At 59.8% G+C, this 86,970-nt stretch carries 75 protein-coding genes and 1 pseudogene; 31 read left to right on the top strand and 45 right to left on the bottom strand.

Translation table 11 applies throughout. From position 1 onward, the window contains the following. The first annotated feature begins 219 nt into the window (after positions 1–219). Positions 220–6,207 carry a strawberry notch C-terminal domain-containing protein gene (locus CKO27_RS10970; protein ID WP_200374933.1) on the top strand — a complete coding sequence of 1,996 codons (5,988 nt, stop codon included), beginning with the start codon at positions 220–222 and terminating at the stop codon, positions 6,205–6,207. A 796-nt stretch (positions 6,208–7,003) separates the two neighbouring features. Then, entirely contained in the window at positions 7,004–7,366 is a 363-nt protein-coding gene (locus CKO27_RS25185) for a WGR domain-containing protein (RefSeq protein WP_338115990.1), read from the top strand. Positions 7,367–7,557: 191 nt separating this feature from the next. Here the strand turns inward: CKO27_RS25185 and CKO27_RS10960 are convergent, their stop codons facing one another. After that, entirely contained in the window at positions 7,558–7,872 is a 315-nt protein-coding gene (locus tag CKO27_RS10960; RefSeq protein ID WP_200374935.1) for an integration host factor subunit beta, read from the bottom strand. An 862-nt stretch (positions 7,873–8,734) separates the two neighbouring features. Here CKO27_RS10960 and CKO27_RS10955 point away from each other — a divergent pair. From CKO27_RS10955 to CKO27_RS10935, 5 genes are all read left to right on the top strand, one after another. After that, a protein-coding gene (locus tag CKO27_RS10955) for an IS3 family transposase (RefSeq protein ID WP_420825827.1) occupies positions 8,735–10,302 on the top strand; the annotation gives its coding sequence in 2 pieces (ribosomal slippage) (positions 8,735–9,191 and positions 9,191–10,302; 1,569 coding nt in all). 260 nt (positions 10,303–10,562) lie between these two features. Continuing rightward, positions 10,563–10,904: a hypothetical protein gene (locus CKO27_RS10950; protein WP_200374932.1), complete on the top strand. Its 342-nt coding sequence runs from the start codon at positions 10,563–10,565 to the stop codon at positions 10,902–10,904. Continuing rightward, on the top strand, positions 10,904–11,095 hold the full coding sequence (locus CKO27_RS10945; RefSeq protein WP_200374931.1) for a hypothetical protein: 192 nt from the start codon (positions 10,904–10,906) through the stop codon (positions 11,093–11,095). The genes CKO27_RS10950 and CKO27_RS10945 overlap by 1 nt, the downstream gene beginning before the upstream one ends. A gap of 26 nt (positions 11,096–11,121) precedes the next feature. Continuing rightward, positions 11,122–11,370, top strand: coding sequence for a hypothetical protein (locus tag CKO27_RS10940; protein ID WP_200374930.1), 249 nt, complete (start codon positions 11,122–11,124; stop codon positions 11,368–11,370). Continuing rightward, positions 11,367–11,957, top strand: coding sequence for a hypothetical protein (locus CKO27_RS10935; protein WP_200374929.1), 591 nt, complete (start codon positions 11,367–11,369; stop codon positions 11,955–11,957). Before CKO27_RS10940 ends, CKO27_RS10935 begins: the two co-directional genes overlap by 4 nt. A 205-nt stretch (positions 11,958–12,162) precedes the next feature. Here CKO27_RS10935 and CKO27_RS10930 read toward each other — a convergent pair whose 3' ends face one another. Beyond that, a complete protein-coding gene (locus CKO27_RS10930; RefSeq protein WP_200374928.1) occupies positions 12,163–12,762 on the bottom strand; it encodes a hypothetical protein in 600 nt (199 codons plus the stop codon). A 304-nt stretch (positions 12,763–13,066) separates the two neighbouring features. On the opposite strand from CKO27_RS10930, the gene CKO27_RS24535 reads away from it, so the two are divergent. Next, positions 13,067–13,267: a recombinase family protein gene (locus CKO27_RS24535; RefSeq protein WP_242470850.1), complete on the top strand. Its 201-nt coding sequence runs from the start codon at positions 13,067–13,069 to the stop codon at positions 13,265–13,267. On the opposite strand, the gene CKO27_RS10920 is transcribed toward CKO27_RS24535, so the two are convergent. Both CKO27_RS10920 and CKO27_RS10915 read right to left on the bottom strand, forming a co-directional pair. Further along, complete coding sequence (locus tag CKO27_RS10920; protein ID WP_200374927.1) at positions 13,198–16,227, bottom strand: Tn3 family transposase; 3,030 nt, start codon at positions 16,225–16,227, stop codon at positions 13,198–13,200. The genes CKO27_RS24535 and CKO27_RS10920 overlap by 70 nt on opposite strands. 55 nt (positions 16,228–16,282) lie before the next feature. Continuing rightward, positions 16,283–16,900, bottom strand: coding sequence for a recombinase family protein (locus CKO27_RS10915; RefSeq protein WP_200374926.1), 618 nt, complete (start codon positions 16,898–16,900; stop codon positions 16,283–16,285). Positions 16,901–17,487: 587 nt separating this feature from the next. Here CKO27_RS10915 and CKO27_RS10910 point away from each other — a divergent pair. Continuing rightward, positions 17,488–18,006: a hypothetical protein gene (locus tag CKO27_RS10910; RefSeq protein ID WP_200374925.1), complete on the top strand. Its 519-nt coding sequence runs from the start codon at positions 17,488–17,490 to the stop codon at positions 18,004–18,006. A gap of 311 nt (positions 18,007–18,317) precedes the next feature. Here CKO27_RS10910 and CKO27_RS10905 read toward each other — a convergent pair whose 3' ends face one another. Continuing rightward, positions 18,318–19,373 (bottom strand): serine hydrolase, encoded by a 1,056-nt coding sequence (locus tag CKO27_RS10905; RefSeq protein WP_200374924.1) that lies wholly within the window; start codon positions 19,371–19,373, stop codon positions 18,318–18,320. Positions 19,374–20,908: 1,535 nt separating this feature from the next. On the opposite strand from CKO27_RS10905, the gene CKO27_RS10900 reads away from it, so the two are divergent. Beyond that, complete coding sequence (locus tag CKO27_RS10900) at positions 20,909–21,895, top strand: hypothetical protein (RefSeq protein ID WP_200374923.1); 987 nt, start codon at positions 20,909–20,911, stop codon at positions 21,893–21,895. A 248-nt stretch (positions 21,896–22,143) separates the two neighbouring features. On the opposite strand, the gene CKO27_RS10895 is transcribed toward CKO27_RS10900, so the two are convergent. Continuing rightward, entirely contained in the window at positions 22,144–23,742 is a 1,599-nt protein-coding gene (locus CKO27_RS10895) for an RNA-directed DNA polymerase (protein ID WP_242470855.1), read from the bottom strand. A 449-nt stretch (positions 23,743–24,191) separates the two neighbouring features. Further along, complete coding sequence (locus CKO27_RS10890; protein WP_200374921.1) at positions 24,192–25,136, bottom strand: AIPR family protein; 945 nt, start codon at positions 25,134–25,136, stop codon at positions 24,192–24,194. A gap of 47 nt (positions 25,137–25,183) precedes the next feature. Between CKO27_RS10890 and CKO27_RS10885 the strand changes: the two genes are divergently transcribed. Further along, positions 25,184–26,137, top strand: coding sequence for an IS1595 family transposase (locus tag CKO27_RS10885; RefSeq protein WP_200374920.1), 954 nt, complete (start codon positions 25,184–25,186; stop codon positions 26,135–26,137). On the opposite strand, the gene CKO27_RS10880 is transcribed toward CKO27_RS10885, so the two are convergent. The 3 genes from CKO27_RS10880 to CKO27_RS10870 form a co-directional block, all read right to left on the bottom strand. Further along, positions 26,134–26,955, bottom strand: coding sequence for a hypothetical protein (locus tag CKO27_RS10880; RefSeq protein WP_200374919.1), 822 nt, complete (start codon positions 26,953–26,955; stop codon positions 26,134–26,136). The genes CKO27_RS10885 and CKO27_RS10880 overlap by 4 nt on opposite strands. A gap of 833 nt (positions 26,956–27,788) precedes the next feature. After that, positions 27,789–28,718, bottom strand: coding sequence for a 2OG-Fe(II) oxygenase (locus tag CKO27_RS10875; protein WP_242470849.1), 930 nt, complete (start codon positions 28,716–28,718; stop codon positions 27,789–27,791). A gap of 83 nt (positions 28,719–28,801) precedes the next feature. Continuing rightward, the gene (locus CKO27_RS10870; RefSeq protein WP_200374917.1) at positions 28,802–29,764 is read right to left on the bottom strand and encodes a tyrosine-type recombinase/integrase; all 963 of its coding nucleotides are present in this window, start codon (positions 29,762–29,764) and stop codon (positions 28,802–28,804) included. Positions 29,765–30,111: 347 nt separating this feature from the next. Here CKO27_RS10870 and CKO27_RS10865 point away from each other — a divergent pair, with 347 nt between their 5' ends. After that, positions 30,112–30,369: a type II toxin-antitoxin system Phd/YefM family antitoxin gene (locus CKO27_RS10865; protein ID WP_200374916.1), complete on the top strand. Its 258-nt coding sequence runs from the start codon at positions 30,112–30,114 to the stop codon at positions 30,367–30,369. Positions 30,370–31,420: 1,051 nt separating this feature from the next. On the opposite strand, the gene CKO27_RS10860 is transcribed toward CKO27_RS10865, so the two are convergent. From CKO27_RS10860 to CKO27_RS10825, 8 genes are all read right to left on the bottom strand, one after another. Beyond that, a complete protein-coding gene (locus CKO27_RS10860) occupies positions 31,421–31,861 on the bottom strand; it encodes a ubiquitination-like system serine protease family protein (protein ID WP_200374915.1) in 441 nt (146 codons plus the stop codon). Then, positions 31,858–33,030 (bottom strand): ThiF family adenylyltransferase, encoded by a 1,173-nt coding sequence (locus tag CKO27_RS10855; RefSeq protein WP_200374914.1) that lies wholly within the window; start codon positions 33,028–33,030, stop codon positions 31,858–31,860. The genes CKO27_RS10860 and CKO27_RS10855 overlap by 4 nt, the downstream gene beginning before the upstream one ends. Continuing rightward, positions 33,005–33,751 carry a multiubiquitin domain-containing protein gene (locus CKO27_RS10850; RefSeq protein ID WP_200374913.1) on the bottom strand — a complete coding sequence of 249 codons (747 nt, stop codon included), beginning with the start codon at positions 33,749–33,751 and terminating at the stop codon, positions 33,005–33,007. The genes CKO27_RS10855 and CKO27_RS10850 overlap by 26 nt, the downstream gene beginning before the upstream one ends. An 81-nt stretch (positions 33,752–33,832) precedes the next feature. Then, complete coding sequence (locus tag CKO27_RS10845; protein WP_200374912.1) at positions 33,833–37,234, bottom strand: UvrD-helicase domain-containing protein; 3,402 nt, start codon at positions 37,232–37,234, stop codon at positions 33,833–33,835. A gap of 1 nt (position 37,235) precedes the next feature. Next, a complete protein-coding gene (locus CKO27_RS10840; protein WP_200374911.1) occupies positions 37,236–37,814 on the bottom strand; it encodes a hypothetical protein in 579 nt (192 codons plus the stop codon). Continuing rightward, a complete protein-coding gene (locus tag CKO27_RS10835) occupies positions 37,811–38,662 on the bottom strand; it encodes a hypothetical protein (RefSeq protein WP_200374910.1) in 852 nt (283 codons plus the stop codon). The genes CKO27_RS10840 and CKO27_RS10835 overlap by 4 nt, the downstream gene beginning before the upstream one ends. After that, positions 38,659–39,024: a DUF1883 domain-containing protein gene (locus CKO27_RS10830; protein ID WP_200374909.1), complete on the bottom strand. Its 366-nt coding sequence runs from the start codon at positions 39,022–39,024 to the stop codon at positions 38,659–38,661. The genes CKO27_RS10835 and CKO27_RS10830 overlap by 4 nt, the downstream gene beginning before the upstream one ends. Positions 39,025–39,364: 340 nt before the next feature. Beyond that, positions 39,365–40,276, bottom strand: a complete 912-nt coding sequence (locus tag CKO27_RS10825) for a competence protein CoiA family protein (protein ID WP_200374908.1) — start codon at positions 40,274–40,276, stop codon at positions 39,365–39,367. 42 nt (positions 40,277–40,318) lie between these two features. Between CKO27_RS10825 and CKO27_RS10820 the strand changes: the two genes are divergently transcribed. After that, on the top strand, positions 40,319–41,452 hold the full coding sequence (locus CKO27_RS10820; protein WP_200374907.1) for a hypothetical protein: 1,134 nt from the start codon (positions 40,319–40,321) through the stop codon (positions 41,450–41,452). Between the two features lie 242 nt (positions 41,453–41,694). On the opposite strand, the gene CKO27_RS10815 is transcribed toward CKO27_RS10820, so the two are convergent. From CKO27_RS10815 to CKO27_RS10775, 10 genes and pseudogenes are all read right to left on the bottom strand, one after another. After that, complete coding sequence (locus CKO27_RS10815; RefSeq protein ID WP_200374906.1) at positions 41,695–44,685, bottom strand: type III restriction-modification system endonuclease; 2,991 nt, start codon at positions 44,683–44,685, stop codon at positions 41,695–41,697. Then, the gene (locus CKO27_RS10810) at positions 44,682–45,761 is read right to left on the bottom strand and encodes a PDDEXK nuclease domain-containing protein (RefSeq protein WP_200374905.1); all 1,080 of its coding nucleotides are present in this window, start codon (positions 45,759–45,761) and stop codon (positions 44,682–44,684) included. Before CKO27_RS10810 ends, CKO27_RS10815 begins: the two co-directional genes overlap by 4 nt. Before the next feature lie 55 nt (positions 45,762–45,816). Continuing rightward, complete coding sequence (locus CKO27_RS10805; protein ID WP_200374904.1) at positions 45,817–47,745, bottom strand: site-specific DNA-methyltransferase; 1,929 nt, start codon at positions 47,743–47,745, stop codon at positions 45,817–45,819. A 10-nt stretch (positions 47,746–47,755) separates the two neighbouring features. Next, a complete protein-coding gene (locus tag CKO27_RS10800) occupies positions 47,756–48,514 on the bottom strand; it encodes a DUF4391 domain-containing protein (protein WP_200374903.1) in 759 nt (252 codons plus the stop codon). A 34-nt stretch (positions 48,515–48,548) separates the two neighbouring features. Beyond that, positions 48,549–52,190, bottom strand: a complete 3,642-nt coding sequence (locus CKO27_RS10795) for a DUF6575 domain-containing protein (protein ID WP_200374902.1) — start codon at positions 52,188–52,190, stop codon at positions 48,549–48,551. A 465-nt stretch (positions 52,191–52,655) separates the two neighbouring features. Beyond that, a complete protein-coding gene (locus CKO27_RS25275) occupies positions 52,656–52,856 on the bottom strand; it encodes a helix-turn-helix domain-containing protein (RefSeq protein WP_200374901.1) in 201 nt (66 codons plus the stop codon). 168 nt (positions 52,857–53,024) lie between these two features. Beyond that, a complete protein-coding gene (locus CKO27_RS24965) occupies positions 53,025–53,303 on the bottom strand; it encodes an SOS response-associated peptidase family protein (RefSeq protein WP_338115987.1) in 279 nt (92 codons plus the stop codon). Beyond that, positions 53,300–53,752 (bottom strand): annotated as a pseudogene (locus CKO27_RS25180) (SOS response-associated peptidase). The gene CKO27_RS24965 and the pseudogene CKO27_RS25180 overlap by 4 nt, the downstream one beginning before the upstream one ends. Before the next feature lie 55 nt (positions 53,753–53,807). After that, the gene (locus CKO27_RS10780; RefSeq protein ID WP_200374900.1) at positions 53,808–55,070 is read right to left on the bottom strand and encodes a Y-family DNA polymerase; all 1,263 of its coding nucleotides are present in this window, start codon (positions 55,068–55,070) and stop codon (positions 53,808–53,810) included. A gap of 9 nt (positions 55,071–55,079) precedes the next feature. Beyond that, positions 55,080–55,664, bottom strand: coding sequence for a LexA family protein (locus tag CKO27_RS10775; protein ID WP_200374899.1), 585 nt, complete (start codon positions 55,662–55,664; stop codon positions 55,080–55,082). Positions 55,665–56,055: 391 nt separating this feature from the next. On the opposite strand from CKO27_RS10775, the gene CKO27_RS10770 reads away from it, so the two are divergent. The 4 genes from CKO27_RS10770 to CKO27_RS10755 are packed head-to-tail and all read left to right on the top strand — an operon-like array spanning position 56,056 to position 57,650. Then, on the top strand, positions 56,056–56,256 hold the full coding sequence (locus CKO27_RS10770) for a hypothetical protein (RefSeq protein WP_200374898.1): 201 nt from the start codon (positions 56,056–56,058) through the stop codon (positions 56,254–56,256). Then, on the top strand, positions 56,253–56,645 hold the full coding sequence (locus CKO27_RS10765) for a TrfB-related DNA-binding protein (protein ID WP_200374897.1): 393 nt from the start codon (positions 56,253–56,255) through the stop codon (positions 56,643–56,645). Before CKO27_RS10770 ends, CKO27_RS10765 begins: the two co-directional genes overlap by 4 nt. After that, on the top strand, positions 56,638–57,267 hold the full coding sequence (locus tag CKO27_RS10760; RefSeq protein ID WP_200374896.1) for a hypothetical protein: 630 nt from the start codon (positions 56,638–56,640) through the stop codon (positions 57,265–57,267). The genes CKO27_RS10765 and CKO27_RS10760 overlap by 8 nt, the downstream gene beginning before the upstream one ends. A 38-nt stretch (positions 57,268–57,305) precedes the next feature. Next, positions 57,306–57,650: a hypothetical protein gene (locus CKO27_RS10755; protein ID WP_200374895.1), complete on the top strand. Its 345-nt coding sequence runs from the start codon at positions 57,306–57,308 to the stop codon at positions 57,648–57,650. A gap of 32 nt (positions 57,651–57,682) precedes the next feature. On the opposite strand, the gene CKO27_RS10750 is transcribed toward CKO27_RS10755, so the two are convergent. The 14 genes from CKO27_RS10750 to CKO27_RS10685 all read right to left on the bottom strand — a co-directional run bounded on the left by CKO27_RS10750 (position 57,683) and on the right by CKO27_RS10685 (position 70,171). Continuing rightward, on the bottom strand, positions 57,683–58,051 hold the full coding sequence (locus CKO27_RS10750; RefSeq protein ID WP_200374894.1) for a hypothetical protein: 369 nt from the start codon (positions 58,049–58,051) through the stop codon (positions 57,683–57,685). Further along, positions 58,029–58,769: a tyrosine-type recombinase/integrase gene (locus tag CKO27_RS10745; RefSeq protein ID WP_200374893.1), complete on the bottom strand. Its 741-nt coding sequence runs from the start codon at positions 58,767–58,769 to the stop codon at positions 58,029–58,031. The genes CKO27_RS10750 and CKO27_RS10745 overlap by 23 nt, the downstream gene beginning before the upstream one ends. Positions 58,770–58,802: 33 nt before the next feature. Further along, the gene (locus CKO27_RS10740) at positions 58,803–59,729 is read right to left on the bottom strand and encodes a lytic transglycosylase domain-containing protein (RefSeq protein WP_200374892.1); all 927 of its coding nucleotides are present in this window, start codon (positions 59,727–59,729) and stop codon (positions 58,803–58,805) included. 12 nt (positions 59,730–59,741) lie between these two features. Continuing rightward, entirely contained in the window at positions 59,742–61,004 is a 1,263-nt protein-coding gene (gene trbL, locus CKO27_RS10735) for a P-type conjugative transfer protein TrbL (protein ID WP_200374891.1), read from the bottom strand. A 1-nt stretch (position 61,005) separates the two neighbouring features. Further along, on the bottom strand, positions 61,006–61,803 hold the full coding sequence (gene trbJ / locus CKO27_RS10730) for a P-type conjugative transfer protein TrbJ (RefSeq protein WP_200374890.1): 798 nt from the start codon (positions 61,801–61,803) through the stop codon (positions 61,006–61,008). 28 nt (positions 61,804–61,831) lie between these two features. Continuing rightward, a complete protein-coding gene (locus tag CKO27_RS10725; protein WP_200374889.1) occupies positions 61,832–63,148 on the bottom strand; it encodes a TrbI/VirB10 family protein in 1,317 nt (438 codons plus the stop codon). Continuing rightward, positions 63,145–63,639 carry a conjugal transfer protein TrbH gene (locus CKO27_RS10720; RefSeq protein WP_200374888.1) on the bottom strand — a complete coding sequence of 165 codons (495 nt, stop codon included), beginning with the start codon at positions 63,637–63,639 and terminating at the stop codon, positions 63,145–63,147. Before CKO27_RS10720 ends, CKO27_RS10725 begins: the two co-directional genes overlap by 4 nt. A 2-nt stretch (positions 63,640–63,641) precedes the next feature. Then, positions 63,642–64,511 (bottom strand): P-type conjugative transfer protein TrbG, encoded by an 870-nt coding sequence (gene trbG, locus CKO27_RS10715; protein WP_200374887.1) that lies wholly within the window; start codon positions 64,509–64,511, stop codon positions 63,642–63,644. A gap of 13 nt (positions 64,512–64,524) precedes the next feature. Then, positions 64,525–65,127, bottom strand: a complete 603-nt coding sequence (locus CKO27_RS10710) for a VirB8/TrbF family protein (RefSeq protein WP_200374886.1) — start codon at positions 65,125–65,127, stop codon at positions 64,525–64,527. 170 nt (positions 65,128–65,297) lie between these two features. Next, positions 65,298–67,880, bottom strand: a complete 2,583-nt coding sequence (locus CKO27_RS10705; RefSeq protein WP_200374885.1) for a VirB4 family type IV secretion/conjugal transfer ATPase — start codon at positions 67,878–67,880, stop codon at positions 65,298–65,300. After that, positions 67,877–68,266 carry a conjugal transfer protein TrbD gene (locus CKO27_RS10700; RefSeq protein WP_338115986.1) on the bottom strand — a complete coding sequence of 130 codons (390 nt, stop codon included), beginning with the start codon at positions 68,264–68,266 and terminating at the stop codon, positions 67,877–67,879. The genes CKO27_RS10705 and CKO27_RS10700 overlap by 4 nt, the downstream gene beginning before the upstream one ends. Beyond that, a complete protein-coding gene (locus CKO27_RS10695) occupies positions 68,211–68,597 on the bottom strand; it encodes a TrbC/VirB2 family protein (RefSeq protein ID WP_200374884.1) in 387 nt (128 codons plus the stop codon). The genes CKO27_RS10700 and CKO27_RS10695 overlap by 56 nt, the downstream gene beginning before the upstream one ends. Beyond that, on the bottom strand, positions 68,594–69,559 hold the full coding sequence (trbB, locus tag CKO27_RS10690) for a P-type conjugative transfer ATPase TrbB (RefSeq protein WP_338115991.1): 966 nt from the start codon (positions 69,557–69,559) through the stop codon (positions 68,594–68,596). Before trbB ends, CKO27_RS10695 begins: the two co-directional genes overlap by 4 nt. A 240-nt stretch (positions 69,560–69,799) precedes the next feature. After that, the gene (locus CKO27_RS10685; protein ID WP_200374882.1) at positions 69,800–70,171 is read right to left on the bottom strand and encodes a helix-turn-helix domain-containing protein; all 372 of its coding nucleotides are present in this window, start codon (positions 70,169–70,171) and stop codon (positions 69,800–69,802) included. Between the two features lie 220 nt (positions 70,172–70,391). Between CKO27_RS10685 and CKO27_RS10680 the strand changes: the two genes are divergently transcribed. The 7 genes from CKO27_RS10680 to CKO27_RS10650 all read left to right on the top strand — a co-directional run bounded on the left by CKO27_RS10680 (position 70,392) and on the right by CKO27_RS10650 (position 75,721). Continuing rightward, on the top strand, positions 70,392–71,498 hold the full coding sequence (locus tag CKO27_RS10680) for a replication initiator protein A (RefSeq protein ID WP_200374881.1): 1,107 nt from the start codon (positions 70,392–70,394) through the stop codon (positions 71,496–71,498). A 402-nt stretch (positions 71,499–71,900) separates the two neighbouring features. Beyond that, positions 71,901–72,242 carry a KleE stable inheritance protein gene (gene kleE / locus CKO27_RS25270; RefSeq protein WP_200374880.1) on the top strand — a complete coding sequence of 114 codons (342 nt, stop codon included), beginning with the start codon at positions 71,901–71,903 and terminating at the stop codon, positions 72,240–72,242. Between the two features lie 138 nt (positions 72,243–72,380). Continuing rightward, positions 72,381–72,683 carry a TrfB-related DNA-binding protein gene (locus tag CKO27_RS10670; protein WP_200374879.1) on the top strand — a complete coding sequence of 101 codons (303 nt, stop codon included), beginning with the start codon at positions 72,381–72,383 and terminating at the stop codon, positions 72,681–72,683. Beyond that, positions 72,680–73,417, top strand: coding sequence for a ParA family protein (locus tag CKO27_RS10665; protein WP_200374878.1), 738 nt, complete (start codon positions 72,680–72,682; stop codon positions 73,415–73,417). The genes CKO27_RS10670 and CKO27_RS10665 overlap by 4 nt, the downstream gene beginning before the upstream one ends. Then, positions 73,410–74,519, top strand: coding sequence for a ParB/RepB/Spo0J family partition protein (locus tag CKO27_RS10660; RefSeq protein ID WP_200374877.1), 1,110 nt, complete (start codon positions 73,410–73,412; stop codon positions 74,517–74,519). Before CKO27_RS10665 ends, CKO27_RS10660 begins: the two co-directional genes overlap by 8 nt. 28 nt (positions 74,520–74,547) lie before the next feature. Beyond that, entirely contained in the window at positions 74,548–74,910 is a 363-nt protein-coding gene (locus tag CKO27_RS25265) for a KfrB domain-containing protein (RefSeq protein WP_200374876.1), read from the top strand. 37 nt (positions 74,911–74,947) lie between these two features. Further along, the gene (locus CKO27_RS10650; RefSeq protein ID WP_200374875.1) at positions 74,948–75,721 is read left to right on the top strand and encodes an IncP plasmid survival protein KfrC family protein; all 774 of its coding nucleotides are present in this window, start codon (positions 74,948–74,950) and stop codon (positions 75,719–75,721) included. Here CKO27_RS10650 and CKO27_RS10645 read toward each other — a convergent pair. From CKO27_RS10645 to CKO27_RS10635, 3 genes are read right to left on the bottom strand one after another with little or no spacing between them, the layout of a single operon-like run. Further along, complete coding sequence (locus CKO27_RS10645) at positions 75,710–76,150, bottom strand: conjugal transfer protein TraM (RefSeq protein ID WP_200374874.1); 441 nt, start codon at positions 76,148–76,150, stop codon at positions 75,710–75,712. The genes CKO27_RS10650 and CKO27_RS10645 overlap by 12 nt on opposite strands. A gap of 4 nt (positions 76,151–76,154) precedes the next feature. Then, complete coding sequence (locus tag CKO27_RS10640) at positions 76,155–76,901, bottom strand: nucleotide-binding protein (RefSeq protein WP_200374873.1); 747 nt, start codon at positions 76,899–76,901, stop codon at positions 76,155–76,157. Further along, positions 76,902–77,288, bottom strand: a complete 387-nt coding sequence (locus CKO27_RS10635; RefSeq protein WP_200374872.1) for a TraK family protein — start codon at positions 77,286–77,288, stop codon at positions 76,902–76,904. Positions 77,289–77,626: 338 nt separating this feature from the next. On the opposite strand from CKO27_RS10635, the gene traJ reads away from it, so the two are divergent. The 7 genes from traJ to CKO27_RS10600 are packed head-to-tail and all read left to right on the top strand — an operon-like array spanning position 77,627 to position 86,793. Then, entirely contained in the window at positions 77,627–78,025 is a 399-nt protein-coding gene (gene traJ, locus CKO27_RS10630; RefSeq protein ID WP_200374871.1) for a conjugal transfer transcriptional regulator TraJ, read from the top strand. After that, positions 78,022–79,914, top strand: a complete 1,893-nt coding sequence (gene traI / locus CKO27_RS10625) for a TraI/MobA(P) family conjugative relaxase (protein WP_476718499.1) — start codon at positions 78,022–78,024, stop codon at positions 79,912–79,914. Before traJ ends, traI begins: the two co-directional genes overlap by 4 nt. Positions 79,915–79,942: 28 nt before the next feature. Further along, a complete protein-coding gene (locus tag CKO27_RS10620; protein WP_200374869.1) occupies positions 79,943–81,847 on the top strand; it encodes a type IV secretory system conjugative DNA transfer family protein in 1,905 nt (634 codons plus the stop codon). Then, positions 81,844–82,374: a conjugative transfer signal peptidase TraF gene (traF, locus tag CKO27_RS10615; RefSeq protein WP_200374868.1), complete on the top strand. Its 531-nt coding sequence runs from the start codon at positions 81,844–81,846 to the stop codon at positions 82,372–82,374. The genes CKO27_RS10620 and traF overlap by 4 nt, the downstream gene beginning before the upstream one ends. 23 nt (positions 82,375–82,397) lie before the next feature. Then, positions 82,398–84,536, top strand: a complete 2,139-nt coding sequence (locus tag CKO27_RS10610; RefSeq protein ID WP_200374867.1) for a DNA topoisomerase 3 — start codon at positions 82,398–82,400, stop codon at positions 84,534–84,536. Continuing rightward, the gene (locus tag CKO27_RS10605) at positions 84,533–84,721 is read left to right on the top strand and encodes a conjugal transfer protein TraD (RefSeq protein WP_200374866.1); all 189 of its coding nucleotides are present in this window, start codon (positions 84,533–84,535) and stop codon (positions 84,719–84,721) included. The genes CKO27_RS10610 and CKO27_RS10605 overlap by 4 nt, the downstream gene beginning before the upstream one ends. Before the next feature lie 29 nt (positions 84,722–84,750). Beyond that, complete coding sequence (locus CKO27_RS10600) at positions 84,751–86,793, top strand: strawberry notch-like NTP hydrolase domain-containing protein (RefSeq protein ID WP_200374865.1); 2,043 nt, start codon at positions 84,751–84,753, stop codon at positions 86,791–86,793. The last annotated feature ends 177 nt before the right edge of the window (positions 86,794–86,970 follow it).

Raw genomic sequence — 86,970 nt, 5'->3', positions numbered from 1 at the left:
GAATGGCACTAAGTTAAGCGCGTAACCTCTACAAAACAGCTACTTGCATAGCCATCTGCGAGCCAGAAGCCCTACGGAACCCAGCGGAATCTAGGGAATTCCAGAGGGCATCCGCTGATTTGGCGGTAGCCAAAATCCGGGCTTTCACGTAAGTGGCTGATATTTATAGGTGCTAGCTTATCTTAGTGCCATTCCCCCCAGAGCCGTCTCGCCCAAATCATGAAGTGGCTAGGCCCTGACTTCGAAGGGGTCATTGCCTTCGACGAAGCTCATTCGATGGGGAACGCCCTCGATATAAAGGGAACCCGGGGGGTCAGAAAGGCGTCTCTCCAGGCGCTGGCTGGTGTCAACCTGCAACGAGAATTACCCAAGGCGCGCGTCGTCTACGTTTCGGCGACCGGTGCCACAGAAGTCTCGAATCTCTCTTACGGGGAGCGGCTTGGTCTTTGGGGCGAGGGAACCGCTTTTGCGGACAAGAGCGCGTTCGTTGGACAGATCGCAACCAGCGGCGTTGCCGGCATGGAAGTCGTTGCTAGGGATCTGAAAGCCCTGGGCCTCTATACCGCCCGCTCTCTATCCTACGACGACGTGACCTATGAGCGGCTTGAATATCCGCTCTCAGACTTCGACAAGGAGATCTACAACGAACTCGCGCGAGCATGGCAGATTGTGCTCGACAACGTCGATGCAGCGCTCAAGCTCACCGGGGCAGGACACAACGGTAATGCCGCTTCCGCCGCGCTGAGTCAGTTTTGGGGCGCTCACCAGCGCTTTTTCAATCAAGTTATCACGTCTTTACAGACCCCCGCTGCGATTGACCACATGCGTCGGCAGCTCGACGACGGCGGGGCCATCGTGGTCCAGCTCGTGAACACCAACGAAGCGGCACAGGAACGCATCCTCGCCGCCGCCGCCGCTGACGGCATCGATCTGGAAGAACTGGACTTCACTCCGCGCCAGGCGCTGATGGATTACGTTCGCAACGGCTTCCCCATCCAAGCGTTTGAGGAAAGCAAGGACGCGGACGGCAACACGATTTGGACGCCGGTCACCGATTCGGACGGCAACCCCGTCTTCGATCAGCGGGCGATCGACATGCGCGATGCACTGTTGGAGACGCTTGCGCAGATTCGCGTTCCAGAAAATCCGCTCGACGCGATCATCAACGCTTTTGGCTCTGATCGCGTCGCCGAGATCACGGGGCGCAGCCGGCGCTTTGTGCAGACACGCGACGACGATGGAAATATCCGGGTTCAGGAGGAAAAACGCGGAAAGAACGCAGCTCGCGTTGATGCCGAGCTGTTCCAGTCAGATAAGAAGGATGTTTTGGTGTTCAGCGGGGCAGGGGGCACCGGTTACAGCTTTCATGCCGATAATACTGCCGCCAACAAACGGCGCCGTTACCACTACATACTTCAGCCCGGATGGCGAGCAGACGGCGCTGTCCAGGGTTTTGGGCGAACGCATCGAACCAATCAAGCCTCCGCGCCCCATTACGTTCTACCGACAACGGATCTCCAAGCCCAGAAGCGCTTTGTCAGCTCCATTGCAAGGCGTCTGGACCAGCTCGGCGCCCTCACGCGCGGCCAGCGCGAGGCGACATCCCAGGGGCTTTTCTCTGCTGCTGACAATCTTGAGAGTCAGTACGCCCGCGACTCTTTACTGATCCTTTTCCGCGACCTCCACGCACAGCGTACCCCGCTGTCTTTTGCCGACGTGTGCAAGCAGATGGGACTCAAACTTCTGGATAAGGATGGCACTCTCATTGAGGGCAAGATTCCGGACGTCCCTCAATTCTTGAACCGTCTTCTGTCCTTGACCACCGATATGCAAGACGCCGTCTTCGACCAGTTCGAAGCGCGTTTGGTCGAGGCTGTCGAGTATGCGAAACAGCAAGGACTGTACGACGAAGGGCTCAAGACGCTTCGCGCCGCGTCGATCGTCAAGACGGCTGACGAGGTTGTTTATACCCACTCCACCGGGGCGGAAACCCGTTACGTCGAGCTGGCCGTGACTAACCCGGTGGAGTACCTCCAGTGGGAGGACATGCAGTCCATCATCCACGAGCGCGCCCGCAGGAGCGGCCGCGATCTGCAGCTTCGAGACGGCTGGTTCGTCTCCGAGTATGGCAGGACCAAGGGCCAGGTGTTCCACCTCTTAGACAATGGTGCTCGACTCAACAGTCAGGGCCAGGAGGTCCATCGCGGCGTCCTTTACGGCATTCGGAAAGACGCCCACCGTTATGTCGATAACGTGGGCGAGATCGCTGACGGCTTTGGTTATCGCCGTATCGGCGGCTCGATGCAGCGTGTGTCGATCGCGCGCGCCATCGCACCAGTGGAGGCTCGTGTTCTCTGGGAGTCCGAGGTGGCGTCAGCACCCAAGACCGAAACTGTTACTGAGGGGATTCTTGTGGGCGTGATCCTGCCGATCTGGGATCGTGTTGTCGGTAGTGAGTCCATCTACAGACTGCAAACCGACGGCGGCGAGCAACTCCTCGGGCGCCGCATGGGGCCGAAGTCGGCCGCGCAGACCAAGAAGAACCTCGGCATCGACTCGGACCTCTCCAATCTCTCAGCGAGCGAGCTATTGACCGCGATCAGGGGCGGCAAGAAGGCGGTTCTCGCCAACGGCTGGGAGATCCTGCCCGTGACAGTCGCCTATGAGCAGCGCCTGGAGATTCGCCGCAGTTCTCCCTTCTCATTTGCCGAACTTGCGTTGCTTCAGGAACAAGGCGCCTTTGTTGAGCGCGTTAACTGGTCTCAGCGGGCTTTCCTTCCTTCCAGCGAGGAGGGGCTCGCTGTCTTCGAGCGGATCACGGCCTCTAAACCCGTCGTCGACCTGTTTCCCTTGCGTGGTCGAGATCGTGATGGCGGGCAGGACAGCGACAACGAGGGCGACGACCTTGCATACGGCGTCCCTGAACCCCGTCCCCCCGCAACCTTGGAAACAGCGCCCGCGCCTAACCTGACGAGCCAAGCGCCCGCCGGCACCCCCGTTATACCTCCTGTCACTCCTTCATCCGTCACGAGGGATCGAGCAATGGCTGACGCAGACGCAAAACGCCCCTATCACGAGATCGTCGCGGAGCGGCTGATCGAGCAACTCAAGCAGGGCACCGCACCCTGGCAGCGCCCTTGGAATCCCGGTAGCCCGGCCTCTGGGATGCCGTTCAATCCCACGACCGGCAAGCGCTATCGCGGCATCAATGCGATCTGGCTGATGTCACAGGGCTTCGACGACGCCCGTTGGATGACGCTCAATCAGGCCAACTCGGTTGGCGCCCAGATCCGCAAAGGTGAAAAGTCCACGAGCGTCCAATTTTGGCAGTTCGACGAGGAGCGCGCGAAGACGGACGAAGAGGGAAAGGTGGTCCGTGATGAAAACGGCGATCCCCTCAAGGAGCGCATCCGGTTGGAGCGGCCCATCCGTCGCTTCTTTCGGGTCTTCAACGCCGAGCAGATCGACGGGCTTTCTCAGGCCGAGCGACCAGAGCAGGCATGGGACCCGATCGAGCGCGCGGAAACCATTCTCACGGCGTCCGGCGCCGACATCATCCACTCCGATTCGAGTCGCGCCTTCTACCGCCCCGCGACCGATACGATTCATCTCCCTCATCAGGGGCAATTCCCGAGTGCAGACCGCTACTACGCCACGGCGCTGCATGAGCTTGGCCACTGGACCGGACATGCGTCTAGGCTGGGGCGCGACATCGAAAACCCATTCGGTTCTAGGGCCTACGCCAAGGAGGAGCTACGCGCCGAGATTGCCTCCTTGCTCCTCGGCGAGGAGTTGGCTATCGCGCATGACCCGGGCCAGCACGCAGCCTACGTCGCATCCTGGATTGAAGCGCTTGAGGAGGATCCCATGGAGATTTTTCGCGCGGCGGCCGATGCCGAAAAGATCGTCGACTTTGTGCGCGGTTTCGAGCAAGAGCGACAGCAGACACGACAGTCAGAACTGACTGATCCGATCCCTGTTGACCTGCGTCCCCAAAGTGTCGAGACACTGGGGGGGGTCGATGTTCTGATCTGGTCCATGAATCAGGATATGCAGCGCGCGGACGACGCTTTTCAGTCCGAGCTAGAGCGGGTCTACGGCAAAAAAGAGGCCGGCGAGGCACGCTATCGCGACGCGCATGACGACCTTCAAGTCCAGGCGGCGCGAGACGCCGTGCGCATAGCCTCTGAGGTGTGGCATGGCGCTGTTGCCGACCATCGTGCCTACCTCACCATGCGAGATCTCGTCGAGCGGGGTCAGACTACACCTGACGATCGCCATCTTCAGATGCCCGCTCACTGGTGGCGACATCATCTCGCAGCGGCCCAGACGAACTACGACGACTTGCTCCAGCAGACCTATCGCGAGCGCGCCGAGGAGGAGCGCGGTCGCGATCGGCACGACGATCCTGATACCCAGTTCGCGGCAAACCTCGTGACGTTCGCGCGCGCGGGGCTCGCGCTCGCCCACGGGCGCGCGGAGCACCCGCCGAAGATCGGGGAGATCACGACGCCAGAGGCGCCGCCCAAGGCCGCGCCGCCACACCCCGAGGATCGCATCTATATTGACGTCGCCTACCGCGAGAAAGACGCCGCCAAGGCGCTGGGTGCGAAATGGGATCGCGGTCAGCGCTCGTGGTACATCCCCTCCGGTGTCGACGCCGAGCCGTTCGCGCGTTGGTCTCGGACCGTGCCCATGCCATCGCCCGGCCCAGCGATCGCTCAGCCGCCAAGGCATTCCGCTCCAGCCGGTGCAGACCGGCTCTATCTCGCGGTTCCCTACGCGCAACGGGGTGATGCCAAGGCGGCGGGGTGCCGTTGGGACACAGCGGCGAGATCCTGGTACGCCGATCCCGAGCGCCTGACCCAAGCGCAACTTGACGCGATCGACAGGTGGCGGCCAGAGCGGGTGGTTGGTGAGCAGGCACCGCCGATGGACCCGCGTCAGGAGTTTAAAGAGGCGCTGCTCGCGGCTGGATGCGTCCTGCAAGACCCGCATCCGATCATGGATGGCTCCAAACAGCGCGTGCCCGTCCACGGCGATACCGGTGGAGCGCGCGGTGGGTATTACCGGGCCTACCTGGACGGGCACCCCGCAGGGACCATCAAAAACTACCGCACCGGCGACGAAATCAAATGGGTCGCCACCGGCTACCGGCTCTCCGACACCGAGCGCGCGAAGCTCCAGGCCGACGCCGCCAACACGCTGGCCGAGCGGGCAGCGCAACGCGCGCGCACCTTCGCGGCAACGGCCGCGCGCGTCGCGCGGCAGTTCGCGAAGCTCACGCCGCTGTCGGCGCCGACACCCTATCTTGCGGCCAAGGGGCTCGCCCTGGACCCCGGTGTGCGCACCGATGACAGAGGCACCCTGTTCGTGCCCGCCAGCGATGTGGACGGCAGGCACTGGACGACCCAATCCATCCAGGCCGACGGCCAAAAGCGCTTCGCCAAGGATTCCCGCAAAGAGGGCTGCTTCTACGTCACCGGCGGTCGCGGCGTCGAAGCGCTCGCAGACGCGCCGCGCATCGTCATCGCCGAGGGCTTCGCCACCGCGCAGACGCTCGCAGATGCGCTCGGCCATCCGGTCGTCACCGCCTTCAGCGCCGACAACCTCACGTCCGTCGCCGAGGCACTCCACGCCAGGTTCCACGCGAAACCTATCGTGATCGCGGGAGACGACGATCGCCATCTGATCTTGCAGGAGGGGCGTAACCGTGGCCGGGAAGCGGCCCAGGAGGCTGCCGCCGCCGTCGGCGGAACCGCGCTCTTCCCGGTGTTCGCGCCCGCCCAATACCGCCATCCGCAGGGTCTGAAGGCGATCACGCCCGCGACCTATCGGGCGCATTGTCAGGCCAAGACCACGCTCGATCGCGCGCGCGATGGCGAAACCGCGTTGACAGAGGCACGCCGCGCGCAGCTCACCGAGACCTTGCTGAGTGAACCGCAACTCGCCTGGCTCGACCAGCTCAAGCAGCACAGCGATTTCAACGATCTCGCACGGCACAGTCGATTCGGACCCGAGGGGGTCGTGCGACAGCTGCGCGCGCTGGAGGAGCGCCTTGCGCGCAACGGCCATCCGGCGCGCACGCCGCTCGACCGCCTTAACACCGCGCCGCCGGCGCGGGCACGACGCCCATTGCAGGATGCGACATCCGGCGCTGGCGAGCGCGACGAACCGCCGCAGCGCCGCAAGGTGCGGGTGGCTTGATGAAGGCGCCGGCGCCGCGCGGAGGCGGGGAGGGGAGGGCGGTTGCGGGTGTCCGCCCGTCCGCACCCGGCGCGATCGCCGTCGCGCTGGTCAAGAGACGATCGGATGAGCGCTTTCTGAATCCTCGCGGTACCTTGGTCGGGCCGCGCACAGCTTATCCACAGCCCTGGTCACAGGGGTAGGGGATAAGGTGAGACGCGTGATGGCTTTCCCCGTGTGCTTCGCGGTCTCCACATGAAGCGCCGCTGGGTCCATCCGGAGAAAATCCGCTGACCAAGCGCCTTCCCAGGTGCCCGGAGGACGCGGGCCAGCGCGAGCGCCTGGATGTCCCGGCCCGTGCGCGGGCGTCGCTCAGCGAGGGCTCCGCCGCCGCTCAGCGCCTGGCACACGCTGCGGCGATCGGATGGCCCTCGCCGCTTCTTGCGGGCATGCTGACAGGGTGGGCCGTGGTGCGGCACGGCCGGGAGCTGTCCGGTCGCCTCGACGGACAGGACCGCACCCACCGTCATCGCGCAGGGCGGCATGCCCCGCGTGTCAGCGCTTGCGCCATTCCCAAAGGCGGCATGGGGGCGGCATCCTGCCATCACCCCGCACGTCTGGCCTCTTCCTCGGCCAAGGCGTCCCGCGCACGACTTTTCGCCGTCTCCTCGGACGGGTGCAGGGCGATCAGGGGTTCAGTGTGCGGCGACCTTGGCGTAAGGTTCGCTCCAATGACTATCAGCGCGTCCATTCGCTTGGTGACCCACGCCGGCTGCGGTTCCCGCCGTGGCGCGGGCGCCCATGGCGAGGTGAGCCTGTGAGACGCCGCTGGATCCATCCGCAGAAGGCCCGTTACTACCAGGTCGAGCTGCTGCAGGATCTGCTTGGCGACTGGACGCTCGTCCTCAGCTGGGGTGGCCTGCGGTCACGTCAGGGCGGGATACGCATCCTCGCCGTGGCGGGCGAAGCGCTGGGACTGGAGCAGCGCGAGGCGATCGGAAAGCGGCGCCGTCAACGAGGCTACGTCCAACTCTCTGGCCTCTTTGCGGAGGATGCCGAGATCCTCCGGGATGTCCGCGCCACTGTCCCAGTGCACTCGCGTCCGGTCGGCGACCGGGACAACGACCTCTTTCAGGCAACCACAGCCGTCAGCGCTGAAGCGCCCAAGCCGCCTGGATGAGGACAGGCACGGCGGTCCAACCGCCGAACCATCCGTCGCGAACCGTCAAGGCGTTGCCGAGCAACCGCACTTGGCCGGTGTCGCGGCGGGAGGCGCCGCAGGGCGCGTGGGGGTCGCGCAGGCGACGCGCCAGAGAACGCCAGCGGCGGCGAGGAGCACGCGCACGCGATCGATGGTGTTCCGTTCCATGGTTAATCAGCCCCCATCGACTGCGCACTGGATGCCGTCCCCTGATCCACCCGTTCCCGCAGTTCTTTCCCCGGTTTGAAGTGGGGCGCGTATTTTCCGGACAAGGCCACCGCTGCGCCGGTCCTCGGATTGCGCGCAAGACGGGCAGGGCGGTAATGCAGGGAGAAACTGCCGAACCCTCGGATCTCGATGCGCTCACCGCCAGCCAGCGCATCGGTCATGCGCCCCAGGATCGCCTTGACGGCTGATTCGACGTCGCGTTCGGGTAGATGTTCTTGGCGGCTGGCGAGCAGCGCGATCAGTTCGGATCGGGTCATCATTCGGTTCTTCATCCGTACCTGGAAGGACAAACGCCCCATTGTATCGGTCACGGGGGGATCGCCGAAATGATGCCAGGACGCCGCCGCGTCCATCCGCAGAAGACCCGTTTACCAAGCCGAGCAGGTCCAACGAGCCGTTCTGTCACCAGCCGCCACTGCCATGCGCGCGCTCGGGATGTGAACGGTCGGGCACATCCCGGCCCGAACCCCAATCCTTGTTGCTCAACCGTTCACCCGACGCCCTGCACCGCAGCGGCCAACCCGACCGATTGAGACCCCCTGTCACGCCGCTCCAGCCAGTGTCCCCACTGGCTTGCGCGCGCGGCTTGCTGAACGGATCTCGCGCGCCTCGTGAAACCTCCTGTTTCCGTCCCCGGCTCCAGGAGGACTCGGCCAGCGCGAGGGCCTGGATCTCCCGGCACCTGCGCTGGCGTCGCTCAGCGCGGGCTGCGCTTGCGCTCCGCCCACGCTCAGTTCCTGGCGCACGCGGCGGCGATCGCATGGCGAGACGCTGACCCGCTTGCGCGTCAGGCGCGATGCGCCTCACGCTCCAGCGGACCAGCCCCCCGCCCTCGCCTTGGCCGGGGCCGCGGCGCCTCGCGCGCTCGGCGTGCGGGAAGGAGGCTCCAGCCAGCGGCCCCGCTGACTGGAGCCGTGGATGGAGGGAACAGCCCCCGGTGTCAGGATAGAAGTCGCCTCCCTCTGGGAGGGTGTGTGTGAGGATGGGGGCCTGACAGTCCTGGGGCCTAGCGCCCCTTGGGCGTCGCTGGGAAGGAGCCCGTAGGGTGACTGGACAGCGACGCCCAAGGGGCGCGGCGCGAACGCGCCGGCACTGGGACGCACCAAGAGGCGACGGATTTTGAAGACCTACTCGGACGAGCTGAAAGCCAGCATCCTGACCAAGATGCTCCCCCCCAATCCCGTCAGCGTACCCGTGTTGGCGCGCGAGTACGGGATTCCTCGTGACACCCTCTACGGCTGGCGTCGTCAAGCCGGCGACCCGGCGGCGCTGGCGACGACCCCGGCCGGCCCGGTCGGCGTTCTGAGCAGCGCCGAGAAGTTCGCCGCAGTGGTGGAGACGGCCGGCCTCAACGAACTGGATCTGGGCGCGTACTGTCGGCGCAAGGGGCTCTTTGCCGAGCAGATCGCCGCTTGGCGCACCACCTGCCAGCGCGCCAACGAGCCCCGGCCCACCAGCGCCGAGCGCACCGAACAACGCGCCGAGCGCGAACAGATCAACCAGTTGTCCAAGGAGTTGCAGCGCAAGGACAAGGCGCTGGCGGAGGCGGCGGCCCTGTTGTTGCTCCAAAAAAAAGTCCGGGCGATCTGGGAGGAGCCCGCGGACGCTCCCTCTCCCACGCCCGGCGCGTCCAGGTGAGCGGGTGGATCGGCGAAGCGGTCAGCACGGGCGCGCGCTTGGAACAGGCCTGCGCGGCCGTCGGGCTGAGCGCCCGCACCCTGCAGCGCTGGCGACAGGCGGGCGCCATCCAGGGCGATGCCCGTTGTCGCGAACACCGCGCGCCCGACGCCGTGCGCACCCCGGCCAACCGACTCACGAACGCCGAGCGAACCGCCATCCTGACGGTGGCCAACCAAGCGGAATTCGCCCACCTGTCCCCGCACCAGATCGTCCCGGCGCTGGCCGATCAGGGCCGCTACCTGGCCTCGGAATCGACCTTCTACCGGGTGCTACGGGCCGCCGATCAACTCGCCCGACGCGGCCAGCCCAAGGCGCCCGCGCGCGGGCGTCCCTCACCACTGACCGCCACCGGCCCCAATCAGGTCTGGAGTTGGGACATCACGTATTTGGCCACCACCGTGAAGGGGATGTTTTTCTATCTCTACCTGATCATGGACGTCTACAGCCGCAAGATCGTCGGCTGGGAGGTCTACCCGAGCGAATCCGCCGAGCAGGCCGCCAGTGTCTTCCGCAAGGCTCACCTGCGCGAAGGTGTGCGCGCCGATGCCTTGGTTCTGCATTCGGACAATGGCGCACCCATGAAAGGCGCCACCATGCTGGCCACCTTGCAGCGCCTGGGCGTCGTGCCCTCGTTCAGCCGACCCTCGGTGAGTGATGACAACCCCTTCTCGGAGTCGCTGTTCAACACCCTCAAGGGCCATCCAGGGTTCCCCGAACAGCCCTTCGCGAGCCTGGATGACGCCCGTACCTGGGTCGACGGATTCGAGCGCTGGTACAACACCGAGCACCTCCACAGCGCCTTGCGCTTCGTCACCCCCGCGCAGCGCCATCGCGGCGAGGATATTGACCGGCTCGCTCAGCGTGATGCCCTCTATCAGGCCGCCAAGGCCCAGCATCCCGAACGCTGGCGCGGCAACACGCGCAACTGGAAGCCCGAGATCACCGTCTTCCTCAACCCTGGAAAACCGACCGCAACGGAGCATCAAAACCAACTGACAGCGACATGACCAATGCGACAACTACCTTGACACTTACCGACAGCAAGGAGCAGGCGGCCAGCGCGTCACGCGCTCCACGGATCAAGTGACGCTCGAACGACGGCACGTTGGCTGGGCCAGGGACACGCGTCGCACCCGAAATCGCCTCCGTGCCCTGGTCAGACCCCAACTCGCGCACTTTCCGGCGTTGGGTTGCCCGGATGTCACAGGGGCCGTTCAGCCGATTCGGCTATGATCCGGACGGTGAGACCCAACCAAGGACATCCGCGATGACCGAACATTACCGATCCGCCCTGTTGGCGCTACTTCTTGGTATCGGTTGGTTGGGGACCGCCCAGGCCAGCTCGCCGCGCTGCGCCAGTGCCGCCCTCGAACAGGCCCAACGTCTTCTGGTCTTTCACTTCGGCGAAGATGACCGGATCGCCATCGATCCAGAGGTTGTCGAGAAAGCGCCGCTGCGCAATCCGGCCAACAAAGACCAGACCTTTCAAGTGCTGGAGGTGTGGGGAACGATCTACAAAGGTCAGTACCGCATGCGCCTGATTTATTACACACTCGGTCAGGAGTGCGTGTTGATGGGACAGGAAATACTCGAATATTCGCGCGTGTGATGAAGACCGCCGCTGACACCCCAACCCAACTGCTCGGCCCGCTGAATCCCGTCGAGCGCACGCATGCGCCGGACCGGCTCTCTGTCGCCGGAGACGTCGCGATCCTGGAGACCGGCGCGCGCGTGTCCATCGTCGGCGCGCGGGTGGTCCCCCGCGCGGCAAAAGGTTGCGTGGACGCGCTGGAAGATTGATTGCTTCCGCATTGGAGGTCGATCCCATGTCCAACGAACAGCGCTACTGGTTTCCCGCCAAACGCTACGGCTGGGGCTGGGGTCTGCCCACTGTATGGCAAGGCTGGGTCGTCATGGTCATCTTCTTCGCCCTTGTCTTGGTAGGCGCAGGAGCGCTGCTGCCAAGTCACGGGGCCGCCGTATTCGTCGCCTACGCCGCGCTCTTGTGCGTCGGTCTCGTCGCCGTATGCTGGGTCACTGGCGAGCCTCCCACCTGGCGCTGGGGCGGCAAGTGAACGAGATCACCACTGCCGAGAAAGAAGCCCTCGCGGCGAAGGGCGCATTCACGGTCGGCGTTTTGCCGAGTTCGGTCTACTTCGAAACGCGGGCCAACCAGGCCGTTTCGCTCCCCTGGCACGACACCGTTCTACGGCCACTGCTAGCGGTTGCTGCACAGGCCTGGGTGTACGAGATGCAGGAAGGCTCAGACACGTTCAAGTCTGCCGAGACCATTCTGATGCGCAAGGCAGGGAAGTATGAAATCCAACTCGGTGGGGAGCCAATCAAAGGACATGAGTTGTTCTGGAACGCGTCCGGTGGGCAGCGAGGCTCTATCACCTTGCTCTTCGCCCCGACGGAGATACCAACAACGGCCGTCTTTCCTCACTGCGAACGAGCATTCTTGATCAACAACCCGTCTGTCCCTCACTCGCCAGCCGCAATCCGATATGTCAAGTCGGTAACCTCAGACGGCCGGTTGGTTGCGGGCATGCTCTCCCGCACCAACGGTCTTCAGTGGTTGTCTTTCCATGGCGCATTCGAACCGCTGGCAAGGCTCTTCGTACAAGCCAAGGCCCTGGTCAAAGGTGCGAATGCACCCTAACTGTAGCGACCTACAAACATCGGGCGCTCAGCCTGCAAACATCGCGATTTTCGGCCCAGATTAACTGACAATATCCGGGGCCTCGAACCCACATTAATCTGCCAACAGCCCAGATTATTTGCCAACAGCCTGCAAACATCCGGGCCGGCCCAGATTCTCTGCGAACGGTCAGACTCTAGTTCTGAAAGACCGCAGATCTCCCTGGTCACGTCTCAATCCGTTCCAGGAGTTTTGCACCGTCCGAGATTCCGGTCATGGTGCGCAGGAAGACGACCTCGCGGTTGAGGGTCTTCTTGATCTCGGCGGCGGATAGCGGGGGCTCCAGAAGTCGAAATCCGCTCAGCTCTTGGAAGTGGCACTCGTCTTTGTCGCCCTCATGGTCGGCCGTCTGTGTGGACCCGGTACCTCGACCGTAGGCGACGATCCCTCGTCCATTTTCGTAGAGGAACACAACGTCGCCCTCTGCGATCCTGTTGATGTTGTGCTTCCACGGATCATAGAACGCTGCCGCCACCCCGTCTCGGAGCATCATCTCGTGATCGTGCACGTTGTTGCCCTTGTTCGTGTTCAGCAGGTGATACCGAAAGTCCTCTGGGTACTTCGCATCGTCTAACTGGAGCTCCTCCTCAGCAACGCTCGCCCCCTCTTCAATGAGCTTCAGCAGCACGTCTTGGCGAGACATTCCCAGGTGTGTCGCCAGCTCGTCTGCGAACGACTGCAGCTCCTTGGGTATCCTGACGGTGACAGCGACCACCTCCTTCTTCACGGCTTTTGAGCGACGGATCATTTCTCGAAGGTTGGTCATGGTGAGTTCCTCGATTAGTTGGTGTGACGGTGCAAAGCATAGCATCAAATAAGATTCTTCACAGATTTTATATAGAATTTTTTTAGATTCTTTTTAGCTTGCTCAGTTTTGCATCCAACACTACACGGGGATACTCCCCAAACTTGGTCCGAGAAAACGGCCGTTTTTTCGGACCGATCCACGGCACGCCTGACATCCTCTCAAAACCGATCTTTCCAGTTCGAAAAACCGGTTGTCGCAATCAAGGTCCGAGTTTCCTAGACTTGAACGAGTAAGTCGGACCAATCAGACGGCGGGAGGGGCCATGCAGATTGGCTATGCGCGTGTCAGCACCAAGGAGCAGAGCGTTGACCTGCAGGTCGATGCCCTGCGCCGAGCTGGCTGCGCGAAGGTCTTCCAGGAAGGGGGTGTAAGCCCAAACCCCAGAAAATTCCGTCAGCCCAGATTCAGCCCCGCCACGATTGCATCCAGGTCGATGAGTGACCCGGTGCCGCGGAACGTGTAGTGCCCGTTGAGATGGACGTGACGCCATGCCGTCGGCGAGATCTTCTTGATCATGGCCAGGGCCTTCGCATTCCCGCTTGCCTCGTACTTGGTGAGCAAGCGCGAGAGGATCGCGGAGTTGTAGTAGATGATGGCGTTGGCGATCAGCCGCGCACACTGGTTGCAGATCTCGATCTGGATGTCGGTCCGACCGGTCAGCTCTTTCTTGCCGCCGACCTGGGCGATCGCCGAGCGCAGCTGGTGATAGGACTCGATGCGGTTTTGCGAGCGATGCACGTTGCGCTGCAGCTGCGGATCTCGAAGGTACCGCAGGGTGTAGATGCTGCGAATCAGCTTGTCGAACTCGAAGATGGCCCGTCGCGTCGGATTCGGGGCGGTGTAGGTGCAGAGCTTACGGATCAGCATACCCTGGGTCATTTCCTTCAGACCTAGCGTGGCAACGATCTGGTCGATGTTGGCCTTCTCGTCCACGATCGCCTGCAGATCAATCTGACCGGCAGGAGCGATCAGAAATTCCTCGTACAGCGATGGCGCAGCGGCGCAATAGAGCGCTTTCAGCTGTTTCTTCAGATCGGTGAACCGCGGCTCGAAGCGCGGCCCAAACCAGTGCAGGATGGCGAAGTTCGCCTTGTTGATGCTGTGCATGTCGCCGGTGATCACACTCGGGACGATCTCGGAGGTGTTGCGGTACCAGATGTCGAAGACATGATGGGCCTCGAGCTCGTGTGCGCCGATGAGCCAGCTCTGGAGCGGCACGTGGTTGCACAGCAGGGTGTAGGCGACGACGCCTTTGCCCCGACCGAAATACTTGCGTGAGTGACGTGCCTTGACGGTCGGGCGCTCGACGCCGAACTTCTGGCCATCGACCGCACCGTAGAGCACGCCGAGGTCAAACGAGTAGTGTGGAAAGATCGGTAAATCGGCGATGGCATCGCTGATTTGATCGTTGGCCGCCTGCAGCGAAGCCTGACGCAGGTACTGCTGGGAGGTCTCCTCCAGCACGTGATAGCGGATGTCGCTGGTCTTCGCGATCACGAGGTTGCCGTGATTCATCGCCTGGGCAATGATGGCGGCCATTAAGCTGTCCACGTCGACGGCCTGCTTGGCGTAGCGTGGCTGCAGCGGCGTCAGCGCCGATAGGAACTGGCATTGGTCGTTGACGAAACGTAACAGGTCAGCCACATCGCAGAACGCCAGCTGCTCGTAGAAGTTGTCCTGGAGAGCGGCCTCCTGATTGGCCTTCGGCCGGCGCCAGGTCAGCGTCTTGGTCTTGCGGTCATAGTCGAGGTGCTTGAGCTTTCTTTGGCTCAGCTCACGATTGAACGCCAGCCATTGCGTATGCAGCGCGTCGGTCAAGGTGCCGAGCTGGGTCTGAATCGGTGTGCGCAGCCAGGGAATGTCCATCTTGGCGAGCACGTCCGCCTTCTCCTCGAGGGAGACGAGCTCGTCGGTGAAGCGGCGGTGCTGCAAGCTGTCGTCCAGATAGAGCTCGCCGGACTTGAGGCGTTTTCTGATCTGGCGGTACAGCCAGAACTCGTATCGATCGGCATGTAGGCCGGTGGGTTCCCCGTCGGCGTCGAACGTCAGCAGAAACGAGCGCAAACGCTTGGGCAGCGTCGCCTTCGGGCATTCAGCAAGCGGGCGCTGCGACAGGCGTTGCCGGTTGGCGAACACCTCGTTGACCCAGGCGAGCGCCTCCAGCCATGGGTTGTCCGCCACGACCCCGGAAAAGTCGAGCGCGCCATAGAGCGGGCGCAGCTGACGGCGAATGCGTCCGGCCAGGGTGTCGACAGCCTCCCAGCGCAGAGCCAGCTTGCTCGGCGGCTTCACGCTGAGGTGCTGGCCGGTGATCTGCAGGTCCTCCTTGGGCATGATCTTGAACGCACGCTTGCGCACCTCGCCGAAGGGCGTGGCGTCGTCGACCGACTCGTCGACATAGAGCAACAGCAAGCGTCCGACCTGCGGGGTTTCCTGCTGCCGCTGTATCTGTTCTGCGAGAAGGTGCTTGTTGGCCTGAGCCTTGGTCTCCTCCTCGAACTGCTGGGTGTGGTAGCCCAACGCGTCGACGAGATTGTCGGTGAGCTGGCGGTAGCGTTGCCAAACGTAGCAGAGCAGGTACAGGTGCGTCTGCTCCGGCTTGAAGCGGCGCAAATCGTAGACCGTGTAGAAGTTCGCAAGGCTCGCGTAATAGAGTAGGTTCTGTTGTGAGACCGCGAGCTTGGGCAGCAGCGTCTTGGCGATCCGGTACAACGGCTCGAGCTGGGCGCGTTTGTCCCGCTCACGGGCCATCTGTCGCCAACCGAAGTCCTTGGCGTCTTGCTTCAGGGCGGCCAGCTCCGAGAGCATGTCATCGCGCACCAGGAGTTGGGCCAGCGCCTCCTTGGTCGCCGCATCCAGTCCCTCGGCGAGCAGCTCGCCCAAGCGTCGGCGTTCGGCGGACAACGCCTCGCTGATCACCGTCTGCAAGGTCGTGTAGCCGGGACGGACAATTCTGTGCGCGTTGAAATAGGTGATGAGCTCGGCGACGATGAAGCCGATGGTGACATCGCGGCGAACAATCTGGACCAGCTGCTGCTCCAGTTGCGGGAGAAACGTGGCCGACCAGAGCCGATAGTCGAACAGCTCAGCGATCATCGCCCGCTGCGTGTAGTGCTCGTGCTTGGTGATGGTCTGCGGCTCGAAGGCTCGGTCGCTGAAATAGTGAGCCAGGACGAAGGAACAATCCGCCTGCACCGCGTCCCAGGTGAAGCGAAAGAAGGCCTGCTTGGCCTTGAAATAGCCGATCTGCAAGACGCAATAGACCTGCGCGTGCAGACCGCTACGGGCGCAGGCCATGGCCAGTTGCGCTTCTGACAGGGACAGATACTCCAGGCGCTGTCCCTCGTCAAAATCGGGCAGACCGTAGAGAGCGAATTGCTCAACGTCCGACAGGACGGACAGTGACTTGTTCTTCGTCGCCATCGCGGCCTCCCTCATTTCGATGGGATGGCGCAGGACGCCCGCACGAGCGGCGACATTAGGATTTGGCCCGGTGCCGTGCCCAGATCCGCTTGACCTGGCTGACGCTGCATCCGGCTAACTCGGCCGTGCGCTCGATAGTCTGGCCGGCGCGACGCAGAGCAACGATGCGTTGGTGGGTTACGGTGTCAGCCTTACGACCGGTGTACTTGCCGGCCGCCTTGGCGAGTTGCACGCCCTGGCGCTGCCGCTCGCGCCGTGTCTCGTAGTCGTCCCGGGCCATCTGTAGGGCCAGCTTCAGCAGCAGCTCCTGGACCGACATCAGCACGATCTTGGCGACACCATCGGCCTTGTCTGCCAAGTCGGAGAGATCGACTAGGCCCGGCACGGCCAACCGAGCACCCTTGGCCCGAATGGAAGCGACCAGTTTTTCCGCTTCGGGCAGCGGCAGCCGGCTGATCCGATCAATCTTCTCGGCAACCACCACTTCGCCCGGTTGCAGATCAGCGATCATCCGCAGCAGCTCCGGGCGGTCAGCGCGGGCACCGGACGCCTTCTCGCGATAGATGCCGGCGACGTAGTAGCCGGCAGCCCGTGTGCTGTGCTCAATATCGGCCTGACGGGAAAGATCTTGTTCGTCGGTGCTGACGCGGAGGTAGATGCGAGCGATTTTCACGGCAACTGGCCAAGATGGGTATACGCAAGTTGCCCAGCTTGGACGACCTGGCCAAGAATTGCCAGGGACGAGGTAATTTAGCCACCAGCTATTTGGCTATTCAAATTGGCTATTTTTGGGACCGGCGGAATTTTCTGGGGTTTGGGCTTACACCCCCTTTCTCCACGCTCAACTGCCTCCCGGTCGGACTCAGGAACTGCATGCCCAGTTGCTGGGCGCAGGCCTGCCGGTGTGACGGCAACTCAGATCAAAGACTGACCCATTGGCAACTAATCTGAGTCCGCCCGGATGTTTGCAGGCTGTTGGCAGAAAGCGTGGGCTTGTTGGCAAATAATGCGGGTTCAAGATCCCGGATATTGGCAGCTAATCTGGGCCGAAATCCGGGATGTTTGCAGGTCGGGCGTCGGATGTTTGCAGGCCGCTACACCTAACCCCGCGCGCGCGGCTCAGAGGCTGTGAAGAAACTGGTTTTTCACAGCCATGGGTTCTTCGTCTTGTTGCTATTGAAGAGATCGCGATTCCAGGCAAGGGGGTTTTTCACAACCTCTCAGCTCAAACGTTAAGCCTCACAGGAGCCCAGTGTCGCCATGCAGCCCCAGGTCCTGTACTCCGACCGACTCCACGTTCACTACGGACAGTTCTACGTGGAGCCACAAGACGGCGACTTCGCAGACATGGCGCTCGCCTTTCGCGGGCAATCGAACGGCATCTGCGGTGCGGCTCAGACAGGAAGGCTGTTTCTCATCACCGGCATCCATACCGGTCACGTCCATGTCACCGTGGAGCTTCTTGATGCTGCGCCACTGGCAGATCCTTCATGGGAAGAAATCGTCGAATGCTCATTCGCTCAGCACGCCAATGCGCTGCTGCTGCGCGAGTGGGGGCAGGAAGCGGAGTACCCCCTCGACATCCCTCAAGGAACGTACCGTGTAAGGTACAGTGCTCGGTCCATGTTGGGGGACTGGCAACTTACAGACGACGACGGGCCTATGCAGGTTTACCTCTTGCAGTTCTGGCCTGCTCCACGCAACGCCGACGTCGTCACCAAAGTCTCCGGGGAGTGCGCCCGGTATTGGCATGGCGAGATGAGCAAGACCCGCGAGTGAGGTAGGGGAGGGCGCTTCCATCGTTCGATCGGAACCCCTAAATGTAGCCGCTCGCAATCATCCGAGCCCGTGCGCTCAATCATCGGGTTTTTCCTGCTCGGCCATGCGCACATGGTTTTCCGACAGGCAAGTAGCGGCTCATGACAGAGCCGTCGGGTCTACCCCTATTCGAATCAGTCCATCAAGGATGATGGCTGATACTTAACCCGATTTTCCGTTCCACTGCGCCTCGAATCCCTACCTGAGGGCGGCGCGCATCGAGTCAGCCTGAGCCTGGTGCTTGGGCGAGAGGACCGGTCTCGCTGGCGAGTTCAGGCGTGCCAGGCCGGGACGCTACGAACCACGCGCCACATCATCTGATCGAGATCCAGACGATCGCGTTGGGTGTTGGCAAAGGCGGCCCAGCATAGTCCGCTCGCGGTTCGGACCATGATCGCTGCGCTTCCTGGTAGGCGACCGTCATGCCACCAGTTGGGAACCCCGTTCACCGCCCAGCCACAGGCGTAGCCAGAGTTGGCAGCGCTGGGGGTTGTCATGGCCTTGATGCTGTCCCGGGTCAAGATGCTTGGGGTGATACCCTCGCCGTCGACGTGCATGGTGAAGCGAACCAAGTCGCTCGGCGTGGCGATCCATCCACCGTGAGAATCCCTGCGCCTGAGGTCAATCTCGTAGGCCTTGTCAGCGGACCCATTCGCGTCGTAGTAGATCGCTTCGTGCGGTGCCCGCTCGGTCAGGGTGTTTCCGCCCAGGGCCATGTCGTGGATACCGCATCGGTGCAAGACGGATTGCTGCACGTAGTCTGAATAGGGTTGACCGGTCATCTTCTCGATCACTCGACCGAGAATGGAGTAGCCGAAGTTGGAATACTCATAGTGTGTGCCAGGCTCGTTGCTCAACACGCGGGTCAGTAATACGAAGCGAATCAATTCCCGGTGATCCATCTCTGGATAGAGATAGGTTGGATCATCCCGACCATTTCCCCAGCCTCCGGCTGTGTGTGTCAGCAGATGATGGAGCGTAATTCGGGTGACCCGATCGGGATAGACCGGGGCGTAGTCGAATCCGAGTCTGCCATGCTCGCCGAAGATGCGGTCACCGAGGCTGAGCCGCCCTTGCTCGATCAGCGAGAAGATGGCAACCGAAGTGATTGGCTTGGTCAGACTAGCGATGCGGAACAAGGTGTCCGGAGTTGCCTGCTCACCTGTGCCCTTGTCCACGACACCAAAGGCGTGCCGGTAGACGCATTGCCCTCGCTTGGCGATCGCGAGAGACAGTGCTGGCACGTCATGCTGCCGCATGGTTTCACGCGCGATCTTGGCGATGATGTCGGCCTCTTTCTTAGCGGGAAGCGGCTCTGCTTCGACCACGGGAGGCCAGACGAGAAGCGGACTAGCGAGGCCGGAGAATGCGCCCACCCAAATCGCGGATAAGGCGCACCGCAAAACGGCGCGACGTCTGACTCGTGTCATGGAATGACTCGTCATTGTGAATTGCCAGCCACCGACATCTTGCCGGCGATCCACCCCACCGACACCCATGGCACCAACCAGGGGTTGTAAGCCCAAACCGCCGAAATTTCCGCCAATCACGAAAATTCAATAGCTTACGTTCAACAGAAGCGCCATTTGTGGCGAGCGGCACGAAATTTAACTGATTGATAATAAATCGCTTCAGAATTTTCGAGGGTTTGGGGTTACACCCCCACAAACGCCCCAGTGTATCGGTCACGGGGGGATCGCCGACATGATGCCAGGACGCCGCCGCGTCCATCCGCAGAAGGCCCGTTTCAACCAGGTTGAGCAGGTCAAGGATCTCTTCGGGGACTGGACGCGCGTCCCGTGCCGGGGTGGGTGGGGTAGAGGAGGGATACCGATCGAGGGGTTCTAAGAGACGGTATCAAAACGAGACTCGATAATATATCAATCAATGGGTTAGTTCATTGACAGGTAACTTCTCAATAAGTCACGGCACCCACAAAAACAAAGACATAGAGGCACCAATTACTCGCTTGCTGCGCCTCATCGCTCCTTGCGCGGGATTGACATTAACTCTAACTCATTGATTTTTCGTTCGCGGATGCACTCAATGAAGGACTTTGGGTTCCGCGATGGCCTCGCAAGCAATTGATTTCAAAGCTGCCACGGGTTATTGAGAAGTTACATTGACAGTCTCTAAGCCTAAGTTGCGATCGTTTGGCCGCGCGCGTCGGCGGGTCGAAACGGATCTCGCGCGCCTCGTGAGACCTCCTGGCGCCTTCCCAGGCTCCAGCAGGACTCGGCCAGCGCGAGGGCCGGGCTCTCCCGGCGCGTGCGCTGGCGTCGCTCAGCGAGGCTGAGCCGACGCTCAGCTCCTGGCGCACTCGGCGGCGCTTGTATGGCGAGGCACTGACCCGCTTGCGCTTCAGGCGCGATGCGCCTCAAGCTCCAGCGGACCAGCTCCCGCCCGCGCCTTGGCCGGGGCCGCCGCGCCTCGCGCACTCGGCTTGCGGGAAGGAATTTCCAGCCAGGGTCCCCGCCGGCTTGCGCGAGCCATCGATTGGACAACAAGGGATGGTTGGGCGTCGGCCATTCTCTTCGCACTCCGCTCGCTCTGCCGAGCGCCTCGGCGCGGCGGTTCCTAATGTACGGGCCGGACCTGGCGTGTGGCGGTGGTCACGCCACGGCGGTTGGCGACGGCCTGAGCGGGGCTGCGCTTGGGCATGACAAGCTCGCGTCCCAGACGCGGCGCGGCTAAACCAGGCAGGCGCCAACGTCGGGTATGCTTGGCGCGTCGGGAACAAGCATCGAGGCAGGCCTGAGCCATCCGATAAGCCGATCAGCACAGCACCGCGAGCCTGTTGGCACAAGCCCATCTTTTCTCTGTAATCGCGATGTCCAAGAAAGCCAAGCCCGGAGATACGTTGGTGTCCCTGCTGGATGATCTGCTGAGGGTCAGGCACCATCTGGAGCGCGAGAATCTGCCCGCTGCGCGCCTGCGGATGATCTGCGGGAACCTGGACACCCCACTCGGCGCGGTGCCCTTCATCGTCCAGACACCCTTCCCGGCACTGGCGCAGCCCCGCGCCGAGGTCGAGCGCGCCGCCTTCGCTCGGTTTGGTGGCGAACGTCCCTGGCCGGACGCCCACCAGGCGCTGCGCGAGGTCTTGCAGACCTGCGTGGATGCGCCCGTCATCTGGCTGGAGCGAGCCTTCGTGCGGGTCGCTCAGCACCCTGGCGAGTGCGTCCTCACCCTGGGCACCCAAGGCACGCCCGGATGGACCAATCAGAACTGCTTTGAGCCCTCCCTGTTCGACTCGCTGAAGTCGATGTCCGGGATCGGCGGTCTTCTTGTGCATTTCTCAGACCCCTTCGAGCGGTCTGCCGCCGCACCCGAGCCGGAGTGCGCGGATACCGTCGCCTGGACGGCGATCTATCGGCCAGGCGTCGGCGAGGCGGCACTGGCGTTGGCCAAGCGCCCGCGCGAGCGCCTCATCCTGCTGTTGGCCGTCTACCTGCACATGGGTCCACGCGAGATCAATCAACTGAACCTCGCGCAGGTGACGCAGTCGTTTGGTCGGGACGGCCAAGCACGGGTGTCTCTCAAGCAGCGCCTCGTGAGGAAGAAGGTTCTCGCCGAGGCGCTGCTCCAGTACCGAAGACGCGACCGCGATACCTTCTGGGGCACCAAGGAGCCGATGTTCTGCGGTGGCCCGGAGACGCCTTCGGGACGGTCGCGGCGGATGGGGGCCAACGCGATCGAGGCGCTGATCCTGCGCTACGTTGAACGCGCCCTAAAGACCCTCCCCTCTGTCCAGAAAGACCCGGAACCGCCAGTCCCGCCGGCTCAACCAGGGCGACCACCGCTCTTCTGGGTCACCGACATCCAGTACCAACGCGCTCATTGGCCCTGATCGTGAGCCTAAACCGGTCACTGAGCCAGTTTACGTCACGGACGGCATGGTCCCAGTTCCGGTCACTGGCTCATCGGACCCGAGCGTCTGGTAAACGCGCATTGGAGACTCCCACGGCTGCTTACGCCACCGATCACTTCACGTGGGGAGCGGACAGATTCGTCGCGTTTGTTGCTGACGGGAAGGCAGCGGATTGCGGACACCCGGATTTCGACAACGTTCGAGATGGGGCTTCGCTCGTTTCAGCTTCAAAGCCCTTCATCATCCTCGTCCACAATTGGGCTACCATAGACGTCTTCGTCGTCCTCGTGCTCGAATACGTCATCTAGGTCATCGATCTCAAGCAGCTCCGCGACCGTCTGAGCGTTGTGCTTCTTAAGTGCATCGGGTTTCGGAGCAAACAGGGGCATTAGCGTTGCCGCATCGTTGTAGAAGCGCACATCGAGCTGCCGAAGTTCTTCGAAATATTCGTTTTGTCGAATGTGGACGTCCGACATACCTCCCCAACCACGCACACCAGCTTCATAGCTCAGCATCCAAAGATCCTCCCATAAGGCATCGGAGTGCTCGAAGTTGCGCCATCGAGTCGGCGCCGGCAACTTTGGGAGCCGGCCAGCAGCCGCAAGATCAAGAAGGATCAGAACGCAGATTGAAGAATTCATTTCCGCGACGAGGTCCACGCTCTGCGGTGAGAGGGTTAGCCGGAGTTCCTTGCACATCCAGAGACACCAAGTCACTTCACTGTGATGCTCAAGGGGTGCGTGCTCTTGAACTATTGCGTTTACGAGGCGGGACAGACGGCGCTTGTCAATGGCATAGCCGATGCCGGAGTATGTTGACAGCAGGCGGGCAATAGTCTGAAGAGCGACCGGATGCGCCATCGCAGCCAAGCAAAGTTGCGCCTCAAACGCCGGCCAGTTTTCCTTGCGTACGATGACAGAGCCAGCGCGACGCAGCGCATAGACCATTACGCTCTCGTCCCTGTGACTTCTGGCAAGTTCGCGGGCGAGATCAAAGTAGTGATTGAAGCCGGTTCGCTGCTTTTGGCCTCCGTGTGCTATAGCGAAGCTCCTTAACTTGTGCGTCCATGCATCCTCATCTAGTTCTTCGATCTTACATATTCTGGTCTTGTCAAAGTTGATTTGAAGTTCAAAGTCCTTGAGGCACCGCACAATCTGCGCTAGTGCTGACTCTGCTGCGGAGTAGCTTTCGAAGAAGAAGTAATAATCATCCACATAGCGAAAGCCTGCCGGCGTTGCGCGTAACCTCTTGCCAAGCTCCACGTCTATTGCGGTTGCGATGCACTCCGCAATGATGTGTGAGGTGTCCGGTCCGATGGGAAGACCAAACGTTTGCCCGTCTTGGCACTGCCGCACAACAAGGTCAAGCAGGTTCCCGTAGTACTTCGGCGTGATGGCCCTGTTCTTCTTCGAAATCGCCTTGCCGTGCAGAGCCCACGGGATGGAGTGCGTGTAGATTGTTGGAAAGAATCTGGATATGTCAGTGCGGAGCACATACCTGTAACCGGCGCCCTGCAAGAGCCTGCGTTCGTAAAGAGTTTGCATTGACGGAAGAGCCGCCGCGCGCGTCGAGTCACGGCGAAATCGCGGGTGACTTGCGCTGATCTTGGAGCGGCGGAAGTGGCGGACGATGGCTGCCCAGTTGGCTACGAGAGCGCGACAAAGGTACGCCTGTGCGACAGGGTTTGGAATACTGGTTGCGCGACGCTGATGTCCTGCGCGCGCGACACTAAAGACCTCTGCCTTCGTAGGTGGTGACGTTGGCACTTTGGCACGACGCGCGGGTGGCACTCCATCCCAGGCTGCAAGCACTCTCAAGTGATGCATCGCGAGATCAGAGGTAGTGAATGGGGGCGGCAGTTGGGAGGGGAGATACCCAAAACGTAGGAGTCGTTCTACGCGATCCATATTCGGAGTCCCTCCTCATTGGTGGCATGCAACTTGGGTGTTTCGGAGTCACGACTCAGAGAGCCACCCGAGTTATGTCGAGACTTCGGCTACCGCGACTCGTACTCGGCGGTTTCCTGCCGTGTCCTGAGCGAGCGTCAGAAATGAAACTCTGCATAATCGCTAGCTTTGCATAAACGCGCATTGCAGCCTCCCGCGGCTGTTCACGCCTTCGGTCATTTTACGGGGGAAGCGGCCGGATAGGCTAACAGTTTTGATGGCGGGAGAATGTTACTATTCCGACATTCCCTTCCCTAGAATCTTTGAACTGAAGAGCTTGACGCGGCTCTCGCCGCAAGTCCGCTCGAATGAGCACTTGGGCGGTACCTCTAATCCCTCAGGCACCGCCCCTTAACCTCTTCGGTGAATGGCTGTGTACGAATGCGGTCACGGTGAAAGTCGCCGCCCGCAGTTTCGTCAACGACCTGTGCTGCTTTCTTGGCAAGCGCTTCGGCGTCTGCAGCGTTCCAGATCGTCGCGATTAGAGGCGCGCAGTAGTTGGCCATCTCGTTCGAATTTGGCCGCGGCACCGGAGCTGGCTGCGCAAGCAGCCTCGCCGCCATGAGTATGTGATATCTGGCTGGTTTGTACTTCGGGTCTAGGACGCCATTCCTGAAAAAATACTCGATCCTGTAATGTGCAGATGCTGCGAAGTAGTAAGGCTCAAGCCTGTCTTGCGGCCCAAAAATCGATTTACCTAGCTGCTGTAGTAAAGCGCGATAAGTCCGCGTAGTTCGATGCGGCTCCCCAAGGAAACACGATGCATATCCCCGAATCAATGCCGCAGGCGTGACAATTCGGGTTTTTTCCATGCCGCCGGGCGCTGCGTTATACTGGCGAGATCTCCTCTCATAGTATAGGCGCTGAGACGGTTCATATGTGAGGAAGTAGGCCTCAAGCTTTTTTTGGAAGTCGGAAAGCGCTATTAGCTGCTCTTCCTTCACCTCGGTCTGGCGGTTCGTGGCTTTGACGATCGACGCCGTGACTTCTTCATCGTCGGTCGCAATCAGGCGAAGCGGGATGAAGACGCTCTCGTCGAGCGATGCTCGATTATCGAAGAGGACATGACTCGTCTGGCATCCGTTAACAATCCGATAGTCTTCAATATGGAACTTGTTGCCAGTGGCTCTTAGAGTCCTTGCGATAATTGTGACGCCGTTGTTCATTATTGCGAACCTTGCCCGCTGCACAGGTAATTCAAGACTCGACTTTATCTCAGTGTTTACTGTTTCCTGATTAGCAAGCTTCTTCAGTAAATCCCGTTTTCTTGCCAACAAAGGCGCAGACTGTGGTGACCAAATCCACGCCGAGGGACCGCACCATGCTGATGAATCGCCTCCAATTCCAACCGGGTTTGTCGCTTCCGGCGTTCCTTGAGCGGTTCGGCACCGAGGCTCAGTGTGAGGCGGAACTGGAGCGGGCGCGCTGGCCGGCGGGTTTTCGCTGTCCTCGGTGCGATCATGATCACGCCTACCGTCTCCAGGTTGGCGCACACACGACTTTTCAGTGTCAAGCGTGCCACAAGCAAACCTCGCTGATCGCGGGCACCGTGTTCCAGAGCACCCACTTGGCGCTGACCCTTTGGTTTCTCGCCATCTACTTGATCAGTGAGGCGAAAACCGGACTGTCCGCCCTCGCCCTGAAGCGCCAGTTGGGCGTGAGCTACCCCACCGCCTGGCTCATTCAGCACAAATTGATGCAAACGATGCGCGAGCGCGAAGCCCTGTATCGCCTGGAGGGCGCGGTCCAGATCGATGACGCCTATTTGGGCGGCGAACTGGCCGGCGGCAAAGCCGGGCGGGGCTCCGAGAACAAGGTGCCTTTTGTCGCGGCGGTCTCCTTGAACCCCGACGGCCATCCGCTGTACACCAAGCTCTCGCTGGTGCCCGGCTTTACGCTCAAAGCCATCGCCAATTGGGCCAGCACCAACGTGACGCCCGGCGCCACCGTGACCTCGGATGGACTCGCCTGTTTTGCCGCGGTCACACAAGCCGGATGTCGGCACCAGGCCATCATCGTCGGCACCCGCCAGCCGAAAGACCTACCGGAATTCCGTTGGATCAATACCCTCTTGGGAAACCTCAAGACCAGTTTCGGCGGGGCCTACCATGCGTTCGACTTTGCCAAGTATGGGGCGCGCTATCTGGCGGCCTTTGCCTATCGCTTCAACCGGCGCTTCCACCTCGAAACGCTCCCCATCCGATTGTTGGTCGCGGCGACCACCACGGGGCCACGCCCGGAGCGTTGGATTCGTCTGGCTGAAGGAGCTTGCTAATCAGGTACTGTTTTGTATTCCTGAAAGTCCCGGACGTTGTCGTAAAAAATACCTTTTAAAATATTTCCGCTTCCATCGTCGAGAATAGCCAGAAACTCCTTTACTGGTAAAAAACCAAGATACGCCTCTTTTACCCCTGGTATGTCCGGGATAACAGTTCTCTCCGAAAAATTTATTTCTCTTGTGACAGCGTTCTTTGTTTGGTTATAAAGTTTCTGTATGGAATCTGCGCCAACAGGTAAAAATTCGACCTCTCTGAAGATCCCAAGCTGCTCAAGATCCTCAACCACTGCATGTCGTCGAGCCTCGAGATTCCTGTCGCCCACCCATCGTCCGGTAGTCGTGTAAAACAGACGGCAAATTGGGTTCCCGCGCTTGAACTTGCTGCTGCGCTTGTATACTGCCGCCATAATCTCGGCAGCTACCTGGACTTCTTTGTTTCTCGGGAGAGTGGGCTTCTCTTTAAAAAAATCGACCACTCCGTATCCGAACTGTCCAATCTTTGCCGTTTCGAAGCCAGCCGACCTTTCCGCTTGGACAAAAACGAAAACTGCGTCGACAAAGCCGTTGGTCGCGGCCAGTTCCTCGACGAGATCCGGATCCGTGACCAGAGCACCATTCACAATGACAGCAATTGCGTCAATTCCTGTGTCGCCACCTGCACCCGTAACGACATCTCCCGTGTCAAAAGTCTCTCCGAGATGTCTGCTGACTGCAAGAAAAGATGCAAAGTGTTCGAATCTCTTTTCTTCCGAAAGCCCAGTTATATCTGCCTCTAGGGAGAATTCGCTGAGGAGTGACTTGGTAATTCTATCCATCAGTAGTCCATTCAGATATTGCTAGCTACGATTGTTCAATCTGGCGCTGACCAAGGTGTTCTTGGTTGCATCAGGTCACTCAGGAAGGCGCTGTCTCGGTCAAGGCCGCGTCCTCATGCCGCAGCCCGCCCGCGAGTTCGCGGATACGCAGGCGCTGTGACTTGAGTTCCTCCGCCTCTGCCGGCGCTCCTGCTGCGACGGGTTACCGTCTGCACGCAGTCCCGCCACCACTTCGCGAGCTGCTCGGGATACAAACCACAGCAACGGCAGTGCGCGGCCGCCGAGTTCCGGGGGCCGCCGAGTTCCGGGGCGAGTTCCGGGGACAGTATATGTGACTTCGTTCGTAAGGCGAGCGTCGGACGATTGGGTAAATGCGTACTCCCACCGGCGAAAATGAAGCGTCCGGAATTGGCCGAAATCAACTCTCCAGAGGGCCGTCTGCGACCGACCGCAATGCGTCCTTTGCGGTCGCTCGGCCGACAAGCGTCCGGTGACTGGTATCCGCGTTGAAGAGACTCTCGCGTCAGTAGCGCAACTGACCGTTCTGAGCCAAGACGGGCTATCGACGCTTCAGGTGGCCGCAGATGCTGGGTCTACGCGGAAATGACGTCTGGTGACACGACTGTTGACACTGGTTGGTCTACCCCAACGTAATGGGTGCACGAGTGCTTCTAACGCGCTGGGTTAAAGCCATCGCTTGAGTAGTCGCATGACTCAAGCGCATGACATGCTACCATTCTTGAGGCCACTATCATTTATTAAAATGCGTGTCGCTTCACGGCCGACTTTGCACTCCGAAACCTGAGTTACCATCTTGCCTAGTCTGACTTGCTCTATTCCGGCAGACAAAGTTGCCATGCGGGCCGCAGACGCGTCACCATCTCTACTCCATCAAGTTTGTTTCGCAAGCGATTCCAGCGTTCCAGATCAAACGAATCCCGATACAGGTACGCCATCCAGTCCGCCAGGAGCACGGCCGCATCGGTTTCCGCGTCGCCCGTCTCACAGATCGCCAGCCCAGCGCTGTGCCGGTACCCGGTCACAATGGTGGCCTCGTCGTAGCCCAAGCGCTGGAGTGCAAGCGCCGCTGTGCCTGCACGAAACGTCGTCTCCTCGGGCAGCGTCGATTCCGCCGATGAGGCAACCGGGTTGAGTGCCGCCGGGAACTCTGAGAAATGAAGGTTGGAAAACAAGGCTTGCACGTATTCCGCCAGTTCGGGGGTGTTCGCCACATGCCAGAAATTGAAGACCAGGGTTTGGCGCGGCTGGGTCACCTCGGTCACCCCATGGTATGAACCCGCGTGAAGCGGAAAGCCAAAGGCTGTGTTGTATTCAGGATCAACACGGAACACCGCTTGGCCATCTGGCGATGCGAATAATTCCAGAACACCGCCATGCTCAGGCTGCCAGTGTTGATTCAGTTGCACGACCAGTCGCGCCATCTCATAGCCCAAGAGTGGTCGGTCACTATGTCTCCCAATGACGTCTCCGGGCCGCATGCGTTGCGCCGTGACGACAACACGATCAACGAGTGGCAACCGGGTCAGCTCGCGCATTCTAGCGACTATTTCGGTCTGAAAGGATGCCGGAATCGTCTCGGTCACGTCGCAAAGCGCGCACCGGTAAAAGGCACCATCCCGATGCTGCCAATCATTGGTTTGTAAAAAGAGGCCCTCAAGTGCCGCACACTCTTCCTCGGAGAATGCGGAATCGACACAGAAAAAGGGGAATGGATCATGGTGGTGATGTGGTTGCAAGAGCAACGGCTGAACTCCTTGAGGTTCCCTCGATGTTTCGTCTTCCCAGGGGAGTGAAAACGGTCTGACGCACGCCGACGATAGACGTCTCAAATGATAATTCGCTCGACCTCATCGAGATTGACCAGATCGTTGCGCCGATCATAGAGCCCAGTGGTCCGAGCGCTCTCATGGTTCGCCATCTGCTGCGCCACCTCGAGCTTGCCGCCATTGCGCAGATACTCCGTGATCCCGGTGGCCCGAAACGTGTGACAGCCCGCCGCTGTGCCGATCCCGGCGGTGAGGACGCGCCGGCGAATCATGCGGTAGACCTCATGCTGTTGGAGCGCGCGATCGGTGAGCGCACCGCTTTTGCCTGGGGCGGTGGGGAAGAGGACCGCCTTCGGCTGGCCGCGTAATCCGGTCACGTCCAGATAGCGTTCGAGCGAGGCCTCTAAGTTGTGATGGCAGGGCATCTCATGGCGCTTGCCGCCTTTCTCGTGCAAGCGCACCCAGGTGCGCCGGCCCTGAATATAGACGTCCTCCACCCGCATCTTGATCACCGCCCCGACACGGGCGAAGGTGTAGACCATCAAGCTGATCAAGGCGTGGTCCCGCCGCCCCATGGGCGTGCCGGTGTCGATCGAATCGAGCAGCAGGCGGGCTTCCTCCGCGCTCAGCACCGGCGTCTTGCCTTTCTTGACGCTGTACCTGGGACCGCGCACGGCGGCGGCCGGATTGACCGCCAGTTGCTGACCGACCACCAGCCAATCGAAGAGCATGCGGATCGCCGCCAGGTTCTGCTTGACCGAGGGCGCCGAGAGCCGCGACTGAAGCGTCTCGATATAGGCCGCCACATGCACCGGCTCGATGTCCTCCAGGGCCGTGAGTCCAGCCTGATCGCACCAGGCGGCGAAGTCGAGCGTCGCCCGGGTGTAGGCGCGCCGGGTGTTGGCATTGCGGATATTGGCCGTGAAGAACTCGATGAAGCGCTTGCCGGCCTCGGGCGTGCGGACGAAGAGCGCCGGCAGGTTCATCGCCTGCAGGTTGAGCGCGTTGACGAGCTGATGCATCGTGGTCTCCTCAGCGCCAGGCGCTGTGTCTGACAAATCAATCGAGTGCGTACTTTCGATTGACGATTGCAATCCTCATCCGGCGCGCGCGAAACCCAATCGATCGTGCCCAAGTGATTGCATCCGACAATCATGACCGCCGGCGCACCAAGAAAACAATCCTTCCAGAGTCCAGGATTGTCCTCCGCAATCCTCCCCTCCCCGCCCTTACCGAGCATGATAACCTCCTTTATCATGCTCGATAACTGGCCCCTAAAAACCCGATTATTTCGCTCATCCATTGCCGGATCCGGACCATCCGTTTATTCTGTATTATACGTAAAACACAGATTCTCAGGACGCGGTCCATGCTCACGATCACCTCCGCCGACTTTCAGCGCCACTTCGGACGCTATCAAGACGAAGCCCTCAAGGAGCCGCTCGCCATCACCCGCAATGGCCGCGAGCGCCTCGTCGTGCTCTCCGCCGACGAGTATCACCGCCTGAAGCGGCGTGATCGCGCGGTCCTGGGGCTCGAGGATTTCACGGCCATGGACCTCGAAGCGATCCGCCAAGCCGAGCCGCCACCCGAAGCGGCGACCTTTGACGACGAGTGTCGCGACTAAGGATGCCGCTCCCCACGCCCATTCCTGGTTTGATCATCCGCTACGCCTAATTTGTGGCGAGAGGAACAGCGCCGAGGCCATGACGAAGACCGCAAAGATCGACCCTGTGCCGTCATCCTGGTCTCCACGGATGATTACGGGGATCAGGTCGTCACGGTTTACCGGTGACGTACGCCGCCGTCCGCTCCGTCGCTGCCCGTCGAAATCCCGCACGCCACGAAGCGTCGTCTCGGATAGGATGATGAGCGCTCCTGGATCGTGCTGACCGAAGCGAATCGTTTCGTTTGGCCTGGGCCGGATCTGCGCCCAACAGTCTCGGGCGACGCATCGACCGTGGCATACGGCCTGCTGCCTCGCACCCTATTCAAAGACGTTATCACCAAGTTCCATGATCTGGTCGTCGCCTGCCAGGCTCCCCCGTCCGACGCACCCAATGACGCCTGTGCGCATCAGTATTCTTCTTTTCCTGAACGGCGTTCCTGAGGCACAGGCCGGTTTCAAGCGCAAAGCAGTCTCCCCTTCATGCCCCGGTCGGTACCTACCTCAAGTCTCGTGGCATGTCTCTCCCGACATACCATGTCCAAATTTCCTGTCCATTTCTGATTGGATCCTACACCGCAGGGTGCCTTCAAGGACGCAGGCCTTCGCCCGAGAATCGCTCGATTCAACGGTTCTGGATCCTGTACCCTATCGATTCCTCCCGCTCATCGTCATGGACAGAAATCATGCGCTCGGAGCGGTCTCGAAACACTGTCATTGGATGCACACCGGATACCGGCTGGGACGGCCTCGCCGAGACGCTGGCGACAGCCCATACCGTTCCGGGTTGCTGCTTCGCCATGAGTAGCGCCGTTGGCGCATTCGGGCTGCGCACGACCCTATGACGACTCGACGGCGTGTGGGGTTGCGCTCTGCGTATCGCCTCCGCGGCGAAGGACTGACGCCCTTCGCCATTGCGGCAATACGCAAGCGCCCACGATTGCCAGGGACTACCGGCCTCTCGCTTCGCGCTTCCATGGCCGGCAGCGAATTGGATGCTTTAGCCTGATCATTATAATTTACCTGATATACGGCTCCAGATACGGCGCCAGAATCCCCGTGTTGCCTTCGGCAAAGCGGGTTGGACATGAAGTTCAACTTTTGGTGGTCGCCCGTAGAAGCGCGCTTTGGCGGCACGATCTCGACGACGCTCGGTTTCAACTTGCTCGTCGCTCCAAGGGCCGGCTTCAAGAACTTTTCCGCAGTCGATCACATAATGCGACCGGCACTTCAGCGTCCAATTGCCGATCGACGGACGAAGCGAGACGGTCTCGCCATCAAACGTCATCTTCCAGTCCGTAGGCGTAAAGGGCGTGACCACCTCATCCCCACAGCCGCAACAGCAGCTGTGGGCCGCTGTCGCATATTCTATCGATACATAGAGAACGCCTGGCTCTAGGTGCTCCGGGATGTGTTCAACGAAACGATGTTCGAGTCGCTTGTGGCGCATCATGCCAGGTTCCCGTTGATGAGCATGTTGCCGTCAGTGGTGTAGGTACAATGATGCTCGTGCTCGAGGTCACGATAGAAGCCACGAATCTTTTTCCACTTCACGACCGCAAGGACGGCATTCAGGGCGTTGAGGTCCGCAACCTGAATGTTGGAGGCGTAGATGTCCTTGGCGCCGCCGCCGACGAAGGAGATGCGCTGCCGCACATGATCCCGCTTATCCGGCGTGCTAGCGGTGACACGCAGGATGCCGCCCAGCGATCCCTCGTCGAGCTCAAGCCCCATGCCGACATCGACGAATGCGGCGCTGATCGCCTCGAGCTTATCTACAATCAGCCGCTTCGCATCGCCGGCGTCGAGGGACAGGAACGCAAAGGTGACGCCGTCGAGAAGGTGGAGGTTGTCGGCGCCGAGATCGGCATCATGCGCCACAACGTTCCGGTGGATCCGGCTGTAGATACGCTCCAGATAATCGACCTTCTTAGGCGCCTCTCGCAGCTCCTCCAGGCTCGGGGCGCCAGGCGCCCGAAACGCATTGTGGGTCAGGAACTCGTCGCTGTCGAAGAGCCGAATTTCGCGAACTGGCGTCTTGCAGACGAAGTCCAGGATGTAGCTACCGGTCCCACCGACGCCGATGATGGCGACTCGCTCGTTGGCGAGGCGTTCGGTCAGGACGCCGATCCCGACACGATCGGAGGCGGTCTCGACATAGTTGAACACGCTGTCTTCCTCTTCCTCAGGCTCGCGGAAGGCGCGAGGGGTCACGCCGGGCTTCAGCACCGCTGCCGGACCCGCGATGATGTTCGCGTAGCTCGTCAGCTTGTGGTGGTAGTCCGTGTAGCCGCCATCCGGTTTACTGGAGAAGCTATGCGTCGCTTTGAGGCCGTGGCCAAGGTCGAAGGCGCCGAACTGATGCGAGACCCCCTGAATGTTCGAGCCATCGGCATGGCAGGGAAAATCGCCATCCCAGTAGACGACATGAGTGTCTGGCGTTCGCGTCTGGTCTCCGGCCAGCGTCAGACTGGAAATGAGGGTGCCGATGCGCACCTCCCGATGCGCATCGACATAGGGCACCTCCCGCATGACAAGATGTCCGCCCTGCTGCTGGACGAAGTAGCCCTCGTCCCGCAGCCGCTTGAGGTCGGGATTACGACTGAACAGTTCGCGTGACATTGAACACCGTCCCCTTTTTCTTGACATCGACAGAACCGCCAGACCCAAGCTCACCAGCATGCGGCGTCGATGCCGCATGACGATAGGTCATGGAGAAGACGACGTTGGGCTCATGCTGACCCGGGAAGGCAAGCTGGACGATCTGCTCGAATGTGACCGTGCGAGCGTTCACCGTGCGCGGCCGCGCATTGACAATGATCTCGAACGTCAGCCGCGCGGTGATGAACCGCTCGATGCCGGGTCGGGTCAGATCGATCAACTCGCCAGACTCGATCAGGCGATCTTCCCCGCCGGGAACCTCAAGGAAGACGCCTTCCCCCTCGCCAGGGTTGGCAAGGCCGTAGAGCACCGTGCCGCTGATGATCGGCTTACCCCAGCGCAGCTCGTCGTCGTTCAGCGTGAGCTTGAAGTCGCGATCCGTCAGGAAGGCGACGAACCGCTCGGCGCCCCGTTCGCGCAGGTCGAAAGGCTCGTTCAGCCGCACGTCCTCGAAGTCCCCTGAGGGCAGGATCGCGAACAGGCTGTAACCGTCCCGCGGGTCCAGGGCGCCGGCCTCGAGCAACTGGCGGCCCAGCGGCACGGGATCGCGCACCTGGCGGAACTCGAAGTTAAGATCACCCTGCGCGAGGCGGAAGCGATACCCTCGCGCCGGACGCAGCGCCCGGCCTTCGCGCAGGGCGTCGCCGAGATCGTCATAGTCAAGAAGTTCTTCGGTGTTCATGAGGTTGAGTCCTTAGGTTTTGCCGCGGCGACGCCGCAGCTCTAAGGGTTCAATCGACGCGAGATTCGCCGACCGGTAAGGTCAGGCGAACTTTTTTTGAAAGGGACCCTCTGGGGTCTGCCCGCAGATGAAGAAGGCCGGGCAGTTTGGGCAGGTGCGCGAGGAGAGTTCAGCCGGAAACCGTCCGGCGCGGATGTCACCGAGAAACTTGGTTAGCTTCTGCGTACGCCCCTTCAACTCACGGTCCGACAAGGCGAGCGCGTGCGCCTCGCCGTCGGAAAGATGGACGAGCTCCGCGACTGCGCCGGGAAAAGCCTGCTTGACCGCTAGCAGCAGCGCCGCCGCACCGACATCCTTGCTCTCGGCTGACCGCATGTGACCCGTGCGGATACGCCGCACGCACCGGGTACCATCCGGCCGCACCAGCACCTCGTCCGGCTGAACGATGATCTCTTCTCCTCCGAAATTAAGACTCAATGCGACCGGCGCTTCGGCGACCGCATCGGTGCGGCTCGCCAGGAAGAAGCGCAGCATCTCTAGGGCTAGATCGCGGAATTCAGCGCAGTAGCCGTGGTCGGCCAGCCCCTGGCCGGCGAGCGCCGCGTCGGTATGCTCTTCCAGGTTCCGCTCGGTTACGGGGACATCTGACGCGATTAGCGTCTCGATGACTGTGCGAACCGCCTCGTGCAGAGACATGAAGGCGGTTGCGGGCCGCCGTCCGCCCACCTGCAAAATATGTGTGTAGAAGAAACGCCGCGGGCAGGATTCATAAAGAGCGATTTGTGAAGCCCCGAAACTCAGCCGGCCGTCGATGACCAGGTCGACACCCCGCGCTTCCGCTGCCACGGGAAGCGCCCGCTCAGGCAACAGAAAACGGTGTGTCAAGGTGGCTCCGAGGCGGTCTAGGAATGGTGAAAGTGGTCGATTGTGGCCGTTACTCTTCTCTGTCGGCGCATAAAGAATCAGGCGATCGCGGGCACGTGACTGAGCCACATAAAAGAGGCATTCCTGCTCCTCGACTTGGCCGGCGCGAAACGCCTCCAGCGCGCCGCCTTCTGCCCCCGCGATCATTCCTTCAGGTGCAGGACAAGACGGTGCAGACGGCGTGCGCGGGATGGTGTCGCTATTGAGACCCGGGATATGGACGCCACCGAACTCTAGGCCTTTAGCGCCGTGGATGGTCATTAGCCGCACGGCGTCCAGATGTTGCGCGGCTACCGGAAGCTGACGCAGGTCTCGATCATCACCTAGCCGGACCAGCCTGCGCACGCGATCGAGCAGGCGCGTAATGGGCAATCCGGGTCCGGCCGGCTGCACCCTCACAAAGTTGAGGAACTGCCAGATCGCGATGCTGCGCGTGCGATCGGAGAGATCTGCCGACTTCCCGAAGCGTGCGGCGATGCGGGTGCGGTCGAGCAGCAGCGTCGCGAGCACGGTCCAAGGCGTAGCCGTCTGATCGTATCCATCGAGCGCAGCCGCGAGATTGGCAAGGGCCTGCCGCCCGGTTTCGCTTAAACCGCGGATCGTTTCGCCATGCCGCAGCCAGCTGGCCGGTACATGTTCGGCCGTGCGCAGATGGTCAAAAACCGCAACCACATCCGCGAAGGCGGTGGCAAACTCGGGCCAGCAGGCAATGCGCACCAGCCCCATGGCCCGCCGGTCAACAAGGATCGAGAGGAGCGCTAAGAGATCTTTGACCTCATCCCGCTCGAACAGACTGCCCAGGAATAGGACAGGCACGCCAAGCCGTTCGAGATCCTGCCCGATCGTCGACAGCTTTTCGTTGCCGGTGCATAGGACCGCCTGGTCGCGATAGGCATAGCCCTCGCGTCTGAGCTCCTCGATTGCGTCGGCCAAAGCGACCTGCTGCTGTTCGGCGCGCTGCACCGTGCGCAACTCTGGCCTATGCCCATTGGAGTCTCGATCCGCTTCGAGACCACTGTCCGCATCACCGCCTCGCATCGTGATAGAGAAGCTGGAGAAGCTGGCAACAATCTCGGGCGTCGAACGATAGTTGCGTTTCAATCGACCGCGCTTGCCGCCGGGAAAGTCTTCCTTGCCGAACCGACTCATGTTGAATGATGAGGCGCCGCGAAAACGGTAAATCGACTGCTTGGCATCGCCAACCATCCAGAGATTGCGACCGCTTGGCCGCAGCGCGCTCAGCAAGCGCACACTGCTGCGGTTCACGTCCTGATATTCGTCGACGAGGACGTGGTCATATTGCGCCTGCAGCGTTTCACGGATGGCTGCATTGGTCTCGAGCAACTTAACTGGAAGGGCGACAAGATCTCCGAAGTCGACGCAATGCGCGCTGCGCTTCAGCTGTTCATAGGCGGCGTAGACGCGAACCACCTCGCTAGCGCGCTCAGCAGCCTTGCGCGCCTCGGAGCCCGCCGCCTTGGCGAGCATCGCCTCGGCGAGCGCGGCGTAAGTTTCGGTTTCGACCACCTCATCCTTTGCTCGCGAGAAGGCGGCCAGCATGTCGGCGATGATCTGGGTCGGATCGTAGAGATTGCGATAATGCGCGAGCCTCAGGCGCGGGAATTCATCTTCGAGGAGCTCCAGCGCCTCCGTCCGATCTATCATCCGCGGATCTCTTGGGAGACCTAGTTCCACATGGAAGCGACGGATGATATCGAGGCCGAATGCATGGAACGTGCCGATCCACATCGCGGCCGCCGCCTCGGGCTCCTTGCGCGCGATCCGCTCTGCCATTTCGCCCGACGCCTTGTTCGAGAAGGTCAACAGCAAGATCCGCCTCGGATCGACGTGCTCTGCCAGAAGGCCCTCGACGCGCGCGATCAGCGTCTGCGTCTTGCCGGTGCCAGGACCTGCTTCGAGCAGATAAGCTTCGCCACGATGCCCCGCCGCCGCCGCTTGCAGCGGATTGAGCGGCCGTTCTATATGCGTCGCAGTCGCGGCAGGAGGTACCGTTGGTAGCAGCAGCGCATCGAACAACTGCTGTGCAACGACTTCGAACTGCGCGCCGAGCCTTGCCGCGATGGAGGAGGCGGAGAGCCCTTGGTCGACGTGGAGTGCCCACGCGACGGTGCGGGGAAGCAGCAGCTCGCGCGCGAACAGATCCATCTGGACCTCGCGGCGTTGCCTGTGTCCATAGTCGACAACCCTATCCATACCGACCGGCGAGGGTTCAGTTGCGCGGGCCGGAGCAATTGTCGGCACCGGTTCGTCATCAGGATCGTCGCCAAGCTCAATATGGCCGATCTCGTGCGCCACGAGGAAGGCTTGTTCGAACTGAGATCCGATATCCTCGTGGAGGATCAGATCATCGGCGGCGATAAAGGTCGCACGACCGCCATTGAGCATAGCGGCCCCCGCCGCCGTCGGCTCGACGTCGATCCCCCGCCGTTTGGCCTCGGCGACAGCAAAGTCATAGGGCGACCAGGGATCAGCGCCAGATGCGACGAGGCAAGCGTGAAGCTCGGCGGCGGCTTGCCTGGCGAGTTCCACGCCATCCATGTCAGTTCGCTCCCTCCATCAGCCCAGTGCGCCTCTCGGGCGAGACGCCGGCATCGATCAGCACTTGCTCGAAGGTGACCTGCTCGCCGACCACCGGCTTACTGTCGGCCTTATAGCTGCGCACTCCGGCCAACTGAGTCGAGCCCCAAGACGCCTCCAACTGCGCCACAGAGCTGCGCATCGCCTCAGCCAACGTCGCCAGGAAGCCTTGCGGGATACTGACGAGAGAGACCCGCCGTTCGCGTAGAGCGGTCACAACCTGCCGGGGCACACCCAGACGCTTGGCGACTATGCGCCAGTCCTCGACCGTCAGCGCCGCGAAAGGGTCGACCGGCGCCGCCGGCATCGCCTTCGCGTGTTGCAACCAGGCGGCATCGATCAGCGCCTGATCGGCGGCAGAAAGCGGTGCGACGTCTTCGGGAATTTCACGGCTGAGTTCGCGCGAGAGGTCAATGATGTCTTCAGCATATTCCGGATAAAGCCGCAGATAACGTTCCAAAGTCGAGCGGCCAGGCTCGCTCTCGACCGCGAACGCATCGAGCACGGACTCGCGGGATGGACGGCCGCCGGCGGGGCTCACCGCTCTTCTCCGTCGGCCATTGCCGCTCGCAGAGCGGCGAAAGCCTTGTCGCGGTAGGTTCGGATGGTTCTTTCCGAGCGACCCAGAACCCTGGTGATGGTCATAACGTCCGGCTCCTTAGAGTCGATGGGGAAGCCTTGTGTAAGCATGTGAATGATCCTGCTTTGTTCTGTTGGCAGAGCTTCAATCGCGGCATCTAGGCGCGACCGGAAAGCCGGATCGTCGAAATCCGACGCGACAAAAGGATCGTAGATCCCTGCGGCTGCCTCGACCTCGGGTGCCAGTGCACCACTCTCCTCGTCATATTCGAGGGGCTGGGAACGATTCTCGTCGCGCCAGGCATTTTTCTGTGCATCGCGCCGCAGGTTTGCCAGCGCGCCGTCGAAGCGCACCTCGAAGTAGTCGAGCTTGTCGACATAGTCGATGCGATCCGCCGAAAGGAACTCGACGAACTGGCCGAACACCTTGTCGCGTACGGCCCCGCGCGTCAGTGATTCCGTCTTGCCATCAGAGCTTTCCGCCTTGGGCAAGCTGTGCAGCACTCGCCTCATCAGTATCCGATAGAGGCGTTCAAACAACGCCTCGTTGTCATCGTGACGGCTCGCACGAATGAAGTAGACGAGGCATTCGCTGGGGATGTAGCCGGGGTCGGAGCGCTCGGTGATTCCCGCTCTGGCAATCAATTCGTCATGCGGCAGGACCGCCAATTCGGCGATCAGCACTTCTATCTTCGAGTCGCGCTCGTAGAGTTCGCCGCTGAGGCGTCGTTTGCGCAATGGAGCTACGATCGCTTCGCCCGTGCGGCGCACGTCTTGCCCTGTGCCTACAGCTCCGTCCAACTGCTTCATTTCCCAGCCTCGCTTCCCGCATTGCAAACAGCCGACCAGGGCGTTTCTTCCAGCGCTGGCAGGGGGTAGTGCAATATCAGGATGGACGCCCGCGTTCTGCTCCGCAAACCCTGCGCATCGACCGCGACATGCCAGCTCCACGCGTTCGAGATGGCCAGATTGATCGGAGAGCGCTTCGCGAGCCCACCGTAATAGCGATGATCGTGTCCCGCTCTGTATCGGGGAAATCTCGCACTGTCCATCAGTCGCACATTTGCGCCATTCGCCAAAGATATCTCTACGATCTCACCTTTCTGCCTGTAAACAAGGTCGGTATGGATGAATTTCAAGATGAAGGATCTCCCGATGAACAGTGCGGTCATCGCTTACTTCCGTTTCGACCGACCCGTATCGCCTCTCCCAGGGTTAGGAATCGATTCTTTCTGGTGCGTCGCCGGAGACCGACGAGCCGTACTCTCTTTCACAAAACGCCCCGTCTTAGAGCTACGGTGCCCGGTGTGGCTGTTGCTTGAAGCCATAGGAATAACCTCAGAGTCTTCATGTGTACTACACATGATATTGAGATCACGTAGGATGTCAAACACAATATAATGTGTTATGTGTCAACATAGGCGGACACGTCTCACTGTCAACGAACAACCACAACCATGTTGCTTGGTTAATGCGCGTGGGCACTATGATGAGGGCGAGCGAAATGGGACGCTAATCGAATTCAGCGCCCAGTTCCTTAAGTTGGGAAATAATTGCCGCCTTGGAGCCCAACGGAATGACCCAGTTTTTGTACTGAGGTCTCCACTGACCGCCGAAGCTCTTCGCGACGGCCTTTAGGATCGGGTTGACTTGCTCGCTCCATGCCCACCAAAGACACAGTCCCCAACCCCGATCGGTCAACCGGATCGGGCAGCCGTAGAGCCGCCCTTTCAACTGTGACGGGGCATGACTAGCCAGCGGTGCGGCCTCCAACGCTTTAGCAATGGCCATCCGCTGAACGTCCCGCTCTAGGCGCTGAATCTCAGGATGGAATAACCAGTGACGATTTTCGGAACACCAGAGAACCTGGTGCTCGAGGGTCTGCCAATCCCATTCTTCGGCGTGAAGCCCATCCAAAGCGATCTCGAAGCAAGGAACACCAAGGTTTCCCAGGGATTGCTCCTTGTGCTGGTCTGCAAAATGGGTGACGGCGATCTCGATGAAGAGAGGAGCTCCGTCGCGGGTCGCTGCCACGTCGATGCGGAGAGAACCTACGGACACTTCGGTACACAGGTCATTCAGGTCCCAGGTCTCGCTGGGGATAGCGGCAGCCGCCTCTCCGATTCGGCCGTCCGCCAATTGGTGGCGCATGCGCACTTCCAAGGCGGGAACCGCGATCCTGCCTCGATCGACGACGATCTGCTTCGCCGCGCAATGCAGAGCGCCCTCAGAGGCGCCCTCGCAGTCCGCCCCGCCTTCGTGGGCGAAATGCCACACCCGCACGTCGCCTTGGCGGGCGATCAGCATCTCGCCGCACACCGGGCAGCAGCATTCACACGCCTTGCCCCGCAGCACGTCCTGTACCGAGACGACGCGGCCGTTCTTGTCGATTCCGAATTTCTGAAATAGGTTTCCGGTTTCCATGCTTGATACCTCGAAGCGATTGAGTTGAAGGAGAGTGCGGAAGTGAGTTTCGACGCGGACGCCGAGCCCCAACAGCCAGGAAACCGGTTTCAAACGGGTTCGGATATTAAAGAATCAGCCACTTACCTCCGTGAGATCATGAGCGCCTGGGAGGAACGGCGCGGCAGTGTTCGTAGCCACGGGCTTCGCTTGCTCAAGGCTTTGTGCGCGTTAGTCGAGCGCTACCCGGAGCGGGCTCAAGAGGGTTACACGGCGCTTGAGATTGCAGAGGAGGTGGGGCGGGATGGAGGGCCAGACTGGTATCACAACGCAAGCCGTGAGCCCGACACGGCAGAGGCCGGCAAGAAGGTGAGGGGCTACTGGAAGACCGCGAACAAGATCTGGGGAGAGCGGCAGGAGGGGGTCACACAGAGGTTTGCGGATCAGCGGCCGGTCGTGATTCCGAAGTGCGGCAAAGACCAAAGCAAAGGCGGCCCTCCTTCCCGCTACTGGCTTCGATTCGAATATCCTGCCTCGCGTGTCGACACGTCCCCCGAAGCGCTGCCGCGCTCACTCACCGGGAGCGATCTCGTCAGACCGACAGAGACAGAGGCGCCGACGGTTCGCTACTACACTGATACCGCGACGAGAAGCCCGATCCTAGAGCGTCTCGCGGAGAGCGGAATCCTGCTCAATGGTGCCCGCAAGGCCATCTATTTCTCGGTCGCCATTCCGGTAGCCATTTTCATCCTTGCCGTTACGGCGCTGCCGATTCTCTCGCTGTCCTACGCTCCGGATATGCAAGCGGTCGTAAAGACAGGCATCTCGCTGGTCATGGTCGTCGCGTTAGTCTGGGCCTCCTTGGGATGGTTCATGCGGGTGGTCGAGAACCGGATCGCCATCGCCCCGCAGCCATTCCAAGACTGGTCCGGGCATGACGATCGCGTCATCGAACTGAAGCGGGATGAGGAGCACCACGCGAACCGCGTTTTCGTCAAGCGCTACATCGCGGTCTGCCCGCTATGCCAGAGAAAGGTCCGCATACAGTCCGGCGGCCGGCAGTTCCCGCGTCGGCTGGTCGGGCGTTGCGAGGCATCGCCCACCGAGCATGTGTTTTCCTTCGACCCCGTCCTGAGAACCGGTATCTATTTGCACTGGCCACACCCGTATGGGAAGCATCAGCGACCGGAACGCTAACTGTAGCGACCTGCAAACATCGGACGGAAACAACCCATTGGCGCCATCGGTTCCCGGGTTCTCAAAGGCAGAAGTCCAAGGCAAAGCGGGCGTTTTAATGTCTATACGGTCGAGTAGATCCTCGCCCATATCGGCAATCCGGCGGGGCAGCTGTGGTTCGTCCTGACGCGGTGGCCGGAGTTATGGGCAAGGCCGAATCCCTCCAGCCACTTAGCGCTCGGCGCATTCGGAGGCTTCGCCAGTTAGCTCGCGTCGAACGTACCCTCGAAGCTGTCATAAGAGTTCGCCACGGCAAAGCCCACGCTGGTTCCCAGCGCCTTGAAGTGGGCCTTTCCGCAGTCGATCTTTCCCTGCTCGGTCGGGCGGAGCGCGTCGGTGAGCAGGCTGCCCTTCGTCTCCACGATGAAGAACAGGCGTTCGATGCCTTCACGCTCGACCAGCACCGCCCAGTCGGGGTTATAGGTGCCGAGTGGGGTTTCGATCTTGAACCAGTCCGGGAGCTTGGCGTAGACCTTCACGTCGCCGCTTTGGTCCAGTCTCTCGGCGAACTCTCGCTCGACGTCCGAATCGTAGACGACGTGGTCATAGACCGACTTTGTTGCCTGCACCATGTTCTTGCTGAGGTACCCGAAGAGCTCTTGATCCTTGAAAAGCTCCTGCCCGTAGAACGCCTCGTCGCCGATGCGGTGATACTTGATCCCGTCGACGATGAACAGGCGCATCTGGTTCTTGATGATCTCGGAAACCTGCTCGATGAATTTGTTCGGATTACGCTTGAAGTCCCCGAGCCGGCCACTTCGGCGGAGGATCTCGACGAGGGATCGCCGGGTCAGGTTGGTCTCGTTCTGCAGGAAGGAGACGATATCGGGCGGCCGCATGTGCTCGGCGTCGTAGTTGTGGGTCTGCTGGGCGGCTTCGCCCATGCCAACGCCGCCACGGCTGATCTCGGCTTTGCTCTTGCGGTAGACGAAGCGGGCCTTGGTGACCACTGGGCTCTTCTTGATCTCGTCCGCGCAGGTCTGGATCAGGGCCTCGGTATCGAAGCTCACGCGGAAGGTCGTCTTGAACTTGATGCGGTCCCAAAGCGCCTTGAAGTCATCGCCGAGAAAGCGTCCCTTATTCAGGCTGATCTTGGTTCTTTCGTCGGCGTTCTTGACGTTGAGACTGCCGGCCACCTTCTTGAGCAAGGCAGTGATTTGTCCAGCCTGCTCAGCCACGGCCCCGGGTAGCTCCAATGAGTCATCCTTCAGGGCGCTTCGGAGCTTGTCGGTCACTTTGCCCTGCTTGTCGACATACCCCTCGTTCTTCAGGTGCTCCCAGACCGCCGTGGATGCCTCGACGCCGAGCGGCTGCTGTTCCCCGTTCGCGTCCTGAACCGGGATGTTGGCGAAGAGGTGCTTCTCGACCAGACCGAAGCGGAGACCCGTGTCCTCCTCGATTTCTTTCTGCAGCTTGCGGGCAAACTCCTCGTAGGACTCGTTCGCCATGACCGTGAGCGTATTGACCTCGAATCCATAGACGCGCTCGCCCTCCTGGTCGACACAGATGCGCAGACCGCGACCGATCTCCTGGCGCTTCTTCATCACCGACGAGGTCTCGTTCAGGGTGCAGATCTGGAACACGTTTGGGTTGTCCCATCCCTCCCGAAGCGCCGAGTGCGAAAAGATGAACTTGAGCTTCGAGTCGAAGCTCAGGAGCTTCTCCTTGTCGCGCATGATGAGGTTGTAGGCGCCTTCGTCGTCAGCGGCCGTTCCGTCGCCACTTGACTCCTTGAGTCGGGCATTGCCCCCGGCGTCCTTCTTCTTGTCCTGGGCGAAGTAGCCGTTGTGAACGCCCTCCGGCGCGGTCTCCAGATCCACTTCTTCGAAGAGCGTGCTGTACTTGGGCTTCTTGATCGCCTTGGCGTACTCCTCCTCGAACATCACGGCATACTTGCCCTTCAGGGGGGTGCCATCCGCATCGTAGGAGCGGTAGTTGGCCACGCGGTCGATGAAGAAGAGGCTCAGCACCTTGATGCCTTTCGGTCTCAGCCGGAGCTCCTTGTCGAGGTGCTCCTCAATGGTCTTGCGGATCTGCAGGCGCTTGTATTGATCGTCGTCGACCTCGCCGATGGCCTGACCGAGTCGGACGACCGCCTCGGTGCCGGTGAAGCTGATGTATTCCTGCCCCTCGGCGCAGTAGATGTCCTCGATAATGTAGCCGTCGTAGACGTCCCTGCCGCCGGACAGCTCCACCAGGTCGACGCCCGTCTTGACCTTTTTCTGCTCCCGCGTGATCTGGCCCTTGCGGATGGCGTCGTATTCGATACGGGCGGAGATACCGCTCTTGTTGTCGACGCTGATCAGCCGGACATAGGCGTTGTTGTGGCTGTCGGCGACCGTGATCCCCGCTACCTCGATCTGCTTGACGAGCTTGCGCTCGTAGGCATCCACCGAGTCCAGTCGGAAAACCTGGTGGTGCTTGTCCCGGTGGGTCGCCGAGTAGCGGAAGGTGCACAGCGGGTTGAGCGAAGCGAGTGCCTCGGCACTCTTCGCCGTGGTATCGACAGTCTGCGGCTCGTCGATGATGACGATGGGGTTGGTGGCCTGAATGAACTCGATCGGCTTGGCGCCCGTCATGCGATCGTGCGGCCGGTGGATGATGTTGGCCTTCGACTCCTTACCGGGGTCGGTGAAGCTCCGCCGGAAGGCATCAATGTTGATGACCATGATCTGGATACAGTCGCTGGTCGCGAAGTTCCGGACCTGGCCGAGCTTCTGGGAGTCGTAGACGAAGTAGTCGAAGCGGACGTTGTCGTAGAGCCCCTGGAAGTGCTCATCGGTCATCTGGAGCGACTTGTTGATGCCCTCCTTGATGGCAATGGAGGGCACGACGACGATGAACTTGGTGAAGCCGTAGCGGCGATGCAACTCGAAGATGCTGCGCAGGTAGACGTAGGTCTTGCCCGTCCCCGTCTCCATTTCGACGGTGAAGTTGAGATCGCCCAACGTCGTCGAAGGCTTGAGGCCGTTGCGCAACTGGACCTTGCCGATGTTCGAGAGGATGTCCTCGTCGAGCAGCTTGAGGCGGTTGCCGATGCCGAGATGGTGCTCGTAAAAATCCATCTGTGGCGCCGCGTCCAAGCCGCCGACCGTGAAGTTGGTCTGGCAGGTCTCCTGGCCCTCGAACAGATCGACGATGGACGCGACGGCATCCGCCTGGAAGTCCAGATCGGGGTTGAACTTGATCTTCATGCGCTGTCCTCGTCCTTTTCCAGTTCAGCTTCCAGTTCCTCAATGCTAGGCAGGCTGGATTTGAGATCCTCCGGCAGGGACCGGGTAAGCTGATATTCGGAGACGCCAATCGGCTTATGGATGTCGCTCAGGGCATACTCCACGACGGTTTTGTCCCGGCTCTTGCAGAGCAAAATGCCAATGCTAGGGCTATCGCCTTCGCGGCGCAGTTGAGCATCCACCGCTTTGAGGTAGAAGTTCAGCTTGCCGGCATGTTCAGGCTCGAAATCAACGGTCTTGAGTTCGACAACCACATAGGCGTGCAGCCGCGTGTGATAGAACAACAGATCGAGAAAGAAGTCGCGCGCTCCCACCTGTAGGGACACCTGCCTGCCGATGTAGGCGAACCCCGCGCCAAGCTCCAGCAAGAAGTGAGTAATGTGCTCGATCAGGCCGGCTTCCAGCTCGCGCTCGTTGTGATCCTTGGTCAGGGTCAGAAAGTCGAACACATAAGGGTCTTTGAGGGTTTGGATCGCCAGGTCTGATTGCGGGGCCGGGAGAGCCTCGGTGAAGTTGGTGATCGCCTTGCCTTCACGCTGCCACAGACCGCTCTCGATTTGATGAGTCAAGACGCTACGGCTCCAGCCATGCGCGATGGTGTTCCGCACGTAGTAGAGCGCCTCGTCGATGCACTTGCACTTGGAGATGATCGCCAGATTGTGCCCCCAGGGGATCTGGGTGATCTGCGCGATAGGTGACGTCTCAAATTGGGCAACAGGCTGTTGCCCATTTGGCGCCGCGCTGGAATAGAACAGAAACCACTGGCGTATGTATTTGATATTTCTGAGCGAAAACCCCTTCACCCCTGGGAACTCCGCCATCAGATCCTTGCTCAACTGCTGGAGAAAACCCGTACCCCAGGCCGCGTTCTCTTGCCGCTCGACGATATCGGTGCCCAGCGCCCAGTAGAAACTCAGCAGCTCCCGATTAACCGCGACGGCCGCCTTGAGCTGAACCTGACGCACCCTGCGCTTGAGTGCCCTCAGCCAGTCTTGATACTCCGCGGCGTGCGGATCGAGTGTGTCTCTCTCACTCATGTCATCCGCTCCGACCAAGATTCCGGCACCGCCACTCGTGACCGACCATGCAGCATCAAAGCGACTTGACGTCGTCGATACCGGCTTGCTTCAAGATTTGAGCGGCATTGGTCTTGACCACATCGTTGGCGAAGCCGGCGTCCTTGAACACCACCCGCATGACTTCTGGCTGGAGCTCATCCTTCAGGGCGGCGATGCCGGAAACCACCTCCAGCGTGATGTTGTCGGCCAGGCAGACGATCAGGGCGCCGGCTCCAATGAGCGTGACCTTGCGTCCTTCGATGTCTCGGGTCTCGGTCGGAATGGCGAGGTCGAGGCCGTACTTGAGCAGAAGCTCGTAGAGCACGTCGTCTTCGGAGCGGTCGGACTTGATGTTGTCGATGGACTCAAGGAGGTCTTGATCCATCGAGTCGAACTCGGCATCCCAGGGTTTGATGTTACTGCTGGAGAGTTTGAAGACTCTGAAGCCGAGGTCGCTGTCGAACGTCAGCATGTTCTTTTGATGGCTCGGGCCGTTTCCCGTCAGTGCAGCTGATGCGGCATGCAATCGAGCCTTTGCAACATCTGCAATAGTAGGATATTCGTCAAGTCCGGTGGACTCAGGCAGCTGAACGAGGATGAATCTGCGATTGATCGACTCAGCGACTCCCTGGATATAGCAGGCGTGGCCTGTCGTTCCAGAGCCCGCGAAAAAATCGAGCACGACGTCACCGATAGATGTCGCCCCCTCAATCAGCTTCGCCAGCATGTACGTGGGTTTTGGATAGTCAAATGGGCTCTCTCCGAACAGTTCCTTCAATTCGCCCTTGCCGTTCTGGTAGTTGATCTCGCTCTCGTCCCAAATGGACTTCCACTTCATCCTGCGCGTGCCGCCAGACTCGTCCTCCAAGTATTCGCGCTGATAGATGTCCCACTCACCTCGGTGAGAAATGAACACGCCTTCCAGACGGTTGAGCCTGTGCTGCACCGTCTCCGGTCCCCACTCCCAGCGTCCATCCTGTCCAGTGGATTTCCTTGGCAAGACTTCTTCCGTGAATGAGCCGCTCCGCACGAGCGAAACAGTCCTTGAGTTTGGGTCCACGTATATCGGGAAATACATGTTTGGCCGATCTACCCGGCGTGAAGCGTTTCCTCTGTGCCGAAGCCCTCTGGTCCGATAGCGGCGCCCGTCTGGAGTCGAGTACTTGTAGTCTCCCTCCGCCTCATCCGACAAGCGCTCTCCAAGGATTGCGGCATTCTCAATTTCCCGAGCAAATCCCAGCACGTACTCATGGGTTGTCGCAATGATCTCGGATTGTCTTCCCCTCGGATTACTTACCACGCTAATTTGGCCGAGGAAGTTTTCGGAGCCGAAGACCTCGTCCATCAGTTGCCGAAGGTTGTGAGATTCATGATCGTCGATAGAAACAAAGATGACGCCATCATCTCGCAGAAGATTCCTAGCCACCTTCAACCTCGGATACATCATATTCAGCCAGTTCGTGTGATACCGGCCTGACGTCTCAGCGTTTGCCGAAACCTTGAACCCCTCATCGTCCACCTGCCCGGTATAACGCAGATAGGTGTCGAGGTTGTCCTGCCACTTGTCCGGATAGATGAACTCCTTGCCTGTGTTGTAGGGCGGATCGATGTAGATCATCTTCACCTTGCGGTGATAGCTCTTCTGCAGGAGCTTCAGCACCTCCAGGTTGTCGCCCTCGATGAAGATGTTCTTGGTGGTCTCCCAGTTGACCGACTCATCGGGGCACGGGCGCAGCGTGCCGCTCGATGGCGTCTGCGCAATCTGCTTGGCTCGGCTCTTGCCGTGCCAGGTGAAGGAGTAGCGTTCCTCCCGGTCGTCGACAGACTCGCCCAGCGCTTGCTTGAGCGCATCGAAGTCAATGCGACCGTCCGCGAAGATCTCAGGGAAAAGCTCCCGCAGCCGCTCGATGTTGTCCGCCACGAGATCAGGTGATGCGCCGTCTTCGCGGGTCAGCTTCTTCATGTCGTCGTCCTTAGAGTTCGGTCTTGGTTCGGGCCAGTCGGCCTTCGAGTTCTTTGATCCGCGTGTTCAGTTCAACTTTCTCGGCGAACCCGTTTTCTTTGGGGAGGGCCACGCGGAGGCGGCCGATCTCCCGCTCCATGGCATGGCACTGTTCGAGCCGTTGCCTACGGTCCGTCTCGGACTGCCCTGCGTCGATCACGAAGGTGCCCGTCAGCTCGGCACAGATCCTGGCCAGCACTGCATTCAGCATGCCGCGATAGAGGGCATAGAAGTCGATCTGCGAAAGGCGGCGCAAGGCCAGTGCCGCGCAGAATGCCTGGTCAATGTCGGACAGTGGCGGCTCGATCCAGGGTGAGCAGAGAAAGCCTTCCGCCACGATGCTGCCGCGCTCCGCGCGGCTGAAGCGTTTGTGCGCGACGCTCACGCAGAAGCCCTCTCCTTCCACCATCACCAGCAGGACCGGATAGGGAATTGCGCGTTGGAGCAGCTCGGCGATGCGCGAGGATCGGCTGCGACTGCCTAGTTCCGCCTCGACGAGGGCGACTTCCAGGTATTCCCGGTCAGCGTCTTCGTAAGGAAGCACCTGCACGGTGCTGGCCTTCAGCGTGTACTTCCAGGTCAGTTTGACGACGTCGCTGGACAGGATCTTCTTGTCGGCATTGGTCAGTTGGCCATGCTCCAACACCATCTTTTTGGCGATGCGCTTGTCCAGCAGACTGGCTTCGGGGAGGCCGAGTTGGTCGTAGAAAGCGTCCTTGTTGTGATCCATGCGGTTGACTGCTTTTGGGGATGACTGTTCGGGCCTACGCGCCTTCCGACTCCAGTACCGCCAGGTAGGCGACGACCTCGAAGTCATCGAGCCCCCGATGACTATCGCGGCTCATGGCGGTGCCGCCCCGCTGAAACAGGCTTTCTACGCCCTTCTCTTCGGCCTTTCCGGAGATTGCGGCGACTGCGCGTTCCAGAAGACCGCGGTAATGGGCCATCTCGGCGCCGCCGCGGGTGCGAGCGGCGAGCAATTGGTGCGCCTGGGTATCGGGTTGCGAGCGCCCGAGGGAGAGCTTCTTGACGACGTCGAGGATGCGTCGCGTTTGGGTGAAGTTGAGAACCACCTCGCCGTCATCGGCGACAAAAACCAGGAAGTGCGGACTCAGGGCATAGGTGGAATCGACCGTCACCTTTGCGTTGTCGCTGCGCAGGCAGAAAAACGCGCCCGGCTTGATCTCCGAGTCCTGTAGCAGGGCATCGTCGATGGCGACGGAGAAGACCCCCGGCGGCAACCTGGCCAGTTCCTCCTGATGGTGCTTCAGGTAGTTGCCGAGATCCATCTTGAAGTCGTTGAGGGTCAGGTCGGTGATCGAGATCCCGCCCCCGAGATCCTCGATATCGATCACCTGCTCCTGCAAGACCTCGAACTGGCGCTTGCGATAGGCAAGGTCGTTCATCTGGTCCTGCGGGTTCTCCTCAATGACGTTCTCCTCGCCGGTCGCCGAGATGTCGAGCAGCACCATCCGGCCCGACACGCGGGCCTCGAGGTTGATGTACTCGTCGAGCTCCATGTTCGGCCAGAAGTTGACGAGTTGGATGGTGTCGTTGCGTGATCCGAGCCGATCGATGCGCCCGAAGCGCTGGATGATCCGAACCGGGTTCCAGTGGATGTCATAGTTGACCAGGTAGTCGCAGTCCTGGAGGTTCTGGCCTTCGGAAATGCAGTCGGTCGCGATGAGGAGATCGATCTCCACGATGAGACTTGCGTCGATCTGTGCCCGTTCCTTCGAGATGGGAGAGAAGGCGGTCAGCACGGAGCCGAGATCGGTGCGCAGTCCCTTGAGATTGCTCTTGTTGCGCCCTGAGCGGCCGGTCACGATGGCGCTATGCAGGCCGTGCGCCTGCTTCGCCCAGTCGGCGATGTTCTGGTAGAGGTACTCGGCCGTATCCGCAAAGGCCGTGAAGATGAGCACCTTGCGGTTGCCCGTGTTGATCGGGTTGGCGACCTTGTCGCTGATGAGTTCCTTGAGACGGCGGAGCTTTTCGTCGCGTTGGATTCCGACCTGTCGGGCCTCGCGGAGCAGTCCGGTCAGGATCGTCTGATCCTCCTCTAGATCCTGCTTCCAGCGGATCAGGTCCACGTCCTGAAGCAGCACCTTGACCTTGGTCCCGACGAGGTACTGGTCGAAGTCATCGTTGTCGAGATCGATGTCCTCGATGCTCTGTTCCTCGATCGCGGAGACGTCGTGCGTGTCGATCCGCTCGATCAGGTTGTTCACCTTGCCGAGCAACTTCTCGACGGTCTGGGCGAACGAATGGATCGAGCTTTCCATCCGCTTGAGAAGATTCACCCGCATCAGGTGAATGAGGCTCTCTTCACGGTCCAGTTGCCGGAACGTGCGCCCGCCGGCGATCTTCATGTCATAGCGACGGCTGTACTCCTCGACTTTCTCGGGCAGCACGTAGCGCATCGGGGCGTAGGCGCTGAGCGTCAGCCGGCGAATGTCGCGGTTAACCTCGCGCAGCGGTGGAAACAGATCGGCCGTGTCGATGTCCGCGCGGACGTTGATCGGCTTGCTTCGATGCGGGAAGGCGCCGATCTCGGCCAGGTCGTAGTATTTCTCGATGTGCTTACGGGAGCGGGCGATGGTGAGCAGGTCCAGGAGCTTGAAGTAGTCGAAGTTCAGCGACTCCAGCAGCGAAGCCGTGGTACGCCCATCTGCGTCCAGCTTGAGCCATTGGTTGAAGCGCGTCTGCGCCTTCCGTAGCGTCTGCTCGATGCTGACGATGCCAACTTCGTCAAGCGCGTCGTCGGTCCCCTCGGTGATGAAGGCCACCTGGTTCTTCAGATCGTTCATCCGGTTGTTGACCGGCGTGGCCGAGAGCATGAGGACCCGGGTCTTCACACCGGCCTGGATGATCTCGCGCATCAGCCGCTTGTAGCGGGTCAGTCCGTCTTTCTTCGGCGGGTTGTTGCGGAAGTTGTGGGACTCGTCGATGACCACCAGGTCATAGTTGCCCCAGTTGATGGTCTCCAGATTGATCTCGCCGGACGTGCCTTGTTGTCGGGTCAGGTCCGTGTGATTGAGCACGTCGTAGTTGAAGCGGTCCGCGGCGAAGAGATTGCGCTTGTCGTTGACCGTGTAAAGGGTCCAATTCTCGCGCAGCTTTTTCGGGCACAACACCAGCACGCGATCGTTGCGCAGCTCGTAGTATTTGATGACGGCCAGGGCCTCGAAGGTTTTCCCGAGCCCCACGCTGTCGGCGATGATGCAGCCGTTGTAGCGCTCGATCTTGTCGATCGCGCCCAGGACACCGTCGCGCTGGAAACGATAGAGCTTCCGCCAGACCAGCGTGTCGCGGATGCCCGTCTTCGATTTGACGATACGGTCCTCGTCGAGCTGTTCGAGGCTGTCCTCGAACAGGGCGTGCAGCATGGCGAAGTAGATCGTCTGAGCGGACTTCGGAGCGTAGATGCGTTGCAGCTCGGCCAGCAACTGAGGCTTCACGTCCCTGGTGAGGTGGCGGTCGTTCCACAAGTCGTCGAAGAGGGCGCGTCGGCCGCTGACCTCTGCTTCTCCTTCGAGCAGTGTGTTCATCTCGAAACGCGTGGACGGAACGAGGCCGAGGCCCGGAGCGGTGAACGTGGAGCTGCCTTGAATGGCCGTGCGGCGGTGGCTGTTGGAGGCGAGGTACAGGCTATCCGGGACGGCTGCCTGGACACCGCTGACGTCGACGCGATGCTCGATCCACTCCGCGCATTTCTGAGCGACGTGCGCAGCCATGAGCTTATTGCGGTAGCTAAGCTCCTCGACGCCGCCAAGCAGTCGAGCAGCAACGGGCGGGGCCTGGTCTCCCGACGAACCGGGCGTGAGAAGGACTCGGATGTGCTTGGGCGTTGCGAGTGCCCTGTGAAGCTCATCGAAGGCGAAGATCGAGAATTCGCTGGTGAGGATTGCGACCTCGGCTGCGCCCTCCAGCGCCTGTCGGAGTGCATCGATGACCCGGCCATGGGCCTTGTTGTCGAGCAACGCGGCGGTCGGCTGAGGGTGGCTGTCTGCGGTTACCGTCTCAACCTCGACGGCCGTCTGCGGATCGGAATGTAGATGCTCCCCCGGCACGGGCAGTGCCTCGTCGGTGAGCTGCGCGCAGGGAATCCAGGTGGCGATGGGCGATTCATCGGAGGCGCGGGCGATGCGGGCCTTGTACACCTGCCCCCGCTCGGCCTGCTTGAACGCGGCATAGAGATCCACTTCGCCCGACCGAAGCTGTGCGAGACGGCGAGGCGACAACGCCGTCAGCAGCCACGTCTTGTGATCTGATGTCTGCTCTGACAACACGGCGAGGTAGAGCAGCTCTGTCAGGTCTCGACAGACGAACAACACCGGTTCGTCATAGAACTCGCAGACTTCGACGAGCTCCATGTCGCCAATCTGCGGGAAGGAGATGTCAGCCATCAACCTCTCTCCTTCATGTCCGCCGGGGCGATGACACGGAAAGCCGAAGACGGGTCAAGGCCGTCGGGAAGCCACCATGACCGGTGGGTGGGGCTCGTACTGGACGGCGTGGGTTTTGTTACCCCCATGAGATCTCGTAGCTCACCGCTCGCGATTGGCTTGCCCCGATGGGCTGGGACTCGTCTTTGCAGGCGCAGCACGCCATCCATGTCGTCGAAGACGGAAAGGCTGCAGGATTGGCAGGCCTTGCCCGCTATGAGTCGACCGTTCTCGACACACCAAGGGAGAAAGTCTTGGGCTGTGGGTGGATCGTTGGCGACGACGCGCAGGACGACCCTGCTCGCAGTTGTCGCTTCGAGTGGCGGGCAACCTTCCGGGAAATAGTCGGGCCAAGCGTTTTGGACCGGCATCTGCCGGTTGTCTGGCCCCGGCGCTGTGCCTCCTACTGAATCTTTTGTAGACCGATCATCCATGCCTTCTTCGCGCTCCCTTTTCCACTTCCCCGCCGCTCTCCAGCCAAACGATGAGTTTCTCTCGATCCACCCGCCACTTCCCCCCAACCTTGGAGATGCCCGGCAGTCGATCCGACCGACACATCGCGTAGACCGTGCGATCACTCAGCTTGAGAAGGTGGGCTACCTCTTGGACGGTCAGCAGCTCCGCCAATGTTGGCCTCCGGGTTTTCCATTCACTTCCAGCCTTTTCCAGGCGAGAAGCTTAAGCCGGCAGGTCAGGTGGGTCAATGCCGGGAAGGGCAGATCACGCGGTTATGTAAACCTTCACATAACCGCGTTGAAGAGTCGCTCGACTTAGCCTCGCGAGTGACCGCTCTGGTCAATTGGAGCCGCTCCTGTCTTGCTGCCTGAGCCCCACGTCGGAGCTGCTCGCACTGTCCGTCCTGCCGTGGCCACGGCCCCGCTGAACCGTCGCCCTGCCAGTCAGCACCGAGGTTTTGGGCGGTCGATCACACACGCTCTCGCCGGGCGTGAGCAGCGCCTTCAAGGGCGCGGGCCGCGTTGCTATCGGATCCAGCCAGGTGGCGTAGTCGGCGGGCGACAGGATCACCGGCATGCGGTCGTGGATGGAGCGCACCAGATCATTGGCGGCGGTCACGATGAGGGTGGCGCTTCAAGCAGCGCCCCGCTCGCGGGATCGCTCCAGGACTCCCACAACCCGGCGAAGGCGAACGACTGGCGATCGGCCCGGCAGATGAAAAAGGGCTGTTTGCCGGTCGCGCTCGCCTGCCACTCGTAGAAGCCATCCGCTGGAATGAGACAGCGGCGCTGCCGGAAGGCGGCGCGAAAGGCGGGCTTCTCCGCCGCCGTCTCGGCCCGCGCATTGATCGTGTGGTCGCCGATTTTGCGATCCTTCGCCCAACTGGGGATAAGTCCCCAATGCAGTCGGGTGAACTCACGCTCCCCGGTCGCGCGCTACCGTACCGCCACTATCTGGCTGCTGGGCGCGATGTTGTAGCAAGGCGCAAGGGCCTCCTCGCCGAACGTGGCGTCGAATTGCGCCTCCAGCGCGGCACCTGAACTGAAGAGAGCAAAGCGACCGCACATGGCAGCGATTCAGCGACTCAGAGAAGCGGGAACGGGAATGGTCTTGCCATCCAATCTAGCATGCCCGCACCGTCGGCAAGGCGCTCCAGCGCGTGGTCGAGCTGGGCGACATACGCCCCGCGCGCCGCTGCCAGCCGGTACCGATCATCTCGCTGGCGACGCGCAGCGTGTCGCGGCCGAAACGGCGGTTGATCGCATCGAGCGCGGCCATGCGCCGCGCGGCGGCCTGGTCGGCGATAGGGTCGGCGAAGAGGTCGCTCGGGCCTGGCTCGGCCGCGCGGAGATCCGGCAGCAAGACGCCGGCCTTGCGGTAGGCGTCGCCCGGTCGAAAGAGTCGTTCGATCCCGCGTATGGCCTGGCGGATCAGCGCGGCGCTGTCCTGGGTCGGGATGGCAAAGGGCAAGGTCAGAGCGTTGGCGTAGAAGGGCCTGGCCGGGTCAAAGGGATCGGTCTGGATGAAGACCGTCAGCGCCGGGGCACAGCGCCCCTGGGCACGCAGCTTCTCACCGGCGCGGGTGGCAAAGCGGGTCACGGCGGCGCGTAGCGCGGGCAGGGTCGAGACCGCCGCGCCAAAGCTGCGCGAGACCAGGATCTGTTGCCGGGGCGGCTGGAGCGCCGCCAGCGGCAGACAGGAGCGCCCGCGCAACTCCCAGCCGAGGCGTTCCAGGACCACGCCGAACTGCTGCCGCAGCCAGCGCGGCTCGGCCGCGCGCACGGCCAGGGCATCAGCGATGCCCAGCGCACGCAGGCGCTTCCCCCAACGCTGACCAATGCCCCAGACATCCTCGACCGCAATCCCCGCCAGGGTCGCCGCCGGATCCTCCAGGCGCGACCAGTCGAGCACCGGGCCATCGGGGCTCTGGCCCTTTTTCGCGAGGCGATTAGCGAGCTTGGCGAGCGTCTTAGTGGGGGCGATGCCGACCGAGACCGGGATCCCGGTCCACTGGCGCACGGTGCGGGCGATACGCTGCCCTTCGCCGATCGGGTCCGCGACGCCGCTCAGGTCGAGGAAACATTCGTCGATCGAATAGACCTCGATCCTCGGCGCAAAGGTCGTGAGCACCTGCATGACGCGCCGCGAGAGGTCGCCATAGAGAGCGTAGTTCGAGGAGTACACCACCATCTGCCGGCGCTGCTTGGGATCGAGCTTGAAGAACGGGAGCCCCATGGGGATGCCCAGCGCCTTCGCCTCGTTGCTGCGTGCGATCACGCAGCCGTCGTTGTTGGAGAGCACGATGATCGGCCGCCCCTCCAGGTCGGGACGGAACAGCCGTTCGCAGGAAGGATAGAAATTATTGCAATCGGCCAACGCGAACACGGCCGGCGCTCAGAAGGAGCGCACGGCATGCGCGACTACGCCCCAGATGAACAGCTCCATCCCGTCATGGATTTCCAGCGGGGGATAGGCCGGGTTCTCGGCCATCAGCCACACCCGCTCGCCCTCGATCCGCAGGCGCTTCACCGTCAGCTCGCCGTCGACCACCGCCACCACGATCGATCCCGAGCGGGCCTCCAGGGCACGATCGACCACCAGCAGATCCCCGTTGTGGATGCCCGCCCCGGTCATGGACTCACCCTGGACCCGCACGAAGAAGGTCGAGGCCGGGTGCGCGACCAGGTGTTCGTTGAGGTCGAGGGTGCCTTCCAGGTCATCATCCGCCGGCGAGGGAAAGCCGGCGGCGATGCGCGCGCCATAGAGCGGCAGTGGCAGGACACTCGGCGCCGTGGTCAAGGTCAAGGCGCCCTCCCCGCCCGCCACCAGCGCCCGCGCGCTGAGCCAGGCGCGCACCGTGGGCAGGGCGGTGATCGGCAGGCGGAGCGGCTGGGTGGGCTCGCCATAGCGGCCAAAGCCCGGCTTGCGGCCGGCGCCGGGTCGCGCACCGCCTCGGGACGTGGGGGAAGGGTCTGGCATGGCGCGCGGGGGCATTTTATGAATGACGTACAACAATCATAACAGAGGTGATGCGCGGCTTGGAGCCGATCCCGAGCGATGCCGCCGTCGCGTCCAGGCGGCGCTCGGCGCGCACCCGCTTCGCGCTATCCGTCGTTGGCGAGCGCAACGCCTCGGAGACCCCCTCGCGACTCCAGCGCCCAGGCACCCATCCGCTTTTTATATTAACAAGTATTGACGTTGTAGCCCTGATGCCTGATCATGACCGCATCCCGGAACCATCGCTCGAGGTCACCATGAACAGGCTGAACCGGCACGACGGCGCGCCCGCCGAGCGATGCCACGTGGTCGCGCAGCCGCTCGGTCACGCCGCGCGCGGTGCGCGATCGGCGCGCGCATGGAGACTCGGTCGATGAACGACGACACGCTTAAAGAGCGCGTCATCGAGGCGTCTCGGCGCATGCGCGCGCGGGAGCCGGATGATCGAAAGGCCGGTCGCGCCCTGCTGGTGGCGTTGAGCAAGACGTATGGCCATGCGGCGGTCGAAGCCGCACAGGCCGAGGCGGGCTTGCTGCCGAAAGGGCACATGGCCTACTGGAGACAGGACGCTTGAGGTGGACAGACGACCAGTTCGAGGCGCTGAGAACGCGCTTGGGACGCATGCGCCCTGCGGCGATCGAGGCGGCGAGGGCCGTCCTGGTCGAGGGTTTCGACCAGGCCGAGGTCGCTCGCCACCATGGGCTCACCCGCCAGCGCATCAATCAGATCATCGTGCGCGTGGAGGCGGCGGCGGCTGGGGCTCCGAGAAACTGGGTCCGGGTCGCGTGCTGGCTACCGCCTGAGATTGCGGCCCAGGTGCAGTCCCTGGCGGAGCGCCTCGCGCGCGCTCCGGGCGACGCCCAGGCGGTGGCCCAGGCGCTGCGTCAGTGCGCGAATGAGGGCGGTCATCCGCGCCCGCTGGAGCAACCGCAAGGCCAACGAGAGACCCACGACAATGCCTGAGAACAGCACCCACGACCGCATGATCGCCGGCGCGGTCGCGCACCCGACGTACTACGACGCTCAGCTTGTGGAGGTGCGGACGGACCCGCCGCGCTTGGTGCTCGCGTACCAAGGGCGCGCGATTGCGCTGCCGGTCCGCGCGGGCGGCGGCGACTGGCGCACGCGCTCGGGCGACCGCGTTGGGGTCGCGCGGTGGGACGCGGCGCTGGACGGCTACCGTTTCGAGGCCTATCTCGACCAGAGCCTGCGCCGCGTCGTGGAGCTTGATGACGGCGCGCGGATCGGCTGGAGCAATGCGGCCAATCTGAACGGGTGGACCGCCCCGCGTGGGATCCTCCCAGGCAGCGACGGGGCCTTCATTGAGGACGACACCGTGCCGGTGAGGCTCGCTGTCCCGCCTGAATTCTTCGACCTTGCCGAGCACTATGGCCTCGCCGTCGAGGCGATCCTCCAAAACTTCATCGCCGACGCCTGTGGGCTCGAAAGCCTCCTGGAGCAACCCCGCGCCGATGGCTATTGTGCCAACGGCAGCGACGAGGCGCTGCTCGTCGGGGACTATCTGGAGCGGGCCTACGGTCATCTGCGCGCGGCCGACGACGACGCAGAAACGCATCTGGTTTGAGTGAACGGAGCCATCAACCGCAAGACCGGGAGGCCCTCATGAACACCTACGCGACCCTGAACAGCCACCGTCTCAATCAGCGCTCGGCCGAGGTCCTGAGCGCGAACAAGATTCCCTGGTGCCCCCGGATCGAGTTGGCGAGCGTGGCGCTGATCCGCCACGCCCTGGAGGCGAACGCCCTGGAGATGCCGACGATCGATGAGCCGGACCTGCTGCTGGCGAGGCTCCACGCGCAACCCCAGGAGGCGATGCGCGGGATGACCGCGACGGATCTCGGGGAGCCGTTCGAGATCGACCTGGACGATGATCCGATCCAGGCGGCCGCGCAGCTCCTGGATGAGATCATTTCATCGCCGATCCGTCAGCGGCTCAGCGAGGCGTAGCGCGGGATTATTTCCGTTTCGTGAGCAGACCTCTATTTGCCGTGCCCCAATTCTCGGGCCAGTGCCTGCACAAACGCGTCCGCGTAAACCTGGGTCGGCGTGTCGCTCGTGATCCCCTGAGGCGGCACCACAGTGACCGTGACGCGTCCACGACCGCGCTCTGGAAGTCTGACCTCCAGCGAAAAGGCGTACGACCTGGCGGAGCGCCCGACCACATCCGGCTCCTGTTCGGCCAGCATATAGTTCGTCTCCAGCGAAATGACTTTCGGCGTCCAGCCGGTCTTGCCCGCCGCGGCGATTGCAGCCGTCATCGCGCGCTTGCCAGACGGCGCGGAAATGGTTTTTGTCGCTGTCGCGGGCTTCAGGAAATCGCTGTAGTTAATACAGCCGTGAAGTGGCACCGCTGACAGGCTTGTCCATAGCAAAAGGGTCGTGAGTGGCTTGCGCTGACGGTTCTTCATAGGTACTCCACATCCGTTCCGCGATGGCTTGTTGCTCGCCCCCGAGCGAGCGCGTGTAGAGCGCTGTCGCATGCATTGATGCGTGTCCCATCCAGATGGCCAGCAGATTGAGCGGAACACCCGCCAGGATCGCGCTCACACCGTAGGCGTGGCGCAACCCTTTCGGGCTGCGGTGCGGTCCCGCGCTGACACCTGCCGCCTCCAGAACCTCCTTGACTCGCCGAAACCCCGTGGTCCTCGACCAGGGCCAAAGACGATCCTCCAAGGCTTTCCCTTGTCGCGTGTTGTCTCTTATCCCATGCACGCGATCGATCGCCTCGATGAGCGTATCGGGGAGTGGTACCTGACGAAAGACGCCGCGCTGGCGTTTCTTCAGCGTCTCGAAAATCAGGCAACGTGCCTCGAAATCGACATGCGTCCCCGTCAGCGAGAGCGCTTCCGACAGCCGACAGCCCGTATAGGCCAACACCAGGCCGAAGGTCCGCACACTTCCCGGCTGCTTGTCGAGCGCCGCCAAGAAGGCCAAGCGCTCTTCGCGCGTGAGGGACAGCCGGCGCCCAGCGCGGTCGACCAGGTCCACGTTGTAACCTTTCTTGGATGATCTGTTGCTGCGTTCCGGGGTGTCGGGCGCCCTGCCCTCGCGTTCCAGTGGGTTCACGTCGCTTATGGCGGATTGGTGAAACAGCGTAGCCTATTCTGTTGCAGCGACCCGCTGGCGACCGCGTTCAACGATCCCGGACGGGTGATAGCCGCGCTCCATCGCAATGCTTTCGATCCTGGTCGACGCAACCGAGAGGAGTGGCTCGTGGGCGAGGATGCGGCGGCGCTGTTCCGCCCTGAACGACTGCCGGCGTGCGAGCTTCTCGATCGTGGCGTCCCATTGGGCGCCGATCTGTTCTGGCTGCACAGGTAAGGCCGCGAGCGTGTCGTCAGACTTGCGCTTGGCGAGTAATGCTGGCCCCCTCGCGCCTGTTGCGATCTTCGCGGTCGCGAGGATTCTTGGCACGTAGTGTTCCGTCTCGTTCGGGAGATCCAGGGACCAGAAGTCGATCGGTAACCCCGCGCGTCGGTTCTTGCTCTGTGCCGTGTCCACGCGCTCGGGGCCGCAGTTGTAGGCCGCCATCGCGAGTTCCCAATTGCCAAAACGCGCGTGCAGCAGCTCCAGATAGTCGAGAGCCGCCCGCGTCGAGGCAAATGGATCGCGGCGTTCGTCTGACTTCGCGTTGACCTGCAAGCCCATGTCGCGAGCGGTAGAGGGGATGAACTGCCACAGACCTGCCGCTGCCTTTGGCGACGTCGCGCGCGGGTTGTAACCGCTCTCGACGGCAGGGAGCGCCGCCAATTCCATCGGCAGGCCACGTCTTGCGATCTCGCCGATGATAAGCTCTAAATGCGGGGCTGCACGGCGATGGAGTTTTGCAACGAGACCTGGATCGCGAGCTAGTAACGCCTTGGCTTCCCGTTCAATGCGGGGATGACTCTTGTCCAACACCATGCCCGCTCGTATTTGTTCCCACTGTGCCGTGTGTGCTGATGCAGTATTCGGCTTGGCACCAACAGAACTCACCGCGCACGCCATTAGCACGACCGCTGCAATCGTGTCCCTTCTCAGGCTCATCTTTCTACTCCTTTAACGATTGCCGGATCGGATGGCGTTCGCGATTTTTCCACCGACGGTGTGACTGACGGCGGAATCCTTCTTGTCCTTCAGCGCCGCCCCTACCCCTTTAGCCAGTGTCGCTATCGCGGATCCACGTGGACCTCTTTTCGCTGTTCCGCTGTTCGATGCCGCTTCCAATGGCGATTGGCTTGCGCCCTGCTGTGCGCCTCCGGTTGGCCCCGATTGGGCGTTCGGCGCGGAGGTGTCCGCCCCTCCGCTTGATCGGGCGGCCATGGCCGCACCCACCGCGTCGACCGCGCCGGCACCTTGTGTCAGCATGCCCTTGCCGGCCGCGAGGGTACCGCCACCGATCACCGCAGCGCCGCCGCCTACCGCCATAGCCGTCCCGATGCCATGATTTCCCACCGACGATCCTATATTCGCTGAAAGGACAAGGTTCGCCACCATGTTCGGTAGTTCTTTTGATAGCCCCCAAACCATCAGTACCGCAACGAATATCACGGCTTGCTCTTTTAATGTAACCGATTCCGCTTTCGCTTCGAGTAATTCTTGAGCGAACGAGACACCAATGCCGACGATCAAGCTCATTGTCATCAACTTTAGGCCCATTCCTATCGCGCTCTTGTAGTAGTTTATCGCTATCTCAGACGTCCATCGTGATCCACCGAAACCTAACACGATCACGCCAGCATAGACCATCACTAGGCTCGCGATGATCAAGATCAGCATATTTAATGCGATGAGTGCGCACAGGCATAACACAAGAAATGCGACCATGAGCGCCACCAGACTCACCAATGGGTGATGCAGTTCAAAGGAGTCCTTTGCGTCCATTAGTACCTGCATTCCAACGTCAAGGATTGTCTGCGGGTCGATCTTCGGACCCAGTCCAGTCGCCGTACCCCCCATCTGTCGTAACGAGTTGATGAAATCGATCGCGATATTAGTGCCGTAGCTGAGAAGCGACCAGAATATACCGGTGGTCAAGATGAACATCATCGCTTCCCGGACGAACTCCTGCATGTCTGCCCTCTGTAGCGCTAACTTGCCGAAGGTCACGACCATCGACACCGTTACCAGAAACCAGAAAATATTTGTCGCGTGTGGGAGCAATACCGGCTCCCATCCTTCCATTTCGCTAACGAATCGCCCAATGATTTCGTTAAACAATCCAGATTCCGTAACAGAATCTATCGCGTGCGCTGGGGTACAAGTTAGTGCGAAAACGAAAACCGGTAATGGATACAAGACGGAACGAAGGATCGATTGCATATCACCAGCCTCCACTCCCACCAACGGTTTTTTCATAGGAACCGACGAAGTATAAGCGATCCCCATTGACATGGATCGCGTCCTGGTTCGCCTCGTCCTGCATTTCAGTCGTTACGGACGCCTGTTGCGTCATCATCAGTTGGCGAATCTGAAGTAGCTGTTGATTTTCCATTGCCGCGAGTTCGTTCGCGTGTTGCATTGCCTCCATGCGCCCATTAGAGTCAGTGACCTTATCCGCCAGCTTGTCGAGTTTCTTCGCTTCATCGGTGATGGATGTCTGTTGTTGCCGCAGCAGCTTCATAACAGCTTCATTTGCCGTCATTTTCGCTTTCGATGCCGTATCCTTAACGGATTGAACGAGATTCCATTCTTCTTTCGAGCAGCCCATTTTTTTAAAACAAGGACTGTCGCGGTAATAGTCGATATCCTGGTATTTCTGCAAATATGCATCGAAATCGCCGAATAGGTTAGTAAAATTATTGACCGTATCCGCAATGTCGGCGATCGTGCGTTCGATCTCCTGTACCTTGTCAAACACGTAAGCCACCGGCGCTAATGTGTTCTTGATCATGTCCTCGTAGTGTTTGAGTTGCATTACGGCATCTTCGATCATGTGTAATGTCTGCGCTACGCTCTCAATCGCAGTGATCAGATTCTTCGCATAATTCCATGGGTCATAGACGATGTCGAACGCCATTGCCGGTTTGGGATACATCACTGGTGCGGTCGTAATCGCGCCAACCCCCAATGTAATAGCAAGGCTGACGGCGCCGACGAGTGGCGCTTGCTTCTCTCTCATCTCCTTTGCGATAGAAGGCATCGTACTTTTACCCCCCCACTGAATAATCGAACGATTGGTATGGCACTGGCAGCTCCAAATCCTTTGTCACCATTACGTTTAGTCGATACCCCTGCCGAATCTCCAAGGTAGGAGATACATTCATGTTTTTTCGAATGACTTCGGAGGAGACGCTTCCGAGTTCCTGCCCGAGCGATGCGCTCATCACGTCTCCGGCTCTTACGCTGTTGTCATCGTTGGAATCATAGGAGTCTTGACTGATTTCGACTCCTGCCGTAATGATGCTCATCAGTAGCGCGGAACCGAATGTCCGCAGAAGATGATTGTTAACCTTGTCCCTGAATCCCGCATAGCCAGCAGAGTCCGAACCTTGCATCGCACCGATGTCTAGGACTTTGGCATCGGGGAAAGTAAGCCTTTGCCATGCCGTTAATACGGCACGTTGTCCGAAGACAATTTCGCTGGAGTATTGACCAACGATCTTTGTCCCATGAGGGATGAGTAGATACTGACCTGTCGCTGTGTCAAAAACGTCTTGGGACACTTGAGCGACGATCTGGCCCGGAAGCTCGGAGTTGATGCCACTGATGAGAGTCGCTGGTATGACCGCGCCCGCGCGAACCAAATAGGGTGTTGTCGGCGCCTCCACGTAAGAGCCGAGCCGCCAGCGATCCCCCGTGCCTTGCTTATCAAACGCTAGGTAAGGATTCGCCGATCCCTTGGCTCCCTGCAGTTGAGCTAATTGCTCCTGAAATCCCGCTCCACCAGCAATGGCACCAATCTGACTACGGGCGGCCTTCAATTTGTCTTGAAGTTGGCGCAGATCGCCGACGGTGGCGTCGCCACTTTCCCCCGTCGCCCTTGACGCGACAGCGCCAGGACGAGCGCGAGGTATCACCGCCTGTATCACCGTGCTGCCGGTCAGCGCCTCCTCGAAACGCGCCATGCGCGCTTGCCGGATCCTCTCCCGCTCTTCATCCCGATCCGGCTGTGGAGTACCCCCCGCAGTCACTTCTGTCGGCGGGGCTGGCGACGGCAGAGGCTCCCTGATTTCTGCTGCCGGCAGATCCGGCACCACTGGCATATCTGGCGGGATATAGCCCTCTCGGTCACCTGCTAGAGCTTTCGCAAAATCTCCCGAGCCGCTTGCCGTCAGATCCTGTGCGTCGATGTGCTTCTGAGCCTGGGCTCTCGACCATGCCACGAGTGCGACCATCATCACGAACGTCAGGACTACGCCAATACCAATCAAAAGCGGTAATTGGTTGATCCTCCGGACTCGCGGCCCTTGCGCTCGGTCTGGAGATGCATTCGGATCCAATGGATCTAACGTGTCCGTGCTCATGTTGACCCCTGCCCTTTGCGTATAGCCCAGATCCCGGCAGGCGTCACGCTACCTCCCTCCGTCGAGTAGGCGCGTGCAATACCTTCTTCGCCCACCGCCACAGACACCCGCACGAGGTTCTTATCCAATTGATCGACCACGTACCGCAATTCCGATCCAGTGCTCCCGCTACCAGCATCGACAGCCGGTCCCTCCTGCTGGCTCTTGCCACCCGGCCCGTGTTCATCGTATTCGCGCACGGCGAATCCGGCACCGCGTAAGGCGTCGACTAGCGCCACGCCAAAGCCGTCCTTTGCTGGATGTTCCAGCGAGAGTTCCGTTTGTGCGGGTGCCCACACTCGAGCCATTTGCGTCGCCACATCTTGCGCGAGCTGCTGGCTGTATGCCTCTGAAGTTTGGGGTTCCAGATAATTCCCGTAGGGGCCTGGCGTCGTCGCGCAGCCTGATAGGACGGCAGCCGATAGCAGCGCAAAAATTTGGATCAACTTCATGACTATTTCCTCGCAATCGTGACTTTCTCCTGGCCCATGCCAACACCCGCGACCAGGATCGCTCGCTCGAACAGAGCGTCAACGATGTATCGTTTATCTTGGAGCCGGTAATTCACCATGACCTTACTCTTCTTGAATGGCCCGTCTCTTCTCAAGACGAGGAGTATCGGCGCTTCTGTACTTGCGATGGCCTCCGGCATTTCGATGATCGTCTTTTTGCCATCGTTGTAAACCCTTACGGGTTTCCATGACGCATCACCAGAAACTTCGTAGTCAAACTTGAGATCCCCAAGATACTCATTCGATGGCAAAATCTGACGCCTGGCCCTCGCGTTTAGCTCATTCCACTTCGCCATCGCATCTTCCGGATAGCTAAACGACACGCGCTGCATGAACCGATCGCGAGTACTTTTCAACGTGAAGTGATAGGTCCTGCGGTCTGTCGGCACCACCAAACTGGTCGTCAAGCCCACGTCGACCGGTTTGACGATGATGTGAATCGTCTCTCGCTCCCCTGCTCCTGAGATTGCCGGCTCCACTTTCCATCTCGCAGTGTCGCCAACATTCGGGTTGCTCGTCACCATCTCACCCGCCTGTAACTCGATATCGCACACTTGCATGGGTGCACAGATGATTGTTGGTGTACCCATGCCATAGACCATCCGCACCGATCCATCCTCCGCAATGGTCGGCGCGGGGCTTGCCTTAACGAGTGACCGCTTCGCGATCTTCAACGCCGCCACTTCTTGTGGTGTTAGCACCGGATCGCTGGTACCCTCAAAATACTTGTCTTCTACTGATTCGGCCGCATACGAAAATGTGGCTTGGCCGACCATGATCACGACTAATGCTATGACAATTTCAGGCTTCATACTGGCTGCCTCTTTATGGAATTTGGCTCCACGAATAGTCTCTGACAAAAATCGCTAGTGGATTCATTTCCATTTCCTCCTCTGTCATCTTTCGCGACTGCGCCAGGTAGATCGTCACGAGTGCTCGCATGTGCGCTCTTGCCGGGATACCGCTCGTCGACTTGACCGGTAATCCTTGCCTGTCCCTTGTCACCTCTGTCCACTCTGCTTGCCACGTATCAGGCGACTGCGCTAATAATGTGACGTCTTCGATGCTTACCATCTCTTTCTTTGCGCGCTCAAAAGGGTTGGCTTTGTGGTCTTTGTTCATCCACTCGTTCATCTTCACCGTTGCCGGATCTTCTGGTGATAGCTTCGCGTACGTCCGGAACACAAACTTTCGCTGAAGCGCCACATCAGGCGTTACCGTTCGAGAGTCAGAGACGAACTCGGCGACGGCTCCACGCAGAAGTCGTGAATCGTTAATTGATACCGCTTTGATCGGCCCTTTCCCGATGGTTTGACCATGCTCATCGACCTCGACGATATATGGTTGATACTGCGTTCTTGTCGCGAGGTATGTCACAACCCCTGATAGCGTCAATGCTATCGCCATCGCGAACAGGGCAGTGATCATCCATACTTTTTGGCCTCCTGCCGTAACATCCAAGACGTACTTCCACGTTCGCGATGCGTGGAGATAAGGATTCTTGTCATGACTTGTGAATGACGTAACAGATGCCATAGGACGAGGCCGTACAGATCCCTCCTTCTGATCTTCCTCGCTCTTGCAGGACGACATTCTCATTAGGCCGCCTCCTTGTGTAAATTGCTTGATCTAACCCGCCTCATATCCAGCCAGGTATCAATCCAGTGTGCGCCGTGCTGCTTCTCCAGTGACTTAATCGTCGAAATAGACTCTTTGTCTGTTGCACCCACGAATGCCAGGGCCAGGTCTCCTAGTGCCAACTCAAACAACCTCCGACCAGAACTTGAGACAATGTAATACTGTCGTTGAGGAACGGCCTCTGCAAGAATATCGATCTGTCTCGTATTCAAACCGAGGCGCCGATACAAGGCGCTTGCATCGTCATCGCGCGCATTGACGTTTGGCAAATAGATCTTGGTTGCTGTCGACTCGGCGATAACATCCATAATTCCTGATTGACTAACATCCGAGAGGCTTTGCGTCGCAAAAATAACAATGCAGTTTCTCTTGGCGAGAGTTTTCAGCCACTTCCTTAGCCTTGCACGAAACAGTTCGTGGTCAAGAACAAACCAACCCTCGTCGATAATGATAGCGGCGGGACGACCGTCTAAACGAGATTCAATGCGGTGGAATAGATAGAGCAGTGTTGGGAGCGCAAACCGTTCGCCAAGCTCCATCAGATCTTCCAATTCAAATGTTACAAAACTACTTAAATGCAAAGAATCTTTTTCTGAATCGAGCAAATGACCCATAGGGCCGTCGATAGTGAACTCCCGCAGTGTTTGACGTATCGCCTCGTCTTGGCAACCCGTCGCGAAGTCGGAGAGGGTGTGCGACTTCGTCTCGGCCATCGACTCTAGTGCTAGACCTATTTTGTTGCGTTGAACGGGCGTGGTTGCTAGTCCTGCAACACCCAAGAGAATGTTCGCCCACTCCGCTGCCCATGCTCGGTCTGACGACGTTTCTAGGTGGCTAAATGGCGCAAAGCCAATTTGCGTATCGCCGCCGCCTAAGCGGTGGTGTTGAGCGTCTGACGTGGTGCGCAACGCGGCCGTCAATGGATACTGACTTTCTCCGATCTCGAAAGAAAATATTTCCATACGAGCGTATCGCCGCAATTGTGCAAGCATTAGACCAAGAAGCGTTGACTTCCCTGATCTGGTAGGCCCAAGTATTAAGGTATGACCGAGGTCGCCGACGTGCAGGTTTAGGCGAAATGGGGATCGTCCACTGGTCACGCATTGCATCAGAGGCGGCGTGTTTTCGCGATAATACGGGCATGGTGCCGTCCTCGATCCCGTCCATATAGTATTAACCGGTATGAGGTCCGCCAGGTTTAGGGTATTCATCAATGGCCTCCGCACGTTCTCTACAGCGTGCCCAGGGAGTGACCCGAGGAAGGCATCTACGGCATTCACCGACTCGAGTCTCGGTACGAAACCGAGGCGCTGGATCGTTTTTATCACCTGCTGAGTATCCTGCTCCAGTCGTGCTCGGTCTTCTGAATAAAGGACGATCACACTCGTGTAATATCCCGCACCGACCTCACCAGAGGACAACTCAGCCATCGCTGCTTCAGCCGACGCGGTCATGTCGACGGCATCCTGATTCTGGGGACCGCCGAGATTAAACATCTGATCGAACAATCCACGAATCTTCTGTTTCCACTTCTTGCGGTACTTACGCAGCTCCGCCAATGCTTGATAGCGATCGAGAAAAATAAATCGCGTCGACCACCGATATTCGCAAGACTGCTCTGCAAGGGTGTTGAGTATCCCTGGATAGCAGAGCGATGGGAGTCCTTCGAGACCTATCACCTGTAGGAACTGAGTACCTATTTTTGGCATGACGCCAGGCCAAAATTCGGCGCCACCGATAAGGTGGTCAAGGAAGACCGGATTAGGTGGAACCTGAATAGGTTGGTAGGATCCAGTAATGCACCTCTGTACCCATGCGAGTAGATCGCTGTAAATCGCTTGTTCGCCTTCCTCTGTTTCCTTCGTAAAGCCACGAAGACGAGTAATCTGGAAAGCGATAGAGAGGAGATTTTCGAGGGACAGAATATCGCGCTCGAATCTATCTAGCAGATCTTGCGCGCGTTCCCGAGAGGATTTTTTTTCTTGGCCTTCGTCATCATATAGCAACTCAATGAATCGGCGCTCGGCGAGTAGCGGGGGTAACCAAGTAAGCGTAATGACAAAGTATCCATCATAAACAGTCCCTCGCTGCTCGAAATATTGGCGACGCTCGTCATCAATCGCGCTAGTCAACGGATCTGGGAAACGAGACTCGGTTGCAGCAGGATATCCAGGGGCTTCCTCTCGCACGGCATCTATGTGGATCACCCATCCATTACCAAGAGACCTAACGGCTTCGTTGATACGAAACGAAACCTGCTCTAACTCCGCTGCCGTGGCGCCATGAGAATCTCTTCCACGGAACAACCATGAGGCAATGAAACTGCCATCTTTTCCAAGGATCACATCTTCCTTGATGAGGCTCGCATAGATGAGCAAATCTGACAGACCGGCGGATTTCGATCTATGCCGCTTTAGCGTTGTCGCCGCCGCTGCTTTCTGAATCCAAATAACGAGAACAGTAATCAAAATAATAGCGACACATCCTAACCATATCGCTTGACCCGCAAGGCCGAGCACAACGATGTCATTGGTGATGTTCATCTGTATTGCCTGCCCTGGTTAGGGGTGTTGACGCGGAACGGAGTCGAGCGCGCTGGATAGTAACGCGCATACCGTATGTGCCGTAGATAGACATGGCGCAATTTCGCGTCGTATTTGGCTGCCTTCCGGAGAAGATAGAGGCCAGTGAACCAGAGAACGGTGCCATATATACCAGCTCGCCACTCTTGCGCGCTAAACACCAGCGCAAAGCAGACCAGGGCTAAAAGCATCGTCATTTCACGGTCGGCATCTAAGAATAGGTTTTCCCGCGTCCCGACGCGATGAATGGGTATAGATCGAAGGGCCAATGTCTTCTCCTGATCCTCGTTATCAGCAATATCCGACTCGATCGAACCAAGCAGGCCATGCAGCAATTTCAGCGCCACGACCAAACAGACCGCTCATGATGTTTTGCGCGGACACGATCAACGCCATAACCAGTATGATGAATACGAAAGTCCGCATAAAACCATTCAACTCACCGCCGAAGATCAGTATCGCACCGGCGGTGACAATACCGAGTATGCCGAACGTGAATGCGGTAGGCCCTGTGATGCTATTGCGGAACTTTTCCAGCCAACTCTCGTAAGGAAGACCACCACCGGAGCCTTCAGAAGCGAATACGGGATCAGTATTCAGTAGTGCCAGGACAATGATAGAAAACGCTAGAAGGGCGGGCACGTACTTGAAAACCGTGACGAAAGGCGTGCGAATCATGGTGGATCTCCTTTGATGAAAAGAGGGGTATTAACAACGTACGAGCCGTTCTCGAACCCGTGCAGTTCGAGGATCTCGCTCACTTTGCGGGGTGTGGGGGTTGAGTGCGTGCGCTCGATGAACACAAGCAGGTCGACCGCGTCAGCGATAAGGGGCGGGATTTCACGCGGTGCGTGGGGGTGCATCGACACGAGAGTTGATAGTCGAGTGAGGCCTGATGCGGCGTCGTTGGCGTGGAGGGTCGCTATGCCGCCTGGATGCCCTGTGTTGAGCACCATCAGCAAATCGAGGGCTTCGGGGCCTCGCACCTCTCCAACAATGATCCGGTCTGGCCGTCGTCGCAGGGTGCCGCGAACGAGATCGGTGAGGGATACAGTCGGAGATGTTCGGAGATGAACGCGGTTAGGCGCTTCGCATTGCAGTTCGCGGGTATCCTCGACGACGAGGATGCGCTGCGACGCGTCTTGCCGAACCATCTCTTTCAGGAGTGCATTAACCAGCGTTGTCTTACCGCTGCCTGTCCCCCCTATGACGAGGATGGATTTGCGAGCCGCGATGGCCTGCTGGAGATACTGACGTTGGGCGTCTGACATGGTGTCCTGGCGAACGTACTCGTCCAGGGAGAACACCGCGCTGGCGTGTTTCCGGATGGAAAACGATGGGGCCTCGACAACAGGTGGCAGTTCACCCGCAAATCTGCTTCCGTCGATTGGCAGTTCTGCATCGATGGTAGGGTTCTTGAGGTCGATCTGAAGTCCATGGAAACCGGCAACGGTCTCAATCACGGCTTGCCGGCGAGAAGCCGACAAGGCGGCAACGCACTCCATCGGACTACCGTGACGCTCGATCCAGACCTGGCCGTCGGGATTCACCAGCACGTCTTGGGTAGCGGGGTCTCTCAGCAGTGCCATTAAGTCAGGGCCAAGATCCCTTTCCAATTTCCTGCATGCGCGCTCCGCCACCGATCCAACGGGGTCGTGCTGGCCTCCCTCTTGTCCGCTTTTCGTGGACACAGATCCCCTCCAACTTCTGTTACACAGTTCACGCAAAAACGATATACTGCTATCGTATCTTGCGCAAGTGTTTCTGATATCGAAGTCGTGGCTATCTGCTGATCAGGAGGATATCTCTTGTGTTCCCTTTTTTGTCAGTTATTTAGCTTGAAGCGAATCCGGTTTAGCGGCTAAATATGGAGGCGAATGCTATTGGTGAGATTTCCTAATTTTTTCCAATGTTTGCTCATGCCACTTTCTGACCAGGAAAGCCTGATGCGCAGGAAGTATCGCCGTTACGCGCTCGAATCCAGGCGGGAGGCTCGCCTTCGGGTGGCGCTTGCTCTGGAGAGCTTGGAGCATTTCCGGCTCCCAGTCTGACTTCTCAAGAAGAAGTGGCAAAGGGACGTCTAGCGCTTCCGCGATCGCTTCAAGCACCTTAAGAGAAGGGTTCGCTTGTCCGGTTGTGAGATCGCTGATATAGCTCAGGGACACTCCGGATATGTCAGCGAGTTCTTGTTTTGTCATCCTCAATTCGTCGAGTAACCGCAGGACGTTTGTAAAGAGGATTGTGTTGTACACGAGCAGCCCATTTAATCTGTTAGTGTTTTAGCCGCTAAAACCCGTTGCGACTGCCTGAGACTAGCTATACTTTGTGTTGTTGTGAAGATCGCACCAGAGCGCTGCGCGATAATATCCCACAGGCTTAAAAATATCGGCGGGGAGATGCTATACAACGAAGATTTAGAGCTAGAGGTACGGGCTTCATCTCTATCGCACCTATTCAGCAAGTAGGGAACACATGACTAAGCGCAACAATGGCCCACAGCAGATCGGCAGCTTGCTAACTGACGACCTTTTGGTCCGAATTGAGGGGATACGAGAACAAAGCCAGCGTCGTCAAATCGAGAAACAAGCCCATCCGGGCGAGTCCTGGGACGAAGCAGCGGCAAGGTTGAGCAAGGCGCAGCAGGCACCACCCCCTCCACTGAGCGTGCGCAAGCTGCCTCCGAGCGATACCCAACTCGATTTTTTTGTGCCTACGCTCTATGACATAGGTACCAAGGATAGCCGTGGCATCATGGACGTCGCTGTCTTCCGGCTATCGAAGAAAGACAGACGGGCGGGCGACGTCATTCACTACGCCTTGCCTGATGGGCATGTCATCGTTTCGGCCGGTGCAGCGGGCATGGCCTCGGTGTGGGATTACGACCTAGTGCTGATGGCCGTGTCACACCTCACTGAAGCGACGAATCGCTACCGGGACGGGAAAGGCGAGAAGCCTGGCCGCGTTTTCCGACCACACGTCGCCGACGTGTTGAAGTTCTGTCGGCGATCTGACGGTGGCAAGCAGAAAAGCGACCTAGTGGAAACCTGCATCCGGCTCAACACCACCCACGTAGCCGTGCAGCGAACTAGGAGGACCGGTAACGGCCAAACAGTAATGGTATCGGAGGGGGAGGCATTGATTAGTCGCTACAGGGTCGTCAAGAGCGACAGCGGCAAGCCAGAATACATCGAGATCGAGCTGGCGGATTGGATGTATCGCGAGATTACAGAGGGCAAAAGCCCGGATGTGCTAACTGTCCACCCTGACTACTTCCTGATCGACCCCGGCATCGGCCGCTTCGTCTATCGATTAGCGCGGCGAGCCGCTGGCAAGGGACAAGCAAAGTGGTCTTTCAAGACCATTTTTGAACGGAGCGGCAGCACCGGCACATTCAGCAAGTTCGCCTTCACCCTGCGCAAACTGATCGATTCCGGCGCCTTGCCCGAATACGTGCTTTCCGAGGAAGCAGGTCAAGTCGGGCCGCTGCTAGTGATGCGCCACCAGGATGCGATGCCGGATGAGCCAAGTTCTAGCGTCGAGGGCGACTCGGCAGCAGCGGGAACAAGCGGCGATTCCTAATGTACGGCCACCGATGGTCCAACCAGCTAAGACATAAGGTCCCAGTCGGTTTTTAGAGCCTCGCCCAGCCTTACCCTGTGGATAAACCGTACATTAGGAACGCTGGACCGTACTTTAGGAACGCAAGACCGTACATTAGGAACGCTGGACCGTACTTTAGGAACGCAAGACCGTACATTAGGAATCAATAGATCGCGTAACAATATGATTTACAATTAAAAAAACTGTTTTTTTCCACCTAAAACTCTTAAAACATATTAAAACCTTAAAAAACCGATTAGTGTCCACCAGGCCTGTGGATAAACTAGAAAATTGAGTTTCCAGGTACGATTCGTGGACTAAAGTTATTGGACAACAGGAAAAGTTCAGAAGCATTCTACAAACGGAACAAGAGGCTAATCCATGCCAAACAGAATGCCTGATAACGTCATCAAAATATTTTCTGCTACGCGAGACCCCTCCTCCCCCGTTCACGAAGTCAATCAATCCCTTAAGGACAAGAGTTCCTCTAACACGATCCGGCACCTCGCTAGTGCCTTCAGCGTCGCGCTCTGGATGTCGGTAAAGCTAGTTTGGCCCTTAGCACAATGGATCGTCTCTGGTGACGTGATGTTCCATCTAGCTCTGGCTATATACCACTGGGACAACCCAGATCATTACGATGGATGGATTTTCCTCGGCCACTTGACGGCCGGCATCGCGTTAACTTGGTTCGCAACGATCTACCGGCCTCCTCGGTCTTGACCTGGAATCCGGCATCATACTGACCCCTAAGTTTGCGTTAGGGTCGGATATATTGAACTCCTTACGTGGTATAGCTATACTTTGATCTACGGCGATAGCCGCATGGATCAACCACGTGTGGAGGCTCGGGAATGGATCATGTCCAAGAAACTGTTATCGAGACCAGACTTCGAACGGGCAATCGCCCGCTTGCCGAAGATGGGAACCCGAAGTCGTCAGATCGCCCAGTCCGTACTCGTCGACGGTTGCCAACAAACAGAGGTTGCACAAAAGTACGGCATCACGAAGGGCGCCGTTTGGCAATGCGTGCAGAAAGTGTGGAAGGTGCACGAAGAAACCGCCCAGATAACAGAGGAGGGATTACAACAGGTAACGGCAGTCTTGCCGCCCCACCAGGCATTTCTGGTAAGGAAGTGGGACAGGTCGAGAAAAGGACAATGAGACGACTGGTGATCGCAAATCAGAAAGGTGGGGTCGGAAAGACCGCGCTTGCCGTCAATCTGTCCTTTCACTTCCATGAGTCTGGCATATCCACTGTATGCCTAGATCTCGATGTTCAAGGAAATGCCTCGCACACGTTAAGCTCCTGGAAGTCCGGAGTTACCAGTAGTGCCATGTTTAGCGACGGTCCCTCCTTTACCGTACAGCAGCCAGCATTGATCGAATCCGATGCATGCCTTGCAGACCTTGATACTCGATCCCTAGCCGACCTCGCTCCATGCCTGGATCGTAACCTTCGAAAGCTCGCTGGGTTTGAGTTGTGCCTCATTGATACCGCTCCGTCTCTCGGAGTCGGGCTCGCGTCGGCGCTCATGACAGCGGATTACGTACTCTGCCCGCTCTGCCTCGAGTATTACTCGCTACAGGGACTCGAAAGGATGGTGACAACCATCCAGAACGTCAGAACCGTAAACCCACGACTCCAGTTCCTCGGGTTAGTACCTAGCCTCGTCGATCGGCGAGACCCTCGTCAGCGCCGCCATCTAGAGGAACTACTGGAGGCTTATCCGGACCTTGTCAGTCCCGCTATCGGTCGACGCGGTAGCGTCGCGGAGGGACTAGCTCTCGGAGTGCCTGTGTGGCGTATCCAGAAGACGGCAGCGAAAGAAGCTGCGAAAGAATTTAGAGCGGTAGCCGCATGGGTCGCAGACAGAATGGGGATTAACCATGAGTAGTAGCTTGGGACTAGAGAAACTCGCCGGGCTAAGAGGACTGTCTAGTTTGGTCTCGCCCCCCGCCGGAATCGCTGGTGAACCTGTCGATCTGTCGCTCGATCTCATTGACGAGAATCCAGATCAGCCCAGGGTTACCTTTGAGGACATGGATGATCTGGCAGCTTCTATTAGATCTGGAGGCGTCAAAGTGCCAATTTTGGTGCATCCCCGCACCGACGTCCCAGGAAGGTACATGCTCGACGATGGTGCCAGGCGCTATAGGGGATCGCGGATGGCGGGTAAGACCACCATCCCGGCCGTCGTGATCGAACCGCTCAGCGTCATTGACCAAATTGTCGTCAACAAAGACCGCGCAGACACGCCAGCAAAAGATAAGGCTCGCGCCTTTCAGCGCCTGCTGAAGGAGAACGGTTGGACACAGCGACAGCTTGCAGAGCAGTTCGGGATGCGGCAAGAAGAGCCTGGCAAACCAGCACGTCCGCGCGTCTCGGAGGCGTATATCTCGCAGCACCTCTCGCTCCTAAGTCTCCCGGAACCACTGGATGATCTCTTTGAATCAGGGCGCTGCCAGGATGTGACGCTTATCACGGAACTGGCCAAGGCGTATCGCAAAGACACTGCTGCTGTGCAGGAATGGATCAATGATCCTGATCAAGACCTTTCACGGCGCTCCGTCAAACTCCTTCGAGAGTTTATCGATGACCGCAAAGATCGGCGTGAAGAGCGGAGTGAACAGCCTGTAACGGAGGACGTGGACGAGCAGGCATCTTATGAAGAAAGTGGCTCAGAGTTTGACAGGGAGGCTCGATTTGGTGGTGATGAACAGGCTAACGAGGTACCTGATGTCTCATCGCCATACCCTAAGACAAGCAATAATCCTACGGAGCCTAGTAAAACTCGCGACCCAAACCAGCCGAAAATCGGGCGGACAGCGAAGGTCGCAAGGCTCAGCGTGTTTGTCACCTACGGCGAACGATTAGCTACTCTAAATCTTGGTAAAGCGCCAACAAATCAAGGGTTTGTATGGCTTTCGTTCGAGGACAAAAAAGAGGAAGAATGCGCAATCTGTGACATACAGTTGCGCGAGGTCAGGGAAGCGTGAAGATCGTTTTTAGGAGCAGATCGGGACAATGTCCGACCAGAATACACGACTTTTAGTAATGAATGGCCAGCGCGTTTTACAACGCCAAGTCGGCACCGCCTGGACCAATCTCTCTGTTCACAAAGCGGGCGACATTCAAGCAGGGTTCTACAATCTCTGGTCGGCAAACCGCCCTGCACCGGGGCAGCGCTACGAAGGTGCCATCCTTCATGCGGAGGGTGACAAACTGTATCAACAGGTAGGCAGGAACGTGGTCGTACATGATCTCCAGGCTTTCGCGGGCCTTCGTCCACCGCCCATAGGCACTCTCAAGACCGTTTCATACGATGCCAAAGGGGTAGCTACCGTAAGCGATGATATTGTTAAATTGTCCCGATCTCGCTCTCGTTAGCCCGCTTTTTAGCTGCTAAAACAGGAGAGGAAGCATCGTGTTCGACAAAATTCTGCACCGATGGAGACGCGATTTGAGCAGTGAGCCTCGCCTCTCCAAGACCCCTCAAGCAAGCGTTTCGGCAGCCGTTTCCACTGATATGCCGCGTGCGGTTAATGCAGACAAGCCGACTCCTCTGCCGTCTGAAGGGCGTGGACAGTGGCTGCGTACTGATGACAGCGAACGACGCCACGACGGCTTATCCCCTCACGCCAAAAAGCAGGAGGCTCCTCTTCTGCCATCGTTAGGCCTGGGCGACGGGACGTCTCTGGAGGTAGCAAATCTCGCGGCACAACAGCAGGCGCTACTCGACAATCCGCCCATCGACACTCTGTATTCCCAAGCGCTAGCGGTTTATCTGCAAGGTAAGCATGAGCAGGTCGACCGGCTTGAAGATCAGTTACGACGGCAAAAAGAAGCATCACAGCGCGAACTGAATGGCTTGCAGAAGCCTTGGCTCCTGTACTCTCGTGGTAAGCACCGCTCTTGGGAGAAGACTCAGGCGCAGTGCAAGCGTCGTGTTGCAGATCTCTCGCGGCGCTTAGATCGCGTTGTGTCTCTCAGAGAAGCTACAGGGCTTCATTCTCCCCGGCTAGAAGAGTTGGCGGTGCGAAAATTGCGGTGGCACCAGAACGACCTTGCAGGACAATGGGACGAGCAGCAGCAGACTGCGCGGCGGCAGCGACTGGAATTAGTCCGCTCTGAGAGTTCCCGGCCACAAGGACACCGCGTCTCCTTGTCGGCGTCTCAGCGGCTCTCACTAGAGCAATAAACCAAGCGTCAGTGCGCTGACAGCCGTCAGCGCTATGACGGATGCCGTGAGACTCATCCATGCTGTTCGGCGAACCTGAACAAGCAGGGACTGTTGTTGCCTCAATGCGCCCTGCACCTCTCTTCTGATCGCTAGGCCCGCGTTTTCGGAAATCTCATGGACCTTGCCCGTGCTGGCCGTTACCGCCGCCGTTAACGTGCGTTCCGCGACAGTCTTTTGTCCCTCGCCCCATCGAGCAGAGGCTGCCTCTAGTTCGGCCTGAAACCCTTGTAGAGCCTCCCCTTGCGCCCTTGCGCTATCGTTCAGCAAATGCCTGATCATGGTGTGGACGATCAAGATCGGGTCGTCTTTCCCGACCGCCACGCCATGATGCTTCGCAATCGTCGCGATGAGTTCCTCTAGCTCTAGCGACTCGTCTGGGCCTGCCATGCAACTACGCCGCTGCTTCCAGATCGAGAATAGCCGCCTCATCGAGTCGGTCGAAGATCCCTCGTCTTATCTGCTGCAACCGTTGGCGAACCATGATGCCAATTTCCGGCGCGGCGAGCGCTTCGGCGAACGTCAGTCGGGATTCCAGCAGTTTTCGGAAGTCGTGACCGTGTAGCTCCTCTTTCAGTCTCGGAATTCTCACGATTGCCGACACCCGCTTCTTGTGTGCCTTATAAACGGCCATCTCTTCAAACGTCTTACCGTCCAGAGTCACCTCTCCCCAGAACGGATTTAGCCAGACAACGAAGCGGCATTCCGTCGGTAGTTGTCGTGCCAGCGCATCGAAGCCGGTCAAGGTGTCGAGCAGAGCCTGCCCCGCCGTGATGACGGTATGCACCGTCACCGTATGCCCCATGCTTGCGAGCAACCCCGGAATCTCGTTAGAGACGAGATAGTAAGCGAGCGGCACGAACGAACTGGCTCCGTTGTCCGTGATGACGTGCTCGCTCTCCGTCGTCGCAACCAGATCCACCCACGCATCGAAGTTCCGCGAGTTAATCTCGTCGCCCTCCATGATCTCCAGACGCTGGACTTCAAGCGCCCCGAAGCCGAAAAAGGTTGCATTGATAGGATCGGTATCGACGCAAAGCAGACTTCGCCCTCGCTCCCGCAGGTACTGTGCTAGCACCGTCGCGAGCATCGTTTTTCCGACTCCGCCTTTGCCCTGAAGCACTAGATGTACGGTTGCCATTTAGACTAGATCCTCTCTTCTCGCGATCGGTTGTACCTGGAATCCACTGAGCGGGTCTCTCCGTTCCACCGCTTTACCCTGCCATTCCTTCTTGTTGTGCTCCTCTTTTGAAGTCGGCGTGCTTTTGGCCACTTGCTGTGCTGTTTTGATGTGCTGCCGAACATGGCGGTTAAACGTCTGATACGTGCAGTCGATCTGTCTACTCTCGGTCAGGTCTGCCCAGATCGTGCGTTGCCGAAAGCCGGACGCTAGGGCGCCCGCGATGGCCGGTTTCAGGGCGAGAAACACCGAGAGGTGTCGAGCCGTCTCGCTATGTTGTTGCGCGCGATCTTCGACTCGCGCCGCCAGTCGGCGACGATAGGCTTCTGGACTGACCTGTTTCGCCATCTTTACCAAATCCCTTGTTGGTTTCTTGCGTGTGGCTGCGATTCTTCGCGATTTTCTGCGATTTCTTGATATTCCATACGATTCCACGCGAATTCTTGTGATTCCCTTATATCGTAGCAGCAAAGAATATAAAATAGTAGTTTATCGCAATAAATCCCGTTTTATCGCATACTGTTGTTCAGAAAATCTCGCTCCCATGCAGGGCAAGATAGGCGAAGTTAGCTAATCGGCAGAGCCGATCCGCTAACTTCGCATCCCTTATTCGCGCGGAGCGCTCAACGGCTATCTTGCTCTGCGAGGCAGTCCGGCTACCGCCGGCCCAAAGGAAAGGAGCCAGAATGAGGCGGATCCAACACATCCGTGTCCCTGTTTTCCCGGAGGAGAAAAGCGACATCGAGAGGCGCGCGGCCTGTGCGGGGGGCAGCGTCGCCGCCTATTTGCGTACAGTGGGCATGAGCTACCAGCCCCCTAGCGTCATCGACGCTGGCCGAGTCCGCGAGCTGCTGGCAATCAATGGCGATCTCGGTCGTCTTGGCGGGTTGTTGAAGATGTGGCTTGTCGACGACAGGCGTGTTCAGCACTTCACGACGCGCGACCTTGACGAGCTGTTGGATCGCATCGATCGCACGCGCGCCAAGCTCGACGACGCGATCGACGCCCTCCCCCTTCTGCGGCCGACTGCGGTCGACTCCCAGGTTTTAGCCGCTAAATCGTCCTCCGAGACCAGCGAACCGTGATCGCCAAGCATGTCCCTATAAGCAACCTCCGGAAATCGCGCATGGACGAGCTGGTCAGGTACCTCACTGATGAGCAAGACACATCCAACCGCGTCGGGGCCATTACCGCGACAAACTGTGTCGCGACAACCGTCACAGGCGTTGTGAAAGAGATGATCGCCACGCAAGCCGAGAACACTCGCGCCAAGAGCGACAAGACCTATCACCTCGTCATCTCCTTCCCTCCCGGCGAGCGTCCCACCCCTGATGTCGTCCGCCAGATAGAACAACGCCTTTGTGTCGCGTTGGGCTATGGAGAGCATCAACGCATCAGCGTCGTGCACGGTGACACCGACCACCTTCACGTCCATGTCGCGATCAACAAGATCCACCCCCATCGGCGGACTATTCACCAGCCACGACGCGATTACCGCACGCTTGGGCTTGTGTGCTCGCAGTTAGAGCGGGAGTACGGGTTACAGGTCACCAATCATCAGGCGCAGCGCTCGGTGTCCTCGGCGCGCGTCGCGGACATCGATCGACACTCGGGGCTTGAGTCGCTCGCCACTTGGGTACGAGATGTCTGCTTGTCAGACTTGCGCGCAGCATCCTCGTGGGAGCAGTTTCGGGACGTCCTTTTAGCGCATGGGGTGCGCCCCTGTCTGCGCGGCAGCGGGCTTGTTTTCGAGGTAGACGAGGGGCCGCGCGTCAAGGCGAGCACGGTTGCTAGGGATCTTTCTAAGCCAGCCCTGGAGGGCCGGCTCGGCGTACTCGACCCCCGTTTGCTGGTGGTCGAACAAGATGACGATCCGGTCGCTGGTCGCGGACTCCGCTATCGCCGGGCTCCCCCGCTGGCACCGCTTCAAGAGAGCCGGGCGGCCCTCTGGCAGGAATATCAGGCACAGATGGATAAGGCAGCGACAGATTCCTTTTCCGGGGTGCGCGCCGCGAGGCTGACCCGAGATGAGGGGATCGCAGCAGCGCTCCGAAAGAGCCGCTTGCGACGCGCGGCCATCCAGTTGCTTGGGGATAGCGCCGCCAACAAGCGGTTGCTCTACGCGCAAGCACGCAGAGCGCTCAAATCCGACCTCGCGGCAGCGCGCCTGCAATGCCGCGAGCAAATTCACCAGGTTCGTACTACCCACCGGCGCACCACTTGGAGCGACTGGGTTCAGGAACGCGACCCTTCAACCTTCTCAAAAGCCACTCATGACAGACAGCCACAATCAGGATCTCAGCGCAATCGACGAGGCCCTCGCGGCTCTAACGAACGAGCCTCTGCCGACCGTTCCCGTAGAGCTGCCGTTCACAGTTCTGAGCGAGGCACCGATCGCGCACCCGTCGCCCTTGGAGGGCGATCAATCAGGCAGGTCGGCCAGCAGCCTGACCCTTGGCGCCTTGGATCCCTCCCGCCGCCCCACCGCCGCGACGGTCTGCGAACACTGTCCTCTGTCCCTGTGGTTCGCTTCACCCAAGGAAGTGAAGTGCTATTGCCGCGCGATGTACCTGATCGTCTGGAGTTCCAAAGAGCCGAACCAGCTCATTCTTTGCGACGGCACGACGCTGGCGGAGACAACGCTCTGACCGACGCCAATCTGGCCGCCGAGCGCTATCTGGCCGAGCGGGAATCGAAACGCGCACTAGGAGTCGATATACCGAAACACAAGAGGTATGTCGCGAGTCGTGAGGCGCTGACATGGGCTGGGTTCCGTCGTGTCGATGGCCACCCCTTAGCCCTACTCCGCTCTCCCTGTAACGAGATCCTGATTCTCCCTGTCACGGCCGCGAACGCGGAGCGATTCGACAAACTCCACATCGGAGCGCCCATCACCGTTACATCGACCGGAGCTGTTCAGCGCCAACGCCATCCGCGCACCGCGACCCCGAAGAGCCCTAAGCGCTCACGCTAATCCCTTTCGAAATGCAATGGAGTGACCGATGAATACAACACCAACCCCAGGTACAAAACCCCGGATCGGCGCACCGCGCCGGTACGCTGGAAGGCTTGTCTTCTTCGCCCTCTCACTCCTCGCGGGTATGCAGGTCGCCACGCAGATGTGCGCCGCAAGGCTCAGTTATCAAGCGATCCTTGGCGCGAGCTTCAACTTCGGCCCGCTTATCGACCACGTTTACGTCCCTTGGGCTATCGTCCAGTGGGCATACTGGTGGCACGAGGCGTACCCAGATCTATTTTTACAATCTGGTTCTGTTGGCGTAGCCGTGGCCGCCGTAGGCGTATTGCTTTTGGCGCTTGCCACTATCTTGCAAACGCACTCATCTATCCCCTACTCCTCTCTCCACGGTTCCGCACGTTGGGCTGACGATAACGATCTCCGGCGCGCAGGCATCCTTCCTTCGCCCGGTTTCCTCGCGCCCATCTTGGGTCGTCCCGCCCCTGCGGGAGGGGTCTACGTTGGTGGCTGGGTCGATCGGCGCGGGCGTCTTCATTACCTACGGCACAATGGCCCTGAGCACGTTCTCACCTACGCGCCCACACGCAGCGGCAAGGGCGTCTCCCTTGTCCTGCCCACGCTTCTTTCCTGGACCGAGAGCGCCCTTATCACCGACCTGAAAGGTGAGCTATATGCACTCACGGCAGGCTGGCGTAAGCGGTACGCGGGGCAGAAGGTCTTGCGCTTCGAGCCCGCATCAATGAACGGCACAGTACATTGGAACCCGCTCGATGAAGTGCGGATAGGCAGCGAAAATGAAGTTGGTGACGCTCAAAATCTCGCGTCGCTCATCGTGGATCCCGATGGTCGCGGTCTGGAGAGTCACTGGCAAAAGACCGCTTGGGCCTTGATCTGCGGATTGATCTTGCACGTACTCTATCGTCGGGTACGTGAAGGCACTCTTGCCACCCTGCCCGCCGTCGACGCGCTTGTCTCCGACCCCGATCGCGGTGTGGCCGAGGTTTGGATGGAGATGGCGACCTATTCCCACCTCGACTCTGGCGAGTCCCATCCCCTGGTTGCCGCCGCCGCTCGGGATATGATGGATCGGCCGGAAGAGGAAGCAGGAAGCGTCCTAAGCACGGCCAAGAGTTATCTGGCGCTCTATCGCGATCCTGTCGTGGCTCGCTCCGTCAGTCGGTCGGATTTCCGCGTCCGCGATCTGATGCAGCGTGACGACCCCGTGTCCCTCTATATCGTCACGACCCCGACCGACAAGACGCGGCTTCGTCCCCTTGTTCGCGTTCTGCTCTCCATGGCGCTCCGTGTTCTCGCCGGTCGTCTGGAGTTCGATCAAGGTCAGGCTGTCGCCTCCTATAAACACAGACTTCTGTGCCTCTTCGATGAGTTTCCGAGTTTAGGAAAGCTCGAAATACTGCAAGAGTCGCTGGCCTTTCTGGCTGGCTATGGGATCAAGTGCTACCTGATATGTCAGGATCTCAATCAGCTTCGCAGTCGCGAGACTGGGTACGGCCCCGACGAGACCATCACGTCCAATTGCCACGTCCAGAACGCCTTTCAGCCGAACCGCATCGAGACAGCGGACCATTTATCCCGGCTGACGGGGCCGACTACTGTCGTCAAAGAGCAAATCACCACGAGCGGCAAACGCCTGTCTGCGGTACTTACGCAAGTTTCGCGCACCTATCAGGAAGTGCAGCGCAACCTGATGAACGCAGACGAAATCATGCGGATGAAAGGACCGCTCAAGGACGGGGCAGGAAGAATCACAGAAGCGGGCGACATGCTCATCTATGTCGCTGGCTATCCCGCGATCTACGGCCGGCAGCCGCTGTACTTCCAGGATCGTGTGTTCACGGCTCGCGCTGTTGTACCGGCCCCTGACCGCAGTGACACATTCAGCCCTCCAGAGACCGAGGTGCGGTTGTGAGGAGCGAGGCTCTCGCTCGACGCTTTGCTGCGGCCTTTGTTGTTGTCCTAGCCGTCGCCTCTGCCATCTACCTCGCGGGCGCTCGGGTCAATCTCACACGCAGTGCGCCCCTCGGTCTGTACTGGACGTCATGCGCGTCTATCACTCAAGGCGAATATGTGGCATTCTGCCCGCCAAGATCTAAAATTTTCGATATAGCGAAGTTACGAGGTTATATCGGTGCAGGATTCTGCCAGAGCGGCTACGGTTACCTCATCAAGCGTGTTTTAGCCGCTAAAGGTGACGATGTAGATATTCAGCCAGAGGGGATTCAGGTTAATGGCGTCAGAGTTCCCCACAGCGCCCAACGGTCTACTGACCTCGACGGCCGCACTCTGCCTCTGCTCCGGCTCCATGTCCGTTCCCTGCCTGAATCCGCGCTCTTGCTGCTCTCAGATTCGAGCGACACATCCTTCGACGCTCGCTATTTTGGCCTCAGCGACCGGTCACAAGTTATGTCGGTCTTGCAGCCAGTGTGGACCTTCTGAACAACAGAAACGTGGAGGGACGTATGCGTTTGTGGATCGCGGAAAAGCCCTCGGTCGCCAAGTCGATCGCAGCCGAGCTGGGTGTCGTGTCGCGTGCGGATGGCTGTATTAACTGCCAGGGTGACAACGTTGTCACGTGGTGCTTCGGGCATATGTTCGAGCAAGCCGGCCCTGATGAATACACGCATGATGACGTGCCCCGGACCACTAGCGGGCGGAAGGTGTGGCGCATCGACGACCTGCCTATCATCCCTAAGACTTGGATATTCCAGCCCCGCGCCGACTCCAAGGATCAGTTGGCTGTGATCAAACGGCTGCTCACTCAAGCGGCGGCTGTCGTCCACGCTGGAGATCCTGACCGCGAGGGACAGCTCCTCGTTGACGAGGTTCTCCAGCAGTTTCGCTGTCAGCTTCCTGTGACGAGGTTCTGGGTGTCCGCGCAAGATCCTGCCTCGATCCAGCGCGGACTTAGTACCCTTGCTCCCAACGGGGGTTATCGCGGATTTGCCGACGCCGCTACCGCACGCAGCTGTGCGGACTGGTTAATCGGGATGAACCTCAGCCGCGCCTACACCCTGAGAGCGCGTCGTGGCGGTTGCGACGCGCTCTTGCCAGTCGGGCGCGTCCAAACACCGACACTCGCGCTTGTCGTTGATCGCGATCGTCAGATCGAAGCCTTTCGGCCCGTGCCGTACTTCACCCTACACGCGACCGCCGCCCATGCGGGCGGTCGTTTCCGCGTGACTTGGAAACCGCAAGACGATCAGGCGGGGTTCGACAGCGAGGGTCGTCTTGTCGATGGTGCGGTTGCCGACGCGATCGTTACCAAGGTGAACGGGCAAACGGGGGTCGTGAGCAGCTATAGCACCGAACCCAAGCAGCAGCGGAAGCCGCTGTCCTTTGCGTTGTCCGATCTCACCGTGGAGGCGTCCCGGCGCTGGGGCTACACCGCCGAACAAGTTCTCGCCGCTGCCCAGGCGCTGTACGAGACCCACAAGCTGACGTCTTACCCGCGTACCGATTGCGCCTATCTGCCGGAGTGTCAGCATGCCGACGCACCGCAAGTGCTCGTCGCGTTGCGCGCCGTGCTGCCGGACTTCGGCCCACTGATTGATGGCGCTGACCCGCAGATCAAATCCAAGACATGGGACGACCGCAAGATCTCCGCTCACCACGGCATTATCCCTACGCAGTACCACGGCAACGCGAATGCGCTGTCGCCCATTGAGCGCCATACCTACGATCTCATCGTTCGCCGCTACCTGGCGCAGTTCTATCCCGCTCACAGCTATCTCGAAACCGTTGTCGAAGTCTGCGTCAACGACGAGCTGTTTTTCTCCCGTGGCTGCGTGGTGACCGAGCCGGGTTGGCGCGCGGTCTTCGCCGAGGCGTACGACGATCAAGACAAATCTCAAGAGGCGCTCGATGCCGCGCAGTCGTTGCCCGTCATGCAGTCTCAAGATCCAGTGCAATGCGTTGAAGCGGAGCGCAAGTCCGCAAAGACCAGACCGCCCGCCCCCTACACAGAGGGCACCTTGATCCAAGCGATGGAGCAAATCCATCGCTATGTCGAAGATCCGCAGCATCGCAAAATACTCCGCGAGGGCGACGGAATCGGCACGTCAGCGACGCGAGCGGCCATCATCGCCGAACTCAAGCGGCGCGAACTCCTCGTGACGCAGGGCAAGTCCATCGTCAGTTCTGCGCTTGGTCGAGGCATCGTTGACGCACTGCCCACCGTCGTAAAGAGCCCGGTTCTTACTGCGATCAACGAGCGTTTTCTCTCCGCGATCGAGAAAGGGGAAGGCTCGTTACCCGCCTTTCTTGCCAAGCAAGCCGATTTCATCCGCGCGCAGGTCGCGCAAGCGAACGATGGCGCCGTTGTTGTCGCGGCTGCCAAGCGCCTTGAGCGGGCGCCTGTCTCCGAGGACTTCAAGTGCCATGTATGCGGCGCAGGCCTGCGCCGTCTGCAAAGCAAGAAGCCTTCGCAGAAGAGGGGTAGGGGGCTCGCCAAGCTACACGCCCACTCCGGTTACTGGTGGAGCTGTAGCGCCTACCCAAGTTGCACCCAGTCCTACCGCGAAGTCGCTGGAAAGCCCGACTACGCAAGCGCGGAAGCAAGGACGGCCACTCATACCCAAGCCGCACAGGTGACACCATGACCACACGTGACCCTGAGACCCCGTCCCACGACCAGGCGGCAGCCGCTGCCCTGAACGATAAGCTGACCGACTCGGAGCTTCCGGGCACGACGATCGACTTCGACCCCGACGAAGCAGAGAGGGCCGGCGCATTTGAGGAGGACGCAGTCGGGCTTGCGGACGCCGTGGATAGCGCCCTCGACTGACGCAGTGCAGACGATCCGGAGAGATGGCTATGGCACGACGACCCGCCCGACCCAATTCCGATCAAATGGCATTCAACTTCGACGACTGGTTCGCAGCTCATTCGGCCCCGTCCATTCCACCATTCATCGCGGCGGCCGTCTCTCCGCGCTTCGCGCTCGCTCAGCGCCTCGCCGATCTGATCGCTGCCGGTGAGGACATCAGTCCGCGTCGCCTCAACACCGAGGCGACGGATGTGTTCGGCGGGACACTGACCGATGGAGTCTGGCTCAGCAAAGACGCCTACGACGCCTTGGAGGTTGCTGTCAGTCTCCATCTTCGCCGCACCAGATCCGCCGATTGGCCGCTCCTCACTGCGTCCCAGGTCGCCGAAGAGGCGTCCGTCCTCACAGCGCTCGTGCAGCGACTGCCCACCCAGACGCGGAGGGACCAAGAGCAGGACGAGTTTCAGCAGTTCAGCACGCCGCCCGCTTTGTCGTTTGTCGCGAATTGGGTCGCGGGCGTCGGCCCCGACGATGTGATGCTCGAACCATCGGCCGGTACTGGCGATCTCGCGTTCTGGGGTCAGATCGCGGGCGCCGATCTTGTTCTCAACGAGCTGGCCGAGCGGCGCCACGAGGTTCTATCCGCTCTGTTTCCAGACGCAGCCCTCTACCGAGAGAACGCCGAGCAAATCCATAACATCCTGCCGCGCGGCATCGTTCCTACGGTATGTGTGATGAACCCGCCATTCAGTTCCACGGCTGGCCGAGTTCAGGGTCAGCGCAAGACGAGCAACGGCGCCCGGCACTTGGAGCAAGCCCTGGAAAGGCTCGCGGATCGAGGCCGTCTTGTCGCCATCGTTGGCGAGGGGATGCGCTACGATCGCCCCGCGTTCAGAGGCTGGTGGAGGGAGATCGAGACCCGCTATACCGTGCGCGCCGTCATCGCGATCTCGGGCGCTGAGTACCGCAAGTACGGCACGACCTTCGATAACGCCATTCTCGTCATCGACAAGACCGGCCCAACCGTCGCGCCCGTCCTCACAGGTCACGTCGACTCCGTCGCCGATCTTCCCGCCCTTTTAGAGTCTATTCGCCATGATCGCCCACGAATCCAGCCCGTCCAGCCCCCACAGCAACCTCAACCTGCACAGCCTCAACCGGCGATCAGCAGAGATCTTGGAGGCGAGTCATCTAGCGTGGAGCCCGGCGAGCGAGCTGGCGAGCGTGGCTCTGATTCGGTACGCCCTGGAGTCCTCGGCGCTGGAGATGCGGACGATCGAGGAGCCAGAGTTGTTGCTGGCGAAGCTCCAAGCGCATCCCCAGGAGACGATGCACCTACTGACGCAAACAGACCTCGGGGAGCCGTTCGAGATCGACCTGGACAGCAACCCGATCCAGGCAGCCGCGCAACTCCTAGAGGAGATTTTAGCCTCCCTGAGTGCCCTTTCACCCAGGCTGAACCCATAGCGATCTCCGTCGTTTCTGGCTTTGGCGATGACGCTCAACTCGCCGAGTTCACCGAGTCCGTTTTCACCACCTATCGGCCGCAACGGCTCTTCATCGCCGGCGCCCACGATCATCCTGGAAAGCTGGTCCAAAGTGCGGCAATGGGTGCTGTGGCGCCGCCGATACCCGCCTATCAGCCCTATATTCCCCGTCCAGCGCTGGAGCGCGGACTGCTCTCACTGGCGCAACTGGAGGCGGTTCTCTACGCCGGTCAGGCCCATCAAGAGGTTCTCCCCAACGGACAGCGCAAGGGCTTCTTTATTGGAGACGGGACCGGCGTCGGCAAGGGTCGTGAGATCTCGGGGATACTCCTCGACAACTTAATGCAAGGTCGCGACAAAGCGGTTTGGGTCTCGTGCAGCGAGGGGCTCATTGAGGACGCTCGACGTGACTACTCCGGGGTTGGCGGCGATTCCGACATGGTCTTTTGGCAAGGTAAGACCCCGCCCGCCCAAGACATTCAGCGACAGCGTGGCATCCTCTTTACGACTTACTCGACGCTACGCGGGGGACAAAAACGCCAGGTGACTGACAGCGAGGGGGAGGGCGGTAAAAGCCCCCAGAGCCGAATGGCACTAAGTTAAGCGCGTAACCTCTACAAAACAGCTACTTGCATAGCCATCTGCGAGCCAGAAGCCCTACGGAACCCAGCGGAATCTAGGGAATTCCAGAGGGCATCCGCTGATTTGGCGGTAGCCAAAATCCGGGCTTTCACGTAAGTGGCTGATATTTATAGGTGCTAGCTTATCTTAGTGCCATTC

This window comes from Thiocystis violacea (assembly GCF_016583575.1).
Classification (GTDB): Bacteria; Pseudomonadota; Gammaproteobacteria; order Chromatiales; family Chromatiaceae; genus Thiocystis; species Thiocystis violacea.
Note: the sequence above shows the minus strand (reverse complement) of the source record. Positions and strands in the feature narration are given on the sequence as shown.

Excerpts from the sequence above, each read along its gene's own strand:
- CKO27_RS10970 (WP_200374933.1), top strand. The coding sequence starts at position 220 with ATGAAGTGGCTAGGCCCTGACTTCGAAGGGGTCATTGCCTTCGACGAA.
- CKO27_RS10960 (WP_200374935.1), bottom strand. The coding sequence starts at position 7,872 with ATGACCCGATCCGAACTGATCGCGCTGCTCGCCAGCCGCCAAGAACAT.
- CKO27_RS10950 (WP_200374932.1), top strand. The coding sequence starts at position 10,563 with ATGACCGAACATTACCGATCCGCCCTGTTGGCGCTACTTCTTGGTATC.
- CKO27_RS10945 (WP_200374931.1), top strand. The coding sequence starts at position 10,904 with ATGAAGACCGCCGCTGACACCCCAACCCAACTGCTCGGCCCGCTGAAT.
- CKO27_RS10940 (WP_200374930.1), top strand. The coding sequence starts at position 11,122 with ATGTCCAACGAACAGCGCTACTGGTTTCCCGCCAAACGCTACGGCTGG.
- CKO27_RS10930 (WP_200374928.1), bottom strand. The coding sequence starts at position 12,762 with ATGACCAACCTTCGAGAAATGATCCGTCGCTCAAAAGCCGTGAAGAAG.
- CKO27_RS24535 (WP_242470850.1), top strand. The coding sequence starts at position 13,067 with ATGCAGATTGGCTATGCGCGTGTCAGCACCAAGGAGCAGAGCGTTGAC.
- CKO27_RS10920 (WP_200374927.1), bottom strand. The coding sequence starts at position 16,227 with ATGGCGACGAAGAACAAGTCACTGTCCGTCCTGTCGGACGTTGAGCAA.
- CKO27_RS10910 (WP_200374925.1), top strand. The coding sequence starts at position 17,488 with ATGCAGCCCCAGGTCCTGTACTCCGACCGACTCCACGTTCACTACGGA.
- CKO27_RS10895 (WP_242470855.1), bottom strand. The coding sequence starts at position 23,742 with ATGCATCACTTGAGAGTGCTTGCAGCCTGGGATGGAGTGCCACCCGCG.
- CKO27_RS10885 (WP_200374920.1), top strand. The coding sequence starts at position 25,184 with ATGCTGATGAATCGCCTCCAATTCCAACCGGGTTTGTCGCTTCCGGCG.
- CKO27_RS10880 (WP_200374919.1), bottom strand. The coding sequence starts at position 26,955 with ATGGATAGAATTACCAAGTCACTCCTCAGCGAATTCTCCCTAGAGGCA.
- CKO27_RS10870 (WP_200374917.1), bottom strand. The coding sequence starts at position 29,764 with ATGCATCAGCTCGTCAACGCGCTCAACCTGCAGGCGATGAACCTGCCG.
- CKO27_RS10865 (WP_200374916.1), top strand. The coding sequence starts at position 30,112 with ATGCTCACGATCACCTCCGCCGACTTTCAGCGCCACTTCGGACGCTAT.
- CKO27_RS10860 (WP_200374915.1), bottom strand. The coding sequence starts at position 31,861 with ATGATGCGCCACAAGCGACTCGAACATCGTTTCGTTGAACACATCCCG.
- CKO27_RS10855 (WP_200374914.1), bottom strand. The coding sequence starts at position 33,030 with ATGTCACGCGAACTGTTCAGTCGTAATCCCGACCTCAAGCGGCTGCGG.
- CKO27_RS10850 (WP_200374913.1), bottom strand. The coding sequence starts at position 33,751 with ATGAACACCGAAGAACTTCTTGACTATGACGATCTCGGCGACGCCCTG.
- CKO27_RS10845 (WP_200374912.1), bottom strand. The coding sequence starts at position 37,234 with ATGGATGGCGTGGAACTCGCCAGGCAAGCCGCCGCCGAGCTTCACGCT.
- CKO27_RS10835 (WP_200374910.1), bottom strand. The coding sequence starts at position 38,662 with ATGAAGCAGTTGGACGGAGCTGTAGGCACAGGGCAAGACGTGCGCCGC.
- CKO27_RS10830 (WP_200374909.1), bottom strand. The coding sequence starts at position 39,024 with ATGACCGCACTGTTCATCGGGAGATCCTTCATCTTGAAATTCATCCAT.
- CKO27_RS10825 (WP_200374908.1), bottom strand. The coding sequence starts at position 40,276 with ATGGAAACCGGAAACCTATTTCAGAAATTCGGAATCGACAAGAACGGC.
- CKO27_RS10815 (WP_200374906.1), bottom strand. The coding sequence starts at position 44,685 with ATGAAGATCAAGTTCAACCCCGATCTGGACTTCCAGGCGGATGCCGTC.
- CKO27_RS10810 (WP_200374905.1), bottom strand. The coding sequence starts at position 45,761 with ATGAGTGAGAGAGACACACTCGATCCGCACGCCGCGGAGTATCAAGAC.
- CKO27_RS10805 (WP_200374904.1), bottom strand. The coding sequence starts at position 47,745 with ATGAAGAAGCTGACCCGCGAAGACGGCGCATCACCTGATCTCGTGGCG.
- CKO27_RS10800 (WP_200374903.1), bottom strand. The coding sequence starts at position 48,514 with ATGGATCACAACAAGGACGCTTTCTACGACCAACTCGGCCTCCCCGAA.
- CKO27_RS10795 (WP_200374902.1), bottom strand. The coding sequence starts at position 52,190 with ATGGCTGACATCTCCTTCCCGCAGATTGGCGACATGGAGCTCGTCGAA.
- CKO27_RS10775 (WP_200374899.1), bottom strand. The coding sequence starts at position 55,664 with ATGCCAGACCCTTCCCCCACGTCCCGAGGCGGTGCGCGACCCGGCGCC.
- CKO27_RS10770 (WP_200374898.1), top strand. The coding sequence starts at position 56,056 with ATGAACGACGACACGCTTAAAGAGCGCGTCATCGAGGCGTCTCGGCGC.
- CKO27_RS10760 (WP_200374896.1), top strand. The coding sequence starts at position 56,638 with ATGCCTGAGAACAGCACCCACGACCGCATGATCGCCGGCGCGGTCGCG.
- CKO27_RS10755 (WP_200374895.1), top strand. The coding sequence starts at position 57,306 with ATGAACACCTACGCGACCCTGAACAGCCACCGTCTCAATCAGCGCTCG.
- CKO27_RS10740 (WP_200374892.1), bottom strand. The coding sequence starts at position 59,729 with ATGAGCCTGAGAAGGGACACGATTGCAGCGGTCGTGCTAATGGCGTGC.
- trbL (WP_200374891.1), bottom strand. The coding sequence starts at position 61,004 with ATGCAATCGATCCTTCGTTCCGTCTTGTATCCATTACCGGTTTTCGTT.
- trbJ (WP_200374890.1), bottom strand. The coding sequence starts at position 61,803 with ATGAGAGAGAAGCAAGCGCCACTCGTCGGCGCCGTCAGCCTTGCTATT.
- CKO27_RS10725 (WP_200374889.1), bottom strand. The coding sequence starts at position 63,148 with ATGAGCACGGACACGTTAGATCCATTGGATCCGAATGCATCTCCAGAC.
- CKO27_RS10720 (WP_200374888.1), bottom strand. The coding sequence starts at position 63,639 with ATGAAGTTGATCCAAATTTTTGCGCTGCTATCGGCTGCCGTCCTATCA.
- trbG (WP_200374887.1), bottom strand. The coding sequence starts at position 64,511 with ATGAAGCCTGAAATTGTCATAGCATTAGTCGTGATCATGGTCGGCCAA.
- CKO27_RS10710 (WP_200374886.1), bottom strand. The coding sequence starts at position 65,127 with ATGATCACTGCCCTGTTCGCGATGGCGATAGCATTGACGCTATCAGGG.
- CKO27_RS10705 (WP_200374885.1), bottom strand. The coding sequence starts at position 67,880 with ATGAACATCACCAATGACATCGTTGTGCTCGGCCTTGCGGGTCAAGCG.
- CKO27_RS10695 (WP_200374884.1), bottom strand. The coding sequence starts at position 68,597 with ATGATTCGCACGCCTTTCGTCACGGTTTTCAAGTACGTGCCCGCCCTT.
- CKO27_RS10680 (WP_200374881.1), top strand. The coding sequence starts at position 70,392 with ATGACTAAGCGCAACAATGGCCCACAGCAGATCGGCAGCTTGCTAACT.
- kleE (WP_200374880.1), top strand. The coding sequence starts at position 71,901 with ATGCCAAACAGAATGCCTGATAACGTCATCAAAATATTTTCTGCTACG.
- CKO27_RS10670 (WP_200374879.1), top strand. The coding sequence starts at position 72,381 with ATGTCCAAGAAACTGTTATCGAGACCAGACTTCGAACGGGCAATCGCC.
- CKO27_RS10665 (WP_200374878.1), top strand. The coding sequence starts at position 72,680 with ATGAGACGACTGGTGATCGCAAATCAGAAAGGTGGGGTCGGAAAGACC.
- CKO27_RS10660 (WP_200374877.1), top strand. The coding sequence starts at position 73,410 with ATGAGTAGTAGCTTGGGACTAGAGAAACTCGCCGGGCTAAGAGGACTG.
- CKO27_RS25265 (WP_200374876.1), top strand. The coding sequence starts at position 74,548 with ATGTCCGACCAGAATACACGACTTTTAGTAATGAATGGCCAGCGCGTT.
- CKO27_RS10645 (WP_200374874.1), bottom strand. The coding sequence starts at position 76,150 with ATGGCAGGCCCAGACGAGTCGCTAGAGCTAGAGGAACTCATCGCGACG.
- CKO27_RS10640 (WP_200374873.1), bottom strand. The coding sequence starts at position 76,901 with ATGGCAACCGTACATCTAGTGCTTCAGGGCAAAGGCGGAGTCGGAAAA.
- CKO27_RS10635 (WP_200374872.1), bottom strand. The coding sequence starts at position 77,288 with ATGGCGAAACAGGTCAGTCCAGAAGCCTATCGTCGCCGACTGGCGGCG.
- traJ (WP_200374871.1), top strand. The coding sequence starts at position 77,627 with ATGAGGCGGATCCAACACATCCGTGTCCCTGTTTTCCCGGAGGAGAAA.
- CKO27_RS10620 (WP_200374869.1), top strand. The coding sequence starts at position 79,943 with ATGAATACAACACCAACCCCAGGTACAAAACCCCGGATCGGCGCACCG.
- CKO27_RS10610 (WP_200374867.1), top strand. The coding sequence starts at position 82,398 with ATGCGTTTGTGGATCGCGGAAAAGCCCTCGGTCGCCAAGTCGATCGCA.
- CKO27_RS10605 (WP_200374866.1), top strand. The coding sequence starts at position 84,533 with ATGACCACACGTGACCCTGAGACCCCGTCCCACGACCAGGCGGCAGCC.
- CKO27_RS10600 (WP_200374865.1), top strand. The coding sequence starts at position 84,751 with ATGGCACGACGACCCGCCCGACCCAATTCCGATCAAATGGCATTCAAC.